The 115343-nt window shown below is 30.8% G+C and carries 123 protein-coding genes, 2 tRNA genes, 1 other RNA gene, 1 pseudogene and 1 other annotated feature (2 of these 128 cut by a window edge); of the genes and pseudogenes, 121 read left to right on the top strand and 6 right to left on the bottom strand.

The window, feature by feature from the left end; genetic code table 11:
* From polA to BUA21_RS03830, 48 genes are all read left to right on the top strand, one after another.
* Window positions 1-39: the end of a DNA polymerase I gene (polA, locus tag BUA21_RS04065; RefSeq protein WP_200796502.1), read on the top strand. Its footprint begins 2649 nt before the window's first position; 39 of the gene's 2688 nt are visible here — the last part of the coding sequence; its start codon lies off the left edge, out of view; it ends in the stop codon at window positions 37-39.
* On the top strand, window positions 26-643 hold the full coding sequence (gene coaE / locus BUA21_RS04060; RefSeq protein WP_072743409.1) for a dephospho-CoA kinase: 618 nt from the start codon (window positions 26-28) through the stop codon (window positions 641-643). The genes polA and coaE overlap by 14 nt, the downstream gene beginning before the upstream one ends.
* An 18-nt stretch (window positions 644-661) precedes the next feature.
* Complete coding sequence (locus BUA21_RS04055; protein WP_072743407.1) at window positions 662-1315, top strand: lytic transglycosylase domain-containing protein; 654 nt, start codon at window positions 662-664, stop codon at window positions 1313-1315.
* A 24-nt stretch (window positions 1316-1339) separates the two neighbouring features.
* On the top strand, window positions 1340-3088 hold the full coding sequence (locus tag BUA21_RS04050; RefSeq protein ID WP_072743405.1) for a peptide ABC transporter substrate-binding protein: 1749 nt from the start codon (window positions 1340-1342) through the stop codon (window positions 3086-3088).
* Between the two features lie 53 nt (window positions 3089-3141).
* Window positions 3142-3226, top strand: a tRNA-Leu gene (locus BUA21_RS04045).
* Between the two features lie 275 nt (window positions 3227-3501).
* On the top strand, window positions 3502-4086 hold the full coding sequence (locus BUA21_RS04040) for a YdcF family protein (RefSeq protein WP_072743458.1): 585 nt from the start codon (window positions 3502-3504) through the stop codon (window positions 4084-4086).
* 69 nt (window positions 4087-4155) lie between these two features.
* A complete protein-coding gene (dinB, locus tag BUA21_RS04035) occupies window positions 4156-5205 on the top strand; it encodes a DNA polymerase IV (protein WP_072743403.1) in 1050 nt (349 codons plus the stop codon).
* Between the two features lie 24 nt (window positions 5206-5229).
* Window positions 5230-5598, top strand: a complete 369-nt coding sequence (locus tag BUA21_RS04030; RefSeq protein ID WP_072743401.1) for a DRTGG domain-containing protein — start codon at window positions 5230-5232, stop codon at window positions 5596-5598.
* The gene (locus tag BUA21_RS04025) at window positions 5595-6023 is read left to right on the top strand and encodes an ATP-binding protein (protein ID WP_072743400.1); all 429 of its coding nucleotides are present in this window, start codon (window positions 5595-5597) and stop codon (window positions 6021-6023) included. Before BUA21_RS04030 ends, BUA21_RS04025 begins: the two co-directional genes overlap by 4 nt.
* Window positions 6024-6044: 21 nt before the next feature.
* A complete protein-coding gene (locus tag BUA21_RS04020; RefSeq protein ID WP_072743399.1) occupies window positions 6045-7298 on the top strand; it encodes a [Fe-Fe] hydrogenase large subunit C-terminal domain-containing protein in 1254 nt (417 codons plus the stop codon).
* 12 nt (window positions 7299-7310) lie between these two features.
* Window positions 7311-7643, top strand: coding sequence for a DRTGG domain-containing protein (locus tag BUA21_RS04015; RefSeq protein ID WP_072743398.1), 333 nt, complete (start codon window positions 7311-7313; stop codon window positions 7641-7643).
* Window positions 7627-8361 carry a PHP domain-containing protein gene (locus tag BUA21_RS04010; RefSeq protein ID WP_200796501.1) on the top strand — a complete coding sequence of 245 codons (735 nt, stop codon included), beginning with the start codon at window positions 7627-7629 and terminating at the stop codon, window positions 8359-8361. The genes BUA21_RS04015 and BUA21_RS04010 overlap by 17 nt, the downstream gene beginning before the upstream one ends.
* Before the next feature lie 6 nt (window positions 8362-8367).
* Window positions 8368-8910, top strand: a complete 543-nt coding sequence (locus BUA21_RS04005) for an ATP-binding protein (RefSeq protein ID WP_072743396.1) — start codon at window positions 8368-8370, stop codon at window positions 8908-8910.
* Between the two features lie 179 nt (window positions 8911-9089).
* The gene (rsxC, locus tag BUA21_RS04000; RefSeq protein WP_072743395.1) at window positions 9090-10418 is read left to right on the top strand and encodes an electron transport complex subunit RsxC; all 1329 of its coding nucleotides are present in this window, start codon (window positions 9090-9092) and stop codon (window positions 10416-10418) included.
* A gap of 21 nt (window positions 10419-10439) precedes the next feature.
* The gene (locus tag BUA21_RS03995; RefSeq protein WP_072743394.1) at window positions 10440-11408 is read left to right on the top strand and encodes an RnfABCDGE type electron transport complex subunit D; all 969 of its coding nucleotides are present in this window, start codon (window positions 10440-10442) and stop codon (window positions 11406-11408) included.
* Entirely contained in the window at window positions 11409-11990 is a 582-nt protein-coding gene (locus BUA21_RS03990; protein WP_072743393.1) for an RnfABCDGE type electron transport complex subunit G, read from the top strand. It abuts the gene before it with no gap.
* A gap of 26 nt (window positions 11991-12016) precedes the next feature.
* Window positions 12017-12655 carry an electron transport complex subunit RsxE gene (gene rsxE, locus BUA21_RS03985; protein WP_072743392.1) on the top strand — a complete coding sequence of 213 codons (639 nt, stop codon included), beginning with the start codon at window positions 12017-12019 and terminating at the stop codon, window positions 12653-12655.
* 18 nt (window positions 12656-12673) lie between these two features.
* Window positions 12674-13246: an electron transport complex subunit RsxA gene (gene rsxA / locus BUA21_RS03980; protein ID WP_072743391.1), complete on the top strand. Its 573-nt coding sequence runs from the start codon at window positions 12674-12676 to the stop codon at window positions 13244-13246.
* Window positions 13247-13257: 11 nt separating this feature from the next.
* On the top strand, window positions 13258-14082 hold the full coding sequence (locus BUA21_RS03975) for an RnfABCDGE type electron transport complex subunit B (protein WP_072743390.1): 825 nt from the start codon (window positions 13258-13260) through the stop codon (window positions 14080-14082).
* A 127-nt stretch (window positions 14083-14209) separates the two neighbouring features.
* Complete coding sequence (locus BUA21_RS03970; protein ID WP_072743388.1) at window positions 14210-14590, top strand: NusG domain II-containing protein; 381 nt, start codon at window positions 14210-14212, stop codon at window positions 14588-14590.
* A 16-nt stretch (window positions 14591-14606) separates the two neighbouring features.
* Window positions 14607-15134: a Gx transporter family protein gene (locus BUA21_RS03965; protein ID WP_072743386.1), complete on the top strand. Its 528-nt coding sequence runs from the start codon at window positions 14607-14609 to the stop codon at window positions 15132-15134.
* Window positions 15135-15142: 8 nt separating this feature from the next.
* Window positions 15143-15724: a Maf family protein gene (locus BUA21_RS03960; protein WP_072743384.1), complete on the top strand. Its 582-nt coding sequence runs from the start codon at window positions 15143-15145 to the stop codon at window positions 15722-15724.
* Between the two features lie 21 nt (window positions 15725-15745).
* On the top strand, window positions 15746-16435 hold the full coding sequence (gene radC / locus BUA21_RS03955) for a RadC family protein (RefSeq protein ID WP_072743382.1): 690 nt from the start codon (window positions 15746-15748) through the stop codon (window positions 16433-16435).
* Window positions 16436-16461: 26 nt separating this feature from the next.
* A complete protein-coding gene (locus BUA21_RS03950) occupies window positions 16462-17493 on the top strand; it encodes a rod shape-determining protein (protein ID WP_072743380.1) in 1032 nt (343 codons plus the stop codon).
* Between the two features lie 13 nt (window positions 17494-17506).
* Window positions 17507-18346 carry a rod shape-determining protein MreC gene (gene mreC, locus BUA21_RS03945; RefSeq protein ID WP_072743378.1) on the top strand — a complete coding sequence of 280 codons (840 nt, stop codon included), beginning with the start codon at window positions 17507-17509 and terminating at the stop codon, window positions 18344-18346.
* Between the two features lie 16 nt (window positions 18347-18362).
* Window positions 18363-18863, top strand: a complete 501-nt coding sequence (mreD, locus tag BUA21_RS03940; protein WP_072743376.1) for a rod shape-determining protein MreD — start codon at window positions 18363-18365, stop codon at window positions 18861-18863.
* Window positions 18864-18875: 12 nt separating this feature from the next.
* Complete coding sequence (locus tag BUA21_RS03935) at window positions 18876-22211, top strand: penicillin-binding transpeptidase domain-containing protein (RefSeq protein WP_084604126.1); 3336 nt, start codon at window positions 18876-18878, stop codon at window positions 22209-22211.
* 92 nt (window positions 22212-22303) lie between these two features.
* Window positions 22304-22930 (top strand): septum site-determining protein MinC, encoded by a 627-nt coding sequence (gene minC / locus BUA21_RS03930; RefSeq protein ID WP_072743375.1) that lies wholly within the window; start codon window positions 22304-22306, stop codon window positions 22928-22930.
* Between the two features lie 23 nt (window positions 22931-22953).
* Window positions 22954-23748 (top strand): septum site-determining protein MinD, encoded by a 795-nt coding sequence (gene minD / locus BUA21_RS03925; RefSeq protein WP_072743374.1) that lies wholly within the window; start codon window positions 22954-22956, stop codon window positions 23746-23748.
* Window positions 23749-23762: 14 nt separating this feature from the next.
* Complete coding sequence (gene minE / locus BUA21_RS03920; protein ID WP_199229036.1) at window positions 23763-24047, top strand: cell division topological specificity factor MinE; 285 nt, start codon at window positions 23763-23765, stop codon at window positions 24045-24047.
* 139 nt (window positions 24048-24186) lie between these two features.
* On the top strand, window positions 24187-25050 hold the full coding sequence (locus BUA21_RS03915; protein ID WP_072743372.1) for an FMN-binding protein: 864 nt from the start codon (window positions 24187-24189) through the stop codon (window positions 25048-25050).
* 67 nt (window positions 25051-25117) lie between these two features.
* Window positions 25118-26182, top strand: coding sequence for an FAD:protein FMN transferase (locus tag BUA21_RS03910; protein WP_084604125.1), 1065 nt, complete (start codon window positions 25118-25120; stop codon window positions 26180-26182).
* Between the two features lie 59 nt (window positions 26183-26241).
* The gene (locus BUA21_RS03905) at window positions 26242-26913 is read left to right on the top strand and encodes a murein hydrolase activator EnvC family protein (RefSeq protein WP_072743371.1); all 672 of its coding nucleotides are present in this window, start codon (window positions 26242-26244) and stop codon (window positions 26911-26913) included.
* Between the two features lie 106 nt (window positions 26914-27019).
* Window positions 27020-28864: a TIGR03960 family B12-binding radical SAM protein gene (locus tag BUA21_RS03900; protein WP_200796500.1), complete on the top strand. Its 1845-nt coding sequence runs from the start codon at window positions 27020-27022 to the stop codon at window positions 28862-28864.
* Window positions 28861-29562 carry a TIGR03936 family radical SAM-associated protein gene (locus BUA21_RS03895; RefSeq protein WP_072743370.1) on the top strand — a complete coding sequence of 234 codons (702 nt, stop codon included), beginning with the start codon at window positions 28861-28863 and terminating at the stop codon, window positions 29560-29562. Before BUA21_RS03900 ends, BUA21_RS03895 begins: the two co-directional genes overlap by 4 nt.
* Before the next feature lie 10 nt (window positions 29563-29572).
* Window positions 29573-30802 (top strand): Rne/Rng family ribonuclease, encoded by a 1230-nt coding sequence (locus BUA21_RS03890; protein ID WP_072743369.1) that lies wholly within the window; start codon window positions 29573-29575, stop codon window positions 30800-30802.
* 111 nt (window positions 30803-30913) lie between these two features.
* Window positions 30914-31225, top strand: coding sequence for a 50S ribosomal protein L21 (rplU, locus tag BUA21_RS03885; RefSeq protein ID WP_072743368.1), 312 nt, complete (start codon window positions 30914-30916; stop codon window positions 31223-31225).
* A 5-nt stretch (window positions 31226-31230) separates the two neighbouring features.
* Window positions 31231-31578, top strand: a complete 348-nt coding sequence (locus tag BUA21_RS03880; RefSeq protein ID WP_072743366.1) for a ribosomal-processing cysteine protease Prp — start codon at window positions 31231-31233, stop codon at window positions 31576-31578.
* 4 nt (window positions 31579-31582) lie between these two features.
* A complete protein-coding gene (rpmA, locus tag BUA21_RS03875; RefSeq protein WP_072743364.1) occupies window positions 31583-31873 on the top strand; it encodes a 50S ribosomal protein L27 in 291 nt (96 codons plus the stop codon).
* A gap of 91 nt (window positions 31874-31964) precedes the next feature.
* Entirely contained in the window at window positions 31965-32513 is a 549-nt protein-coding gene (locus BUA21_RS03870) for a Spo0B domain-containing protein (protein WP_072743362.1), read from the top strand.
* Between the two features lie 69 nt (window positions 32514-32582).
* Window positions 32583-33860, top strand: a complete 1278-nt coding sequence (gene obgE / locus BUA21_RS03865) for a GTPase ObgE (RefSeq protein WP_072743360.1) — start codon at window positions 32583-32585, stop codon at window positions 33858-33860.
* A 23-nt stretch (window positions 33861-33883) separates the two neighbouring features.
* Window positions 33884-34066, top strand: a complete 183-nt coding sequence (locus BUA21_RS03860) for a hypothetical protein (protein WP_072743358.1) — start codon at window positions 33884-33886, stop codon at window positions 34064-34066.
* A gap of 14 nt (window positions 34067-34080) precedes the next feature.
* Window positions 34081-34371, top strand: a complete 291-nt coding sequence (gene yhbY, locus BUA21_RS03855) for a ribosome assembly RNA-binding protein YhbY (RefSeq protein ID WP_072743356.1) — start codon at window positions 34081-34083, stop codon at window positions 34369-34371.
* A gap of 42 nt (window positions 34372-34413) precedes the next feature.
* Window positions 34414-35022 carry a nicotinate-nucleotide adenylyltransferase gene (gene nadD, locus BUA21_RS03850; RefSeq protein WP_072743354.1) on the top strand — a complete coding sequence of 203 codons (609 nt, stop codon included), beginning with the start codon at window positions 34414-34416 and terminating at the stop codon, window positions 35020-35022.
* Window positions 35023-35039: 17 nt separating this feature from the next.
* Window positions 35040-35612, top strand: coding sequence for a bis(5'-nucleosyl)-tetraphosphatase (symmetrical) YqeK (gene yqeK, locus BUA21_RS03845; RefSeq protein ID WP_072743352.1), 573 nt, complete (start codon window positions 35040-35042; stop codon window positions 35610-35612).
* A 6-nt stretch (window positions 35613-35618) separates the two neighbouring features.
* Window positions 35619-36599, top strand: a complete 981-nt coding sequence (locus BUA21_RS03840; RefSeq protein WP_072743350.1) for an LCP family protein — start codon at window positions 35619-35621, stop codon at window positions 36597-36599.
* 16 nt (window positions 36600-36615) lie between these two features.
* Complete coding sequence (gene rsfS / locus BUA21_RS03835; RefSeq protein ID WP_143147123.1) at window positions 36616-36972, top strand: ribosome silencing factor; 357 nt, start codon at window positions 36616-36618, stop codon at window positions 36970-36972.
* Between the two features lie 38 nt (window positions 36973-37010).
* Complete coding sequence (locus BUA21_RS03830; RefSeq protein ID WP_072743349.1) at window positions 37011-37391, top strand: RidA family protein; 381 nt, start codon at window positions 37011-37013, stop codon at window positions 37389-37391.
* 12 nt (window positions 37392-37403) lie between these two features.
* Here the strand turns inward: BUA21_RS03830 and BUA21_RS03825 are convergent, their stop codons facing one another.
* Complete coding sequence (locus BUA21_RS03825) at window positions 37404-38696, bottom strand: D-alanyl-D-alanine carboxypeptidase family protein (protein ID WP_459550723.1); 1293 nt, start codon at window positions 38694-38696, stop codon at window positions 37404-37406.
* Between the two features lie 142 nt (window positions 38697-38838).
* Between BUA21_RS03825 and BUA21_RS03820 the strand changes: the two genes are divergently transcribed.
* The 16 genes and pseudogenes from BUA21_RS03820 (at window position 38839) to BUA21_RS03745 (ending at window position 54436) form a co-directional block, all read left to right on the top strand.
* Window positions 38839-39480: a helix-hairpin-helix domain-containing protein gene (locus BUA21_RS03820; protein ID WP_234973670.1), complete on the top strand. Its 642-nt coding sequence runs from the start codon at window positions 38839-38841 to the stop codon at window positions 39478-39480.
* Window positions 39481-39500: 20 nt separating this feature from the next.
* Window positions 39501-40532, top strand: a complete 1032-nt coding sequence (selD, locus tag BUA21_RS03815) for a selenide, water dikinase SelD (RefSeq protein WP_084604124.1) — start codon at window positions 39501-39503, stop codon at window positions 40530-40532.
* A gap of 18 nt (window positions 40533-40550) precedes the next feature.
* Window positions 40551-41963, top strand: a complete 1413-nt coding sequence (gene selA / locus BUA21_RS03810; protein WP_072743345.1) for an L-seryl-tRNA(Sec) selenium transferase — start codon at window positions 40551-40553, stop codon at window positions 41961-41963.
* Window positions 41964-41977: 14 nt separating this feature from the next.
* Window positions 41978-43885, top strand: a complete 1908-nt coding sequence (gene selB, locus BUA21_RS03805) for a selenocysteine-specific translation elongation factor (RefSeq protein WP_072743344.1) — start codon at window positions 41978-41980, stop codon at window positions 43883-43885.
* A 78-nt stretch (window positions 43886-43963) separates the two neighbouring features.
* The gene (locus BUA21_RS03800; RefSeq protein ID WP_072743343.1) at window positions 43964-44659 is read left to right on the top strand and encodes a response regulator transcription factor; all 696 of its coding nucleotides are present in this window, start codon (window positions 43964-43966) and stop codon (window positions 44657-44659) included.
* A gap of 196 nt (window positions 44660-44855) precedes the next feature.
* Window positions 44856-46067 (top strand): sensor histidine kinase, encoded by a 1212-nt coding sequence (locus BUA21_RS03795; RefSeq protein ID WP_084604134.1) that lies wholly within the window; start codon window positions 44856-44858, stop codon window positions 46065-46067.
* Window positions 46068-46085: 18 nt separating this feature from the next.
* Window positions 46086-46946 carry a GerMN domain-containing protein gene (locus BUA21_RS03790; protein ID WP_072743342.1) on the top strand — a complete coding sequence of 287 codons (861 nt, stop codon included), beginning with the start codon at window positions 46086-46088 and terminating at the stop codon, window positions 46944-46946.
* Between the two features lie 55 nt (window positions 46947-47001).
* A tRNA-Sec gene (locus BUA21_RS03785) sits at window positions 47002-47098 on the top strand.
* Between the two features lie 311 nt (window positions 47099-47409).
* A pseudogene (locus BUA21_RS15320) lies at window positions 47410-47547 on the top strand (amidase domain-containing protein); the annotation flags it as partial.
* A gap of 111 nt (window positions 47548-47658) precedes the next feature.
* Window positions 47659-48558, top strand: a complete 900-nt coding sequence (locus BUA21_RS03775) for a copper amine oxidase N-terminal domain-containing protein (RefSeq protein ID WP_072743340.1) — start codon at window positions 47659-47661, stop codon at window positions 48556-48558.
* 186 nt (window positions 48559-48744) lie between these two features.
* Window positions 48745-49461, top strand: coding sequence for an S-layer homology domain-containing protein (locus BUA21_RS03770; protein ID WP_072743338.1), 717 nt, complete (start codon window positions 48745-48747; stop codon window positions 49459-49461).
* 406 nt (window positions 49462-49867) lie between these two features.
* Window positions 49868-50527 carry a hypothetical protein gene (locus BUA21_RS03765; protein ID WP_072743336.1) on the top strand — a complete coding sequence of 220 codons (660 nt, stop codon included), beginning with the start codon at window positions 49868-49870 and terminating at the stop codon, window positions 50525-50527.
* Window positions 50499-51968, top strand: coding sequence for a hypothetical protein (locus BUA21_RS03760; RefSeq protein WP_072743334.1), 1470 nt, complete (start codon window positions 50499-50501; stop codon window positions 51966-51968). Before BUA21_RS03765 ends, BUA21_RS03760 begins: the two co-directional genes overlap by 29 nt.
* 4 nt (window positions 51969-51972) lie before the next feature.
* Window positions 51973-52605 carry a type II toxin-antitoxin system PemK/MazF family toxin gene (locus tag BUA21_RS03755; RefSeq protein WP_072743332.1) on the top strand — a complete coding sequence of 211 codons (633 nt, stop codon included), beginning with the start codon at window positions 51973-51975 and terminating at the stop codon, window positions 52603-52605.
* 342 nt (window positions 52606-52947) lie between these two features.
* Window positions 52948-53328, top strand: coding sequence for a universal stress protein (locus BUA21_RS03750; RefSeq protein ID WP_072743330.1), 381 nt, complete (start codon window positions 52948-52950; stop codon window positions 53326-53328).
* 55 nt (window positions 53329-53383) lie between these two features.
* The gene (locus BUA21_RS03745; protein ID WP_072743329.1) at window positions 53384-54436 is read left to right on the top strand and encodes a hypothetical protein; all 1053 of its coding nucleotides are present in this window, start codon (window positions 53384-53386) and stop codon (window positions 54434-54436) included.
* Window positions 54437-54472: 36 nt separating this feature from the next.
* Here the strand turns inward: BUA21_RS03745 and BUA21_RS03740 are convergent, their stop codons facing one another.
* Window positions 54473-55357, bottom strand: coding sequence for an alanyl-tRNA editing protein (locus tag BUA21_RS03740; protein ID WP_072743328.1), 885 nt, complete (start codon window positions 55355-55357; stop codon window positions 54473-54475).
* 411 nt (window positions 55358-55768) lie between these two features.
* Between BUA21_RS03740 and arcA the strand changes: the two genes are divergently transcribed.
* The 5 genes from arcA (at window position 55769) to holA (ending at window position 62556) form a co-directional block, all read left to right on the top strand.
* Window positions 55769-56998: an arginine deiminase gene (gene arcA, locus BUA21_RS03735; protein ID WP_072743327.1), complete on the top strand. Its 1230-nt coding sequence runs from the start codon at window positions 55769-55771 to the stop codon at window positions 56996-56998.
* 64 nt (window positions 56999-57062) lie between these two features.
* Window positions 57063-58055, top strand: a complete 993-nt coding sequence (argF, locus tag BUA21_RS03730) for an ornithine carbamoyltransferase (RefSeq protein WP_072743326.1) — start codon at window positions 57063-57065, stop codon at window positions 58053-58055.
* A 32-nt stretch (window positions 58056-58087) separates the two neighbouring features.
* Window positions 58088-59026 (top strand): carbamate kinase, encoded by a 939-nt coding sequence (gene arcC / locus BUA21_RS03725; RefSeq protein ID WP_072743325.1) that lies wholly within the window; start codon window positions 58088-58090, stop codon window positions 59024-59026.
* 19 nt (window positions 59027-59045) lie between these two features.
* Window positions 59046-61517: a DNA internalization-related competence protein ComEC/Rec2 gene (locus BUA21_RS03720; protein WP_072743324.1), complete on the top strand. Its 2472-nt coding sequence runs from the start codon at window positions 59046-59048 to the stop codon at window positions 61515-61517.
* A complete protein-coding gene (gene holA, locus BUA21_RS03715; RefSeq protein WP_072743322.1) occupies window positions 61507-62556 on the top strand; it encodes a DNA polymerase III subunit delta in 1050 nt (349 codons plus the stop codon). Before BUA21_RS03720 ends, holA begins: the two co-directional genes overlap by 11 nt.
* A 41-nt stretch (window positions 62557-62597) precedes the next feature.
* Here the strand turns inward: holA and rpsT are convergent, their stop codons facing one another.
* Window positions 62598-62873 carry a 30S ribosomal protein S20 gene (gene rpsT / locus BUA21_RS03710; RefSeq protein WP_072743321.1) on the bottom strand — a complete coding sequence of 92 codons (276 nt, stop codon included), beginning with the start codon at window positions 62871-62873 and terminating at the stop codon, window positions 62598-62600.
* 162 nt (window positions 62874-63035) lie between these two features.
* On the opposite strand from rpsT, the gene gpr reads away from it, so the two are divergent.
* The 41 genes from gpr (at window position 63036) to rnpB (ending at window position 101903) form a co-directional block, all read left to right on the top strand.
* Window positions 63036-64010, top strand: coding sequence for a GPR endopeptidase (gene gpr / locus BUA21_RS03705; protein WP_072743320.1), 975 nt, complete (start codon window positions 63036-63038; stop codon window positions 64008-64010).
* Between the two features lie 127 nt (window positions 64011-64137).
* Complete coding sequence (gene spoIIP / locus BUA21_RS03700) at window positions 64138-65340, top strand: stage II sporulation protein P (protein WP_072743319.1); 1203 nt, start codon at window positions 64138-64140, stop codon at window positions 65338-65340.
* 70 nt (window positions 65341-65410) lie between these two features.
* The gene (gene lepB / locus BUA21_RS03695) at window positions 65411-65959 is read left to right on the top strand and encodes a signal peptidase I (RefSeq protein WP_072743318.1); all 549 of its coding nucleotides are present in this window, start codon (window positions 65411-65413) and stop codon (window positions 65957-65959) included.
* 31 nt (window positions 65960-65990) lie between these two features.
* On the top strand, window positions 65991-66269 hold the full coding sequence (locus BUA21_RS03690) for a hypothetical protein (protein ID WP_143147122.1): 279 nt from the start codon (window positions 65991-65993) through the stop codon (window positions 66267-66269).
* Window positions 66270-66356: 87 nt separating this feature from the next.
* Entirely contained in the window at window positions 66357-68171 is a 1815-nt protein-coding gene (lepA, locus tag BUA21_RS03685) for a translation elongation factor 4 (RefSeq protein ID WP_072743316.1), read from the top strand.
* A 39-nt stretch (window positions 68172-68210) separates the two neighbouring features.
* On the top strand, window positions 68211-69347 hold the full coding sequence (hemW, locus tag BUA21_RS03680) for a radical SAM family heme chaperone HemW (RefSeq protein WP_072743315.1): 1137 nt from the start codon (window positions 68211-68213) through the stop codon (window positions 69345-69347).
* A 143-nt stretch (window positions 69348-69490) separates the two neighbouring features.
* Window positions 69491-70528, top strand: coding sequence for a heat-inducible transcriptional repressor HrcA (gene hrcA, locus BUA21_RS03675; RefSeq protein ID WP_072743314.1), 1038 nt, complete (start codon window positions 69491-69493; stop codon window positions 70526-70528).
* A gap of 92 nt (window positions 70529-70620) precedes the next feature.
* A complete protein-coding gene (grpE, locus tag BUA21_RS03670) occupies window positions 70621-71190 on the top strand; it encodes a nucleotide exchange factor GrpE (RefSeq protein WP_072743313.1) in 570 nt (189 codons plus the stop codon).
* Between the two features lie 29 nt (window positions 71191-71219).
* Complete coding sequence (gene dnaK, locus BUA21_RS03665; protein WP_072743312.1) at window positions 71220-73055, top strand: molecular chaperone DnaK; 1836 nt, start codon at window positions 71220-71222, stop codon at window positions 73053-73055.
* 68 nt (window positions 73056-73123) lie between these two features.
* Entirely contained in the window at window positions 73124-74251 is a 1128-nt protein-coding gene (gene dnaJ, locus BUA21_RS03660; protein WP_269844713.1) for a molecular chaperone DnaJ, read from the top strand.
* A 110-nt stretch (window positions 74252-74361) separates the two neighbouring features.
* Window positions 74362-75309, top strand: a complete 948-nt coding sequence (gene prmA / locus BUA21_RS03655; protein ID WP_072743311.1) for a 50S ribosomal protein L11 methyltransferase — start codon at window positions 74362-74364, stop codon at window positions 75307-75309.
* Between the two features lies 1 nt (window position 75310).
* Window positions 75311-76045 (top strand): 16S rRNA (uracil(1498)-N(3))-methyltransferase, encoded by a 735-nt coding sequence (locus tag BUA21_RS03650; protein WP_072743310.1) that lies wholly within the window; start codon window positions 75311-75313, stop codon window positions 76043-76045.
* Window positions 76046-76055: 10 nt separating this feature from the next.
* Window positions 76056-77360, top strand: coding sequence for a tRNA (N(6)-L-threonylcarbamoyladenosine(37)-C(2))-methylthiotransferase MtaB (gene mtaB, locus BUA21_RS03645; protein WP_072743309.1), 1305 nt, complete (start codon window positions 76056-76058; stop codon window positions 77358-77360).
* A 48-nt stretch (window positions 77361-77408) separates the two neighbouring features.
* Window positions 77409-77753: a histidine triad nucleotide-binding protein gene (locus BUA21_RS03640; protein ID WP_072743308.1), complete on the top strand. Its 345-nt coding sequence runs from the start codon at window positions 77409-77411 to the stop codon at window positions 77751-77753.
* A 112-nt stretch (window positions 77754-77865) separates the two neighbouring features.
* Window positions 77866-78048 (top strand): 30S ribosomal protein S21, encoded by a 183-nt coding sequence (gene rpsU, locus BUA21_RS03635; RefSeq protein WP_072743307.1) that lies wholly within the window; start codon window positions 77866-77868, stop codon window positions 78046-78048.
* A gap of 12 nt (window positions 78049-78060) precedes the next feature.
* The gene (locus tag BUA21_RS03630; RefSeq protein ID WP_072743306.1) at window positions 78061-78504 is read left to right on the top strand and encodes a GatB/YqeY domain-containing protein; all 444 of its coding nucleotides are present in this window, start codon (window positions 78061-78063) and stop codon (window positions 78502-78504) included.
* 80 nt (window positions 78505-78584) lie between these two features.
* Window positions 78585-79343, top strand: a complete 759-nt coding sequence (locus BUA21_RS03625; protein WP_072743305.1) for an NfeD family protein — start codon at window positions 78585-78587, stop codon at window positions 79341-79343.
* Entirely contained in the window at window positions 79333-80319 is a 987-nt protein-coding gene (gene floA / locus BUA21_RS03620) for a flotillin-like protein FloA (RefSeq protein ID WP_072743304.1), read from the top strand. The genes BUA21_RS03625 and floA overlap by 11 nt, the downstream gene beginning before the upstream one ends.
* Before the next feature lie 19 nt (window positions 80320-80338).
* Window positions 80339-80767, top strand: coding sequence for a hypothetical protein (locus BUA21_RS03615; protein ID WP_072743303.1), 429 nt, complete (start codon window positions 80339-80341; stop codon window positions 80765-80767).
* A gap of 103 nt (window positions 80768-80870) precedes the next feature.
* Entirely contained in the window at window positions 80871-81149 is a 279-nt protein-coding gene (yqfC, locus tag BUA21_RS03610) for a sporulation protein YqfC (RefSeq protein ID WP_072743302.1), read from the top strand.
* 11 nt (window positions 81150-81160) lie between these two features.
* On the top strand, window positions 81161-82345 hold the full coding sequence (gene yqfD / locus BUA21_RS03605; protein WP_072743301.1) for a sporulation protein YqfD: 1185 nt from the start codon (window positions 81161-81163) through the stop codon (window positions 82343-82345).
* Between the two features lie 53 nt (window positions 82346-82398).
* A complete protein-coding gene (locus tag BUA21_RS03600; protein ID WP_072743446.1) occupies window positions 82399-83319 on the top strand; it encodes a PhoH family protein in 921 nt (306 codons plus the stop codon).
* A 24-nt stretch (window positions 83320-83343) separates the two neighbouring features.
* Window positions 83344-85458, top strand: a complete 2115-nt coding sequence (locus BUA21_RS03595; RefSeq protein WP_132996115.1) for an HD family phosphohydrolase — start codon at window positions 83344-83346, stop codon at window positions 85456-85458.
* Window positions 85459-85923: an rRNA maturation RNase YbeY gene (gene ybeY, locus BUA21_RS03590; RefSeq protein WP_072743300.1), complete on the top strand. Its 465-nt coding sequence runs from the start codon at window positions 85459-85461 to the stop codon at window positions 85921-85923.
* A 14-nt stretch (window positions 85924-85937) separates the two neighbouring features.
* A complete protein-coding gene (locus BUA21_RS03585; protein ID WP_072743299.1) occupies window positions 85938-86636 on the top strand; it encodes a diacylglycerol kinase in 699 nt (232 codons plus the stop codon).
* Window positions 86637-86648: 12 nt separating this feature from the next.
* Window positions 86649-87695: a DUF3048 domain-containing protein gene (locus tag BUA21_RS03580; RefSeq protein ID WP_072743298.1), complete on the top strand. Its 1047-nt coding sequence runs from the start codon at window positions 86649-86651 to the stop codon at window positions 87693-87695.
* An 11-nt stretch (window positions 87696-87706) separates the two neighbouring features.
* A complete protein-coding gene (locus tag BUA21_RS03575; RefSeq protein ID WP_072743442.1) occupies window positions 87707-88108 on the top strand; it encodes a cytidine deaminase in 402 nt (133 codons plus the stop codon).
* 10 nt (window positions 88109-88118) lie between these two features.
* Complete coding sequence (gene era / locus BUA21_RS03570) at window positions 88119-89003, top strand: GTPase Era (RefSeq protein WP_072743297.1); 885 nt, start codon at window positions 88119-88121, stop codon at window positions 89001-89003.
* 15 nt (window positions 89004-89018) lie between these two features.
* On the top strand, window positions 89019-89780 hold the full coding sequence (recO, locus tag BUA21_RS03565) for a DNA repair protein RecO (protein ID WP_072743296.1): 762 nt from the start codon (window positions 89019-89021) through the stop codon (window positions 89778-89780).
* 1 nt (window position 89781) lies between these two features.
* The gene (locus BUA21_RS03560) at window positions 89782-90234 is read left to right on the top strand and encodes a DUF4342 domain-containing protein (RefSeq protein ID WP_072743295.1); all 453 of its coding nucleotides are present in this window, start codon (window positions 89782-89784) and stop codon (window positions 90232-90234) included.
* A gap of 54 nt (window positions 90235-90288) precedes the next feature.
* Window positions 90289-90461 (top strand) — a binding site (T-box leader).
* 62 nt (window positions 90462-90523) lie between these two features.
* Entirely contained in the window at window positions 90524-91411 is an 888-nt protein-coding gene (glyQ, locus tag BUA21_RS03555; RefSeq protein WP_072743294.1) for a glycine--tRNA ligase subunit alpha, read from the top strand.
* Entirely contained in the window at window positions 91404-93485 is a 2082-nt protein-coding gene (gene glyS, locus BUA21_RS03550; protein ID WP_072743293.1) for a glycine--tRNA ligase subunit beta, read from the top strand. Before glyQ ends, glyS begins: the two co-directional genes overlap by 8 nt.
* A 50-nt stretch (window positions 93486-93535) precedes the next feature.
* A complete protein-coding gene (locus BUA21_RS03545) occupies window positions 93536-94183 on the top strand; it encodes a helix-turn-helix transcriptional regulator (protein ID WP_327198031.1) in 648 nt (215 codons plus the stop codon).
* Window positions 94184-94195: 12 nt separating this feature from the next.
* A complete protein-coding gene (locus tag BUA21_RS03540) occupies window positions 94196-95023 on the top strand; it encodes a pyruvate, water dikinase regulatory protein (protein WP_072743291.1) in 828 nt (275 codons plus the stop codon).
* Window positions 95024-95165: 142 nt separating this feature from the next.
* Window positions 95166-96182, top strand: coding sequence for a deoxyguanosinetriphosphate triphosphohydrolase (locus tag BUA21_RS03535; protein WP_072743290.1), 1017 nt, complete (start codon window positions 95166-95168; stop codon window positions 96180-96182).
* 86 nt (window positions 96183-96268) lie between these two features.
* Window positions 96269-98083, top strand: a complete 1815-nt coding sequence (gene dnaG / locus BUA21_RS03530; RefSeq protein ID WP_072743289.1) for a DNA primase — start codon at window positions 96269-96271, stop codon at window positions 98081-98083.
* 33 nt (window positions 98084-98116) lie between these two features.
* Entirely contained in the window at window positions 98117-99226 is a 1110-nt protein-coding gene (gene rpoD, locus BUA21_RS03525; RefSeq protein WP_072743440.1) for an RNA polymerase sigma factor RpoD, read from the top strand.
* Between the two features lie 62 nt (window positions 99227-99288).
* A complete protein-coding gene (locus tag BUA21_RS03520) occupies window positions 99289-99987 on the top strand; it encodes a tRNA (adenine(22)-N(1))-methyltransferase (RefSeq protein WP_072743288.1) in 699 nt (232 codons plus the stop codon).
* The gene (locus BUA21_RS03515; protein WP_072743287.1) at window positions 99974-100768 is read left to right on the top strand and encodes a Nif3-like dinuclear metal center hexameric protein; all 795 of its coding nucleotides are present in this window, start codon (window positions 99974-99976) and stop codon (window positions 100766-100768) included. The genes BUA21_RS03520 and BUA21_RS03515 overlap by 14 nt, the downstream gene beginning before the upstream one ends.
* 17 nt (window positions 100769-100785) lie before the next feature.
* A complete protein-coding gene (locus tag BUA21_RS03510) occupies window positions 100786-101520 on the top strand; it encodes a zinc ribbon domain-containing protein (protein WP_072743286.1) in 735 nt (244 codons plus the stop codon).
* 44 nt (window positions 101521-101564) lie between these two features.
* An RNA gene (gene rnpB / locus BUA21_RS03505) (RNase P RNA component class A) lies at window positions 101565-101903 on the top strand.
* 73 nt (window positions 101904-101976) lie between these two features.
* Here rnpB and BUA21_RS03500 read toward each other — a convergent pair.
* Both BUA21_RS03500 and BUA21_RS14660 read right to left on the bottom strand, forming a co-directional pair.
* Window positions 101977-102186 (bottom strand): hypothetical protein, encoded by a 210-nt coding sequence (locus tag BUA21_RS03500; RefSeq protein ID WP_072743285.1) that lies wholly within the window; start codon window positions 102184-102186, stop codon window positions 101977-101979.
* 54 nt (window positions 102187-102240) lie between these two features.
* Window positions 102241-102405 (bottom strand): hypothetical protein, encoded by a 165-nt coding sequence (locus BUA21_RS14660; RefSeq protein ID WP_158281661.1) that lies wholly within the window; start codon window positions 102403-102405, stop codon window positions 102241-102243.
* A 155-nt stretch (window positions 102406-102560) separates the two neighbouring features.
* On the opposite strand from BUA21_RS14660, the gene BUA21_RS03495 reads away from it, so the two are divergent.
* The 6 genes from BUA21_RS03495 (at window position 102561) to BUA21_RS03470 (ending at window position 109860) form a co-directional block, all read left to right on the top strand.
* Window positions 102561-103745, top strand: a complete 1185-nt coding sequence (locus BUA21_RS03495) for a ComEC/Rec2 family competence protein (RefSeq protein ID WP_072743284.1) — start codon at window positions 102561-102563, stop codon at window positions 103743-103745.
* A gap of 273 nt (window positions 103746-104018) precedes the next feature.
* Window positions 104019-104747, top strand: coding sequence for an MIP/aquaporin family protein (locus BUA21_RS03490; protein WP_072743283.1), 729 nt, complete (start codon window positions 104019-104021; stop codon window positions 104745-104747).
* Window positions 104748-106283: a glycerol kinase GlpK gene (glpK, locus tag BUA21_RS03485; protein ID WP_072743282.1), complete on the top strand. Its 1536-nt coding sequence runs from the start codon at window positions 104748-104750 to the stop codon at window positions 106281-106283.
* A 97-nt stretch (window positions 106284-106380) separates the two neighbouring features.
* Complete coding sequence (locus tag BUA21_RS03480) at window positions 106381-108021, top strand: 3'-5' exonuclease (protein WP_072743281.1); 1641 nt, start codon at window positions 106381-106383, stop codon at window positions 108019-108021.
* A gap of 191 nt (window positions 108022-108212) precedes the next feature.
* Window positions 108213-109439, top strand: a complete 1227-nt coding sequence (locus BUA21_RS03475; protein ID WP_200796498.1) for a cytochrome c biogenesis protein/redoxin — start codon at window positions 108213-108215, stop codon at window positions 109437-109439.
* Between the two features lies 1 nt (window position 109440).
* Window positions 109441-109860, top strand: coding sequence for a winged helix-turn-helix transcriptional regulator (locus BUA21_RS03470; protein WP_234973669.1), 420 nt, complete (start codon window positions 109441-109443; stop codon window positions 109858-109860).
* A gap of 12 nt (window positions 109861-109872) precedes the next feature.
* Here the strand turns inward: BUA21_RS03470 and BUA21_RS03465 are convergent, their stop codons facing one another.
* A complete protein-coding gene (locus BUA21_RS03465; protein ID WP_072743279.1) occupies window positions 109873-110052 on the bottom strand; it encodes a hypothetical protein in 180 nt (59 codons plus the stop codon).
* Window positions 110053-110270: 218 nt separating this feature from the next.
* On the opposite strand from BUA21_RS03465, the gene BUA21_RS03460 reads away from it, so the two are divergent.
* The 5 genes from BUA21_RS03460 to BUA21_RS03440 all read left to right on the top strand — a co-directional run.
* Window positions 110271-111146 (top strand): cation diffusion facilitator family transporter, encoded by an 876-nt coding sequence (locus tag BUA21_RS03460; protein ID WP_072743278.1) that lies wholly within the window; start codon window positions 110271-110273, stop codon window positions 111144-111146.
* 152 nt (window positions 111147-111298) lie between these two features.
* Entirely contained in the window at window positions 111299-112351 is a 1053-nt protein-coding gene (locus BUA21_RS03455; RefSeq protein WP_072743277.1) for a C40 family peptidase, read from the top strand.
* Window positions 112352-112369: 18 nt separating this feature from the next.
* The gene (locus BUA21_RS03450) at window positions 112370-112942 is read left to right on the top strand and encodes a hypothetical protein (RefSeq protein WP_072743276.1); all 573 of its coding nucleotides are present in this window, start codon (window positions 112370-112372) and stop codon (window positions 112940-112942) included.
* A gap of 101 nt (window positions 112943-113043) precedes the next feature.
* Window positions 113044-114705: a Na+/H+ antiporter NhaC family protein gene (locus BUA21_RS03445; protein WP_072743275.1), complete on the top strand. Its 1662-nt coding sequence runs from the start codon at window positions 113044-113046 to the stop codon at window positions 114703-114705.
* A 106-nt stretch (window positions 114706-114811) separates the two neighbouring features.
* Window positions 114812-115343, top strand: partial view of a bifunctional 5,10-methylenetetrahydrofolate dehydrogenase/5,10-methenyltetrahydrofolate cyclohydrolase gene (locus BUA21_RS03440; RefSeq protein ID WP_072743274.1) — the 5' portion only. It continues 317 nt past the right edge of the window; the window shows 532 of its 849 coding nt (coding positions 1-532); its start codon is at window positions 114812-114814; its stop codon lies beyond the right edge, outside the window.

Raw genomic sequence — 115343 nt, 5'->3', positions numbered from 1 at the left:
GATATAATGATGGGAGATAGCTGGTATGAAACAAAGTAGTTGCAAGATAATTGGTTTAACTGGAGGAATTGCTTCAGGTAAGAGTACAGTTACAAACCTTTTAATGGGAAAAGGATTTAAGGTCATAGATGCAGATAAAATAGCAAGAAAAGTAGTATGTGTAGGAGAACCTGCATATATGGATATTGTAGATGAGTTTGGAGAAAGAATATTAAATGAAGATTTGTCTATTGATAGAATAGAGTTAGGAAAATTGACATTTCAAGATGGAAATATGAGAAAAAGATTAAATAGTATAGTTCATCCTAGGATTTTTCAAGCTATAAAGGATGAAGTAGACAAATATTCTAAAATAGAAAAGTTTATTTTTTTAGATATTCCTCTTTTGGTTGAAGAACTTGAAAAAATTAAAGCAAAAGGAATCAATATAGATGAAATATGGCTAGTTTATGTAGATGAAAAAACGCAATTGGAAAGGCTTAAAAAAAGAGATGGTTTTTCCGATGAAGAAGCTTTGGCTAGAATGAGAGCACAAATGTCTATGGAATATAAGAAAAAATATGCAGATAAAATCATAAACAACAGTGGAAGTTTGGAAGAACTTAAAGAAAAAGTAGAAATTCTCACAAAAAGTCTCAAATAGATAGTGGAGGTATATAACTTGGCAAGGCTATTTAATCATAAAATCAAGAAATTTTTCATTTGCATATTGATTGCTGTATTATTGTTTATAAGTATAAAGCTAGTTGTAAAAATCATATATCCAATTAATTATGAAAATTATATAAAAAAGTATTCACAGCACTATAATATAGATTCTCACCTAGTTGCTGCCATAATCAATGTAGAGAGCAAATATGATACATTTGCCGTATCTAAAAAAGATGCACGAGGGCTCATGCAAATTTCACCAACTACAGGAAATTGGGCTTCTGAAAAAATAGATATACAGGATTTTACATTAGAATCCTTATATGATCCAGAGATAAATATAAGGATTGGCTGTTGGTATTTAAGTGTTCTTACAGATGAGTTCAATGGGAATTTACAGCTTATATTGGCAGCATACAATGGAGGAAGTGGCAATGTAAATAAATGGCTTAAAGATGATAGATATAGCGAAGATGGGAAAAGTTTAGATTATATACCTTTCAAAGAAACTAGTGATTATGTAGAAAAGGTACTTAAAAATTATGAAATGTATAAAAAAATTTACAAAAATACTTTTGACATGGAAAGTTCATCTAGATATAATTTCAAGAAAAATATAAAAAGTACATTCATTAAAATGTTTGAAAATTATATTGATGTTTAGTTTGAACATGAGGGGGAAAAAGCGTTGAAAAAAAAGCTATTATTATTTCTAGTACTGACAATAATTTTTTTGTCATTTATGACAGGATGTGAAAATAAGGCAAAGATAGAAAAGAATATCGAAGCATTAGAAGATAAAAGTGAAACAGTTGCCAATGAAAGTGATGAACCAGAATATGGGGGAGAAGTGGTAGTACCTATTACGACAATTAAATCATTAAATCCTCTTTTAAGTGAGAATGCAAGTTTTTATAATTTTAGCAAATTAATTTTTGAGAGCTTGTTTCAATTAGATAGAAATTTAAATATAGAAAATTGTCTTGCTGAAGATTACTCAATAAGAGATGAAGGAAAAACTGTAGATATTAGACTTAAAGATGATGTGTATTGGCATGATGGGGAGAAGTTTACAGCAGATGATGTGGTTTTTACTATAAATACTATTAAATATGGAAGTGGTGAATCGGCTTATAAAGATTTGATACTTAATGGAATAAAACCTTTCAGTACTTCTGATATAAGACATATTTTAAATGTGAAAATAATAGATGATTACAATTTAGAGATATATTTTGACAGAGCTTATAGCAATGCACTAGAAATTTTGACTTTTCCAATCATACCTAAACATCAATTTACAGGGAAAAATGAGAAAGCTTCATATATAAATGCTTTAAGTGCTGAAGAATACAATCCAATTGGGACTGGACCATATAAATTTAATCAATATGAAAAGCTTAAAACTATAAAATTAGTTGCTAATGAAGAATGGTGGAAGGGAAGACCCTATATTGATACAATTGTTGGCAGAGTGCTAGATGATGAAGAATTGTCTCTTACAGCTTTTGAAACAGGGCAAGTTGATTTGGCCAATACTGTTGATGTTGATTGGGAAAAGTATACACAAAAGGACAGAGTAAAAATATATGAATATGTTTCACAAAATTATGAGTTTTTAGCTTTCAGTTTCAAAAATAAAATATTTGCTGATGAAAGTGGATTAGCTATAAGAAAGGCTATTGCCTATGGAATAGATAGACAAGCTATAATTCAAAAAGTATATTTAGGTCACGCTACACAAACTGATTTGCCTATACATCCAGATTCTTGGCTACTTAATCAAGAAGCTAGCATATATGGCTACAACAAATCGAAGGCCAAAGAAGTATTAGATAAAGCTGGATGGATAGATAGAGATGGGGACGGAATATGTGAAGATGAAAATGGAAACAAACTTTCCATAAGGCTATCTACAAATTCCTACAACCCATTGAGATTTAAAACTGCAGAGATGATAGCAGAAAATTTAAGACAAATAGGAATTGAAGTGATAAAAGATTATGCTGAAGAAATTCCTGACAAGCTCACTGAAGAAATGATAGAAAATGATTGGGAAACATTTAGAGGAAAGTTAGATAGAGGAAATTTTGATGTAGCCTTGTTGGGATGGCAATTGTCCAGCGTCCCAGATTTGTCTTTTGCTTTTCATTCATCCCAAATTCAATATGGAACCAATTTCATCAGATATCAAGATGAAGAGATGGACGAATTGTTGGTAGAAGCCTTTAGTGCTCCTGATAGAGAAATGAAAAAGAATGCCTATGACAAATTGGAAACTAAAATAGTTGAAGAATTGCCCTATGTGAGTCTTTTTTTTAGAAATAAAGCTTTGCTTTTAGACAAAAAAGTAAAAGGAAATATAGAACCACAATTTTACAATATATACGACAATATTGAAGAATGGTATATTCCAAAGAAATATCAACAAAAATAACTGTTGATAAATTGCCAAAAATCATTATAATATATAGTGGATATGTTAAAATTGCAGGAGTGGTGGAATTGGCAGACACGTACGTTTGAGGGGCGTATGGCAATAGCCTTGAGGGTTCAAATCCCTTCTCCTGCACCACTAAGAAATAAAAAGACGTTTAATTGCTAAAATTAATTAGCAGTTAGACGTCTTTTTTATAATAAATAGAAAAGTTCTAGTTTTCCTTAGAAATTTTGCTTCTTCTGCAAGATATAAGCTTGTGTACTAGGATATTAAAAGATATAATGAAATTTATAAATTATATGCTAATATAGTATTAAGCGTATATATAATAAGAATAGGGAGATATTTATAGGATTTGGTTTTTGATCATCTTAATTACTGGAACAATCAAAAAAGAAAGGAAAAAGCAAATGAAGAAAATAACACTTAAAACAATAACTACTTTGGCATTAATAGTATTGGTATCTTTTTTTATTGTTGAAGTCTTGATGATTGTTGAAGGAAGTAGGAAAACAGTAGATAAGGTTGATTATGTTATAGTTTTGGGAGCTAGACTTTATGGAGAAAAACCTTCACCGGCACTATTGGAAAGACTTAAATTTGCAAAAGAGTATTTAAGTGAAAATAAAGACGTAAAAGTAATAGTATCAGGTGGACAAGGTATGGATGAGGATATATCAGAGGCACAGGCAATGAAAAAATACTTAGTAGACAATGGAATTGACAAAGATAGTGTAATCATTGAAGATAAATCTACTTCTACTTTTGAGAACCTACAATTTAGCTTGGAAAAAATTAAGCAATTAGATGATAAAGAAAATGTAAAAGTTTTACTTGCTACCAACAAATATCATATATTTAGAGCAAAGTTCTTGGCTAAAAGATTGGGTATGATTCCCTATGGATTGCCTGCAAAGACCCCCATATCAATTGTTGTTCCACAATATATAAGAGAGTATTTTGCAGTGATAAAGTCAATCTTTTTTGATAAGTGAGTTTAGTAAAATCAATTTTTTAGTGTCTTGGAATAGGAATTTAGCCAATAAATACTAAGGTGTGATTTTATGAATAGTAGTACTATCATTCATGTGGATATGGATGCGTTTTTTGCTTCGGTAGAACAAAGAGATGACAAGAAACTTAAAAATAAGCCTGTGATTGTGGGAGGTAGTTTGGAAAATAGAGGGGTAGTCTCTACTGCTTCTTATGAGGCGAGAAAATATGGGGTTCATTCTGCTATGTCTATAGCTATGGCGAAAAAACTCTGCCCAGAAGCGATATTTCTTCCGGTAAATATGAAAAAATATAAAGAAGTTTCAAGAAGCATAAATGATATATTTAGAAGATATAGTCATACAATAGAACCTGTTTCTATAGATGAAGCTTTTATTGATATAACGGGGAAAGAACCTTTAAGTACAGCAATGAATATAAAAAGAAATATAAAGGATGAATTGGATTTGACAGCTTCTGTAGGGATATCCGTAAATAAACTTTTGGCGAAAATTGCATCTGATACAAAAAAGCCAAATGGTTTGACTATCATTAAGGAAGAAGAAGCAGTAGCTTTTTTAAAGCCACTTTCTTTGAGAAAATTGTGGGGAATAGGGCCCAAAACAGAAAGGGAACTGAACAAATTGGGGATATACACCATAGGAGATCTTCAAAATTATGATGTAAACGTATTGATTGATAAATTTGGCAAGAGAGGAGAGGAACTTTTTGAGTTTTCTATGGGAATTGATAATAGACCCGTAGAAATGAATATTGCTAGTCAATCAATTGGTGAGGAAGAAACTTTTGTTAAAGATACTTTAGATATGGAGTTTATGTACGCAAAGTTGCAAGAATATTCGCTAAACATTTCCTACAAATTGGAGCACAAAGGTTTCTTGGCAAGAACCATAACTGTAAAGCTTAAGTATGAGGATTTTTCAACTGAAACTAGGAGCATTACATTGAATATTCCTACAGATGAATATGAAACTATATATGAAATAAGTCTTTTTATATTTAGAAATAAGTTTTCACTAAATAAAAGGATTAGACTGCTGGGAATTACAGTTTCAAATTTTATTTATCCAAATGATCCGCTTCAATTAAGTTTACTATAAAATAAGTTTTGAGGAGGTGTCTACTTGAAATTAAGAGAAATTCAAGAGATATTGGAGGCAAAGGTTATAGTTGGAGAAGAATATCTAGACAAAGAGGTTTTATATGCTTTTAGTTCAGACTTAATGAGTGATGTGTTGGCTTATGTGAACGAGGATACTGTACTGCTTACGGGTCTTAATAATCCGCAAGTTATAAGAACTGCTGAAATGATGGATTTACCTGCCATAGTTTTTGTAAGAGGCAAGTTTCCTAGTAGTGATTTAATTGAGTTAGCTAAAAACAATAAATTAACTGTATTGTTTACTACGGATACCATGTATACAGCATCTGGGAAACTTTATAAAAGTGGCTTAGAAGGTATAAAAATAAAGGAAGGATCGATAGAAAAATGAGTCATAGTATTATTAAATTAGAATATGAAATATTGGAAAACGATTTTTCTAGGGCAGGTGAAGCATCTAGCAATATGAAAAAAATGCTTACTCATTTAGGCATAAATTCTAAAATAATTAGAAAAGCTGCTATAGTTACTTATGAAGCGGAGATGAATATTGTTATTCATTCAAAGGGAGGTAAGATTTTTGTGACAGTATCTCCAGAATGTATTGAGGTTTTAGCTAAAGATAAGGGCCCTGGAATCAAGGATTTAGATTTAGCGATGCAAGAAGGATATTCTACAGCACCTAATGATATAAGAGAACTAGGATTTGGGGCAGGTATGGGTTTACCCAATATGAAAAAATTTTGCGATGATTTTCAGATATTATCTAGTGAGGGGAATGAAACATGTGTCAATATGAAGATTTGTTTAAAATAAAAAAGATTGGGTGGTATAGAGATGAAAAAATATATTCATTCGGTATTGTTGAATGAAGATAAGTGTATAGGTTGCACTCATTGCATGAGACGTTGTCCTACAGAAGCTATAAGGGTTAGAAACAAAAAAGCTCACATCATCAAAGAAAGATGTGTTGACTGTGGAGAATGTATAAGAGTATGTCCCAGTCATGCTCAAGATTCAATAACAGACAGTTTGGATAAATTAAAAGAGTTCAAGTACAATATTGCTATTCCTGGGATTACACTATATGGACAATTTAGTTCGAAAACAGATATGAACAAAGTATATGAAGGCATAAAAATGCTAGGATTTGATGATGTCTTTGATGAAGGAATAGCGGCTGATATACTTTCCGTAACAATAAAGAATATGATAAAAAACGACAATTTGCCTAAACCCATTATTTCTTCTTTTTGTCCAGCGGTTTTAAGGCTTATACAGGTAAGATTTTCTTCTCTTATTGACAATATAATAACTGTAGAATCAGCTATGGAAGTCGCTGGAAGGATAGCAAAAGATATGGCTATGAAGAAATATGGATATGAAAAAGAAGAAGTTGGTGTTTTTTATTTGACACCTTGTCCAGCAAAAGTGACTAGTATAAAAAATCCCATAGGAATAAAGGATTCTTCTTTGGATGGTGCTATAGCTATAAATAAAATTTATGGGGAAATAGTTAAAAAAATGAAGGGTGTGAAAAATACTCATGAGTATGAAAGAGCTACTCCAGGTGGTATAGGCTGGGCTCGAGTTGGCGGCCAAAGTTATTCCATTGATGTGGACAATTATATTGCAGTAGATGGTATAGAAAATGTCATGAATATTTTAGAGGAAATAGAGTTGGGAAAATTGGATGGAGTAGTGTTTTTTGAAGGGCTTGCCTGTGTAGGGGGATGTGTAGGAGGTCCTCTAAATGTGGAAAATCCTTTTATAGCTAAAAGTATTATAAGAGAGTTGTCAACCAAAGCTACGGAAAAAGAATATAAATCATCAATATATACAGAAGATGAGCATATAGACTATTATTTAAAAAATGAATTTATAAATTGGACGGAAAATATTGAGCCTAAAGGAATATTAACTCTTGATGATGATATACAAAAAGCCATTGAAAAACTTGAAATGATAGAAGAAATATTAGATTTTCTTCCAGGTCTGGACTGTGGGTCTTGCGGTGCTCCTACATGTAGAGCTTTGGCAGAAGATGTAGTGAGAGGATTTGCCAATATAGAAGATTGTATTTTTAAATAGGGGGTAATATTTATGAAATTAAAAAAAATAAAAGAAAGTTTAAATTTAGAGGTAATTGCTGGATACAGTGAAGAAGACAAGGAAGTTGAAGGCGCATATATAGGGGATTTGCTGAGTGTAGTCATGTCTAGTGCAAATGAAAACAATATTTGGATAACTATACAAACTCATTTAAATATCATAGCAGTGGCTACTCTTGTTGGTACTTCATGTATCATTGTAGCAGAAGGTATGGAAATAGACGAGGAAACCATAAAAAAAGCCAATGAAATAAATATGCCACTATTTAGAAGCAATTTAAGTAGTTATGAAATAGCTTGTAAATTAAATGAACTGGGTATCTAATATGGATTATAGCATAGATCTTCACATACATTCAGCCTTGTCTCCTTGTGCATCTCGTGATATGACTCCCAACAATATTGTAAATATGGCCTATATAAAAAAACTTGATATTATATCTATTACAGATCACAATACAATGGAAAACATAGAAAGTATCATGAAATTAGGTGAAGATAAAAACATACTTGTTATTCCAGGAATTGAAGTGACCACAAAGGAAGAAGTGCACGTTCTTTGTTTTTTTGAAGACGTGAAAGATGGATTAAAATTTTCTCGAAGGATTTATGATAGCTTACCTTATATAAAAAACAAAGAAAAGTTTTTTGAAGAGCAACTGATACTTGATGTTAAAGATGAAATTGTAGGCAAATTGGACAAATTACTTATAAGTAGATGTTCATATACTATTGATGAAGTAAACAAATTTGCAAGTTTGAATAATGGAGTTATGGTACCTGCTCATGTAAATAGAATGTCTTATAGTATCATATCTACTCTTGGTTTTATACCAGAAGAACTTCAAATTGCAACTATTGAAATATCTTCTCAAGGAGATTTGCGAAAAATGCAAAAATTCATAGATTTGTCCAGGTATAAAAAGATTGTAAATTCAGATGCTCATGATTTATATAATATCAGTGAGGCTGAAAATTTTATTGAGATAGATAAATTGACAAGAGAAGAAGTGATAAAATATTTAAAAGAAAAAAAGAGGTAGATAAAAGTGAAGGAACTTTCTCTCCATGTATTGGATATAGCAAGAAATTCCATAGAAGCAGGTGCAAATATAGTATCTATAAGAATAGATGAAAATTTAGAATTGGATTTATTGACAATTGAGATTGAGGACAATGGAAAGGGAATAGACAGGGAATTGATAGAAAAAGTAACAGATCCATTTTTTACTACGAGGAAGACTAGAAGCGTAGGATTAGGATTGGCTTTGGCAAAAGAATCTGCTATTCACTGTGATGGAGATTTTAAGATTGAATCTGAAAAGGGAAAAGGAACTAAAGTTATATTTTCTTATAGATACAGCCACATAGACAGAGCACCTTTGGGAAATATGGGTCAAACTATTATGACTTTAATAAGTTTTGATGATGATATAGAAATTTTATACAAGCATATGTATAATAATGCTAAATTTAATTTCGATACACGAAATGTAAAAAAAGTGTTAAATGGTATAAATATCAACGAATCTAGAGTCCTCATATGGATAAAAGACTATATAAATGAAAGCATTTTCATGTTGTATTCTTAAACATTATTTGTTATTTTTAGTGCAAAAAAGCATATATTATGTACAACAAAGGCTATAAATGTTATAATAGAGATAATTCAATATAAAAGACCCATTTAAAGACAATTGGGTCTTTTATATTAGAGAGATATTATACCTAAATTGTATAATTATTAACAATAAATAAAGAGGTGGGAAGGATGAAACTAGATAATTTGACTTTTAAAGGAGGAGTTCATGTTCCGCACAATAAGGAATTGACATCGGGAATTCCCCTAAAAAGCGCAAAAGAGCCAGAAATGGTAGTTATACCTTTGCAACAACATATAGGAGCACCTTGTGAAGCTTTAGTCAAGGTTGGGGATGATGTAAAGGTAGGACAAAAAATTGGACAAGCAAAAGCTTTTGTTTCTGCTCCAATACATTCAAGCGTTTCAGGTACTGTTAAAAAAATAGCTCCTATGGTTTCACCAGTAGGTATGACTGTCAATTGCATAGTGATAGAATCCGATGGTGCCAATGAATTGGATGAAGGTATAAAACCAAAGGGCTCTTTAGACTCATTGTCTCCAAAAGAGATACTTGAAATAATTAAGGAAGCTGGTATTACAGGTATGGGTGGAGCTGGATTTCCGACTCATGTGAAACTTTCTCCACCACCAGAAAAGAAAATTGATACTATTATTATAAATGGAGCTGAATGTGAGCCATATCTTACTTCAGACCACAGACTTATGCTTGAAAGACCTGAAAAGGTTATCTTTGGTCTTAAAGCTATAATGAAGGCTGTAGGTGTTGAAAATGGGTTTATTGCTATTGAAAACAATAAACCAGATGCACTGAAAACTATACGTAAAGCCTGTGAAGGAGAAACAAATATAAAGGTAGTGTCTTTGAAGGCGAAGTACCCACAAGGAGATGAAAAACGTATTATAAATGCTGTAACTGGAAGATGTGTACCATCCGGTGGGTTGCCTATGGATGTAGGTGTTGTTGTAGACAATGTAGGAACAACTAATGCAATTGCTGAGGCAATACTTGAAGGAAAGCCTGTATATGAGAGAATAGTGACTGTAACAGGACAAGGAGTTAAAGAACCTCAAAACTTAATTGTTAAAATTGGGACATCCTTTAAAGAAGTGATAGAACAATGTGGTGGATACAATGGTATTCCTGGGAAAATCATCATGGGAGGACCTATGATGGGAATTTGTCAGTATACTGATGAAGTTCCAGTTATAAAAGGGACTTCTGGAATTTTAATATTGTCAGAAGAACAAGCAAACCCACAGCCTATATCACCTTGTATAAGATGTGGGAAATGTGTTGAAGTTTGTCCTGTAAATCTACAACCACTATATTTAAGCAAATATTCATTAAACAGAGATTATGAAAAGGCAGAAGAATTCAATGCATTGGACTGTGTTGAATGTGGGTCTTGTTCTTTTATATGTCCAGCTAAAAGGCCATTAGTAGAATCTATAAGAGTTGCAAAAAGAGAAATTATTGCAAAGAGAAAGAGAGCTTAAACTAGATAGGAGGAATCAAACATGGATAATACATTAATTGCTTCTTCATCACCTCATATAAGGTCAGAAGAGACTGTTAAAAGGATAATGTTAGATGTAGTCATTGCACTTTTACCTGCAGTGATTGGAAGTATATATTTTTTTGGATTTAATGCATTTAAGCTTATTTTAATTTCTGTTATTTCGTCAGTTGTGTTTGAGGCACTTATTCAAAAAGCATTTAAGAAACCAGTTACAGTAGATGATTTTAGTGCTGTTGTTACAGGGATACTTTTGGCTTTCAACTTGCCAGCTAGTGCACCTTGGTGGTTACCAGTTGTTGGTTCAGCTTTTGCAATTATTGTAGTAAAACAATTTTTTGGAGGTTTGGGTCAAAACTTCATGAATCCAGCGCTAGCAGCTAGAGCAATGCTTTTATCATCTTGGCCATCTCTTATGTCAACCTATGTAGCACCAGGACCAGATGCAGCTACTTCAGCTACACCATTAGCAATCATGAAATATGGTTTTTCAGATGCTGGAGCTTCAGCTTCTGTTGCAGAGGCAGGAAATGCACTACCAGCTCTTAAAGATATGTTTTTAGGAAATATAGCAGGTGCTATTGGAGAAACTTCAGCACTATTATTATTGATTGGTGCAGTATATTTGCTTATTAGAGGAGTTATCAGTTGGAGAATTCCTTTTGCCTATATAGGTACTACAGTTCTTATGCTTTTCTTATTTGGAGTTGAGGCTGAATATATACCTTATCATATATTTGCAGGTGGATTGATTTTAGGTGCGTTTTATATGGCTACTGACTATTCGTCTTCTCCAGTGACACCTTGGGGTCAGATAATATTTGGAATAGGAGCAGGATTCTTGACGGCTCTTATCAGAGTCAAGGGAGGATATCCAGAAGGTGTTTCTTATTCAATACTTCTTATGAATGTAGCTACACCACTTATTGAAAGGTTTACTAAACCTAAAGTATTTGGGGAGGTGAAGTAAATGAACGAGACATTAAAACTCGGACTCATTTTATTGCTAATCACATCTATATCAGCAGTAGTTTTGGGATTTTCAAACAATGTAACTTCAGTCAAGATTGCTGAAGCAGATAAAATTGCAAATGATAATGCTAGAAAAGAAGTGCTTCCTATTGCTAATGAATTTGAAGCTTTAGATGAAAACACTTTTAATGATATAGTATCATCAAATCAAGATGTTTTAGAGATATATATAGGAAAAGATGAAGGTGGAAATGTAGTAGGATATACTATAAAGACTATTTCAGGTGGGTTTGGTGGAGATATAGAAATAATGACTGGAATATCCAATGAAGATAAAATTACTGGAATGAAAGTATTAAACCATAGTGAAACTCCAGGACTTGGTGCAAAATCCACAACTCCAGAATTTCAAGATAGATTTAAAGATAAATCTATAGAAAATGAATTGGTAGTAGTTAAAGGTGTTTCATCACAGGATGCAGAAGTGGAAGCTATAACTGGTGCAACTATTACTTCAAATGCTGTGACAAGTGGAGTCAATATGGCGATAAAAGTATATAATGACAAATTGTCTAAATAAGAATGTACTCTTTGGAGGTGTAAAAATTGAAGTTATCTCAAGTATTTCATAATGGATTAATAAAAGAAAATCCAATATTTGTTCAACTTATAGGAATGTGTTCTACACTAGCTGTTACTACTTCTGCTGTAAATGGTATAGCTATGGGATTGGCAGTAACAGTAGTTCTAGTGGGTTCAAATCTTGTTATATCACTTATTAGAAATGTTATACCAGACAAGATAAGAATTCCATCATTTATTGTTGTTATTGCAACATTTGTAACAATAATTGATATGTTTTTGAAAGCTTATTCTCCAACAATTTATAATGCTTTAGGGCTATTTATTCCTTTGATTGTTGTTAACTGTATAATATTTGCTAGAGCAGAATCTTTTGCTTCAAAAAATGGTGTCGTACCATCTATAGTAGATGGATTAGGAATGGGGCTTGGCTATACTCTTGCATTGTTGATATTGGGTAGTATAAGGGAACTTTTAGGTGCTGGAACACTGTTTGGTCATCAAATAATGAGTGCTTCTTATCAACCAGCTTTAATTGCAATCATGCCACCAGGAGCGTTTATTATTCTTGGAATTTTAATTGGTATATTCAATAAGGTTAGAATGAAAAATGAGAAAAGAGAAAATGAAGCTGAAAACAATAAAGCTAGTATGGAAGCTTAAGGGGAGGGGGAAAACTAAATGTCTTTATTCACTATATTGATTAGTACTGTATTTGTAAATAACTATGTTTTTGCAAGATTCTTAGGTATATGTCCTTTTCTTGGTGTATCAAAGAAAACTGATACTGCCTTTGGAATGGGAGTTGCAGTAACTTTTGTTATTACATTGTCTTCTATTTTGACTTATATTATTCAAAAGACTATATTAGATAAATTAGGACTAGAATATTTACAAACCATTGTTTTTATATTGGTTATAGCTACATTGGTTCAATTTGTTGAAATGGTAATTAAAAAGACAAGTCCTACACTTTACAATGCATTGGGAGTATATCTACCACTTATAACTACAAACTGTGTTGTACTTGGTGTAGCAATACTAAATATTCAAGAAGGATACAATTTAATTGAAACTATTGTCAATTCAGTAGGAGCATCTGTAGGTTTTGCATTGGCATTGGTATTGATGGCTGGCGTCAGAGAACAATTAGAATTGGCAGATATTCCAGAAGCATTGAAAGGTTTTCCAATAGCTCTTATATCTGCGGGGCTTATGAGCATTGCATTTCTAGGGTTTAATGGACTTGTATAGGAGGTAAGAAAATGAGTACAATATTATATCCGTTATTAGTTTTAGGGGGACTAGGATTGTTGTTCGGTGTGATTCTTTCCCTTGCATCAAAGGCTTTTGCAGTTGAAACAGATCCAAAAGTTGAAGAGATAAGAAGTGTACTTCCTGGTGCCAATTGTGGTGCATGTGGATTTCCAGGTTGCGACGGTTTAGCTAATGCAATTGCTGAAGGAAAGGCTCCAGTTAATGGCTGTGCTGTTGGAGGTAAAGCAGTAGCTGATAAGGTTGCAGAAATCATGGGGGTATCAGGGCAAGATGCAGAAAAGATGGTAGCTAAAGTACTGTGTCAGGGTACCGATTGCAAGGCTATTAAAAAATATGAGTATACGGGGCTACAAGATTGTAAAGCTGCAAATATTGTAGCAGGTGGAAATAAAGGTTGTCAATATGGATGTTTAGGTTTTGGAACATGTAAGGATGTATGTCAATTTGAAGCTATAGAAATAATTGATGGTATAGCTAATATTGATCCTGAAAAATGTACTTCTTGTGGTCAATGTATAAAAGCTTGTCCTAAGGGAATAATTGAGCTTGTTCCATATAAGCAAAAAGTTATAGTTAAATGTAAGAGTAGTGAATTCGGAAAATCAGTTAAAGAAAAGTGTACTATTGGATGTATTGGATGCCAAATGTGTGTTAAGGCATGTCCTACAGATCCAAAGGCTATGCAATTTGAAAACAACTTGGCTCATATAGATTATGAAAAATGTATAAACTGCGGATTGTGTGCACAAAAATGTCCAACAGGCGCTATATGGAGCATGTTGAAAAAAAGAGAAGAAGTAAAAGAAGCTTAAAAAGACCTATAAAATAGGTCTTTTTTTCACATAAATTCATAAAAATTGTAACTTGTAAACCAAGAATATAAGTGGTAAACTTAATATGTGTATCTGTACACAAAAGAAAAAATAAAGGGTGTTTTTGTTGACAAAAGGGGATAAATATTTAATAATTTTTATTATAATAATAAGTGTAGTATCATTATTTTTTGTAAAAAGAGATATATCAAGTTATGATAAAAAATATTTTGTAATATCCGTTGATGGAAAAGAATATAAGAAAATATATTTTGGCCCAGAAGTAGTGGGAAAGCAAATTCCGGTTAAAACTGAATTTGGATATAATCTAATTGAAATAGGTGATGGAAAAGTAAGAGTCATTGAAGCAGATTGCCCAGACAAATTAGATGTAAAACAAGGTTATATTGAAAGGCCAGGAGAAGTTATAGTTTGTTTGCCAAACAGATTGGTTATTGAAATAAAAGGAGAAAATAAAGATAATGATATAGATTATATTAGTCATTAAGGTGAGTGTGGTATAGATGAAAAATTTAAGAAAACTTGTATTTTTGTCATTGTTAGTTTCTTTGGGGTTGGCACTTAGCATATTAGAGTCTTTTATGCCAATACCTTTTATTGCTCCTGGGGCAAAGTTGGGATTGTCAAATATGGTAGTACTCATCACACTTGTAGTGTTTGGTTTTAAAGAGGCTTTAGTTGTTGGAATACTTAAAAGCATACTTTTTAGTTTGGCCACAGGGAGCATTTCTAGTTTGTTTTATAGTTTATCGGGTGCAATTTTAAGTTGTATAACAATGTATATTGTATATTCCTATTTTCCCAATATATATAGTTTAATAGGAGTCAGTATTTTTGGAGCTGTAGCACACAATATAGCCCAAGTTTCTGTAGCTAGTCTTATGATGAAAAATTTAAAGATTTTTTCTTATTTGCCTGTTTTGTTGTTGGCTAGCCTTTTTACGGGCTATTTTGTAGGGCTATCTTCTATTTTTATAAGTAAAAATTTAAAAAAAAATTTTCCAAATAATTGTGATACAAGTAGAATATAGGTGATGTTATGAAAAAAATAGTATTGGCATCGGCTTCTCCTAGAAGGCGAGAGCTGATAGAAAAATACAATTTAAAAACTGAAATAGTTAAAAGTAGTATTGAAGAAAAAATAGTAGAAGGAGAATTGCCAGAACAAGTAGCTATGTCACTAGCTTATGAAAAAGCCTATGACGTATCTAAAGCGTTTCAAGATGAAGAAATAATTATAGGAGCAGATACTATAGTAGTTTTTCAAAATGAAATATTAGGTAAACCTAAAGATTATAAAGATGCTTTTTATATGCTAAAGAATTTAAGTAGCAGGACTCACTATGTAATCACTGGAATAGCAATTGTGAAGGCTAATACAAATGTAAAAGTAGTAGATTATGAAAAAACATCCGTTACGTTCAAAAGTTTGACAGATGATAAAATATATAGATACCTAAGCACAGATGAATATAAAGATAAAGCTGGAGCTTATGGTATTCAAGGGTATGGGGAGATACTTGTGGAGAAAATAGAAGGTTGTTATTCCAATGTAGTAGGTTTGCCAATTTCTAAATTGGAGATGCTTTTAGAAAACTATTTTGGTATTAGCTTATTATAAAATTATGAATGGGTGAGGATTATGGGGGAAAATTATACTATTAAGGATTTGCCATTAAGTGAAAGACCTAGAGAAAAATTGTATAAGTATGGAGTAAGTTCTCTGTCTAATGCAGAACTTATTGCCGTTATCATAAGGACTGGGAATAGAGAAGATACAGCTATTGAATTGGGACAAAGACTGCTCAGTATAGATAATACAGGAATTGGATTTTTGGCTGATGCATCTTTTGAAGAATTAACAAAGGTCAAAGGCATAGGAGAGTGTAAAGCTTCACAAATAATAGCTGCTGTAGAGTTAGGAAAGAGAATTTCAGCTCAAATAGGTGAAGAAAAGGTTAAAATCACTTCTCCTGCAGATATAGTTAATATACTTATGGAAGATATGAGATATTTAAAAAAGGAACATTTCAAGGCAGCTATACTTGACACCAAAAATCAAATAATAACTATAGAGAATATTTCAGTAGGAAATCTTAATTCTTCTATAGTTCATCCAAGAGAGGTATTTAATGCTGCTATAAGAAGGAGTGGAAATTCAATTATACTTATTCACAATCATCCCAGTGGGGACCCTACGCCAAGCAAAGAAGACATAAATATAACTAATAGGCTAATTGAGTCAGGAAATATTCTAGGAATAAAAGTATTAGACCATATTGTCATAGGAGATAATAAGTATATAAGTTTTAAAGAAAGAAATATAATATAAGATATGGAAGGAAGGAGCAAAAAATTATGGGATTATTCAGTGCTTTTACTAAAGATATGGGAATTGATTTGGGTACAGCAAATACTCTAGTATATATAAAAGGAAAGGGAATTGTTACGAGGGAGCCTTCTGTTGTGGCTATTCAAACCAATACAAAAGAAGTATTAGCTGTAGGTGAAGAAGCTAAGAAGATGATAGGAAGAACGCCTGGACATATTGTAGCTATAAGACCATTAAAAGATGGTGTTATTGCAGATTTTGATATAACACAAAATATGTTGAAATATTTTATTAGGAAAGCTAATCAAAAGAAATCTATTTTTCAACCTAGAGTAGTTGTATGTGTGCCTTCTGGTGTAACTGAAGTGGAAAAGAGAGCTGTTGAAGAAGCTACAATTCATGCTGGAGCAAGGGATGCGTATCTTATAGAAGAGCCAATGGCTGCAGCTATTGGAGCTGGTCTGCCAGTTCATGAGGCTACTGGTAGCATGATAGTAGATATAGGTGGAGGAACCGCAGAAGTAGCCATTATTTCTTTAGGTGGAATAGTGACTAGCAAATCTATTAGGATTGGCGGGGATGAATTAGACGAATCAATAGTTTATTATATAAAGAAAGAATATAGCTTGATGATAGGTGAAAGAACTGCAGAAGAAGTAAAAATAACTATTGGTTCTGCAGATGGCGGAAATAAGGAAACTAAAATGCAGATAAGAGGACGAGATCTCATAAGTGGACTTCCTAAAACTATTGAGGTTACTTCATCGGAAATTCATGAGGCTATGAAAGAACCCATATCAAATATTATAGATGCTATCAAATTTACTTTAGAAAAGACTCCTCCAGAATTGGCTTCAGATATTATGGAACAAGGTATTATGCTTACTGGTGGTGGTGCATTGTTAAATGGAATTGATAGACTCATAAAAAGTGAAACAGGAATGCCTGTTCATATAGCTGAAGATCCTCTTGATTGTGTAGCTATAGGTACGGGAAAGGCTTTAGAAAGTATAGAAATATTAAAGAAGACTACATCAAACAATAAAAGACTGGGTTAAGTGGTGATATATTATGTCAATGTTTAAAAAATATAAAGATAGAATGATAGTGACTATAGTTGCTATCATTCTCATCATTGTAATTGGGATGACGAGTAGTGGGAGACTTAAAATTACAGGTGTTGAAAAAGCTATAGGAAATATCATATCTCCAGTAGAAAAGGTTTTTTTTAATATAGGGAGATCTATTTCTAATGCTTTTAGTACCATAGCTAATATAGGAAAGATGAAAAATGAAAATGAAGAATTGAAAAAAGAAATTGTAAAATTAGAAGAAGAAAACATGAGATATGAAGATATCATTGCTAAATCTGATTTTTTAAAAAATGAATTAGAATTAAGAAAAAATACTAAATTTAATTTAATAGAAGCTCAAGTTATTGGGAAAGAGCCTGGAAATTGGTTTGATAGATTCATGATAGACAAAGGTCTTAAAGATGGAATAAAAAAAGGTGATACTGTCATTCAAGGTGTAGAAGTTGAGCAAAATATTGTCAAAGAAGGTATAGTAGGTAGAGTAGCTGAGGTAGGAGATAATTGGGCAAATGTGGTATCTATTGTTGATGAAACTAGTAACATATCTTTTAAAACTATAAGAACTCAAGATGGGGGAATAATATCTGGTAGTGTTGACAATGACTTAAAAGGATATCTTTTTGACAGTAAGGCAGATGTAGTGAAGGGAGACAAGCTATTTACATCAGGTCTTGGAGGAGTGTTTGTTAAGGATTTATATATTGGTGAAATAAATGATGTTGTCAAAAAAGATGAGGATTTGATGAAACAAATATCTATTACTCCTGCTGTCGATTTTAAAAAAATTTATAAAGTTTATATTATATCCAATAAATAGAAAAGAGGTATATGATTTGCAAGGATTTATAATGTTTATGATTGTTTTAGCAAATTTCATATTGCAAAGTACGGTTTTTCAATATTTGGGAATATTTGGCGTCATACCAAATACTACTTTGATAATAGTAGTTTGTATAGCTATTTTGAAAGGCAAAAAGGTTGGAGGAGTAGTAGGAGTTCTGGCTGGCCTACTTCAAGATATTATTTTTAGTACAACTATAGGTCCAAATGCTTTTGTATATTTTTTTATTGGATATTTTGTCGGTATGATAGAGCAAAAATTTTATAAAGAGAGCTCATTTATTCCTTTTATTTTTACTGCTATTTCCACGATTGTTTATCATGGCTTGTATTTTGTAGTCATTTATTTTCTTGGTATAAAAATTCATTTTCCACTTTTTTTAAAGAATGTTGTACTGATTGAAATATTGTATAATAGTATTTTAGCAATTCCTATTTATAAATGGTTTTCTAATATTTTTGTAGTTCCTTCTATACGTTTTGGCAGGAGATAGGAGTGAGGTGTTTTGAAATTCTTAGAAAAATTAAAAAATAGATACAATATAATTATGATAGTTATATCAGCTATGTTGGTAGTTCTTTTATTTAGATTGGCAACTTTGACTATAGTTGAAGGTGACAAATACAGAGAGATGTCTGACAATAAGAGGGTTAAGGAAATTGCTACAACTGCTCCACGTGGCGAGATTAGAGATAGATATGGGAGATTGCTTGCTGGAAACAAGCCTAGCTTTACTGTTCAAATTCTTAAGGATGAGTTAAATATAAAGGATAAGAAAAAGAAAAATGAAGTGATTTTGAATTTGATTAGACTTCTTGAAGAAGATGGTGTAGATTATATTGATGAATTTCCTATTGAATTAAATAAATTTAAATATATAGATGAAAATGACTATTCAGAGGATTTGTCTGATCCTGAAGATATGATTATAGATATTATAGTTGAAAAAAATTTGTTGAAAGAAATACTAAATACCTATTATATTGGAGATAATGAGGGACATTTTCAATATTTGACTGTAAATAAAGCAATTCATGCTCTTCAAAATAAAGGCTTAGAAGTGCCTATATTGACCGATTTCAATGGGGAAAATGTCTTGCTATCTTTTGATGAAACTAAAGATATAGATAAATGGAAGTTAGAAAACAATTTACCTCCCAATATAGAACCTAAAGATGCACTTTTAAGGCTTATAGATAATGACAAAAGCATTATAAGAAAAATAATAGATCATCCTATTTCTAGAGAATTGACTTACAATGTTTTAAGTAGCAAGGGTCTTATAAATAATATAAAAATGATCCCATATTCTCTTATTTATGAAGATGAATATATTGAACAAAAAAGAAGCCTTATGAGAAACTATAGTGGAATCACTATGGAATCCAGTGGTGAAGATGATTTTGTGAATATTGTACTGGATACAAATATAAAAGAATTGTTGGAAGTAGTAGTTGAAGAAATAGATGAAAAGGGGAACATTATTAAAAGAGTTGTACCTGGGGAAGTGCTCATTAGAAAAATTGAAGAAAGTGGAGAAAAGTGCCCAGTAACTTTTGAAATTGATGAAGAAACTAAAAGAGTGGTTTATAAATATGTAGATAAGTCATCATCTAAGGAGATTACTCCTATAAATTGTCTTATAGAACAAGGTAAAAAGACAAAGGCCATAAATGCCATGATTACCGATCAATCTATAAAGGCCACTGCTCAGGAAATACTTTTAGAAAATGGCATAAACCCCAAGATATCTGTATCAAATTTAGAATATGTATCAATTAACGATAAAAAAGATTGGTATAAAAGATTTAAAATACCCGAAGATTATGATGTTGATAAAGCATTTAACTATTTAAGGGATAATTTCAAGATAAGTGATAAATTGAGTAAGTATGAGATAAGGTCTATGTTACTTATATATGATCAATTGAGTAAGCAAGGATATATGGCTTATAAGCCAATAAATATTGCCTATGGTATAAAAAATACAACAGTAGCTAAAATTGAAGAAGGCGGCATGGATCTTCCGGGTATAAGTGTTTCAATTGAGCCGGTACGATATTATCCTATGGGAAGTACTGCAGCGCATATATTAGGATATATAGGGAAGATATCTCAACCAAATGAAATTAAAAAATATATTGATGGGAAAAAGTATTCACCAAGTGATTTAATTGGGAAAACAGGAGTTGAAGAAAAGTTTGAGGATAAACTTAAAGGTAAAGACGGTACTAAAAAGGTTGAAGTAGATGTTCTCGGAAATACTATTAATGTTTTAGATGAAAAAAAAGCTATACCAGGAAACAATTTATATTTGACTATAGATTCTGAACTTCAAAAAGTAGCTGATGAGTCTCTAAAATATGGGCTTGAACAAATTCGAGCTGGTGGTTTATATGAGAGTAAATGGGGAAATTATAAATTTGGGACAAATAAAAAGGAAAGAAGACCTTATGTAAATGCAACATCTGGAGCATTAGTTGCAATTGATGTAAAAACGGGAGAAGTATTGGCCATGTCAAGCTACCCTTCTTATGATCCAAATTTATTTGCAACAGGTATTTCTAGTGCTGATTGGGCTAGCCTTTTCCCAGAAAACGATGAAGACCCATTGGCGCCAAGGCCACTTTACAATATTGCTACTCAAACGGCCATTCAACCTGGTTCTACATTTAAAATGATAACGGGTTTAGCAGCATTAGAAAATGGGTTTAGCCCTACAAAGACCATAAGAGATATGGGCTATGTAGATATTGGAACTAAGAGATTCGGCTGTTGGCTATGGAACAGTCATAGAGGAACTCATGGGGCAGAAAATCTTTATGATGCATTGAAAGATTCTTGTAACTATTATTTTTATTCACTGACCCTCGGTAAAAATCCTCGAACAGGAGAGGGTTTGGGCATGAAGGTTGATATTGAAGATATTGTACGATTATCTAAAGAATTTGGTATGAATGATAAAACGGGAATAGAGATAGATATACCTAGTGAGGCTCATGGTGGAGTTCCAGATCCAGAAAGAAAAGTTGCAAATACAAAGGCTACTTTGAAAAGATATTTAAATCAAAATTTTACAAAATACTTGAAATCTGATATGTTCTTGTCAGAGGCTGAAATCAAAAAAGATATAGAAGAAATAGTTAGTTGGCTTGAATGTGAAGAGCCTCTTACAAGGGGAGAAGTGTTTAGACGATTGGACAAGATGGGAATAGATCCTGAAAAAAAATTAGATGGTGAAAGAGAAGGACTTGTTGATAAGATAAAATATTCTTATTTAGATCAAGCTGGATGGAGTGTAGCAGATACTTTGAATATTTCAATAGGTCAAGGGCAAAATGCTTATACACCAATACAGATGGCAAATTATATAGCTATATTAGCTAATGGAGGATATAGGCACAATGTAAGTGTAGTGGATAGTATTAAGAACTATGACAACACGAAAACTATATATGAAGGAGAAAGAGATAAAGAAAAAGTACAATTAAATAACTATGAAAATTTGGAACATGTAAAATTGGGAATGAGAAAAGTTGTCACAGAAGGTACCGCCAAAAGCACTTTTTCAGGTTTTCCAATATCAGTAGCTGCAAAAACTGGTACAGCACAAAAGAGTGGAAGAAATCCTGCTACGGGTGCTCTTTACGACGATTTTGCTTGGTTTGTTGCTTTTGCACCTTATGAAGATCCTGAAATTGCAGTTGCTGTAGTGTTGTTCCAAGGTGGAAGTGGAGGATACGCAGGACCTATTGCTAGAGATATAATAGCTGAATACCTTGGGTTGAATAAAGAAGAAGTAAAAGAAAAATTGCCCTTTACAACTGAATTGGCTAGGTAGAATACCTTCCAATTCAGTTTTTTTCAATAAAAAGAAGGAATTAAAGATAATATGAAGAATATAAACAATGAAAGTTTTCTGGAGGTAATAAAATGAATCAAGATCTAGTAGTGTTCAAAGGAACTCAAGATGGTGTATATATCTACATAAAGGACGGAAGTTTCAATTCAATAAAAAAGGAATTAGATAAAAAACTAAAAAAATCAATATCATTTTTTGAGGGGGGACAAATAATTGATTTTAAAGGTAGAAGGCTTTCAGAAGATGAAAAAAGTGAATTGAGAAGAATAATAAAAGACAAATATAAAATAAAAATTGCAGAAGAAGTAAAAGAAGAAGATAATTTTGAAAAAGAAGAAATTTTTAAGGGAATAGGGGAAGGAATGACAAAGTTTATAAAAACTACATTGAGATCTGGTCAGTTCATTCACTATAAAGGTAATGTGGTTATATTTGGAGATTTAAATCCTGGTTCAGTAGTTGAAGCTTGGGGAAATATCATAGTATTAGGAACATTGAGAGGTATAGCTCATGCTGGAAGCAATGGAAATAAGGAAGCTATTGTTGCTGCATTCCATCTTCAACCTACTCAACTTAGAATTGCAAACTTTATTGCTAGATGCCCAGATGAAGAAAATGTAGATGAATCTAAATGGCCAGAAATAGCTAAAATAGAAGGTGAAGAAGTAGTCATTGACACATATTTACCGAAAAAATAAATTGAAGAGGAGGCAGGAAAAATATGGGAAAAACAATAGTCATAACTTCAGGCAAAGGGGGAGTTGGTAAAACTACTACTACAGCCAATATTGGGACTGGACTTGCAATGCTTGGAAACAAAGTTGTAGTTTTAGATGCAGATATTGGATTAAGAAATTTAGATGTAGTCATGGGATTAGAAAATAGAATAGTTTATGACTTAGTAGATGTAGTTGAAAAAAATTGCCGATTAAAACAAGGACTTATTAAGGACAAGCGTTATGATAGTTTATATTTATTGCCTGCAGCACAGACAAAAGATAAAAATGCCGTAAAACCTGAACAGATGTTAGAGCTTACTAATGAATTGAGGGAAGAATTTGATTTTGTTTTAATTGATTCTCCTGCTGGTATAGAACAGGGTTTTCAAAATGCAATTGTTGGAGCTGATGAAGCTGTAATTGTTACAACACCTGAAATTTCAGCAGTGAGGGATGCAGATAGAGTTATAGGTCTTTTAGAAGCAAAAGGTTTACATAATCCGAAGCTTATCATAAATAGAATTAGACCAGATATGGTTAAAAAAGGTGATATGATGAATATAGACGATATGATAGATATATTGGCTATAGATCTATTAGGTGTTGTTCCTGATGATGAAGCCATAGTTATTTCTACAAATAAAGGTGAACCTGTAGTTACTGATGAAAAAGCTATGTCTGGAAAAGCATACCAAAATATTTGTAGAAGGATATTAGGAGAGGAAGTGGAACTTCTAAATTTTGACTCTGAAGAAGGAAAATTTTCTAGGATAATGAAAATTTTGTTTGGTAAATAAAAGGGGGAATTTCCTTGGATTTGTTAAAAATTTTTTCTAAGAACAATACAAACAGCAAAACAGTAGCAAAAGAAAGATTAAAACTAGTACTTATAAATGATAGGGCAGATATTTCTCCTAAGTTTATTGAAATGCTTAAGAGTGATATAACTAGGGTTGTATCTGAATATATGGTAATAGACGAAGAGGGATTTGATATAAAGCTTACTAGAACTAAAAGAGAAAGCGATGATGCTCCTATACCTGCTTTGGTTGCTAATATACCGATAGTGAAAGTAAAGGACAAGAATATAAAATAAGGTTTCCAAGTTTATTTAAAAACTAAAACAAAAACAATGTTGACTTTATTGGTCTAACTTTGTATAATATATATCATAGTATACTATTTCAGTCTAACTTTAATAGTTAAATATTATATAAAGATCTAGGAGGGGACAAATGAAAAATAAATATTTAGCATTGATTTTGGTTTTAGTTTTGGTTTTAGCTGTATTTTCAGGTTGTTCTGACAAAGAAGCTAAAGCTCCAGTAGAAGAAGATAGTGAAGAAACTGCATCAAGTAATTTGAAAGACGGAAAGTACTTAATTAAAATGCCAGTTAGTGATCATGGAAATTATCCAATGGCAACTTTAGAAGTTAAAGATGGAGAAATTATTTCATTTGATTACAATGAATACTTAGCAGATACTGGTGAAGAAAAGAATGAATCAAACTATAGCTACAAAGAAGGATTAGAAGTTCTTAAAAATTTAAATGAACAGTTTATGGAAAAGAAAGATGTTGACAGTATCGACTATGATGCAGTATCAGGAGCCACTCACACAAAAGCAAGTTTTAAAGAAGTTGTAAATGCTTTGTTAGAAAAAGCTGAAAAAGGTGAAACATATGAACCTGTATTTAAAGATGGGGAATATGAAGCTAAAGCTGATGAAGCTTCTCATGGTTGGTTAGCTCAAATTAAGATAGTTGTTAAAGAAGGAACTATCGTAGGAGTAAATTATGAGGAAGTAGCAGTTGAAGATATGGAGGGGCAAAAGGTCGTAGTTGATGAAGAAAACAAACCTGTCATGGGTGACGATGGAAATCCAAAGACAGAACCAACACAAGTAAAAACTGGAGATATTAAATCAATGGAAAACTATGCTTATTTGCCATCGCTTGATACAGCTGCAGAATTTGAAAAACAAATTATTGACAACAATGGAGTAGAAAATTTAAATCTAGATGCAATATCAGGGGCAACTCATACTAGAGATAATGTCGTAAGTTTAGCAACAAAAGCGTTAGAAAGTGCGAAATAGTATAAATTGGATTATAGTAGAAAACCCTAACATATGTTAGGGTTTTTGAATTTTCAGGAAGAAAGGGATGAATATGAAGTATAAATTTAAAACAGTACTTGCTCTTATTGTACTCATTTGTCTATGCATAGTGAGTACAGGATGCGAAAGACAGATTGTGAGTGAGCCAATATCAAAAACGGAATTCATGATGGATACAGTCATCACTATAAAGTTATATGACAGCAAAAATGAGAAAACACTTGAAGAAGCATTTGATAGATTGAGACAAATTGAAAACAGAATGAGTAAGACTATAACAGATAGTGATGTAAGTAAAATAAATCAAAATGCAGGCAAGAATCCAGTTAAAGTTCATGGAGATGTATATTATGTTCTAAAAAAATCCATAGAATTTGCCGAATTGACTGATGGAGCCTATGATCCTACCATAGGTCCACTGGTAGAACTTTGGAATATTAAAGAAGAAGGAGAAAATGAAGTTCACTTAATTCCAGAAAAAGAAAAAATATATGAGGCTATGAACAAGGTAGATTATAAAAAACTGGAATTGTTAGATGACAACAATGTTTTCTTAAAAGAAGAAGGAATGATACTAGATTTAGGGGGAATAGTTAAAGGGTATGCTGCCGATGAAGTTAAAAAGATTTTGAAGGATAAAGGTATAAATAGTGCAATAATTGATTTGGGAGGCAATATTTATGCTTATGGAGAAAAACCCAAAGACAAATATTGGAAAATAGGAATTCAGAATCCCTTTGAATTTAGAGGAAGTTATGTTGGTATCATGAGTGTAGTTGATAGTTCTATAGTTACGTCAGGAGACTATGAAAGATATTTTGAAGTAGATGGTAAAAGGTATCATCATATCATTGATCCCAAAACAGGTTATCCAGCAGAAAGTGGATTGTCTGCAGTAAGCGTTGTGACTAAGAATTCAATAGATGGAGATGCTCTTTCTACATCTCTTTTCATACTGGGAAGAGAGAAAGGTACTGAACTAATTAAAAAACTTGGAAACGTTGATGCAATTTTTATAGACAAAGATGGTAAAACTTACATTTCTCCTGATTTGAAAGATAAATTTGAGTTAAAAAATGAAAAATTTAATATAATTAATAATGAATATTAATGAGAATAAAACCCACCTATTATAAATATCATATTAGTAGATATTAGGTGGGTGATATTATGAGAAAAAAAGCTAATACAAAAAAACGTATAAACTATAAGAAATTTTATAAAGATAAAAGTTTTTATAAAAAGCAATTAAATAGGCTAATTGCTGTTATTATTATTTTAATTATTTTGATGCTTATGAAAAAGATAAATACTAAATTTACGAACGATGTCATAAGGATTGTAAATGAAAATATAAATTATGAATTTAGCTTTAAAGAAGATGGTAAAAAGATGTTAGAAAAATCAAAAGTAGCTTTGAAATTACCAGAAAAGATAATTTCAGTATTTAAATTTAATGATGATAAAGGTGGAGTTGTGCCACCTGTTGAGGGAAAAGTTTACAAGCCTTTTGGAGAATTGAAAAACTCTAAAGGTAAATACAACCAGGGAATAGATATCATACCGGAAAATGGCAACAATATTTCATCTATTGGTGATGGCGTTGTTAAGAGTATAGAGGAGAAGAATAGTCAAGGATATTATGTGATGATTAAATACGATGATTACGAAGCAATTTATGGACATTTAAATGAAGTAGATATATCTGTTGGAGATACTGTTTCTAAAGGTGAAAAAATTGGTTCTTTGGGAGATTTTAGCGGGGGAAATAGATATCTGCATTTTGAGATATGGAAGGATGGAAGTCCTATAAATCCAATTGATGTTGTAAGATTAAATTGAAAAGCAGCTTTGCTGCTTTTTTTTAGGCAATTATATTAAAAGACTATTAAAAAAACATAAAAAGTGGTAATATAATACTTACAGAAAAATTACGAAAGGTGATTACATGATTGATTTAGAAAAACTAGAAAGAGTACTAAATAGAGTTGAAAAACCAGCAAGATATATAGGTATGGAACAAAATATGATAAAAAAAGATTTAAGCAACATGAATGTAAAGTTCGTCTTTGCATTTCCAGATGTATATGATGTAGGAATGTCTCATTTAGGTCTTCACATTCTATATAATCTTTTGAATGAAAGGGAAGATTATTGCTGTGAAAGAGTTTTTGCTCCATGGATTGACATGGAAGAAGAAATGAAAAAAGAAGGTATACCGCTATTTTCATTAGAAAATAAAGAACCAATAAAAAACTTTGATTTTGTTGGTTTTACTTTGCAATATGAAATGAGTTATACAAATATTATAAATATGCTTCATCTTGGAGATATTCCTATATTTTCAAAGGACAGAAATGCTCTAGATCCTTTTGTTATAGCAGGTGGACCTTGTGTGTATAATCCAGAACCATTAGCAGATATAATAGATATATTTGTTATAGGAGAAGGGGAAGAAGTTACTTTTGAGATACTTGATGAGTATAAAAGATGGAAAGAATCAGGACTGGATAGGGATGAGTTTTTAAAGAGCATTGGTGGTATCCAAGGTGTATATGTTCCCAAATTTTTTAGTGTGGAATATAATGATGATTTTACTATAAAATCTATAGAGCCCAATATTCCAGGTGTACCACAAAAAATAAAAAAAAGAATTATCAAAGATTTAGATAGTTCTTATTATCCTGAAAAAATGCTAGTCCCTTATATAGAAACTGTACACAGTAGAATAGCTCTAGAAATATTTAGAGGATGTACTAGAGGATGTAGGTTTTGTCAGGCTGGCATGATTTATAGGCCTGTAAGGGAGAGAAACATAGATACATTGGTAGAACATTCACAAAAATTGGTGGAATCTACAGGATATGAAGAAATATCTCTTATTTCATTGAGCTCTTGTGATTATTCTGAATTAGAAGTTCTCATTAGACAGCTTATGAGTAAATATGATGATAAAAAAATAGGCATATCTCTTCCTTCATTGAGATTAGATAGTTTTACACAAGAAGTTATTCAAGAGATAGAAAAGGTGAGAAAAACGGGACTTACTTTTGCACCAGAAGCAGGTAGCCAAAGACTTAGAGATGTTATCAACAAAGGAGTTACAGAAGAAGACTTGGAAAGGGCTGTTACCTATGCTTTCAATGAAGGCTGGTCAAGAGTGAAATTGTATTTTATGATTGGATTACCTACAGAGACTGGTGAAGATATTTTTGGGATAAAGGAATTGGGATATAAAGTTAAGGATATATTTTTTAGTACACCAAAGGATAAGAGAAGAGGAAACTTTAGTGTAACTGTCAGTACATCTTGCTTTGTTCCAAAACCTTTTACGCCTTTTCAATGGGTTGGACAGAATACTATAGATGAGTTCAATAGAAAAATAAATATATTGAAAGATTCTATTAGAGATAAAAAAGTTGTATACAATTATCATGATCCAGACTTAAGCTTTTTAGAAGCAGTTCTGGCAAGGGGAGATAGAAGACTTTCGAAGGTATTAGTTAGTGCTTGGGAAAAAGGTTGCAAATTTGATGGCTGGTCAGAATTGTTTGATTTTGAAAAATGGATGAAAGCTTTTGAAGAAACGGGTATTGATCCAGATTTTTATGCCATAAGGGAGAGAAACTTTGAAGAAATACTTCCATGGGATTTTATTGATCCAGGAGTATCAAAAGCTTATCTGATAAATGAATATAAAAAGGCACTAAATGGGGAATTGACAAGAGATTGTAGACTTGGTTGTACAGGATGCGGTATAAATAAAAGTTTTACAGGTGGTGTGTGCAATTGATTTTAAGAGCTAAATTTACAAAAGAAAATTATTTAAAATATATTTCCCATCTAGATACAATGAGACTTTTTCAAAGAGCATTTAGAATAGCTGATATTCCTATAAAATATTCAGAAGGATTTAACCCACATCCTAAATTTTCTATAGGTTCAGCTCTTTCTTTGGGTATATCAAGTGAAGGGGAATATATGGACATAGAATTAGAAGAAAAAATGTCAGTAGAAAAATTTATTGAAAGAATGAATAAGGCATTGCCAGATAATATGAGGATTGTAAAAGGAAAATATGTAGATGGAAGTTCATCCATTTCTTCTATTATTTCTTGGGCATTTTACAATATATCTTTTGAGTTAGAAAATGGACTTACTCATGAAAAAGTGCAAAGCGAAATAGAGAAAATTTTGTCTTTAGATGAAATAATTGTAAAAAAGGAAAAGCGAAAAAAAGGTAGAATATATGAAAAAGAGGAGAACATTAGAGAACAGATAGGAAATTTAAATTTCAAAGATTTGAAAGCTAGGAAAATTGAAATTGAAGCTTTATTGAAAACTGGAGATAGTGGGAATTTAAAGCCTATAGATTTTTTGAAAGCTTTAGAAAAATATACAGATATAAGGATAATATATGATACTGTTAAAATTCATAGGATAGAACTATATAGTGAAAAAGATAACAAGATAGAAAGTCCATTAGTTTAGGAGAGATAATATGAGCCTAATACTTGTAGATGTAAAGGAAAATGTAAATCGTATAGCTATAAAGCAAGATGATAAACTGGTTGAGTATTATATAGAAAAAAGTGAAGAAAAGACACTAGGAAATATTTATAGAGGAAGAGTAGTAAATGTATTGCCAGGAATGGAGGCTGCTTTTGTGGACATAGGACTTGAAAAAAATGCTTATTTATATTTGAAAGACGCACTTCCTAAAGGCATGAGAAATCAAAGGGATATGTCTATTAATGAAGTTGTAAAAAATGGACAAGAGATAATTGTCCAAGTAATCAAGGAATCTATTGGTACAAAGGGGCCTAAAGTGACTACACATATTACTATACCAGGTAGGTATACAGTTCTCACTCCTTATTCAAATAAGATAAAAATTTCTAGAAAAATAAATGATATAGATGACATAGAAAGACTTTTGAGTATAGGAAAGGAAATTCAAAAAGATAATATGGGAATTATTTTGAGAACTATATCTAAAGACGTTGAAAAAGAGCAAATAGAAGAGGATATGAATATTTCAATAGAGTTGTTTAAAAAGATAGAGAGGGAAAAGAATTTTTCACCATGTCCAAAGCTTATTTATAAAGAAATGGACATGGTGCACAGAATTGTTAGAGATGTATTTATAAATTCTTTTGATAAATTGATTATAAATGATAAAGAAAAATATGATAGTATCGTGTCTTCTATTAAACATATATCTCCTGAGTTGAAAAACAATATGGAACTGAGACTTGGAGAGGATATTTTTAAATCTTTTAATATTGAAGGAGAATTAAAAAATGCTTTTAAAAGAGAAGTTCCGTTGAAAAGCGGAGGATATATAGTTATAGATGAAGCAGAAGCTTTGACAGCTATTGATGTAAATACTGGTCATTATATAGGCAATTTAAGTTTAGAAAATACTGTAGTTAAGACTAATTTAGAAGCAGCAGAAGAAATAGCTAGGCAATTGAGACTTAGAGATATAGGTGGTATAATTATAATTGATTTTATAGATATGGAAAAGGAAGCTAATGCAAAAATAGTTTTAAAGAGATTAGAAGAAGAGTTGATGAAGGATAGAACTAAAGCTATTATTGTGGATATAACTAAATTAGGACTTGTAGAGATGACTAGAAAAAAAGTAAGAAATAGATTATCTTGGGATTTTATAAAAACTTGTACTCATTGTCAAGGAAGAGGTAAAATACTTGATTATGGATGTTGACAAAAATGAAAATTTTTGATAAAATACTACTTTGTAAGTAGCCGCTCAATGTGGGTTTTAAAGCACAGTCACCTGACATTGGCGAGACTGGATAGGGGAGGTGCAATAGGAATGTATGCTGTAATTGAAACAGGTGGAAAACAGTATAGGGTACAAGAAGGAGATACTATATTTGTTGAAAAGTTAAATGTAAATGAAGGGGAAAAGATCAATTTTGATAAAGTACTTTTCATTTCAAAAGAAGATAATGCTGAAGTTGGCAAGCCTTATGTTGAAGGAGCAAAAGTAGAAGCAACAGTTTTAGAACAAGGCAAAGCAAGAAAAGTTGTAGTATTTAAATATAAGTCAAAGAAAGATTATAGAAAGAAACAAGGCCATCGTCAACCATACACAAAAGTTAAAATTGAAAATATTTTAGGATAATTAAAATGATCAATGTAAAGATTTATAGAGATTCAAACGGAAATATTTTCAAGTATACTGTAGAAGGCCATGCTGGTTATTCAACTAATGGAAGTGATATAGTTTGTGCAGCTGTATCCATGCTTACACAAACTACTTTAATTGCTTTAAATGAAGTTTGTAAAATTGATGAAGAAGATATAGACTATTTTATAGATGATGAAAAGGGAAAGATGAGTGTAGCTATTCCTAAAACTCTGCAAAGTGAAAAGTTATATTCTGCCAATATAGTATTGAAAACTATGGAAGTTGGAATAAAAGCTTTGATTGATAGCTATCCTCGATATATTACTCTCAAATATGGGGAGGTGTAATGAAATGATAAAATTGAATTTACAATTATTTGCTCACAAAAAAGGAGTAGGTAGTTCAAGAAACGGCCGTGACAGTCAAGCAAAGAGATTAGGCGTTAAAAGAGGAGATGGCCAATATGTTTTAGCTGGAAATATTATAGTTCGTCAAAGAGGAACTAAGATTCATCCAGGTACAAACGTAGGTAAAGGTAGCGACGACACACTATATGCAAAAGTAGATGGTGTAGTTAAGTTTGAAAGAAAAGGTAAAGATAAGAAACAAGTTAGTATTTATCCAGTTGAAGAACTAGCATAGACATAAAAGCGGCTTACCGAAAGGTAAGCTTTTCTGTTTTTTGAAACCCGTATTTTTCTATGTAGCCTAAAATTAGAGGAGGAATGGAAAGATGGAAGAGACAAAATATGTCAAATATATGAGTGATAATTTTAGGGCTCAACGTCATGATTTTATGAATTATTTTCAAATTCTTTATGGATATATACAGCTTGGGAAAATAAATGAGGCAAATGAATATATAAAGGGAATTATGGAATTAAATAAAAATATGAGTAAGGCCTATAGTATATCTTTATTGAAAGTAAGTATACTTTTAGATAAGATGGTTAGGGAGTTTAGTGATATTGATTGTATTGTAGAATTAGATATAAAAAAATATACAGATTATACTTTGAGAATGGTAGACAATGAGGATGATATAGTGAATTTATTGGGGAAAATATTTGCTTACTATATGGAAAGAGAAGAAGCTTACAAAGATAAAATACATATAAAAATTGAAGAATTTGAGGATAGAATAAGTTTTTTATTTGTGGGAGAAGATAATATTGCTGAAGTTTTGGAAGAAACAAGAGGGTTTAATTTTGAAATAGTAGAAGAAGGCACTGGTTTTACTTTCACATATGTAAATCCTATAGACATTTTAGAGGAAGAATAGTATTGACAGGTAAAATAGAATTGGTATAATTAAATTACTATTACAGAAAGGTACAATAGGGATGATATTATGTTTATAGATATAGCTAAAATACGTGTTAAGGCAGGCAAAGGCGGAGATGGAGCAGTTGCCTTTAGAAGAGAAAAATATGAACCTTCCGGTGGCCCATATGGCGGAGATGGTGGAAATGGCGGAAGTATCATACTACAAGTGGATAATAGTATAAGGACTCTTATGGATTTTAAATATAAGAGAAACTATAAAGCGGAAGATGGAGAAAATGGCAAGACAAAAAAACAATATGGGAAAAAAGGTTCTCATTTAGTATTAAAAGTTCCTTTAGGAACTCTTGTAAAGGATGGAGATTCTGAAAAGGTCATTGCAGATCTAAAAGAAGAGGGTCAAACCTTTGTCATTGCGAAGGGTGGAAAAGGGGGAAAAGGAAATGCTAAATTTGCAACTCCTACTAGACAGGCCCCTAGATTTGCTGAAGCAGGTGAAAAAGGAGAAGAGCGGTTTATAATTCTTGAATTAAAATTATTAGCTGATGTAGGATTGATTGGTTTTCCAAATGTCGGGAAATCAACTCTTTTGTCTGTGTTATCTTCTGCAAAACCTAAAATAGCTAATTATCATTTTACTACACTTACACCAAATTTGGGTGTTGTAAAAGTTGATGATGGTAAGAGCTTTGTTATTGCAGATATTCCAGGGCTTATAGAAGGTGCCCATGAAGGAGCAGGACTTGGACATGAATTTCTTCGTCATGTAGAGAGAACTAGATTGTTAGTTCATTTGGTTGATGTTTCAGGTATTGAAGGAAGAGATCCTCTAGAGGATTTTTATAAGATAAATGAGGAATTAGAAAAATATAGTTCTAAATTATCTGAAAAACCTCAAATTGTGGTAGCAAATAAAATGGATTTAAATACATCAAGTGAATACTATGAAAATTTAAAAGAAGAATTAACCAAAGAGGGTTATGAAGTTTATCTTATATCTGCTGCTACTAGAAAAGGAGTAGAAGCACTTAAATATGCTATATGGGATAGACTTGTAGATATTGAGACAAACTATGAAACATTTGATGATATAATTGAAGAATATGAAGAAGTAAAAGACATAGAAGATGGTATAATAGTTAAGTATGAAGATGGTATGTATATTGTTGAAGGGAGTTTTATTGAGAAGCTACTATACTCAACAAATTTTGAGGATATAGATTCTAGTAGATATTTTCAAAATACACTTAGAAAGAGGGGAGTAGTAGATGAGCTCAAAAAGCTAGGAGTGAGCGAAAATGATACAGTATTTATTTGTGGTTTCGAATTTGAATTTTTTGAATAAAAAATGGAGGTCAGAAAAGGAAAATGGACTGCTTGAACTGTGGAAATTGCAAGGAAAATCAACCAACTTATTATTGCCTAGCTAGGAATGAAGTTGTTATAAATGAAAATTATGTACCAGAAGATAAGGAAAGGACTGGTTGGAAAAAGGGAACTAAAAATTATGAAATTCACAGAAGAAAAACCAGAAAAGAAGTAGAAGTATAAAAGGAGTGTATTAATTGTTAACTGGAAAACAGAGGAGTTACTTAAAAGGCATTGCAAATGGTATTGATCCCATTTTTCAAATAGGTAAAAATGGAGTCAATGACAATTTAATAAAACAAGTAGATGATGCTCTTGAAGCTAGAGAGATTATTAAAATAAATGTTTTGAACAATAGTTTACTAAACACAAAAGAAGTAGCTAATCAAGTAGCTGAATTGACAAATGCAGAGTTTGTTCAAAGTATAGGAAATAAATTCGTATTATATAGGGAATCAAAGGACAAAAAAAGAATAGAACTACCATAAGATTGGCACAGCCAATCTTTTCTGTTTTGGAGGGAGGAAACAATGAAGACTAAAATAGGAATTATGGGGGGAACTTTTGACCCAATTCATTTAGGTCATTTGATATTGGCAGAAGAGACAAGAGTACATTTTAATTTAGATAAAGTGGTATTTATTCCTTCAGGTAGACCGCCACATAAAAATTGGGATGATATAACTGAGCCTTATGACAGATATGAGATGACACTACTAGCTACAAATGACAATCCATATTTTTTTGTATCTACTATGGAGATTGAAAGAGAAGGTCTTACATATACTGTAGATACAATAAAAAGATTAAAAAAAGAAAATAAAGATGCTGAGTATTATTTTATTACAGGGGCAGATTCTTTGGTTGATATATATAAATGGAAAAATCATGAGGAGCTACTTAAATTATGCAAATTCGTCACTGTCAAAAGGATAGGAATTCCAAATAGCGAATTAGAAAATTTGATAGACAAAATAAATAAAGAACATAGAGATACTGCATATTTACTTACTATACCATATATTGATATATCTTCTACAGGGATAAGAAATAGAGTCAAAAGAGGAAAATCTATCAAATATTATGTACCTGAAGAAGTTGAAAGATACATAAAAAAGAAGAAATTATATATAGAATAATATTGGAGGAATTTTAAATGGTTGAGGATTGGGCTTATGAGAAACTAAAAGAAGATATAGGGGAAAAGAGGTATATACACTCTCTTGGTGTTATGAATACAAGCATGGAACTTGCTAAGATTTATAAAGTAGATGAGGAAAAAGCTAAAATTGCAGGGTTGTTTCATGATTGTGCTAAATTTAGAGAAAAAAGAAATTTATTGAAAATGGCTGCCGAGTTTGATATAATTTTAGATAATGTTATGGAAAACAATGTAGAACTTATACATGGGCCTTTGGGTGCAGAAGTTGCAAAACATATATATAATATTTATGATGAAGAAATACTTAGTGCAATTAGATATCATACCACTGGAAAAGAAAATATGAGCATTTTAGATAAGATTGTGTTTATAGCTGATTATATTGAGCCAAATAGGAAATTTGAAGGGGTAGAGGAAGTTAGATGGTTGGCTTATAGGGATTTAGATAAGAGTTTGATAAAAGCTATGGATAATACTATTGTATTTGTAGTAAAAAGTGGAGGTCTTATCCACTTAGATACTATTAAAGCAAGAAATTATTTAAAAATAAGAGAGGATTTGGAGTGAGGTCCTGTGAAAAAGAAATTTTTTAAGACGTTTTTTATATCTTTTTTGATTTTTACTATAGCTTATGGGGGAGTAGTTTATTATTTTGTAAATGCTGAAGATGAAATAGCTGAGGGAAATGACAATTTTTCCAAAAGTACAATTGATGATGACGATGATGAGCTTACATTTCTTTTACTTGGAATAGACACAAAGGATATTTTAAAAGATAATAAACGAAGATCAGATACTATGATGCTTTGCAAAATGGATAAATCCACTGGTAGTGTATCTGTATTGTCTATACCTAGAGATACCAAAGTTTATATAAGAGGTAGGAAAAATCAAGAAAGAATAAATCATGCTCATGTCTATGGAGGCCCTGATTTGTCTATAAAGGCCGTCAAGGATTTATTGGGAGTAGATTTGGATTATTATGTAAGAGTGGACTACAAATTTGTTGAAAAATATATAGATTTAATAGGCGGAGTAGAAGTAGATGTGCCTATGGATATGGACTATGAAGATTTAGTAGCAGATCCACCTCTTAGAATACATTTAAAAGAAGGTAGACAAGTATTATATGGAGATAAATCACTACAGTTTTTGAGATATAGAAAAGGCTATAAAGGAAAAGGCTATAAAGATGCGGATTTGGGAAGAATAAGAGCACAGCAACAATTTGTCAAAGCAACTATAGAACAAACTTTAAAGCCTAGAAATATAGTTAAAATTCCTCAAATGATAAACAATTATTACAAATATGTAGATACAAATATACCATTAGATGTAATCATGAAATTTGCTATGAAGGCAAAAGATATAGATACAGAAAATATTCAGATGGCAACATTGCCAGGAGAGCCAAAAACCATAAATGGGGTAGCATATTATATACCATATGTGGATGAATCTCAGGAATTGGCAAGAAATATGTTTACAGAGCACAAGGCTGTAGAAAATAAATCTATAGATAGTATAGATGACAGTCAAAAAATAAACAATTAAATTGGGAGGTTTTGTTGTGACTGAAATTGATGAAAGACTTTCTACTATTGTGAAAGCTTGTGATGACAAAAAGGCATTTGATATAAAAGTATTAAATATACAAAAAATTAGTAGTATAGGAGATTATTTTGTTATAGCTAGTGGAAATTCTACTAGTCAAGTAACAGCTATTGCAGATGAAATTGATGAGAAAATGTCTAAAATAGGATTTGGTTTGGTACAAAAAGAAGGATACAGTTCTGCAAGATGGATACTTTTAGATTATGGCGATATTATAGTTCATGTTTTTCATAGAGAAGATAGAAGTTTTTACAATTTAGAGAGATTGTGGTCAGATAGTGAGGAAGTTGATATAAGCCTTCTCATTTCATAAGAAATGGGAAGATTTTTATATATAAAGGAGGTTTTATTATGGATAAAATAGTTGTAAATACTGATAAGGCTCCAGCAGCAATAGGACCTTATTCACAAGGTATGAAAGCAGGAAATATGATTTTTACATCTGGTCAATTGCCAATAGTTCCTGAAACAGGAGAACTTATAATAAATGACATAAAAAAAGAGACCAGACAGAGTTTAGAAAATGTTAAGGCAATACTTAAAGAAGCTGGTGCTACTCTTGAAGATGTAGTGAAAGTAACAATATTCATAAGCGATATGGACAAATTTGGAGAAATAAATGAAGTATATGGAGAATATTTTACGGATCATAAGCCAGCTAGATCTTGTGTAGAAGTAGCTAAATTGCCTAAGAATGGTGATATTGAAATTGAAGCTATAGCAATTATATAAAAGTAAATGACCCTATTTAATAGGGTCATTTACTTTTATATATGCATTTTTTCTTCTTTTTCTTCTTTTAGCTCTTTTAACTGTAGAAAGTATTCTCCAAAATGTAAATAAGATCAATAAAACTAACCACCATTCTTTAAAAATGAAACTTTCTTTTATTTTTTCTTCCACAGTTTTTTCTGGTATATTCATTGTAGAAACAATGTTTATAGTTCCTAAAGAATTTCCATTAAGAAAATATTCTATTTTTCCAAGAGCTTGTCCCTCTATTATAGGAGCTTGTAGGTTTTCGTCTAAAGAAACTATTTTTTCAATATTACTTCTACTTCCTTTGGGGATTGTAACGTATAAGTCTTCACTAGCTACACTTGAAACATAAGAACTAGAGCCATTTTCAATGCTTACGTTTTTTATAAATTCATTTTTAAATGATAAATGTGCTTTTTCAAAATTATCAAAACCATAATTGAGTAGTTTATGTGTATCTACATAGACATCTGTACCACAGGATTTCAATACGACACAAATAAGTTTCATATTGCCTTTGGCGGCAGAGGATACTAAACATTGTTGAGCAGCTGTTGTATAGCCACTTTTAACTCCAGTGGCCCATTCATATTTAATGGGTATAACTTTTCCATCCACATTGATTTTTTTGTTGCTATATAATAATCTGTTGTTTGATTTCAAATATCTAGATTCTTCTTTTTTATTAGTTGGAGGAATCACATATGTATAATTTTTTACTATTTCTCGAAAAGTTTCATTTTGCATTGCGTATTTTGCTATCATGGCTAAATCATGGGCTGTAGTCAAATGGTTTTCATCTGGGAGTCCATTAGGGTTTTTAAAGTAAGTGTTTGTAGCACCTATTTCTTTTGCTTTTTCATTCATAAGATCAGCAAAGTCTTCAACACTTCCAGAAATATGTATAGCTATTGCTACTGCGGCATCATTTGCAGATTCTATTAAAAGGGCATGTAATAAATTATTTAATGACATTTGTTCTCCCACATCTAATGCAATATGTGTTCCATCAGTTCTTTTTACAACATCTTCATCAATTGTTATAATGTCATTTAAATTTCCATATTCAATTGCAAGTATTCCAGTCATTATCTTTGTAGTACTAGCAGGGAAAAGTTGCATATTAGCATTTTTTTCATAAAGTATTTGTCCAGTTTCTGCATCTATTAAAATAGCTGCTTCTCCAGTTATATCTAAGTCATCGGCATAGGAAAAACTACAATTAAATATAAGAACAAAAACTAAAAATATAAGTCCGATTTTTTTCAAAATATACACCTTCCTTACACATTACTGATATTAGTATATCAGAAATTCATGAAAATTTTAATACCATAATTAATATTTTTATAAAAAGAGGAAAAACCTAAAATTAATAGAATAAAATAGTATGATTATTCGTCAAAATGAGGTGATAAAGGTGAAATTCTTTACAAAAAGAGAGCAAATCGTTATACTATTATTAGTTATAATAGTCGTTTTTATTATCTTTTTTAATTTATATAACAAAAATGTAACATTGAATAAAAAAACAAATTTGGAAGAAATCACTTTAGATGATTTGGAAGAAATAGATGAAGGAAAACCAAAAGATGAAAATGAAGCAGAAGAAATCATAATGGTTCATATTAGCGGACAAGTATATAAACCAGGTCTTGTTCAATTAAAAAATGGCTCAAGAGTCATTGATGCTGTAAACAGTGCTGGTGGTCTTAAGAGTGAGGCGGATTTAGATAGAATAAATTTGGCCAAAAAATTGGCAGATGAAGAAAAGATATATATTCCTAAAATTGGTGAAGATAATGACATAATAGATGAAGTTGAAATTTCTGATGGAGGAAGTTCAAGTAATAGTTCAGGAAATAAGAGCAATAAGATAAATATAAATACTTGTACAAAAGAAGAATTGATGAATCTACCAGGAATTGGGGAAGTATTAGCTACAAGAATTGTAGAATATAGGGAATCGAGGAAGTTCAATAGTATTGAAGACATTATGAATGTATCAGGGATAGGAAATAAAAAATTTGAAAATATAAAAGATTTTATTACTGTTAAATAAAATAGAAGGAAGGGATTAAGATGAACAAAAGACTTACAGAGCTTACGAAGAGTTCAGGGTGAGCAGCTAAAATAGGTCCTGATACCTTGGCACAAGTTTTGTGTCAATTACCAAAAACTTATGATGAAAATTTAATCATTGGATTAGATACTTCAGATGATGCTGCTGTATATAAAGTAAATGATGATTTGGCCATTATACAAACATTGGATTTTTTCACACCTGTAGTTGATGATCCATATACATTTGGTCAAATTGCAGCTACCAATTCTTTAAGTGATGTATATGCCATGGGTGGAAAACCTATTATGGCTATGAATATAGTTTGCTTTCCAAATTGCTTATCTCCAGATGTATTGGTTCAAATATTAAAAGGAGGTCATGACAAAGTACAAGAAGCTGGTGCAATACTAGTAGGAGGTCATACCGTTGAAGATGATGAACCTAAATATGGCCTTTCTGTAACTGGATTTGTTCATCCTGATGAAGTACTTGCCAATGGCGGTGCAAGATCAGGTGATTTGTTGGTTCTTACAAAACCTATAGGGACTGGTATCATAAATACAGCTATTAAAGGTGGTTTGGCAGACGAAAAATCTTATGATGAAGCAGTGAAAGTCATGACTACACTAAATAAATATGCTAAAGATGCTATTGATAAAGTTGGAGTGAATGGTTGTACTGATATAACTGGATTTGGACTTTTGGGTCATAGTTTAGAGATGGCTATGGCTAGTTCAGTGAGTTTAAAAATAGATCATGACAAAATATCTTTAATTGAAGGTGCACTTTATTTTGCACAAATGGGACTGGTTCCAGCAGGAGCTTATAAAAATGAAGCTTATATTGGAGATAGGGTTAAATTTTTAAGAGAAATTCCAGTAGAAAAAAAAGATATTTTGTTTGATCCTCAAACTTCTGGTGGATTGCTTATATCTGTATCAGAAGATAAAGTAGATAAATTGCTGGAAGAACTTAAAAATACACCTACTTCTTTTAGTGTTGTTGGAGAAGTGCTAGAAAAGCGAGATCATTATATTTACGTAGAATAATGAAGAGGATGGATGAAAATGGGAGAAAGTAAAAAATTATTTAGCTTTATACCTAAAGTTGATGAACTTTTAGAAAACCCTATTATAAGTGAGAAGTTGGATAAATTGCCAAGGGTTACTATATTAGATTCAATAAGAGAAGAGCTGGATATTTTAAGAGATGATATAAAAGATGGAGTTATAAAAGATGAGAATATAGAAGAAAGAATAAAAAAATTGCCACATTTTGTAGTTGAAAATGCAGAAGAAAAGAACAATTTCAAATTAAAGAGAGTTGTAAATGCTACAGGAGTTATAATTCATACAAACTTGGGAAGGTCTCTTATGAGTGAAAAAGTTATTCGAAATATAATAGAAGTATCTTCCAATTATTCTAATTTAGAGTATGATTTGGAGCTAGGCCAGAGAGGATCTAGATATAGTCATTTGGAAGAAATAATTACAAAGATTACTGGTGCAGAAAGTGCAATGGTTGTTAACAACAATGCTGCTGCAGTGTTGTTGGTTTTAAGCACATTGGCAAAAGATAAGGAAGTCATTGTATCTAGAGGAGAATTGATAGAAATTGGTGGTTCGTTTAGGGTTCCTGAAGTTATGGAACAAAGTGGAGCATATCTTGTAGATGTAGGTACGACTAATAAGACTCATATATGGGATTATGAAAATGCTATAAATGAAAATACTGCTGCTTTTTTAAAGGTTCATACAAGCAATTATAGAATACTTGGGTTTACTTCTTCGGTTTCCTTAGAAGAGTTGAAAAGTTTGAAGAAAAAATATGAAATACCTATTGTAGAAGATTTAGGCAGCGGTGTGTTGATAGATTTATCTAAATATGGATTGGAATATGAACCAACTGTACAAAACTCTATAAAAAATGGCGTAGATATTGTTACATTTAGTGGAGATAAACTTTTAGGAGGGCCTCAAGCTGGAATTATAGTTGGGAAAAAAGAGTATATTGAGAAAATGAAAAGAAATCCTTTGACTAGGGCATTTAGAGTGGATAAATTCACTATATCCGCATTGGAGGGAACTCTTAAATTATATTTAGATGAGGATTCTGCTGTGAAGAATATTCCTACACTCAATATGATGACTATCTCTCTTGATGAACTTGAAAGAAAAGCAGATAGATTAAAAAATATGTTGAACGAAGAAATAAGTGAAGAGTTAATCCAAATGCAAATAGAAGATGATTATTCTGAAGTAGGTGGAGGCTCTTTGCCCTTAGAAAAATTACCTACTAAATGTTTGACCTTGTCATCAAAAAAAATAAGTTCAGCACAGTTTGAAAAGAGATTGAGATGTTTTAGGATTCCAATCATTACTCGTGTTTCTAAAGACAAAATATATTTGGACTTGAGAACAGTTAAAAATGATGAGTTTGATATAATAGTAGAAGGCGTTAAGAATGCTTTAGAAAAGTAAGGAGAGTGCTTTAAATGAAGCATATAATCATAGGGACTGCAGGTCATATCGATCATGGAAAAACAACTTTAATTAGGGCTCTCACTGGTAGAAATACTGATAGATTGAGAGAGGAACAAGAAAGAGGTATTTCAATAGAATTAGGTTTTACATATTTTGATTTACCTAGTGGGAAAAGAGCAGGAATAATTGATGTTCCTGGTCATGAGAAGTTTATTAAAAATATGTTGGCAGGAGTTATTGGTATAGATATAGTTATATTGGTTGTTGCAGCAGACGAGGGAGTAATGCCACAAACCAAAGAGCATTTAGCTATATTGGATCTTCTTGGGATAAAAAGTGGATTTATAGTTTTAACTAAAGCAGATTTAGTAGAAGAAGAGTGGCTGGAACTTGTCAAAGAAGAAGTAAGTATGAGCGTAGAAGGAACTTTTCTTGAAGGGACTCCAATTATCCCTGTTTCATCAACCAAAGGGATTGGTATAGATGAAACTATTAAACTCATAGATGAATTGTCAGATGAAGTAGAGGAAAGGGATAGTGAGGGTATGCCTAGATTGCCCGTAGATAGAGTATTTACTATATCTGGATTTGGTACTATTGTTACAGGAACTTTGATTTCTGGAACGCTTAAAGTAGGAGAAGAAGTACAAGTTTTCCCAGGAAATAAAACAACCAGAATACGTTCACTGCAAGTGCATGACAAAGATACATCTATTGTCTATGCTGGTCAAAGAGTTGCAATAAATTTAGCAGGGCTAAAAAAATCTGAATTGGAAAGGGGGGATGTAGTAGCTTCTATTGGTTCTATGAAAGATACTATGATGCTAGATGTGAAACTTAAGATACTTAGAGATATTCCAAAGATTATTGAAAATAGATCAAGACTTAGACTTTATATAGGGACTAAAGAGGTATTATGTAGAGTAGTATTGTTAGATAATGAATTCTTGTCTCCAGGAGAAAGCGGATATGCTCAATTGAGATTAGAAGAGCCTATAGTTGCAAAGAGAGGAGATAAATTTATTTTAAGATTTTATTCTCCAATGTTTACTATTGGAGGAGGAGAAGTATTGGAATCAAATCCAGACAAGAAGAAAAGATTTGATGAAAGAGCATTAGAAGAATTGAAAATAAAAGAAACAGGGGATTTTACTGAAATAGTGGAGAAAATAATATTGGATAAAAGTAGTAGCTATCCAACAGTTAAGAATATTGTCATGTATACTGTTATGCCTGAAGATAAAGTTATAAATGAAATAAAAAAATTAGAGCAGAATGGCAAGATAAAGATTATATCCTTATTGAAAGATGTCTATATCGTTCACATAGATTATTTTAACCAATTGAAAGATGCGATTGAAAATGAGCTCAAAGAATACCACAAAAAGAAACCATTAAAAGCTGGAATGTCAAAAGAAGAAATTAGAAGCAAATATTTAAAAAGTGCTAAGCCCAAAATGGCAGATAGTTTGCTTAATTTAATAATGGATGATGGTTCTATATGCCAAAATGGTCAAGTACTATTTTTGAAAGATTTTAAAATAATTTATTCTGAGGAACAACTAAAGATTGTAGATAGTATAAAGAAAGAATTTTTAAATAGAGGTTTTATACCGCCTAAACTAGAGGAATTGTATGATATAATTAAATATGATAAAAATAATGTGGAACAAGTATTTGAATCATTGGTGGATTGTGGTGAAATAATTCAAATAAAAGAAGATACTTACTTTTTAAAAGAGTTATATACAAAAGCTTTAAGCATCTTAAAGGATTATTTAGCTGATAATGAATCTATTACGGCATCTCAATATAGAGATTTGCTGAATACAAATAGAAAAATAGCTATAGGATTGCTTGAATATTTTGATCAGTGCAAAATTACTAAGCGTATAGAAGATAAAAGGACATTATTTTAGGGAAAATAGAGGGAAAAGAAATAAAGTGTCGAAATATAATTAATATGACATTTTTGATAAAATATATGAGGTGATAAAATGGACACCAAAATATTAATTGTAGATGATGAAAAGCTTTTTGTAAAAGGTTTAAAGTACAGCTTAGAGCAGGATGGATATATTATAGATACTGCATTTGATGGATATGAAGCCTTGGAAAAAGCCAAAAATAAAAGATACGACTTGATTCTTTTGGATTTGATGTTGCCAGGCATAGACGGATTAGAAGTGTGTCAGAAATTGAGACAGGATTCACAAGTGCCAATCATCATGCTTACTGCAAAAGGTGAAGATATAAATAAAATATTAGGTTTAGAATATGGTGCGGATGATTATTTGACTAAGCCATTCAATATACTGGAATTGAAAGCAAGGATAAAAGCTATACTTAGGCGAGTAAACATGAAAAGTACCAATATTACTGATCAAGTAATTCAAATTGATGATTTTACTATAAATACTTTGGGCAGAAAATTAACTGTACGTGAAAAAGAAGTCAATCTTACTGCAAAGGAATTTGATTTATTACTACTTTTAGCTTCAAACCCTGGGAAAGTATTTACTAGAGAAGAATTATTGGAAACTATATGGGGCTATGAATATTTTGGAGATTTAAGAACCGTTGATGTTCATATCAGGAGACTTAGAGAAAAAATCGAAAGAGATTCAAGCCAAGCAGAATATATACTTACAAAATGGGGAGTTGGTTACTATTTTAGAAGTAGGCCACAATGATAAAAAAAAATTTATTAGTGTAAGGTGGAAATTAGTTTCCACCTATTTATTATTGATATTTGTCACACTGATAATAATAAATATTTTTATATCCAAGACCATTTTAAATATATACATACAACAAAAGCAAAATGATACCTTTACAAAGGCCAATATCATTTCCAATAGAACAAGATACCAGCTAGCTTCAGATAGAATGAATGAAGAATGGGTAAAAAAGGCTATAAATGAGTACAGCAAGGAGATAAATGGAAGAATTATCATTGTAGATAAAAATAATATTGTTAAGGGGGATTCAAACAATTTATTTATTGGGGATACTTTTAAGCATGATGAGATACAGAAAGCTTTGAATGGGGAAAATAGTAGAAGAGTATATAATTTTAGAGATACTGGTAGGGTTATGTATGTTTCTGTACCAGTAATACTAAATGATGAAATAGTAGGTGCTACTCTTATATCTGTATCTATTGATAATATATACTTAGAAGTTAAACATATTTCAAGAAAGGTAGCACTTATATCTGGAATAAGCATGCTTGTTACAGCTATTATAGCTTTTTTCTTTTCTGATGCTATATTTAAACCCCTAGGACAATTAAAAAATGCAATAAATAAAGTAGCTCAAGGTCATTTAGAAGAAAAGGTAAATATAGATAGTAACGATGAATTTAAAGAAGTAGCTGAAGCTTTTAATATTATGATTTTAAAATTGGATCAAGTCGATACTCAAAGAAAGGATTTTGTAGCCAATGTATCTCATGAGTTAAGAACTCCATTGACATCAATAAAAATCTTGTCAGAATCTCTTATTTCTGGAGAAGATTTTAATGTAGATGTGTATAAAGAGTTTTTGACTGATATAGATTCAGAAGTAGATAGACTAAACAATATCATAACGGATTTATTGACATTGGTGGATTTAGATAAGGAAAAGCTCACATTGGATTTAAAGATAACTTATATGAATTTTTTGCTTGAAAGGATTTATTTAAGACTAAAGCCTCTAGCTGAAAAGAAATCTATAGATTTAGAATTAGTTTTAAATGAAAAGATACAATTAAAAGTAGATAATGAGAAAATACAACAGGCTATTATAAATATTATAGACAATGCAATCAAGTATACGCAAACTGGGGGAAAAGTGAAGTTAAAATTGTATAATGAAGGGAAATATGCCATTATAGAAATAAAAGATAATGGCATAGGTATTCCAGAAGAGAACATTCAAAATATTTTTGAAAGATTTTATAGAGTAGATAAAGCTAGATCTAGGGATACGGGAGGAACAGGGTTGGGGTTGTCTATTGCATGGCAGATAGTATCACTGCATCAAGGGACTATAGAAGTAGAAAGTAAAGTTGGAGTGGGTAGTACATTTTATATTAAACTGCCTATTACGACTTGATGTTTTGGGGTGATATATATGAGTAAAAAATATTTAATCATATTATTCGTATTTATAATTTCTATAACCACTACATCATGTCAAAAATATGATGTAGTAAATGAAGAAAGCAACAATTTTCCTCCCATAAATCCCTTGCCAGAAGATAAGCTTGAAATTGTTCTTTACTATCCCAGTGAATCAATGGACTATTTAGCTCCAGAATTTAGAGTTGTACCAAGAAAAAATGCCCAAATAGAAGAGATGGTTATAGATGAATTGTTAAAGGGAACTTCTAAAAAAAACTTGAAAAGTATTGTACCAGCTAGTACTAAAGTATTATCTATTGATATAAATGATGGTGTAGCTTATGTAAGTTTTTCAAGCGATTTAGTAGGAAAAGATTATACTGAAAAAGAGGAAGCCTTTGTAATATATTCTATCGTCAATTCTTTGACTTCTATTTCTTCCATAAACAAAGTTCAGATACTTATAGATGGGAAAGCAAGAGATGTGTTGTATAAATACTATTGTATTAGAGAACCTTTTGAGTTTAGTGGCATGATAGTTTCTAAAAAATATGTAAGCCCTGTTTCAATAATAAATAATTATTATGATTCTATACTAAACCATAAGTATGATGAAAGCATATCTATGTTAAATTTAAAGGATGTGGATAAATTTAAATATAATACACTAAAGACTTATTTGATAGAGGAATTTAAGGGCATAATTAATTATGATATTAAAGATTATACAATATATGAATATTCAGATGAACTAAAAATGAGTGTTAAATATACTATAAGCTATGAAAAAGGTAGTGTAAAAAATTCTCAAAAAAATTTAAAGTTGATTTATAATGGAGAGGACTTTTTAATAGAAGGAATTATATATTAAAAAAAGCTTGAAAAATAGCATATTATGTCTTATAATAAAATATGGTTTTTAATCTGGGGGTAGATGAGTCCTGGTGGGCTCTCTGGTCTTCAAAACCAGCGCGAGGGGTTAGGAGCCTCTTGGGTGAGTTCGATTCTCACATGCTCCCGCCATTGAAAATTAGCGACTTCGGTCGCTTTTTTTGTTTTTTTGCAAATATTTGATTTATTTTGAGCTAAAAATCATGTTATCTGTCTTAAATTGTATCTTGGAAATATTAGCCTAATTTTATATAGTGTATTATAATAAATATAACTATAAAAATATACTAAAACAAATTTACTCAGATGAAGATTCCGTATTACAAAGTAGGAATATTGTTAATAATGGGAAAGGTGCATTGAGTGAGTTTATTAGCAAAGAACTTTAGAATAATTCTGCATCGGTTAAAAGTTCAAGGGCTAGTGTAACATATAATAGATTAGATGCAAGGGATTATGCTCGTGACCACAGAGAAGATAGTCTTGAATTTTATAAAAATGGGAACAGTGATTGTGCAAATTTCGTTTCAAAATGCGTAAATTATGGTGGAATTCCAGAAGATAAAATAAAAAAGTGGTAGAGAAACCTTATTAACTAGTGGCAATTATCTTAACAGGTCTAAATTCTTTATGCCATACAGTAGTATTTTGGGTGATGAATAGATAATTTTTAAAAGAGAGAAGGGTAGGATATGAAATTAAAATTACCATTGTTTATTGCTATTTTAGTAATTGTTGTAATTTTATTAAATAGATTTTACACTAATAGTAAGGTAGAATCTACGAATATAAGTTATCTTAATATCAGATTTGATGAAGAGCAGCCTATAATTGAGTACTATGATGGTTCAGAAGAAATGCTTAACCTCAAAGAAAATGTTTTTTTGTTTTTTAATGGTTCTGTAGTTGAAGGAGCTATTGTAAAAATTGTTGATGGGGAGCCTATTGTTCCTACTGAGGTTATTTCTACTCTATTTAATGCAAAGATCAAAGAAAACGATAATGAAGATATAATTTCTGTAACTCTTAAGGGCAAAAAAATTGATTTATTCATTAATGAAAAGTATGCCAGAGTAAATAATGAAAATTACACATTGGATATTGAAACACAAAAAATAGAAGATAAAATATATGTACCTTTAAAATTTATTTCTGAACAATTTGGGGCAAAATTCAATTATTATGATGGAGAAAATATTGTTGAAGGACAATTTCCTATTTTACCTAACTATAAACAGATCATGATCAATAAGTATCCAACGTTTGTAGAACCTCTTTCGAATGAAGAGGCGTTAGCCATTCTCAGAAAAGAACTTGAAAAGGCATATGAAACAGTTTATGGGAAAAAATACGAATCTTACAAAGGTAATTTATCAGATAAAAACTTGAGTGAAGAAGATGGATGGAGAAATTTTATTTCCAATAAGTTGTATATAAAGGGTGAGAATGATAGATATTATATAATACCAGTTGTATTTGATTTTTTTGTAGACAAATATACAGGTGATGTATATGTATTTTATCAAGGAGCAAATTATGTCATCTATAAATTTGATCCCTATTCGAAAGATGCCTTTTCATTTGCTGGATAATGCGACAGCGAGAGAACTGTCGCAAAAAGGTTTCCTTGATTGCTAAAAGCTTTCATTGGAAGCCTTTTTTATTTTTTGATTTTTTAATTCATTCCAAAATTTATCTGGTTTATTATATACATATTCCACTTTTGCCCATATCTGTTATAATAAATATAACAAATATGAATACAGGGGGTTTTGATAATGAAAAGAGAAAGAAAAGGTAAAAAGAATATAAAGAGACTACTAATGGGAATATTAGTTTTAGCATTTTTATCAAATAATACTTATGCAGATAATATAGACTTCAAAGATGTAACAGAACAATGGGCAAAGGAACCTGTAAGATGGGGAGTAAAAGAAGGGATAGTAGAAGGGTATCCTGATGGGACTTTTAAACCTAAAAAGCAGGTGAACGAGGCAGAATTTGCAAAGTTAATGACTGGTTATGCAAAAGTATTAGATGTAAGTAATTTAAAAGTTAAAGAAGGAGAGCATTGGGCAAAAGAGGTATATGATGCCTTAGAGGAATATGCAATACCTTTAGGAGGATATAAAAGTGATAAAGTAAAGAATACAGGATTATCAAGAGGGCAATTAGCAAGGATAGTAGCAGCTAAGAATGGATTTAATTTAAATGAAAGACAAGCCATATATTATTTATATGAAAATGATTTAAGTGATGGGAAAATAAGTGGAAGATTAGATTTTGAAAGTTATGACAAAGATTCTGCAGTAAAAAGAGCAGAGGCAGTAGCCTTTTTAAGGAGATTAGAAACAAAAGGTGTAACAACATTTAAAGGTAAGCCATCAACTGTAGGAGCAAGAGAGATGGGTGGAATAAAAGGAGTACCAAAAGATGAAACAGTAGTCACAGATGAAGATTTCAAGAAACTAGCAGAAGAAAAAGGAATAAAGTAAGTAGAAAAGAATAATAGCAGTTATGCCTTTGCAAACAAAGTAGCGGATAAGTATGGACTAAAGGTTGATGATGGTGGAGATCCTGGTACAGGGTTTGAATTAAAAGAAAAGAGTACAAATAGAACTATAATAAGTTATACTGATGATTCCACTGGGTTTAATATATTTTTTGAGGACTACAAAGAAAACAAGCCATTAATAATAGATTTATTAAAATCAACAGGAAGATTTACAGATAGTGATATAAAAGAGGTAATAAACATAATAGAAGTAAAGCATATGAAAGATAAAGTTCCACAATATTATGATTTTGGTAAATATGGTTGTGTAGAACCTGCTGGAGGATATGGAGAAATGACCTTAAGATTTGGTTTTTCAAATTGGGAATAAAAGAGGGGGAAAGGGAATGAAGAAAAAGAGATATATAAGTATAATAATGTTAATAATAATGGCACTCTCATTTACTGGGGGTGCCTTTGCAAGTGATGAAAAAGGGGATAACACAATAGATTTATCAAAGATAAAGAGTTTTGCAGAGATTAAAAAGGCTTTAAAGGCATATCCAACAAGTTTTAAAACCAAAGAAGATGCAAGAGAGTTTTGGACATATTATTGGACACATGCATTTCCACCTAAAGATAGCATATTTAATTATGACTTAAACTTTGATTCAGTATTATTAAAAAATGTAATGTATTATGGGTATGGATCATTAATACCTAAGCAAGAACAAAAGCATGATAGATATGGAAAAGCCTTATATTTAGGATACACAAAAGATGGAAGATATGTAACAAACATAGAATATAATGAAGATCCTATGTCAAATCCTCAAATAATAAAAGATACAACTAAATATAAAGATCATAAAATAAAATGGTCAGGTAAAGTAAGACCATATCAAACAGGTTATAATGATATTAAAAAAGTAGGAGAATTATATTTAGGGAAAAATGCACCTAAAGATGATAAACTGAAATGTGGTAGATATGTATTAGAACGATGGGCAAAAAATGTAGTAAATAGAACACCTGAATTTGCAGGAGGAAAAGATTTTTACACATAATTTTGGAGGAGATTTAGATAAATTTTTAAAAGCAGTAACAATAACAGTACCTCCAACATCAAGAAATAATGGACAGGCAGTAGTATGGTTTAATACAGCTAATGGTTCTACACATAGGACTTACTATATAAAACCAACAGAGCCTGTAGATATAATGGTAAAACAAGAAGGATTTAAAGGAACAACTGTAAAGCCAGATGGATCAATAAGGTTTACATTTGATTATAAAGTAAAAGGATTAGAAAGAGTAAAAGGGAAAACTTCTATATTTTATGTAGTATCAGCTCCTTCTGAATATATGAATTTAAATGATGATCTTATTTCAAATTTAAGAAAAGAATTACCAAAAGGAACACAATTAGATTATTGGTTTGCTCGAGATCGTAAGATAGGTATATTAACAATGTTGATACCTGTAGAAATAGATTGGAATTTATTAAATGATTATCAAACAATATATTTAGATTTAAAAACTTCAGTATTTAATTCTAAATATGCATCACAGAATTCTCCTTTAAGTATGTTCGTTGATGAATATGATAATCCTATAGCTGGAATGAATACAGTAGTAGGTTTAAATTTAGGGCATTTAGAGAAAAATAAAAGACAAGATATTAATGCATTATTAGGAATGTTTGATGATATTAAAGGGTTAAAAGAATATAAAGCTGGGGGATATGAAAATAATATTATATATGGAGGTTTAAGTATCCAAAGTTTAGAATTAGGAATATTGGGAAGAGAGCCTAATGATGAATATACTGAAGAAGAGAAACCTTTAGAATATAAAGTAGAAGAAAATCAAAAAGAATTAGATATTTTAATGACTGTTTTTAAAGTTTTTGATATAACAGAAGATAATAAGAAAACAAATGTAATTTTATATGATGAAAAAGGAAAGGAAATAAACAAGAAAGAAATCGAGTTAAAGGGGACTACTAATGGTGAGGAAGAGATAATTGAAGACATAGATATGAAGTTAAATTTAGAAGGTTTAAGTAAAGGTGAACATAAATTTTATGCCGTAGTAAATAGTGATTTTAATTTAACCAAACCTTATCCTATAGAATATGAACGTGCTGATCAATTAGAAAATAATATATTAGAAATTAAAGTAGTAATTCCTGGTGAAGAAGATTTTGAGATAATAGCAAATAAACATAAAATAGAAGTAGATAAAAAAGATAAAGGGGAAATAGAATTAAGTTATAATGTAAATTTAAAAGGGACAGAAAAAGAGATACCAACTGTAGTAGATCTATATAGAGGAGACAAGGTGATAGAGAGTATAAATATAAAATCCAAAGGTGGTACATCTCAAGAAGTAAAATTTAAAGTTCCTATAGTTATATTAGAAGAAGGGATAAATAATTTTTATGGTGTAGTAAATGCTGATTATAATTTAAAAGAGGCAAGACCATTTGGGATAATTAAAAAGTAGATAGATGAAAAGGAAAGGAAAAGAAAAGATAAAGTATGAGGTTACAATTTTGAATGACAAGGTTATAAAAATTCAATTAAATATAAAAGGGGATGCTAGCAATATGAAAATTGAACTTGGGAAGACACAAAAGATTATAAATTGGACTACTAGGAAAATTTGTTATGAGGATGGGAAAAAACATCAAAGGAAGTGGACGGTTAAGAGAGGAGAAGTTTATTTTGTTGATTTGGGAGAAAACATAGGGAGTGAAGAAAATAAAATTAGGCCTTGTGTAGTTCTTCAATCCAATGCTTATAACTTTAAGTCTCCAGTATTTACCTGTGCAATCATATCAAATAGTAAATTAACTATACGGGATATTCAAATTCCTATAAAAGGTAGATATGAGTACCTTAATGAAAAAAAACAATCTTCATTTTTAACAGGAATTATTGATCTAGGGCAAATAAAAACTGTTGGTAAAGAGAGAATTCTATTAAAAGTATGTACTCTAAAAGAAGAAGTTGATGAGATAGATATGAAATTGTTTAATGCTTTAGGAATGTCAGACATTTTAACGAAACAACAGAATACCATTCATTCGCTAAAAGGGAAAGTAGATTACTTAACAGATAAAATAGAAAATATGAAATAAAAATTGACAATATGCATATAATATAGTATACTGTAGATACAGTTATAGTAGGTTTGGCGACCTACTGGTACGAAATTATTCAGATATGACAAAGTTGGCACTTTGTCGGCAATAGAGCGTCCTTATTGAGGATGCTCTATTCGTTTTTTGATTTTTTGCTACAGCGGGGACGGTTCTCACTGTCGCAAAGTAGTAAAGCCCTCACTTTATGGCATGAAATCGTTACTTGTCATGAGGTGAGGGCTATTTATATGTTAAATAGTTAACAAAAATTAAGAAAACCTATGAGCTTATTCATGATATAATAATAATGGCCGTACTTTTTTAAAAGGAGGATTTTTGATGAAGAATAAAAATATCATGGTATGTGTTACTCAACAGAAAACTTGTGAAAGATTGATACTAAGTGGCTATGAGATGTTAAAGACTGATAATGATAAATTATTTGTAATACATGTAGTGAATGAAAAAGACAATTTTTTAAATAATAATAGTGATGGGGAAGCTTTAGAATATTTATTTAATGTATCAAAAAAGGTTGGGGCTAATTTAACTGTATTAAGATCGAAAGATGTGGTTAAAACTATAGAAGATTTTGCAGTGAAAAATAAGATTACCCATATACTCATGGGAGCATCGCCAGATGCAGATGGCGGAGGAAGTCAAAACTTAACTTTTAAATTAAATAAAATGTTACCAGAAGTAGAATTTGTCATATTATAAAAGTATAGATGTATGTTGTATTAGCCTTTAAAATTAATATTGAAGGAGGAATTTCGTGATAGGTATAAAGAGGATGTTTCCTGGAGGAAATACTTCAGAAGGTTTTTTTTCATATCACAAGTATATTACCAACAATATACATAAGAAAAAATTTATTTTGAAGGGTGGGCCAGGCTCAGGAAAATCTACAATCATGACTGAAATTGGAGATGAAATGCTAGAAAAAGGATATGGTATTGAATATCATCATTGCCCTTCAGATAGATATTCAGTAGATGGAATAGTTGTACAGGAACTAGATATTGCCATATTAGATGGAACAGCACCCCACATAATAGATCCAGAACTTCCTGGGATAATGGATGAGATAATTGATCTTGGAAGATATATAGATAGTGAAAAGCTTATGGAAAATAAAGATATCATAATAAATGCGAAAAGTGGCAACAAAAACTGTTATAGAAGAACCTATTCATATTTTAGAGCTGCTAGACAAATACTAAATCAAATAATAGAAGAAAATAGTGAATGTGTTGATTTTAAAAGTATGAATAGAATGATATTAGATTTAATAGCAGAAATATATTCTACAGAAGGGAATAAAAACCTATTGGGTGGTGAAAGACATCTATTTGGTAGTGCATTTACTCCCAGTGGCTTTGTAGATTATACAGATACTCTTTTAGAAGGCTTAGAAAGGGTGTATTTTGTAACTGGAGACTATGGTACTGGTAAAACTATGTTATTAGATAGAGTTTATGAAAATAGCAAAATTAGAGGCTACTATGTAGAAGTTTATCATGATCCTTTTATTCCACAAAAAATAAATACAGTCCTGATTCCAGAGCTAAGTATAGGATTTACAACTAGTGCTACAATAGGAGACAATTATTTAAAAAAAATAGATTTAAATAAATATTTTGATACTTCAAGAAAAAATGAAAATGATTATAAAGTTTATAAAGAACTAATGGATTTAGGAATATCTAATTTATTTAATGCCAAAGCAAATCATGATATTTTAGAAAAATATTATCATCTTGCTATTGACTTTGATGGAGTGAATAAGGAAAAAGAATATATCATTAGTGAAATTGAAAATTTATAAAAGATTTTCTATTGAAGAGGAGTTTAGGCATAAAATCTAAAACTCCTCTTTATTTATGAGTTTTTCACATCTGTATTTCAAGAGTTCTTTTTTAAGAGCAATGTTTTCTTTTTCTAATTCTTCTTTTTGAGTGTAAAGTTTTTCTATTTTTTCATATACATCTGTATCTTTTGTAGAAAGAAGATCAGAAATATCATTTATTTGTGAATTTATTTGTGAGTAGTTCTTTAAAGCTCTGTTTCCACAGACAAATTCAACTCTAGTATTTCCTTTGTATTTTTCCCACTTTCTTATTTTTATCATACCTATTTCTCCTGTATTTCTATGATGAGTGCCACAACAAGGAGAATAATCTATTTCATCTATTTCTACAATTCTAATATTTGAATCTACAATAGGTTTTTCTCGTAATGGTATTTTAGTCAAATCATTTTTTTGAACAATATAAGTATTTATTGAAAAGTTTGAATAGATAATTTTGTTCGCAACAATTTCTACTCGTTTTATATCTTCACGTTCTAATTTGGGTAGAGTAATGTCAATGTACACACAATCTTCTCCAATATGAAAACCTACAGTTTCTGCACTGTATAGTTTATAAAATACTGAAGAAAGGAGATGCTGACCTGTATGCTGCTGCATATGATCTAATCTGGTATCCCAATCTATAGACAACTGAACTTTGCTGTTGTCTATATTTTCGTTGATTATATGAATGATATCATTATTTTCCTCATATGTGTCTATTACTTCTATACCATTTATAGTTCCTTTATCTCTAGGTTGTCCACCGGCAAGGTTTGGATAAAATATAGTTCTATCAAGTTTTAAATGAAATTTGTTGTTATTATATTTTTTTTCTATTATTCTTGCATTTATTTCAGTTATATATGGATTTTTGAGATATATTTTTTCTGTCATATTTTCACCTCATATACCTATTAATATCTTTACTATTATATATTTTATCATTTTTTTAAGGAAAAAGTAATTTTCAAAGGAAAATAAACTTGTGATATAATAAATACACAAGGGGGCTGGGAAAATGAAACCTGATGGTTATTTGCTCGTTATGGCTGGGATGTTGCTTGTAATATGGTCTTTAAATAGAATGAATAGAAATAGAAAAGTATAAATATGCTTGTATTTATACTTAAAGAAAACATTTGCACTAAAATGCATCACAAAAATGTATAAACATACACTGCATGAATAAATATTTATTTTTGCTTGACATGAATGACAATTTAAAGTTATAATTTAACTATAAAATATCCTTTCGTTTGAAAAGTGTTTCAAATGTATATTAGTGCATAAAAAGGGGGAGTACCTTTGAAAAATCCATTGAATGTAAAATCTGAAATTGGAAAATTAAATACTGTGTTGTTACATCGTCCAGGAAAAGAACTGGAAAATTTGGTACCAGATTGTTTAGATAGGCTATTGTTTGATGACATACCTTATCTTGAAAATGCGATTAAGGAGCATGACGAATTTGCTAGAATATTTAATGAGAACGGAGTAGAAGTAATATATTTAGAGGATTTGGCAAGCGAAGCAATTGCAAATGGGAAAGTGAGAGAAAAGTTTATTGACGATTTTCTTGATGAATCAAGTGTTGTTGGTGAAGGAAGTAGGGAAACAATAAAAGAATATTTTGACAGTTTATCAAATAGTGAACTTGTTGACAAAATGATGGCAGGAATTAGAAAAACTGAAATCAAGAATCATAAAATTCATTCTTTATCTGATATGCTTGATTGCGATTATCCATTTATATTAGATCCTATGCCAAATTTGTATTTTACAAGGGATCCTTTTGCTATAGTTGGAAATGGTGTTTGCATAAATCATATGAGGACAGAGACTAGAAATCGAGAAACTCTTTTTGCAAAATATATTTTTGAATATCATCCAAAATTTAAAGACGTAGATATTCCTATTTGGTATAATAGGGATGAAAGGTATTCTATTGAAGGCGGAGACATCTTGATATTAAACAATGAAGTCATGGCAGTTGGTATCTCACAGAGAACTGATTCAGCAGCTATTGAAAAATTTGCTAGAAACATATTGTGGTCAGATAGTGGCTTTAAAACTGTTCTAGCTTTTGACATTCCTAAAAAGAGAGCTTTTATGCATCTTGATACAGTATTTACTATGATTGATTATAACAAATTTACTATACATCCAGAAATAGAAGGACCATTAACTGTATTTTCTATTACTAAAAGTGTACATGGCAAAGAAAAATTATCTATAGAAAAAGAAGAAAGCGAATTAGAAGATATACTCATGAAATATTTGAAATTGGACAAAGTATCTTTAATAAGATGTGGTGGTGGAAATATTGTAGATGCAGCCAGAGAACAATGGAATGATGGATCGAATACTTTGGCTATTGCTCCAGGAGAAGTGATTGTTTATGGAAGAAATTATATTACAAATAGGATTTTAGAGGACAATGGCATTATAGTTCATAGATTGGACAGTTCTGAATTAGTGAGGGGACGTGGAGGTCCAAGATGTATGAGTATGCCTTTTTCGAGAGAAGATATTTAATTTTTGAAAATATAGAGATTATTAAAATCTCTATTTAAATAAATAACATGATAGGAGGTTTAATATGGCTTACAATTTAAAAGGAAGAAATTTTTTGACATTAAAGGATTACACACCAGATGAGATTGATTATTTATTGAAGTTAGCAGCTGAATTGAAAAGACAAAAATATGCTGGGATTAGACCTAGAAATTTAGAAGGAAAAAGCGTAGCTTTAATTTTTGAAAAACCTTCAACTAGAACTAGATGTGCTTTTACTGTAGCAGCAATAGATGAAGGAGCTCATCCAGAGTATTTAGGAAAAGGCGATATACAATTAGGGAAAAAAGAAAGTGTAGAGGATACTGCAAAAGTATTAGGTAGAATGTTTGATGGTATAGAGTTTAGAGGATTCAAGCATGAAACTGTAGAAGCTCTTGCAGAATATTCTGGTGTTCCGGTTTGGAATGGTCTTACAGACAAATATCATCCAACCCAAATATTGGCGGATTTCTTAACTATTAGAGAACATAAAGGATATTTAAAGGGAATCAAACTTGCTTATATTGGAGATGGAAGAAACAATATGGCAAATTCTTTGATGATTGGTGCTGCAAAAATGGGTATGGACTTTAGAATAGTATCACCAAAAGAATTATTTCCAGAAGAAGAATTGGTAGCAGAAGCAAGAAAAATAGCAGAAGAAAACAAAGCAAAAATAACTATAACAAAATCAGTAGAAGAAGGAGTAAAAGACGCAGATGTCCTATATACAGATGTTTGGGTATCTATGGGAGAAGAAGCTCATTTTGAAGAGAGAATCAAATTACTTAAACCTTATCAAATAAATATGGATATGTTGAAAATGGCAGATGAAGAAGTTTTATTCTTACATTGTCTACCAGCTTTCCACGACTTGGAAACAGAAGTAGGTAAGGAAATATATGAAAAATATGGTTTAAAAGAAATGGAAGTAACAGATGAAGTATTTAGAAGTAAACATTCAGTTGTATTTGATGAAGCCGAAAATAGAATGCATACTATAAAAGCTGTAATGGTGGCTACTTTAGGAAAATAGTTATATAGATATTTTAGAAGGGGGAAATCTGTTTGGAAAAAATAGTAGTAGCATTGGGAGGAAACGCCCTACAAGCATCAGGAAAGCCAGCAACAGCTGAAGCTCAACTTGAAGTAGTTAAAGATACTACTAGATATATTGCCGATTTAATAGGCGAAGGATACAAAGTAGTTATTGCTCATGGAAATGGACCCCAAGTGGGTAGAATAGTCCTCCAAAATGAAGCGGCAAATGATATCACTCCAGCAATGCCTTTTGATGTGTGTGGCGCAATGAGTCAGGGAATGATAGGATATCATATACAACAAGCATTAAAAAATGAGTTGCAAAAAAGAGGCAATAAAAAAGCAGTTTCAACAATTGTGACTCAAGTTGTAGTAGATAAAGAAGACAGTGCTTTTAAGAATCCTACGAAACCTATTGGACCATTTTATACAGAAGAGGAAGCAAATTTACTCAAGAAAGAAAAAGGCTATGATATAGTAGAAGATGCTGGAAGAGGATTTAGAAGAGTAGTAGCTTCACCAATTCCTAAACGAATAGTTGAAATAGACACAGTTGAAACTCTTGTAGATTCTGGTGCTGTTGTCATAACTGTTGGAGGCGGTGGAATACCTGTTATAGAAGAAAATGGTGAATTAAAGGGAGTAGCTGCAGTTATAGATAAAGATTTGGCAAGTGAAAAATTAGCCGAAGATCTTGATGCAGATACGCTTTTAATACTTACGGCAGTTGATAAAATTTCTTTAAATTTTAGGAAGCCAAATCAAGTAGATTTAGATGATATAACAGTTGCTGAAGCTAAAAAATATATTGAAGAAGGTCATTTTGCAAGTGGAAGCATGCTTCCAAAAGTAGAAGCAGCTATAAAATTTGCTGAATCTAAAAAAGGCAGAGTAGCTATTATAGCTTCATTAGACAATTGCCTAGAAGCTGTAAAGGGAAAACAAGGTACAAGAATTTCTATGTAAATAATTAATAGGTGATTTTATGTATAAAAAAACTTACTTTAATCAACCTTTTGTTCAATTTACTATTCCTATAATTATAGGAATAGTTTTTTATTATTATGTAAAAATCGATTTTAAATTTATTCTTATGGGGCTAATAGTTTCTTTAGCTTTGTTTTTGGTTTGCATTTTTTTAAATAAAAAAGATTTATTAGTTATATATTTGCTATTTTTCATCATTGGAATGCTAGCTATGTATGGGAAAATTGAAAATAGTATCCTTAAGTCTTTTGTAGGCGAAAACGTAGAAATAGAAGGAAGAGTTGTGGAAGCGAGATATAAAGATGATTCTGCTAATTATGTTTTAGAGACTAAAAATATATATCATAATGGTCACATATATACTGGAAAAGAAAAGGTATTGTTAAAATGTTATGGAGAAGAAAAATATGAAATAGGTGATGCGATAAAGGTTTCTGGTATTTTAAATGAACCAAAAGCAAATACAAATCCAAAGCTTTTTAACTATAAATTGTATTTAGAGACCAATGACATATTTACTACAATTAGTACTAGAAGTCATTTTGTAAAAACTATTTCAAAAAACAATTTGAATTCAGGAGAAGTCTTCAGGAAAAAATTCAAAACAAAAGTTGAGGGTACTTTTGATGAGTATTTAAATCCAACAAATAGCCAATTGATGAAGTCAATTATGTTAGGTGAAATGTCTTATTTAGATCAAGACTATCAAATTAAATACAGAGAAATGGGATTAGCCCATTTGATGGCTGTATCAGGTTTGCATATTGGAATCATTTCATCTTTTTTAATATCAGCATTTGCGATATTGGGAATAAATAGAAAGATAAATATTGGAACAACCATAGCTATTTTGTGGATTTATGGATATCTTATTGGTTTTCCACCTTCCGTGCTTAGATCTCTTATAATGTTTACTGTACTTATGTATTCTCAAATTCAATTTAGAGCTTATGATGAAATAAATACTATAGCTTTTGCTGCATTTATACTTCTTATTTATAATCCGCTATGGCTTTTCAATGTAGGATTTCAATTATCTTTCATGGCTACACTATCATTATTGCTGTTGCTTAAAGAGATGAGAAACAAATTTTATCCTTACAAAGGAAAGGCTATGACTTCTCTTTATAGTATATTGGCAGTTCAAATAGGGGTAGCTCCTATAACCATGTATTACTTTAACAGTATTTCTCCTATGAGCATATTGGCAAATTTTTTATTGATACCTTTACTTTCAATAGGAGTCATAATAGCTTTTTTCATTTTGTTATTTTCCTTTGCAGGTGGTTTTATTTGCCGCTTTTTAGGGATTGTATTGAATGAAATTTTAAATGTGGAAAATATTGTATTAAATATGATATATGCACTACCTTTAGGAAGCATCAAAATGTTTTCGTCAAGTATTTTTGGAATTTTTCTTTATTATTTTGCTATTTTTTGTATATTCAAGATTGTTAGAGTTGATGTTTTCCCATTTGAGATAAACAGGGCAATTTTTTATTATCTTATAGTATGTATATTGTTTATATCTATTTTACCTATGGTGGAAAAGGAGTTAACTATAGAATTTATAGATGTGGGACAAGGAGATTGTATGCTCATTGAAACTAATGGTAGATATTTTTTGGTTGATACAGGTGGAAATGTATTTGGAAATTTTGACGTAGGAGAAAATATAGTTTTACCTTATCTAGTAAAAAAAGGAGTATTTTCACTAGATGGAGTTTTTATCACCCATTTTCATGAAGATCACTGCAAGTCTTTGCCACTGCTTATGGAAAATATAAAAGTAAAGAGGGTTTTTATAGCTTATGAAAATGAAAATAGTACTATTTACAATGATATAATTTCTAGTGCTAAAGAGAACAATGTAAATGTCTATAAAATTGGATACAATCAAAAACTAGATATTGGGAAAAATGTTTCTATTAGAGTTCTATGGCCTAAAGAAGAAACTAATTTAAAGCATATAGATAATGAAAATAATTTGTCACTAGTGCTTTTGTTGGATAGTTTTGATAAGAAAACACTGCTTACAGGAGACATAGAATCTGAAACAGAATCTATTTTAGTACAAGATGAAAGAGAAAATATAGATTTTTTGAAAGTTCCACACCATGGAAGTAGCACATCATCTAGTGAAGATTTCATAGATTTTTTCAATCCTAAATATGGATTTATACAAGTTGGGAAAAATAATTTTGGTCATCCCGATGAGGAAGTTCTTGAGAGATATAAGGATAGGGGGATAGATATATATAGAACTGATGAATCTGGACTTATAACATTAAATATTAGGCCAAATAAATGTGAAATTTATACTTTTATTAGAGAAAAGCCTAGTATAAATGATATAATATTAAATTATGGATTAGAAATAAGTTTTATACTCATATATATGCTATTATCATATTATATTTCTAAAAAAAATTGTTGTATATTTAGGGAGTGGGAAAATTATGAAATGTGAAGAATTGATTGTAGATATAAAGAATAACAATTTAAAAACAGTTTATATTTTTTGTGGAGAAGAACATTATTTTATAGATTATTCTCTTAATTTGATAAAAGAAAAATATATTCCTCAGGGCCTTGAATCCCTTAATTATATAAGCTTTGAAGGGAAAGATACAGAATTTAATGAAATATACAATGCCTGTGAAACCCTACCTTTTATGTCTGAAAAAAAGATTGTAGTTGTAAAAGACTTGGGAATATTTAGTAGAAGAAAAAAAGATGATGAAGAATATGAAATAGAATCTAAAAAAGATGAAGGATTAAAAGAATATCTTAAAACTTTAGAAGATTATGTAGTGATTATATTTATTGAAAAAGAAAGAAAAGTTGACAAAAATAAATCTATAGTTAAAACAATTAATAAAATTGGTGGAGTCGTGGATTTTGAAAGAATAAAGGGAAAAGATCTATATAATTGGATAGAAAAGGAGTTTAGAAAATATAACAAAAATATATCTTATCCAAGTATAAATTATCTGGTACAATATTCATCGTATTTATCTAGAGATGGGAATAAGACATTGTATGATTTGGAAAATCAAATAGCTCAAATTTCAAATTTTGCAAGGGACAAAAAAGAAATTTCCAAAGATGATATAGATAAAATTGTAGCTAAATCTTTAGATACAAATATATTTAAATTGTTAGATAGCATTGCAGCTAAAGATGTAAATGGATCCTTAAAAACATTTAATGAAATATGTATTTTAAATGAGCCATTACCTAAGATATTATTTATGATAATCAGACAATTTCGGCTTTTAAGACAATGTAAGACTTTAAAAGAAAGTGGATTTGGTCAAAAAGAATCTATGGAGAGGATGGGTATTGGATCTTATGAGTTTGGAAAGATATCTAGACAGTGTAAAAGTTTTTCTTATGAAAAATTAGATAACGCATTGGAACTTTGCTTAGAAGCAGATGAGAAACTTAAAAGCACCTCAATGAATTCTAAATTGGTATTGGAGATGCTTATAGTTACATTATGCTAATAAAAAGCAAAAAAACTTCGGGTTATAACCGAAGTTTTATATTATACAGCTTCATTTACTTTACTATTTAATCTTTTAGTCAAACGACTAACTTTTCTTGAAGCAGCATTTTTAGAAACAACATTTTTTGTAGCAGCTCTTTTTAGCTTTTTATCTATAATTTTAAGTAATTCCCTAGCTTCATCAAAACTACCATTTTCTACTGCTTCATCAAACTTTCTAATATATGTTCTAATTTCTGACTTTCTACTTTTATTTATCTCAGTTTTTTTATCAATAACACGAATTCTCTTTTCTGCTGATTTGATGTTTGCCAATAAATTCACCTCCCCATTATCTAACAAGAAATATTTTACCATGAAGGTCTATAAAATGCAAGGCAAAATAGATTTTATTTAGAATACATAAAAAAATTTATAATACTAAAAATAGTTATGACTAAGATATAGAATTTGAAAAAAGTAAGAGGAGTGATTTTAATGTTTCAAGTAAGAACAGATTTAGCTGTTGAAGCTAGAGAATTGTATAGTGAAGGGGAAAACAGAGAAGTTCCCGGAGTGGAGGTCAAAATAGAGGAAGAAAAGTACTATACTATAACAAGAGTTAAAATATTAGATAAAATTGGCGAAAAAAACATGGGAAAACCTACAGGAACATATATCACTATAGAAGTTCCCAATTTAAAAAATCCCAATGAAGATTTAAAAGATGAAATAAGTATCCAATTGGCAAAAGAAATAAAGGCAATAGCAAAGAATACTAAAAAAACTAAAACGCTTATAGTAGGGCTGGGGAATTGGAATGTGACTCCAGATGCATTGGGACCTAAAGTAGTAAAAAGAGTTCTTGTTACAAGACATTTTTTTGTTTCCTATAAAAAAGAAGATGATGAAGAGATGGCTAATGTTTCGGCATTATCTCCAGGGGTTATGGGGCTTACTGGGATTGAAACAGGAGAGATTATAAAAGGAGTTGTAGAAAAAACTAATCCAGATTTGGTTATAGCTATTGATGCGCTGGCATCAAGAAATATGAATAGAATTAGTACTACTATACAAATTTCTGATACAGGAATAAACCCAGGTAGCGGAGTGGGAAATAAAAGGCAAGGACTTAATAGTGAATATCTAGGAGTCCCTGTTATTTCAATAGGAATTCCTACTGTAGTAGATGCTGCTACTATGGTGAATGATACTATAGATTTAATCATTGACTCCATGATGAAAGAAGCAAAATTTGGTTCTGAATTTTATGAAATGTTAGTTGAATTATCCAAAGAAGAAAAATATTCTCTAATAAGAGAAGTACTAGAGCCATTTATGCCTAATACTATTGTTACTCCAAAGGAAATTGATGAGCTCATAGATAATCTCTCTATTGTAATAGCAAATGGATTAAATATAGCTCTTCATCCAGGAATTGATTTAAAAGATGTAAATAGATATATAAAATAAATAGTTTTTTCATATAAATCTTCCTTTTAGAATATATTTTTATAATGAATAGGCAAGTTCTACTTTAAATATTTTAGTATACATAGAACTTGCCACTAGTGAGTTTCATGAAAAGGAGTGCATTTATATGAATACAAAGGTTTATAGGACAAGATTTTATTATGTGTTATTTGCTCTTTTTTGTATGTTTATATTTTTTTTGGGTTCTACAATTGTGATGAAATATTTTAAAGATGATGTGAAACCTATAGCTGATTATGGAGAAAGCGTTGAGGTGTTTAGCTTTGAGAAACATGACAGAATAGATAAATCGGAAATATTGTTAAAAATCATATCTACTTCAAATTCATCTATGAGTGCTTTTTTAAAAGGAGAAAAAGGAATTGATATTAATCTATATGAGTTAATTAGAAAGAATTTGAGAGATACTTTGAATATAGACAATTATATAAAGGCTCAATTTCCAGCTATATTTACATTAACAGATGGAAAGATTTCAACACCAATATCTAAAGACAAAGATATAAAAGTATCTAAAGATGATAATTTAGATATACAACAATTAGAAGATTTGATATTTGTTGAAGATTTGATGGAAAGTGAAGAAGGAGAGTTTTTTCAGGAAAACGAAATCAAATCAGAAAATCTAAATTTAGAAGGAATACCTGTTGCTCAAAATATCAAAAAATTGGAAATAAACAAAGAGAAACCCTATGTTTTAATATACCATACTCATGGGACAGAAGCTTATTTGCCAGTTGTACAAAATACATGTCATACTATAGAAAAAAAATACAATGTATTGACTATTGGAGATATTGTTTCTGAAAGTTTAGAAAATAATGGCCATGGTGTTGTTCATATAACTACTTATCATGACTCTCCTTCTTACAATGGTTCATATACAAGATCGTTAAACACTATTAAAAATGCCATAGGGAATGATGAAAATTTAAAAGTGGTATTTGATATTCATAGGGATGGAATACCGGAAAATGCAAGTTATAAAAGCAAAGCAGTAAAGCAATCTAAAACTGTGATAGATGGAAAAGATGTAGCTACTTTTTCTATAGTTATTGGTCCAGATTCTCCAAATGTAGACGAGGTTTTGAAGTTTGCAAAATACATAAAATCAGTTTCAGATACTCTTTATCCCGGACTATGTAAAGGAATAATAATAAAGCCTAGTGGCAAGTTCAATCAATTTGTTTCTAATTATTATGCTTTAATAGAAATAGGTAGTAATTTAAATACTATAGAAGAGGCTCAAGAATCAGCAAAATTGGTGGGAAAGATATTGAGTGTGGTTATAGACAAAGTTCAGGAATGATTTTGCTTTTTTTTAATATAAAAAAGTGTTATAATAATATAAGCTCAGTATCACATTTGGAGGGATTCTCATGGAAGAAGATAAAAAAATAAAAGCAAAGAGTGAGACTATGGAATGGGTAAAAAGCATTTTTTTTGCTGTCATTGTAGCTATTTTGATAAAAACATTTATATTTAATACTACTTATGTGTTGGGAAGTTCAATGTATCCTACCTTACATGAAAAAGACAGATTGTTTACAAATAAAATATCTTTGTATTTTTCCAATCCTGGTAGGGGCGATATTGTAATACTTAAGGCTCCAGACAATCCTAGTAAAGATTATATAAAACGTGTTATAGCTTTGGCTGGAGACACGGTAGAAATAAAGGATGGAAAAGTATATTTAAATGGTGAAATTTTAGAAGAAGATTATATAGCAGAAAATGCCTATACTCATACTTATGATGAAGATACTTGGTTGGTTCCAAAAGGATATGTATTTGTTCTAGGTGACAACAGAGAAGAAGGGGCAAGTAAGGATAGCAGATATTTTGGATGTATTTCTGTGGAATCCATTAAGGGAAAAGCAAATTTTAGATACTTCCCTTTTGGAGATAGATTTGGAAAATTAGAGTAGTATATAATAGAAAAAAATGTCCATAATAATCTTGGTGATTGTTATGGAAACTAGAGTGGAACGTGTTAGAAAACAAAAAAAAGAAAAATCAAAATATCGTTTTGAGTTTTTGATAATTATAGTCGTTGTGTTTATTTTCTATTTAGGACTAAAAGCAACAGAAAAATCTATTCAAGAACTTACTTATGTGCAAGATCAACATATTTTTTTATTGAATTTGAAAGTCAAACCTTCAATTCAATTGTTTGGTAAAACTTACGACTTAAATGTTATAAATTTCATAAAAGAATTTATAAAAAGTATTAAATGACCAGTAAATCTGGTCATTTAATTTACATAAACTATTTTTTTTGCTATAATTATTTAAGATTATTCTCATACTCTAAGGAGGAAAAACATGCAAAAAGATAAACAAAAAAGGATTAGGAACTTTTCTATAATAGCTCATATAGATCATGGCAAGTCTACGTTAGCAGATAGACTCATAGAGAAAACTGGACTCTTAACTTCAAGGGAAATGCATGCTCAAATGTTGGATAGCATGGATTTGGAAAGAGAAAGAGGAATAACTATTAAGTTAAAAGCAATAAGACTTATATATAAGGCAAATGATGGGGAAGAATATATTTTAAATCTAATAGATACTCCAGGGCATGTAGACTTTAACTATGAAGTGTCAAGAAGTCTTGCAGCTTGTGAGGGAGCACTTTTAGTAGTAGATGCTACTCAAGGAATAGAAGCTCAAACGCTGGCAAATGTTTATTTAGCTCTAGATCAAAATCTTGAGATAATCCCTATTATAAATAAAATTGATTTGCCAAGTGCAAGACCTGATGAAGTAAAAAAAGAAGTTGAAGATGTGATTGGAATAGATTGCTCTGATGCACCTCTTGTTTCAGCAAAAGAAGGTACCAATATTCAAGCCGTATTAGAAAAAATAGTATCATCTGTTCCAGCACCGGTGGGCGGTATAAATGCACCTTTGAAAGCTCTTATTTTTGACTCATACTATGATAGCTATAAAGGAGTTGTTTCATATATAAGAGTATTTGAAGGCTCTATAGCACCAGGAATGGAAATACAGATGATGTCAACAGGCAAAGTATATGAAGTAGTAGAAGTGGGAGTAAATGCGTCTAAACAATTACCACTAGATAGACTTGAAGCGGGAGATGTAGGATATGTAACTGCTAGTATCAAGAATGTAAAAGATGCAAGAGTCGGGGACACTATCACTAGCTATGAGAATCCAACAGAAAAACCCCTTCCAGGATATAAAAAAGTAACTCCAATGGTCTATTGTGGTATTTATCCAGCAGAAGGAGAAGATTTCAACTCGGTTCGAGATGCTTTAGAAAAACTTCAGGTAAATGATGCAAGTTTAGTATTTGAACCTGAAACTTCTATAGCTTTAGGATTTGGTTTTAGATGTGGTTTTTTAGGACTTCTTCATATGGAAATTGTACAAGAAAGACTGGAAAGAGAATTTGATTTAAATATTATAACCACTGCACCAAGTGTTATATATAAAGTGAAAAAATCAGATGGAGAAATGCTTTATATACAAAATCCAACCAATCTTCCACCATCTACTGAAATAGAATATATGGAAGAACCTATTGTAGATGTGTCTATAATGACTCCAACAGACTATGTAGGAGCTATAATGGAGCTTTGTCAAAATCGAAGAGGTACATTTATAAATATGGAATATCTTGAAGAGACAAGGGTGGTTATGCATTATGAACTTCCACTTAATGAAGTTATATATGACTTTTTCGATGCACTTAAATCTAAAACTAGAGGTTATGCATCTCTTGATTATGATCTAAAAGGATACAAACAATCAGAATTAGTTAAATTAGATATTTTGATAAATGGAGAATTGGTAGATGCTTTCTCTATCATAGTACATGAGGAAAAGTCTTATGAGAGAGCTAGAGTTATTGTTGAAAGGCTCAAAGATGTAATACCAAGGCATCAGTTTGCTGTACCTGTACAGGCTTCCATAGGTTCAAAGATAATAGCGAGAGAGACAGTTAAAGCTTTGAGGAAGGATGTTCTTGCAAAATGCTATGGTGGAGATATATCGAGAAAGAAGAAATTGCTTGAGAAACAAAAAGAAGGAAAGAAGAGAATGAGACAAATAGGTAATGTAGAAGTTCCTCAGGAAGCATTTTTATCAGTTTTAAAATATGATGAAAAAAATTAATGCACACAATTTGTGTGCATTAATTTTAGGAGGCAAGGTATGAAAGAATTGGCTTTGTATATACACATTCCATTTTGTATAAGTAAATGTTATTATTGTGATTTCAATTCTTTTTCAAATAAAAAACTATTGATACCAGACTACATAGATCATTTAAACAATGAAATAAAGTTATATAAAGATAAATTAGAAGATTATACAATTAAAACTATTTTTTTTGGAGGAGGGACTCCTTCTTCTATAGAGGCAATATATATAGGTAAAATACTTGAAACTATTTATGAAAATTTAAATGTAGATAATTTAGAAGAGATTTCTATAGAAGTAAATCCTAAAACTATGGATAGAGAAAAAGTTAAAATATATAGGGAAATGGGAATAAATAGAGTGAGTATAGGGTGTCAATCTTTAAGAGACAATATATTAAAAAAGATTGGAAGAGTTCACAATTCAGAAGATTTCTATGAAACATACAATCTTTTAAGAAAGTATAATTTTTCAAATATAAATGTAGATTTAATGTTTGGACTGCCAGGTCAAACTTTTGATGATTTGTTTTTCACTTTGGGAGAAGTTGTTAAATTGGGTGTAGAGCATATATCTTTTTATAGTTTAATAATAGAAGAAGGAACTAAATACTATGATTGGTACCAAAATGGGAAAATAATATTGCCTGATGAGGGAGAAGAAAGAAAAATGTATCATGATGGGGTGAAATATTTGCAATCTAAGGGATATGAACATTATGAAATATCAAATTTAGCTAAAAAAGGATATGCTTGCAAACACAATTTGTTCTATTGGAAACTTAAACCCTATATAGGTGTAGGTCTTGGTTCCCATTCAAATATTTGGGGAAAGAGGTATTGGAACTATGAAAATTTTCAGGAGTATTTTGAATTTTTAAGTAAAAATAAATTTCCTATAAGTGGAGAAGAAACGATTGATAGGGAAATGGAAATAGCAGAGTATTTAATACTAGGGTTGAGACTAGTACAGGGAATAGATAAAAAAGATTTTTTTAATAGATTTGGAGTTTCAATTGATAATATATATAGGGAGATTTTTAATAAACATAAGAAAAATGGTTTAATTTATATTGATGATAAAAATATAAGATTAACTGAAAAAGGTTTAGATTTATGTAATTTAGTTTTTGTAGATTTGTTGCCATAAATAATGAATTAATTTCTTAAAAAGTATTGACAAATTTTAATAGTAGTGATAACTTTAAATCGTAAGGATTAGCACTCAATAATATAGAGTGCTAATAAAACCCTTTTATTGTAAATCAATCTACATTTATATGGGGTGATAAAATGTTAGATGAAAGAAAGCTACGGGTACTTCATGCCATCATAAACAGCTATATTTCAAGTGCAGAACCTATTGGTTCTAGAACCATTTCTAAAAAATATGATTTAGGGGTAAGCTCTGCAACTATAAGAAATGAAATGTCTGATTTGGAGGATTTAGGGTATTTAAATAAGCCCTATACTTCAGCAGGAAGAGTACCTTCAGATAAAGCCTATAGACTCTATGTGGATATGCTTTTAAAGGATCCAAGGGCTTTTATTGATATGAGAAAAAAACAAGAAATCAAAAAAAACTTATTAAAAGAAGCTGTAGAAATGGATAACCTCATTGAGAATTCAACAAAGATACTTTCAAAGATTACAAACTATACAGCTTTGGCTATAGCTCCTCAATTTAAAAGGAGTACAATTAAACATATTCAACTTATACCCATAGATGAATATGAAATATTGGTAGTCATTGTTAGTGATTCAGGAATAGTTAAAAACACTATTTTTAGGATAGATAATCAAATACCAAATGATCAATTAAATATTATTTCAAATTTCTTAAATGAAAAGCTTAAGGGTCTGACTATTGAAGAAATAGGTAATGAAATAGATACAGTAGTATTTAAAGAAATGTATGAGTATAAAAATATTATAGAAAGCATTATACCTGTTATCAATCAATCATTGGAAGAAGTAGAAAATGTAGAAGTCTTTGCTGATGGTGTTACGAATATATTCAATTTTCCTGAATATAGTGATGTCACAAAAGCCAGGTCATTTTTAAGTTTTATTGAGGATAAAGATCTAGTAGTGGATATACTGTTAAAAAACACACTAGATGATTTTGAAATAACCATAGGGGGCGAAAATTCCATAGATGAAATAAAGAATTGTAGTCTCATAACAGCTACTTATAAACTAGATGGGGATACTATTGGTAAAATAGGTGTTATAGGGCCTACTAGAATGGATTATTTCAAAGTTATAAATGCTGTAAATTTGTTGGCAATAAATTTAAATGAAATAATAGGCAAGTTTTTCATGAAATAATGGGGTGTAAGTTTTCTTACACTCTATTAAAGTGTGAATTGATGCTATGGTACCACTATGTAGCACCAAAAACAGATATAAGAGGTGATTTAATGGAGAACAAGGAAGGTAAGATTGCTGAGGAGTTTCATGGTGAAAAAATAGAGAATGAAGATTTGAAAAATGTGGAAAGTACAGAAGAGCTGGAAGAAAAAGATGTAAATGAAGTAGAAAAACTTAAAAATGAGCTGGAAAATAAGATTAGAGAAATGGAAGATCTAAATAATAGATTCTTAAGATTACAGGCAGATTTTGTTAATTTCAAAGGTAGAGCTGAAAAAGAAAAAGAAAGTATATATAGTTATGCGTCAGAAGATATCTTGAACTCTATGTTGCCAGTGTTGGATAATTTTGAAAGAGCCCTTAGTAGTTCAACAGATACTGAAGATGGATTTTATGAAGGAATGGAAATGATATACAATCAATTAATAAAAGTACTTAACGAAAATGGTTTAGAAGAAATAGAAGCATTGCATGAAAAATTTGATCCAAATTATCATCACGCTGTATTTCAAGAAGAATCAGATGAATATGAGGAAGGAACTGTTATAGAAGTTTTCCAAAAAGGGTATAAATTAAAAGATAAAGTTATCAGACCTAGTATGGTAAAGGTTGCAAAATAAAGTAAATATGTATACAAGGAGGAATTTATATGGGAAAAATAATAGGAATTGACTTAGGAACTACGAATTCTTGTGTTGCTGTAATGGAAGGTGGAGAACCTGTAGTTATACCTAATGCTGAAGGAAATAGAACTACACCTTCTATAGTAGCTTTCACTAAAGATGGAGAAAGACTAGTTGGTGAAACTGCTAAAAGGCAAGCCATCACAAACCCAGAAAGGACTATAGCATCTATTAAAAGAGAAATGGGTAGTGATTACAGTATAAATATTGATGGAAAGAAATATGCACCTCAAGATATTTCAGCTATGATTTTGCAAAAAATGAAAATGGATGCAGAAAATTATTTGGGAGAAAAAGTAACAGATGCTGTCATCACGGTGCCAGCGTATTTTACAGACAGTCAAAGACAGGCAACAAAGGATGCAGGAAAGATTGCAGGATTAAATGTTAGAAGAATCATAAATGAACCTACAGCAGCATCCCTTGCATATGGTATGGACAAAGAAGAAGAACACCATAAAATAATGGTATTTGACTTAGGTGGAGGAACTTTTGACGTATCTATTCTTGAACTCGGGGATGGAGTGTTTGAAGTAATATCTACTAGAGGAAACAATCATTTAGGTGGAGATGATTTTGATCAAGAACTTATTGACTATATGGCAGAAGAATTTAAAAAGGAAAATGGTATAGATTTAAGGCAGGATAATATGGCGCTACAAAGATTGAAAGAAGCAGCAGAAAAGGCTAAAAAAGAGTTATCAAGTACTATGACTACAAATGTAAACTTGCCATTTATTACAGCTACTCAATCAGGCCCAGTACATTTGAATATGGATATTTCAAGGGCTAAATTTGAAGAATTGACAGCTCATTTAGTAGAAAAATCTCTTGAACCAGCTAGAATGGCTTTAAAGGATGCGGGATTGTCTCCATCAGATATAGATAGAGTTATATTGGTTGGTGGTTCAACGAGAATTCCAGCTGTTCAAGAAGCAGTTAAAAGACTTATAGGAAAAGATCCACACAAGGGAGTAAATCCTGATGAATGTGTTGCTATAGGAGCAGCTATTCAAGGTGGAGTATTGAGTGGAGAAGTAAAAGATTTGTTGCTATTAGATGTAACACCACTATCTTTAGGAATTGAGACATTAGGTGGAGTTATGACAAGGTTAATTGATAGAAATACTACTATTCCAACAAAGAAGAGTCAAGTATTTTCTACAGCTGCAGATGGCCAAACTGCTGTTGACATTCATGTGTTACAAGGAGAAAGGCCAATGGCTAAGGACAATACAACTTTAGGTAGATTCCAATTAACTGGAATACCACCAGCTCCAAGAGGAATTCCACAAATTGAAGTTACTTTTGATATTGATGCCAATGGAATAGTTAATGTATCAGCAAAGGATTTGGGAACTGGAAAAGAACAAAAAATAACAATTACAGCATCTACAAATTTAAGTGATGAAGAAATTGAAAAGAAAGTAAAAGAAGCTGAAAAATTTGCAGAGGAAGACAAAAGAAAACAAGAAGAAATAGAAGTTAGGAACAATGGAGATTCATTGGTATATCAAACAGAAAAGACATTAAATGAATTGGGAGATTCAGTTTCAGATAGTGAAAAAGCTAAAGTAGAAGAAAAATTGAAAGAGTTGAAGAAGTCACTTGAAGGTGATGATATAGATGATATTAAAAAGAAAACTGAAGAATTGACAAATGAGTTTTATGCTATATCACAAAAACTATATGAACAGGCTGCACAACAACAGCAACAACAAGGCACAAGTGGAAGTACAGGAAATGATGGTGATGATGTAGTTGATGCAGATTATGAAGTAGTAGATGATGATGATAAATAATTTAAGAAAATCAAAGCTAAATGGTTTCATTTAGCTTTGATTTTTGGTAAAATGTCTTTAGTATAGCATTGAAAGTTGGTGAAATAGTGGAAAAAAGGGATTATTATGAGGTTTTGAATGTGTCCAAAGATGCAACAGAAGAAGAATTAAAGAAAGCATATAGAACTCTGGCAAAAAAATATCATCCAGATTTGAACCCAGGCGATGAAGAAGCGGAACAAAAGTTTAAAGAATTAAATGAAGCTTATGAAGTGTTGAGTGATCCTGAAAAAAGGGCTAAATATGACAGATTTGGTCATGCGGGTGTAGAAGGACAAACTGGCGGATTTACAGGTTTTTCTGATATATTTGACGATATATTTGACATTTTTGGTGGAGGATTTTCATCTCAAACTAGGAGAGCGGGACCAAGAAAAGGAGCAGATATAAGACATAATCTAAACTTAAGCTTTGAAGAAGCAGTATTTGGGGTAGAAAAAGAAATACAGATAAGAAAAGTTGATGAATGTAGTGTTTGTTCTGGTTCTGGAGTTAAGCCTGGCAGTAGCAAAACTACCTGTCCTAAATGTGGTGGAACAGGGGAAATAAAGTATGCACAAAATACAGCTTTTGGACAATTTGTAAGAGTTGCTACTTGTGATGAATGTGGCGGCACTGGTGAAATAATTAAAGACAAATGCACAACTTGTGGTGGAACAGGTAAAGTAAAAAACTCCAAAAAAATCAAAGTAAAGGTTCCGGCAGGAGTAAATACGGGCTCTATAATATCTATTAAAGGCGAAGGAGATGCAGGGGAAAGAGGGGGACCTTCAGGAGATTTATATATTTATATAAATGTCAGAGAACATGATATATTTAGAAGAGAAGGAAATGACATACATTGTGATATTCCTATTTCTTTTGTTCAAGCAGCCTTAGGATCCGAAATAGAGGTTCCTACATTGGAAGGGCCTATTAAATATGACATTCCAGAAGGTACTCAAACTGGAACAGTATTTAAACTTAAAAACAAAGGTGTACAGAATGTTAGAGGATATGGAAAAGGAGATTTTTATTTTAAAGTAGAAGTAGAAGTACCGAAGAAACTTACAGAAAAACAAAAAGAAATTTTAATCGAATTTGCTAAGGAAAGTGGAGATAGTTATAAAGGAGGAAAGAAAGGTTTCTTTGACAAAATGAAAGATGCCTTCAATTAAAGAACGATCACCTATGAAAAGGTGATTGTTTTTTAAAACCCTTTTTTTTAAGCCCAAAATGGGGTATAATAATGTGGAATTTACTTAATCTTAAAAGGATGTGAAAACATATGAAATGGATAGAAGTACAGATTAAGACAACTACTGAAGCGGAAGAAGCTGTAGCCAACATTTTGTATGAATTAGGAGTTGGAGGTCTTGCCATTGAAGATCCAAATGATGTATTAGCTTTTGCTAAAAATGAGGACGATTGGGATTATATTGATCCAAATCTTCTAAAACAAGATTTTGAAGGAGTAATAATAAAAGGATATTTTCCAGAAAGTGAAGATCTAATAGATAAAATAGAACTTATAAAGCAAAATGTTGAAAAAATCCCTCAATATAATTTAGACAAAGGATTGGGAGAAGTAACTACGACAGAGGTTTACGAAAAAGACTGGGCGGAATCTTGGAAAAAATATTATAAACCTAAAAAAATAGGAGAAAAAATAGTGGTTAAACCTACCTGGGAAAAATATAAAGAAAGCTCAGGGGAAATAATAGTGGAATTAGACCCAGGAATGGCTTTTGGAACGGGAACCCATGAAACTACTACTATGTGCATTAGAGCCTTGGAAAAACATGTAAGGCCAGAGTCCACTATATTTGATATTGGTTGTGGCAGTGGTATATTGAGTATTGCAGCAGCAAAATTGGGCGGGAAAAAGGTTATTGGAGTAGATTTAGATGAACTTCCCGTAAAAGTTTCAAAAGAAAATGTTCAACTAAACAAAGTTTCTGATGTAGTTGAAATAAGAAGAGGAAATTTGTTAGATGTGGTAGATGAAAAAGCTGATATAATAGTATCAAATATTATTGCAGAAATAATTGTGGATTTAACATCTGATATAACTCCATATTTAAAAGGAGATAGTATATTTATATCCTCAGGAATTATAATAGAAAAAATAGATATGGTAGTGGATGCTCTTTCAAAAGAGGGATTCAAAGTTTTAGAAATATCTAAAATGAACGGTTGGGCTTGCATAGTATCAAAGCTTGAAAAGGATGAGTAATATGAATAGATTTTTTGTACAAGAAAATCAAGTCAATAAAAATCTTATAACAATTGTAGGGGAAGATGTAAAACATATAAAAGATGTTCTTAGATTAAAAGTAGGAGATAGTATAGAGGTAGTATCTAAAGGCATATTGTATTTATGTCAAATACATAGTATAGAAAAGAACATTATACTTGCGAATATAGAAGAAAAGTTTAAAAGTAAAAATGAACCTCCAATTCATATAGTTCTCTATCAAGGACTTCCTAAAAGTAGCAAAATGGATTTTATAGTTCAAAAAGCTACTGAATTGGGAGCTGCGGAGATATATCCTTTGATTACTGATAGAACTGTCGTAAAAATAAATGATATAAAAAAGGAAAATAAAAAGGTAGAACGTTGGAATAAAATAGCTTTAGAAGCAGCTAAACAGAGCAAGAGAGATTGCATACCAATAGTTAAAAACATTATTTCATTTAATGACATGCTATCTTCCCTAAAAGATGAAAAAAACATTCTGGTGCCCTATGAGGATGAAGAAACAGTTCATTTAAAGGATGTTATGAAAAATATTGAGGGAGAAAAAATTCATATCATTATTGGTCCAGAAGGTGGATTTGAAGAAAGAGAAATTGAAGAACTTAGAAGTATTGGTAGCAATATAGTTTCTTTAGGGCCCAGAATACTCAGAACAGAAACTGCAGGATTGGTGGCTATGTCAATATTATTATATGAATTAGGAGATATTTAGGAGTGGTTAAATGAAAAAAGTTGCATTTCACACACTAGGTTGTAAAGTAAACCAATATGAAACAGAAGCTATGGAAGAGCTATTTGAAAAACGTGGATACCAGATAGTCGGTGAGAATGAGTATGCAGATGTATATGTTATAAATACATGTACTGTAACCAATTTAGGAGATAGAAAATCTAGGCAATTTATTAGAAGAGCAAAGAAGCTCAATCATGATTCTATCATAGCTGTGGTAGGATGTTATGCTCAAGTAGCTCCAAAAGAAATAGAAAAAATGAATGATGTAGACGTTATAATTGGTACAAGTGATAAAAGAAAAATTGTAGAGTCGTGTGAAGAAGCAAAAGAAGAAAAGAAAAAGATAAATATGGTCAAGGATTTTAGAATGCTTAACAATTTCGAGGAATTAGAGATTGAAGAAATTAAATCAAGGACTAGAGCGTATATGAAAATACAAGATGGCTGCAATCAGTATTGTTCATATTGTATCATACCTTATGCTAGGGGGCCTATTAGAAGTAGAACACTTGAGAATATAATAAGTGAAGCGGAAAGGCTTTCACAAGCTGGGTTTAAAGAGGTAGTCCTTACAGGTATTCATGTAGCCAGTTATGGAAAAGATCTAGGAGACATCAGTTTACTAGATGTTATAAAAGAAGTAAATAAAATTGAAGGTATTGAAAGAATAAGACTTAGTTCTATTGAACCAACACTCATAGATAGAGAGTTTATGGAAAGTGTAATTAAGATGCCAAAAGTTTGTGATCATTTCCATTTATCCCTACAAAGTGGTTCAGATACCATTCTAAAGAGGATGAATAGAAAATATACAACGGAAGAGTATAGAAATATTGTAAAACTCATAAGAGAGTATATGCCTTATGCTGGAATTACTACGGATGTCATAGTGGGATTTCCTGGAGAAGGGCAAAAAGAATTTGAAGAGACCTGTGATTTTGTCAAGGAAATAAATTTTTCTAGAATTCATGTGTTTAAATATTCTCCGAGAAAGGGGACCCCTGCTAGTAAATATATAAATCAAGTAGATGGCAATATAAAACACGAGAGAAGTGAAAAATTAATTAATTTGGGAGAAGAACTTTCTATTAAATTTAACAAGAATTTATTAGGAAAGACTATGGAAGTATTGTTTGAAGAAGAATCAAAAGATCCAAGTTTTATAGAAGGCTATACTACAAACTATGTAAGGGTTAAAGCTCCTTTTAAAGAGGAATATAAGGGAAGGATATTAACTGTGAAAATAACTGAGCTAGATGATGAAAATTTAATTGGAGAAATAGAGGAATTTTAATTTTCACGTAGAATATAATAATTAGAATGGTATTAGGAGGTGAATGGGATGAATGATTGCATATTTTGTAAAATTGCACATGGAGAAATACCAACAGATAAGATTTATGAAGATGACAAAGTCATAGTTTTTAATGACATAAACCCACAATCTCCTGTCCACTTTTTGGTTATTCCTAAAGAGCATATTTCTTCTATAAAAGAAATTGATGAAAACAATGTATCTATTATTAGTCATATTGTATTGATTATAAAGAAAATAGCTAAGGAAAAAGGACTAGATGAAAAAGGATACAGGATTATAAATAATTGTGGTGAATATGGAGGACAAACAGTAGAACATCTTCATTTCCACGTATTAGGTGGAAGACAATTGTTATGGCCACCAGGTTAAAATCTAGTTGCATAAATTCCACATATAATGTATAATAATCTAGTGCCGAATTCCGCTTACTGCATATAGTGTAGTAGGTACTCTTGCAGTGGATGAGGGGAGGGAGAAATAGATGGCAGAAATTAGAGTCGGAGAAAACGAATCACTAGACAATGCACTTAAAAGATTTAAAAGACAATGTGCTCGTTCAGGTGTTATGGCTGAAGTTAGAAAAAGAGAACACTATGAAAAGCCTAGCGTGAAACGTAAGAAAAAATCTGAAGCAGCTAGAAGAAAAAACAAAGGTAGATACTAAGAAGGTGGAAGTATGTCTCTAAAAGAGAAACTTATGGAAGATATGAAATCTTCAATGAAAAATAAAGACACCTTGAGGAAAAATACTATCACAATGGTGCGAGCAAGTATCAAGCAAAGAGAAGTCGATGAAAGAATTGAACTAACTGATGAAGATATTATAGATATTATAGCTAAGCAAGTAAAAGAAAAAAGAGATGTTATACAGGATTTTGAAAAAGGTGGACGAGAAGATTTAGTTGAACAGACAAAAAAAGAAATGGAAATTTTACTTGAATATTTGCCTAAACAATTGACAGAAGAAGAAGTTGAAGAAATAGTCAAGGAAACAATAAAAGAAGTAGATGCTAAATCCATAAAAGATATTGGACTTATTATGAAATCAGTTATGCCTAAGATCAAAGGTAAAGCTGATGGTAGCATGGTGAATAGTATTGCAAGAAAATACTTGAAATGAACCTAGGTTTAATTACCTAGGTTTTTTATTGTATTTTTAGTTATTAGATAATATAATAATAGTAACGAGGAGGTGATAATATGAAAAAGAGAAAAGTGTGGAAAATTTTATTGACAGTATTTATTATCTTGATTTTTGTTAGTTCACTATCTTATTGTGAAGGAAATACAAATTCTACAGAAACAGAAATGAAAATAGTCAAAATAATCACCAATCCTTATGTCAGTACAATTTTATTAACTCTTGGTTTCATTGGAATGATGATAGAAATATTTACTCCTGGATTTGGAATTGGTGGCATCATAAGTATTATTTCATTTGGATTATTTTTTGGTGGCAATATGATGGCAGGGAATACAGAATGGACTTCTATAATTTTATTTGTTGCAGGTATGATACTTTTAATAGTTGAAGGAATGGTTCCAGGGTTTGGATTACCTGGGATAAGCGGCATAATTCTTGTGGTCATAGGATTAGTATTGGCTATGAATTCCCTACAAAACGCTTTAATGGCTGTAAGTATTTCTATTATTATCACCGCTATTATCACAGTTATATTGGTAAAATATGGTCATAAGAAACCCTATTTTGACAAAATAGTACTTTCTACAGAGCAGAAAAATCAGGAAGGATATACAAGTGCAAATTCTAAAATTGAATATTTAGGAAAAGAAGGTATAGCTATAACAGAATTGAGACCAAGTGGAATAATAGAGGTAGAAGGAAAAAGAATGGATGCACTATCAGAGGGAAACTATATAAGTAAAGGTTCAAAGATAAAAATAGGAAAAGTGGAAGGCTCAAAAATTATTGTGAGGAGGTTAGAAAATGACAGGTAGTTTAGGATTTACTATAGGAATTACAATTCTTATTGTTTTACTGGTAATATTGTTTTTTACTTTTGTTCCTGTAGGATTGTGGATAACGGCTTTCTTTTCAGGTGTAAAAGTAGGCATTTCGAATTTGATAGGTATGAGACTTAGAAGAGTTGTACCTTCAAGAATTGTTAATCCAATGATTAAAGCAACAAAAGCTGGATTAGATATAAGCGTAAATGAGTTGGAAGCACATTATTTAGCTGGTGGGAATGTAAATGTTTTAGTAGATGCATTGATAGCAGCTCAAAGAGCAGAAATTCCATTGGAATTTGAGAGGGCAGCTGCTATAGATTTAGCTGGAAGAAATGTATTAGAAGCAGTGCAAGTAAGTGTAAACCCTAAGGTCATTGAAACACCAGTGATATCTGCGGTAGCAAAAGATGGTATTGAAGTTATGGTTAAAGCTAGAGTTACTGTGAGAGCTAATATTGAAAGGTTAGTAGGAGGCGCTGGTGAAGAAACTATTATTGCCAGAGTTGGAGAGGGTATTGTTACAACAGTAGGTAGTTCAAGCAGCCATAAAGAAGTGCTTGAAAACCCTGACAGTATATCCAAAACTGTATTAGATAAAGGACTAGATTCAGGCACAGCATTTGAGATACTTTCCATTGATATAGCTGATGTAGATGTAGGAAGAAATATTGGAGCTAAATTGCAGACGGATCAGGCAGAAGCTGATAAAAGAATTGCTCAAGCTAAGGCAGAAGAAAGAAGAGCTATGGCTGTAGCAAGAGAACAAGAAATGAAAGCAGAAGTTCAAGCTATGAAAGCAAAAGTAGTAGAATCAGAGGCAGAAGTACCACTTGCATTGGCAGTTTCACTTAAAGAAGGAAAAATTGGTTTTATGGATTATTACAATATGAAAAATTTATTAGCTGATACAGATATGAGAAGTTCTATTTCTAAAATGACTAAAGAAGATGAGTATAAAGAATAAATTTTGAGGATGTGTTAATATGGACATTTCCGATATTTTAGCTATATTTTTTATTTTTCTACTACCTATAATAATCAAAAGTATTCAAGAAAAAAGCAAAATAGAAATGGCTAAGGGTACTAAATCAAATACTTTATCTAAGTCTGACATGAAAAAATACAATACAAAGAAAAAAGAAAAAAAAGTACCTTTAACTGCAGAAAAAGAAAAACAAAGAAAATCTTTATTTGAAGAAAGAAGAGAAACTAATGAAAATTACAGATATCTAGACTCGGAATATGAGCTTGATGAAGTTAAAGTACAAAATATTGATGTAGAAAAAGAAAGCAAAGAAGCCAAAGAAAAATCACAAGTATTAGGTGAATTTACTAAAAATGATATTGTTAAAGGGATAGTAATGAAAGAAATATTATCAGAACCAAAATGTAGACAAAATAAAGTTTATTAAAAATAAAGAGTATGTTAGTCAAGTACAAAGACTACATACTCTTTATTTTGTAATACCTCTTTTATTTTAAGCATAAATTTAAATAAGAAGGAGGGCTTTTTAAGTGAAAAATAAAGTTGATAATATAAAATCAAATATTTCAGATATATTTGAGCTACCGAAAGAAATAGTCATGGATTTGCCCAAGATAACCATGATAGGGAATATGCAAATACTTGTTACTAATCACAAAGGTATTATTGAATATACAAAAGAAACTATAAGAATCAATACAAATTCTGGAGTAATTAAAATGACTGGTTCTGACATGTGTCTAAAAACTATTCTTTCAGAAGAGATAATTATTTCGGGGCTTATAGAAAAGCTTGAATTTTTATACTAAGGGGTGTATATATGCTAGCTATAAAAATATGGAATTATTTTAGAGGATATGTTATTATTAGAGTGGAAGGACTTACTCTTGAGAAATTTTTAAACTTAGCTTTAAACAAGGATATATACCTTTGGGATATAGAAAGAATTGAATATACTGTTATTGAAGGAAAGGTAAGTTTAGAGGGATTTAAAGCCTTAAAAGAGGTTGTAAAGGCTGTAGGCTGTAGGGTTTATATAGTTGATAAAAGGGGTTTTCCTTTTCTGTTAGGGAAAATTAAAAAGAGAAAAATGTTTGGAATTGGGTTTATAATATTTATAGCACTCATAATATTTTTATCCTCATTTATATGGAGTATTGAAATATCAGGAAATGAAAAGATTAAGGATGAGGAGATCATAAATTTTTTAAATAGCATAGATATTTCTTCAGGCAAAATGAAGTATAATATAGACTTTGAAAATATAAGGAACCAAATTTTTGATGAGTTTGGTGAGTTTTCTTTTGTTTCAGTTGAAATGAAGGGAACTAAACTTTTTATAGATGTAAAAGAGCAAGACTTACCACCTGAAAAAATAGACACCAAAACTCCTTGCAATATTGTAGCTAAGAAAAAAGGAGTTATAAAAAAGGTTATTGCAAGAAATGGGAAAAATATTGTAGAAGAAGGACAGGTAGTAGAAAAAGGTCAAGTATTAATAACTGGAATTATAAAAGATGAGTCTATGGAAGAAAATATACTTGTTCATTCAGATGGAGAAGTATTAGCTCTCACTAGATATGCATATACGATGGAAGAAACTATCGAAAAAGAAATAAAAGAGGAGACTGGTGAGGTTTATACAAGAAAAGAGTTGAAATTTGGAGAAAAAGGAATACAAATTATAGAAGGAGAAATTCCTTTTAGAGAGTATATAGTATTTGAGAATACAAAGAGTATAATAGATTTTTTACCTATACAAATTGTAAGCTATGAATATAGAGAGGTTGAAATAAAGAAGATAAAACAAAATATAGATTCACTGAAACGTTCAACTCAAGTATTGGGAGTACAAGAAATAAATAAGGTATTACCTAAAGACAGTCAAGTAATATCTAAAGATGTAAAATACGATATAGATGGTAATAAATTGATAACACAAGTGATTATAGAAGTTATTGAAGACATCGGAGAAAAGCAAATAATTTATAATAGGGAGGATTAGTTTTGAGCAAAGACATCACGGAGAAAATCATTGCTATAGAGGATGAAAATGTTATGTTTGAGCTATTTGGCAAATTTGATGAAAATATAAAGATAATTGAAAGTGAATTTGGTGTAGAAATTCTCTTGAGAAGTGGAGAAATAAAAATAATAGGTGAAGAAATTCCAGTTATGCTGGTAGATAGACTTATATATAAATTAATTGAAATAATAAAAGCACAAGGTAAACTTGCAAAACAAGAGCTAATGTATACTATTCAACTTATTTATGAAGGAAAAGAAGAAAAGGTAAAGGAATTGATGGATGAAACTATATGTATCACTGCATCTGGAAAGAGTATAAAACCTAAAACTCTAGGTCAGAAAAGATATATTGATTCTATGAAAAATAATGATATAGTATTTGGAATTGGTCCAGCAGGTACTGGAAAGACTTATCTTGCTATGGCTATGGCAGTAAATGCTTTTAAGAATAAGGAAGTTAATAGAATAATTTTGACGAGGCCTGCAGTAGAAGCTGGAGAAAATCTAGGATTTTTGCCAGGTGATTTACAAGAAAAAGTAGATCCATATTTACGACCTGTATATGATGCACTATTTGATATAATGGGTTTTGAAACTTATGGAAAGTTTGTTGAAAAAGGGCTTATAGAAGTAGCACCACTAGCGTATATGAGAGGAAGAACATTGGATTCTGCTTACGTGATACTTGATGAAGCACAAAACACTACAAATGAGCAGATGAAAATGTTTTTAACAAGATTAGGATTTGGTTCAAAAGCTATAATTACTGGGGACATAACTCAAATTGACTTACCTCGTGGAAAATCCTCAGGTCTTAAGACTGTAACCAAAATACTTTCTGGAATAAATGGTATAGATTTTGTGTATTTAACAAAATTAGATATTGTAAGACATCCATTGGTACAAAAAATAATAGAAGCTTATGATAAATATGAAAAAAATGTTGAGTAGATATTTTGTTGGGGGGGTTATCCCATGATGAAACAGAAAATTAAAGACAAGGGAAGAAAAAAACCTAAAATTAAAAGAATGTTTTCATATTTTTCTGAACACAAGAAGGTCGGTATTGTAGTATTGCAGATTGTTTTTACATTGATTTTGTTCTTTACAATTATTGACAATATAGAACCAAAGAAAGTAAAGGTGAGAGTAGGAGATGTATCTCCTTATGAAATTAGAGCCACTAAAGATATAGAAGATAAAAGTGCTACGCAAAGGTTAAAAAACGAGGCAATGGAAAGGATTGACCCTAGATTTAGAGTCAATCCATCTGTTCAGATGAAAATGAAAAATGATATTAGAGTTTTTTTTGGTCTTGTAAAAGATGTAAAAGCTTATGACAATATGAGCAACACAAAGAAAGCTAATTTGCTTGAAGAACAATCAAATATAAAATTGCAGCCAAAATATTTTAATATAGCTGTGAGAATAGACAATAAAGAATTAAATTCTTTAGAAAATGCTATATATGATATTATAAATCAAATAATGAGTGCAGGTATAAAAGAAGAAGAATTAGAATATGAAATGGAAAATGTAAAAAGTATTTTTAAAACATTAGATATGTCCAAAGAAGAAAAGGAACTAGGTATGGTTCTTATAGAATCTACTATAGAACCAAATAAGTTTTTAGACATGGAGGCTACTCAAAGAGAAAAATTAGAGGTAGCTGAAAGTGTAGAGCCGGTTATAGTGAAAGAAGATCAAATAATTGTAAGAAAAGGCGATAGAATCGATGCAAATGCATATGAACTTATAAAGGATTCTGGTCTTTTAAAAGAAAAAGAAGGATATGATTTAAGTACTATAATAGGTACATTGATCATCATTCTATTGGTAGAATTTGTAATTGGTCTATATTTGTATCATTTTAACAGGGAAGTTTTCACAAGTTCAAAGTTAATCATACTAGATATTATAATTATAAGTATAGTTCTTATATCTGAAGGAGTATATAGTATTTCACCATATATAATGCCTGTTTCTACAGCTGCTATGCTCATTACTCTTATTATAAATCCAAAATTGGCTTTAATAATAAATGCTATATTAGCTTTTTTAATTGGAATTATTTTAAAGGTTGATGAAAGCGTAGTAGCTATGTTATTAATTGGAGGAAGCATAGGGGCCTTTAGTGTTATAAATGCTTCCCAAAGATATAATATTTTTTTCAATGGATTAGTAGTTGGAATTGTAAATGTTTTGACTATAGTATCTTTTGGTCTTGTAAAAAAAGCAGATATTTTAGATACTCTCATAAAGAGTGGATATGGCATATTAAATGGGATTTTTTGTGCAGTTTTAACTATAGGTACATTGCCTTTATGGGAAAATGTATTTCAAATATTAACTCCCCTTAAATTGTTAGAGCTTTCTAATCCAAACCAGCCCCTTCTAAAAAAATTGCTTATGGAGGCTCCTGGGACATATCATCACAGTGTGCTGGTAGGAAATTTAAGTGAGGCAGCTGCAGAAGAAGTTGGAGCAAATCCACTTATAGCAAGAGTTGGAGCATATTATCATGATATAGGAAAACTAAAAAGGCCTTATTTATTTAAAGAAAATCAGTTTGGATTTGAAAATCCTCACGATAAATTAAATCCAAGCCTTAGTACACTTATTATAACAAATCATACTAAAGATGGACTAGCAATGGCAGAAGAGTACGATTTGCCTAAAGAAATAAAGGATATAATAATCCAGCATCATGGGGATACAATAGTAGCTTATTTTTATTATAAAGCACTAAAAGGTGAGAATAATGAAAATGTAAAAATTGAGGATTTCAGATATAAAGGTCCTAAGCCTCAGACCAAAGAAGCAGCTATAATAATGTTAGCGGATTCAGTGGAGGCTGCAGTTAGATCTATAAAGGAACCTAACAAAGGGAAAATAGAAGAAATGGTCAGAAATATTATAAAAGGGAAATTAGAAGATGGACAACTTGAAGAATGCGATTTGACTTTGAAAGATTTAAATACAATCGCCAATATTTTTTGTACTGTACTCTTGGGAATATTTCATGATAGAATAGAATATCCCAAGCTTGATATAAATGAAGTAAAAGGGGAAATTAAAGGAGAGATATAGATGGATATATATATAGACAATAGACAGGATAAAATAGAAATAGACGAAAAAATTGAAGCTATTGAAGGTATTATAAATCAGGTCATAGAAGAATGTTTAAAAGAAGAGGGATATTCTATAGATGTGGAAGTGAGTGTTTCTTTTGTGGACAATGAAGAAATCAGAGAATTAAATAGAGAGTATAGAAATGTAGATTCTCCTACGGATGTGCTTTCTTTTCCTATGGAAGAAGATTCTTTGGGACTTTTTACACCTCTTTTAGGTGATATTGTTATATCTCTTGAACGTGCTCTAGAGCAATCAAAAGAATATGGACATTCTTTTGAAAGAGAAATAGCATATTTAACCGCTCATAGTATGTTTCATCTTCTTGGATATGATCATATGACAAATGAAGATAAAAAAGTTATGAGAGAAAAAGAAAAGAGTGTCATGAAAACTTTAAAAATATTTAAAAACGAATAAAACAAGGTGGTTAAATGAAATCTAGAAGTCTTATAGATAGTTTTAATTATGCGGTAGACGGAATAATTTACACATTGAAAACTCAAAGAAATATGAGGATACATTTTAGCTTAGCTATTATAGTTCTTGTTTTAAGTCTATTTTTAAATTTTAGTAGACTTGAATTCTTAATATTATTTTTAACGGTAAGTTTTGTCATAGCCTCAGAAATGATAAATACATCTATAGAAAAATCCATAGATCTTTTTACGAAAGATTATCATCCTTTAGCAAAAATTGCAAAAGATGTAGCAGCAGGGGCAGTTCTCGTATCAGCTATAAATGCTATAGTAGTGGGTTATTTATTGTTTTTTGATAGATTAAATCCTTATTCCCATGTACTATTATTTAAAATCAAAAATTCACCAATTCATTTGACTTTTATATCTATATTTTTAGTTATAATTATAATTGTAGTTATAAAAACAATAGCTCAAACAGGTACTCCTTTTAAGGGAGGAATAGTTAGTGGACATTCAGCTATTGGATTTTTAATAGCAACAATCATAAGTTTCTTAGCAGGAAACGTGTTGATTACAACATTGGCTTATTTTATGGCTATACTATTAGGGGAAAGTAGAGTGGAAGGAAAAATTCATAGCACTTTTGAAGTCATTACAGGTGCTATATTGGGAACTTTAATAGGAATTTTAGTTTTTCAAATCATAGGTTAACAGGAGGAATTTATGAAAAAAATACTATTTATATTATTAGTATTTTCTATAAGTTTAGTTTCTGTAGGTTGTAAAAAAGATGATGTGGAGATAGAAGATAATGAAGAAATAGTGATCATTGGCGATGAAGAAGATGAAAAGAAAGGCGAAGATTTGAAGGAAGGGATTTCTTCACCTTTAAGTGGGATTTATGCATCTGAGGAGAAAATAAATAGAAGACCAGTAGCAGTTATGTTTGATAATCATCCAAGAGCTAGATGGCAAGCGGGCCTTTCAGAAGCGGAAGTAGTTTATGAATTTATGGTAGAAGCACCTTATACAAGATATATGGGAATATTTCTTCTAAATGATCCACAGGAACTGGGGCCAATTAGAAGTTCAAGACCTTATTTTGTTACTACTCTATTGGAGTATGATCCCATATATGTAAGGGTTGGTGGAAGCGAGGAAGCTAAAAAAGATATAAAAATTTTAGGTATTGCAGATATTGATGGATTATCAAGTTCACCAAGTGTTTTTTATAGAAATACAAAGAATGGTAAAAAAAAGCCTCATAATCTTTATACCAGTATGAATATTATACGAAAAACTCAAGCTGAAAGAGGATATAAATTAGAAGGAAATTTTGAAGGATTTAAATTTTTCACTGAAGATACTGAAATAAATGGTTTTTCTGCAAAAGACGTAAGTATTATTTATAACAATGAAAATAATACTCAATATGTGTATGATGAGATTGAAAAAAATTATAAAAGATATAAAGATGGTAAGTTACATATTGATGAGTGCTACAATGTGCCAATTGTAGTTAAAAATATTATAATACAAGAGGCTAATACAAAAGTTATTGATAAAGAAGGTAGACTTAAAATTGATTTGATAGGTAGTGGAAATGGTATATATATAACCAATGGACAGGGGCAAAATATTACTTGGACTAAAAGTTCTAGAAACGCTAAAACTAAATATTATGATGAAAGTGGAAAGGAAATAAAATTAAATTCTGGAGTCACTTGGATTCAAGTGACAAATATAAAACCAAATTTAATTATCAAATAGGAGTGATTACTGTGAATGAAAGAGAACTTATAGAAAAAGCGTTTGAAGCTAAAAAAATGGCTTATGTACCTTATTCGAATTTTCATGTAGGAGCAGCAGTACTTATGGAAGATGGGAGTATATATGGAGGGTGCAATATTGAGTCGGCCTCATATAGCCCTACAAACTGTGCTGAAAGAACTGCTATTTTCAAAGCAATTTCAGAAGGGAAGAGAAATATAAAAGCTATAGCTATAGTAGGAGATGCAGGATTTACTTATCCATGTGGAGTTTGTAGACAAGTCATAAGAGAATTTGGGGAAAATGCCAAAATAATTATTGCTAAATCAATAGATGAATACAAAGAATATACTTTAGAAGAATTGTTGCCATATAGTTTTGGACCAGAAGACTTAGAAAATTCAGAAAAATAGGAGTGATGCTATGTATAAATCAGGTTTTGTGACTATAATAGGTAGACCCAATGTAGGAAAATCAACACTTTTAAATTTTATAATTGGAGAAAAGGTTTCAATTATTTCAGATAAACCTCAGACTACAAGAAATAAAATTCAATGTGTATATACTCAAAATGATTTTCAAATAGTTTTTATTGATACCCCAGGTATTCATAAACCTAAAAACAAATTAGATGAATATATGATGAATGTGTCTAAGAGTACGTTAAATGAAGTTGATGTTGTTACTTTTATAGTAGACAATAGCAAAAAAATAGGACCATTAGATGAAAATATTATTGTGCAATTGAAGGGTGTTAGAACACCTAAAATATTAGTTATAAATAAAATAGATAAGCTTTCAAAAGAGGATATAGCTGAAATAATGGATACATATAGACGATTAAATATGTTTGATGATATAATACCTGTTTCTGCAATGAATGGAACCAACGTGTCACTTTATATAGATGTATTAAAAAAGATGATGCCAGAAGGGCCACAATATTTTCCAGAAGATATGATAACAGATCAACCTGAGAGGTTTATCATAGCTGAAATTATAAGGGAAAAAGCTCTTAATTATCTGGAAGAAGAAGTTCCTCATGGGGTATTTATAGCAATTGATATGATTAATACAAGAGATGACAAAGATATAATAGATGTTCATGCTACAATTTATTGCGAAAAGGAATCTCACAAGGGAATTATCATTGGCAAGAATGGAAGAAAACTAAAAGGTATAGGCAAAAGCGCTAGAATTGATATAGAAAATCTTTTGGGAAGTCAAGTTAATTTACAGCTATGGGTGAAAGTAGAAAAAAATTGGAGAGATAAGGAAAACAAGGTAAAGTATTTTGGATATGAATAGTATTGGAGTGACTAAATGCTTGTAAAATCTGAAGGAATAGTTTTAAGAGAAACAAAGTTTGAAGAAACAGATAAGATATTGAATATATTTTCTTTAAAATATGGGAAAATTCATGCTATTGCTAGAGGAGCATTGAGACCAAGAAGCCCCTTTATTGCTAGTAGTCAAGTTTTTTCTTATAGTGAATATACTTTTTATAAAGGCAAAAATTTTTACCACATAAGCCAAGGTGATATTTTAGATTCTTTCTATGACATAAGAGAAGATATGAACAGACTTCTATACGGTACATATCTTTTAGAACTTATTGATTCTTCTATTGTCGAAGAAGAACCAAATGAAAAACTTTTTAAGCTTCTGATAAAAGCTTTGAGTATACTGTCTAATATGGATGATGATTTTTTGAAATTTGTAATTAGTTTTGAAATAAAATATATATCATTTTTAGGCTTTAGACCATTTTTAGATAATTGTGTTATGTGTGGAAAGGATGTAATAAATGATAAGCTAAGATTTAGTATAAAGCAAGGCGGGATTATATGTGAAAATTGTTCTAATTTAGAAAAGACTAGCCGATATATGGATGGAGCTATGCTTAAATATTTAAAACTTCTTTTATATACTTCCCTTGACAATTTAGATGAAATCAAGATGCCTAAAGATGTCATGATTAAATTGCAGGATATTTTGGTACAATATATATTGACATGCATAGAAAAAGATCATTTTAATTCATTAAATTTTATTAAATCAATTGAAAAGAATGGAGGTGCCTAATATGGATATATCTTTAGATGATATTGATAAAGTAGTTGCAAGAACTAATGCTAGTTATAAAGAAGCAAAGGAAGCATTGGAAGCTTGTGATGGAGATGTAGTTGAGGCTATTGTCTATATTGAAAGCAAGGATAAAACCTTTGCACAAAATTTAGGAAATACAGGTGAGCAAATATTTGAAAAATTGAAGGAATCTTTAAAAAAAGGTAATGTGACAAAGATAATTATAAGAAAAGATGGAGAAATAATCATGAATATACCAGTTACTGCTGGGGCAATAGGTACAGTATTATCTCCTCAAATTGCACTATTAGGTTTTAGCACAGCTTTATTTTCAAAATGCACCTTTGAAATAGTAAAAGAAAATGGAGAAGTTGTAAATATTAATGAAGCTGTAGAAAAGAAAATGTCAGGCAGTAAGCAATCTTCAGATTCAGAAGATAATAATGCATAGTATTGACAATCTTAAATTTTTTTGCTAGATTATTAATTATAGATAAACTAAAGAAACTATGCAATGAAGAAGACAATAGTCAATATATATTATATAAGCGAGCTAGGGATGGTGAGAGCCTGGTATAATGAATTGATGAAGGGCACTTCTGAGCATATATTATGAGAGAATACCTTTTAAAGGTATTAAGTAGGGTGGAACCGCGGAAGTTACCTTTCGTCCCTATAGGGATGTAAAGGTTTTTTTATGTCAAAATATTTTTAATCCACAAATTAAGGAGGTAACAAAGATGTATTTTCAGGAATTAATGCTGAAATTACTTGAATACTGGGGAAGTAAGGGGTGCATTATTCTAGAGCCTTATGATGTAGAAAAAGGTGCTGGGACAATGAATCCACATACTTTTTTAAGGGCATTAGGTCCAGAACCCTGGAAGGTAGTATATGTAGAACCATCAAGGAGACCTGCAGATGCAAGGTATGGAGAAAATCCAAACAGGGTTTATCAACATCATCAACTACAAGTTATTTTAAAACCTTCTCCAGAAGATGTGCAAGATCTTTACTTGGAAAGTTTGAAAGCGATAGGTATAGAACCTTTAAAACATGATATAAGATTTGTTGAAGATAATTGGGAGGCTCCTACTTTAGGTGCTTGGGGTCTAGGCTGGGAAGTATGGTTAGATGGAATGGAAATCACTCAATTTACATATTTTCAACAAATAGGTAGTGTAAACTGCGATTTGGAATCAGCGGAACTTACTTATGGTCTAGAGAGGATAGCAATGTATCTTCAAGATGTAGACAATATATTTGATATTCAGTGGAATGATAGAATTAAATATGGGGAAATATTCAAGCAAGCGGAATATGAACAGTCTGTATACAGTTTTGAAAAAGCTAATATAGAAAGTTTAATTACATTATTCAATATGTATGAAGAAGAAGCAAGAAGAGCTATTGAAGAAGGTCTAGTGCTTCCTAGTTATGATTATGTACTTAAGTGTTCTCATGCGTTCAATGTATTAGATGCTAGAGGTGCTATTTCTGTCACGGAGAGAACTCATTATATAAGTAGAGTTAGAAATCTAGCTAAACTTGTAGCGCAAAGATATTTAGAGGAAAGAGAAGAACTTGGGTATCCCCTCTTAAATAAGGGAGGTGTGTCTAATGAGTAATAAATACTTATTAGAAATTGGAGTAGAAGAAATGCCTGCAAGGTTTGTAAAAAACACTTTAGAGCAGATGAAAAATTATACTACAAAATTACTTAAAAATGAGAGAATTGAATTTCAAGAAATAAAGTTGAATTCAACACCAAGAAGATTGGTACTTCTAATAGACGGTTTGGCAGAAAATCAAGAGGATCTAAAAGAAGTAGTTAAGGGACCATCAAAAAAAATAGCTTTTGATAAAGACGGAAACCCAACAAAAGCCTTAGAAGGTTTTGTGAGGGGCCAAGGAGCTAGTTTGGATGATGTATTTTTACAAGAACATAATGGAGAAGAATATGTATATGTAAATAAGGTTAAAGAAGGAAAACTCGTAGAAGATATATTAAAAGAAAATATGGCTAATATGATAAAATCTATATCTTTTCCTAAATCTATGAAATGGGGAGGCAAAAATTTACGTTTTGCAAGGCCTATTAGATGGATATTATCAATGTTGAATGATAAAGTTGTAGAATTTGATTTGGAAGGAATAGTTGCTTCAAATATAACTAGGGGTCACAGATTTTTAGGTAGTAGTCATATAGAAATAGGAAATGTAGATGAGTATATTTCAAAACTAAAAGAAAATTATGTAATAGTTGATGCAAATACAAGAAAAGAAAAAATAAAATATGGTTGTGAGAAACTAGCTAGAGAAAAAGGCGGGAATATATTGCAAGATGAAGGGCTACTAGATGAAATAACTAATATAGTAGAATATCCAACACCAATTATAGGTAGAATAAAAGAGGAATATTTGGAACTACCTAAAGAAGTAGTCATTACTCCTATGAAAGAACATCAGAGATATTTTCCGGTGATAGATGACAAAAAAAGATTGCTGCCATATTTTATAACTGTAAGAAATGGAAATGAAGATCATATAGATATGGTTATAAAGGGAAATGAAAAAGTAATAGGTGCAAGGTTAGAAGATGCAAAGTTTTTCTTTAATGAAGATAAGAAAGAGCCTCTAGAAAATTGTGTAGAAAGTTTAAAAGATATTGTATTTCAAGAAAAATTGGGAACTCTCTATGACAAAACTATTAGAATTCAAAAGTTAGCAGTTAAAATTGGCAATTATCTTGAGGTAGGAGAAGAAACAGCAAAAAATATTGAAAGAGCAGGATATTTATCAAAAGCCGATTTAGTGACTAAAATGGTAGATGAATTTACTGAACTTCAAGGAGTCATGGGTAGGGAATATGCAAAGATATCAGGAGAAAATGAGATAACAAGCTTAGCCATATATGAGCAATATCTTCCTAGATATGCTGGAGATGAACTTCCAACAACTACAGCAGGAGCTGTTTTAAGCATTGCTGATAAGTTAGATACCATTGCCGGATGTTTTGCCATAGGAATTCAGCCGACGGGTTCTCAAGACCCTTATGGACTAAGAAGGCAGGCTTTAGGTATAATAAATATAATATTAGATAAAAAATTGAATCTTTCATTAGGAGAACTAATAGATTTTGCACTATATATTTATGTAGAAGAAAATGGATTAGCTTTTGATTACAATCAAGTAAAAGGGGACATATTGGAGTTTTTCAATGGAAGGATAAAAAATATGTTTATAGATATGGGCTTTAGATATGATATAGTAGATGCTATATTAGCTACAGGAATAGATGATGTATTCGATATGAAACTTAGAGCAGATAAGTTAAATACATGGTTAAATAAAGAAGAATTAAATGATATACTTCAGGCTTTCAATAGAGTAAAGACATTAGCTGATAAATCAGAAACTAATGAAGTTAAAAGAGATTTATTAGTGGAGAAAGAAGAAATAAGACTTTATGAGACATTTAATATTGTTGAAGAGAAAGTAATAGCCTCTCTTAACAAAAAAGAATATGATAGAGCACTAGATTATATGATTTCTCTCAAAGAACCTATTGATAGTTTCTTTGACAATGTAATGGTAATGGTTGAGGATGAAAAAATAAAGCACAATAGATTAGGACTTGTAAGAAAAATATCTGATACCATGCTTATGATTTGTGATTTATCAAAAATAGTAAACAAGTAAATATAAGCCCACATTTGTGGGCTTATTTGAAATGAACCATCATGTGAGGGGTGGTGATTTTTATCCAATTAAGTGAGAGACAAGAAAAAATAATAGATATTGTTAAAGAAAATGAACCTATTACTGGAGAAGCTATTGCCCAAAGACTGAAGCTTACAAGATCTACATTGAGGCCAGATTTAGCCATACTTACTATGTCTGGAATTTTAGATGCTAGGCCTAAAGTAGGATATTTTTATACTGGAAAGACAGCTTTTAGCTTTGTTTCTGAAAGTATAAGAAAAATAAAAGTATCTGAAGTAAAATCTGTTCCAATAGTGGTTGACGAAGAATCAAGTATTTACGATTCTATAGTTACACTTTTTTTAGAAGATGTGAGTTCAATATTTGTTACATCTAATGGTTTTTTAACAGGAGTAGTTTCAAGAAAGGATTTTTTAAAAAATGCTATAGGGGGACTAGATTTAAACAAAACGCCTATAGGAGTCATTATGACAAGAATGCCAAATATTGTTGTTACAAAACCAGAAGAAACTATATTAGATGCAGCTATGAAAATTATAGATCATGAAGTAGATAGTATTCCAGTAGTAGAAGAAGTTGAAATAAAAGATGGGAAAAGTGAATACAGAATCATAGGAAAAATTTCCAAAACTACTATTACCCGATTGTTTGTAGAGCTTGGGAAGAATGATTAAGGGGGTAAATTTATGGATGGAAATGTAGTAGTTTATATTTTGTCAGATTCCATTGGAGAAACAGGTGAACAGGTTGCAAAAGCTGCTGTGAGTCAATTCAATACAGAAAAATATGAAGTCAGAAGATTTCCATATGTGACTGAAGAAGAACAAATAATAGAAATACTTGAAGAAGCTAAAGAAGAAAGAAGCATTATAGTTTTTACTATTGTTATAGAGAGGCTAAAAAAATTCATTGTGGAAAAATCAAAAGAATATAACATACCAGCTGTAGATTTGATGAGCCCCATATTAGATGCTATAGAAACTGTAGTTGGATTTGAGCCAAAAAGAGAATCAGGTCTTATAAGAAAATTAGATGAACAATATTTTAAAAAAGTTGAGGCGGTTGAATTTGCAGTTAAATATGATGATGGAAAAGACACAAGAGGTATAAAAAAGGCAGATATAGTTTTAGTTGGTGTATCTAGGACTTCTAAAACGCCACTTAGTATGTATCTAGCGCATAAAAATTTTAAAGTAGCTAATGTGCCACTGGTACCTGAAGTGCCTGCACCAGCAGAACTTTTTGAAAAGGATACGAAAAGAGTTTTTGGGTTGATTGCAAATTCCCAAAAACTCAATGAAATAAGACAAGAAAGATTAAAAGCTCTTGGACTTAGCAATAATGCCAATTATGCAAGTATTTCGAGGATAGAAGAAGAACTTGAATATTCGAAAAAGATAATGGAGAAGTTGCAATGTAAAGTCATAGATGTTTCCAATAAGGCGGTAGAAGAAACAGCAGGGATAATATTGGAAATAATGAAACACAATTTTGGAGATGATTATGGAAAATAGAAGTGTTGTATATACAACACTTCTATTTTCCTTTTAAAGTAATCATAAAAATATTACAAAAATAAAGGATTATAAATAGTTTTGTTGTATATATAATAGCAAGAATACTTTTAAGCATTTATGTAAAAGGAGTATATATAATATGAATATACGATTTAAAACTGAAGAAATTGAAAGAACAATTCTTTCTCAATATGCTACTTTGAGTTCAGAAACAAAGGGGAGAATGACTTTAGAAGACAAATGTGAAATTAGAACAGATTTTCAACGAGATAGAGATAGAATTATACATTCAAAAGCCTTTAGAAGGTTAAAACACAAGACGCAAGTATTTATATCTCCTGGAGGCGATCATTACAGAACAAGGCTTACTCATACATTGGAAGTAGCTCAAATTTCCAGAACAATATCTAGAGCCCTTAGATTAAACGAAGATTTAACTGAAGCTATAGCACTAGGACATGATTTAGGGCATACACCATTTGGCCACACAGGAGAAAAAGTACTAAATGAGCTTCATCCCGGAGGATTTAGGCACAATGAGCAAAGTTTGAGGGTAGTGGATTATTTAGAACATGATGACCATAGGGTTGGATTAAATCTAACATATGAGGTAAGGGATGGTATACTTAATCATACGGGAAAAAATTTTCCTCATACTTTAGAAGGCATAGTAGTTAGAAGAGCAGATAGAATAGCTTATATAAATCATGATATAGATGATGCTATTAGGGCAAATATTATAAGAAATGAAGATTTACCTAAGGACTGCATAAAGATATTAGGGAAAAGTCATGGGGAAAGAATCAATACTATGATATTGGATATAATAGAATGTAGCATAGATAGCCCACAAATTTCTACTAGTGATGAGGTAGAGTATTATACAAAAAAACTTAGGGAATTTATGTTTGAAAAAGTTTATTTAAATAAAAATGCAAAATCTGAAGAAGAAAAGGCCAAGTATGTCATAACAGAATTGTATGACTATTATTTGAGTTATCCAGACAAATTATCTGTTATTGATAAAAAATTTTATGAAGAAAAAAAATTATCTAAAGAAGATATGATTTGTGATTATATTGCAGGAATGACGGATAGATATGCAATAAATTTGTTTTACAATATTTTCATACCTAAACCGTGGGAAAAATATTAAAAAAAAGAAGGAAAACAAAAAGATATGTCGAATATATTTTAAGTGTTTAGTAAATGCATACTGTATTTACTATTAAGGTGGTTGTTATGAGTTATTTAATAAATGATGAAATAATAGAAAGGGTTCGTTCAAGTAGTGATATTGTTGAGATAATATCTCAATATATAAATTTAAAAAGGACAGGCTCGAATTATGTGGGATTGTGTCCATTTCACGATGAAAAGACACCATCATTTTCAGTATCACCTACAAAACAATTTTATCATTGCTTTGGTTGTGGAGAAAGTGGAGATGTTATTTCTTTTATTATGAAAGAAGAAAATTTATCTTTTCCTGAAGCAGTGAAATTTTTAGCAGATAAATCAGGAATAATTATAGAGGAAAATGAAAACAAAACAAATGTTGAATTTATGAAGAAAAAGAAGCTTTTATATAGTATAAATAGGGAAACTGCTAGGTTTTTTTATTATAGTTTAAAATCTAATGCGAAGGCTTTATCTTATTTAAAAAAGAGAGCTGTAAGTGAAAAATCTATAAAGACTTATGGACTGGGTTTTGCAGATGGCAGATGGGATAGCTTGCATAATTATTTAGTAAAAAAAGGATTTAAAGAAGAAAATTTAGAAATGGCTGGATTAATAATCAAGAAAAAAGGTAAAAATGGTTATTATGACAGGTTCAGAAATAGAATTATGTTCCCTATTATGGATACTAGAGGCAATGTTATAGCGTTTGGTGGAAGATCTATTGATTCTTCAAATCCTAAATACTTAAATTCTCCTGAAACAATTGTTTTTTCTAAAAGGAATAATTTATATGGATTAAATATTTTAAATAAGGAATCTGATAGAAAAAAAGTGGTTCTTGTAGAAGGCTATATGGATGTAGTTTCACTATATAATAGCGGAGTAGATTATGCAGTAGCCAGTCTTGGAACGGCTTTTACACCTGAGCAAGGGAAGATGCTTGCTAGATATAAAGATGAAATTTATATATGTTATGATTCTGATACAGCTGGAATCAATGCTGCAAATAGAGCCTTAGATTTGTTAAAAGAAGAAGGAATAAATGCTAAAGTGTTGATATTACCTACGGGTTTTGATCCTGATGATTTCATAAAGGAGTATGGAAGAGAAAAGTTTGAAAACTTATTTCAAAATGGTTTAAATTATATTGATTTTAAAATATATTTCTATAAAAAAAAATATAATCTAGATGATTCTAATGAAAAGATTATGTTTACAAAAGATATGGGAAAGTTTTTGAAGGGAATTAAAAGCCCTGTAGAAAGAGATGTATATTTAGACAAGATTGCCAAGGAAACAGGAATATCAAGTGAAGTAATAAAAAGTGAATACAAAATGATTCCAAAGGACAAGTATATAAATGCTAATTATAGAAATAATAAAGATAAAATAATTCCCGTAAAAAATATTTTAGAGCCTGCTCATCTTAAAGCAGAAAAGAGTATTATATTTTTAATATTAAAAGACAAGAAGAAATTTTTAAAAATTAAAAACAGATTGAACTCAGAAGATTTTATGAATTTTGAATGCAGAGAGTTAGCCAAGTTTATTTTTGACTTTTATGAAAAAAATGAAGATATGAATATATATAGTATTTATGAACATTTTGATGGGAGAGATGACATAGATAGTGAAAAGATAAAAGAAATTTTAAACTTGGATATAAATATAGAAGAAGGGGAAATGGATAAAGTTATAGAAGATTTAATAGAAACTATTCTTTATTCTAAATTGAAAATAAAAAGAAAAGAAATATCGGAAGAAATAAATGAAATTGATAAAAAAACAGATAAAACTGAAAGGGATGTTGAAAAATTCAGACAATTATGTTTACAAATATTAGAAATAGACAGAGAGTTGAACTTGCACCAATAGCTTTACTGAAAGGAGGGAGTGCTGGTGGACCATATGGAAAAAGATAAAAATAAAAAAGAAAAAATAGATGCTGTAAAAGCTTTGATAAGCAAAGGGAAAAAACAAGGGATGCTTACCTATAAAGAAATAATGGATAGTTTAGAAGAAATAGATATGGATTCTGAACAAATAGATGAAGTATATCAAAGCTTGGAAGATATGGGGATAGATATAGTTGGTGAAAAAGATGATGAGATTTTATTGGAAAATGATGAGGAAAATGATGAAGATGTTCCAGATATAAAAGAAGAGGATTTGTCAGTTCCAAAAGGAGTTAGTGTAGACGATCCAGTTAGAATGTATTTAAAGGAAATAGGGAAAATACCACTTCTTACAGCTGAAGAAGAGATAGAATTGGCAAAGAGGATGGAAGCTGGAGATGAAGAAGCTAAAAAGCGACTTGCTGAAGCAAATTTAAGACTTGTAGTTAGCATTGCCAAGAGATATGTAGGAAGGGGTATGTTGTTCCTTGATTTAATACAAGAAGGCAATCTAGGACTTATGAAAGCTGTAGAGAAATTTGACTATAAAAAGGGATATAAATTTAGCACATATGCTACTTGGTGGATACGACAGGCTATCACTAGAGCTATTGCTGATCAGGCAAGGACTATAAGGATACCAGTTCATATGGTAGAAACAATAAATAAGCTTATGAGAGTATCCAGACAATTAGTGCAAGAATTGGGTAGGGATCCTACTCCAGAAGAAGTTGCTAAAGAAATGAACATGGATGTGGAAAAAGTAAGAGAAATTATGAAGATAGCACAAGAACCAGTTTCGTTGGAAACACCTATTGGCGAAGAAGAAGATAGCCATTTAGGAGATTTTATACCTGATGATGAAGCACAAGCACCAGCAGAAGCTGCTACTTATACTCTCTTAAAAGAACAATTGCTAGATGTATTAGATACTCTTACACCAAGGGAACAAAAAGTTTTGAGACTTAGATTTGGTTTAGATGATGGAAGAGCAAGAACTCTAGAAGAAGTAGGAAAAGAATTTGATGTAACAAGAGAGAGAATTAGACAAATAGAGGCTAAAGCATTGAGAAAACTTAGGCATCCAAGTAGAAGTAAAAAATTAAAAGATTTTTTAGAATAAATTAGGGATTCGCCAATGCGAATCTTTAATTTTTACATTACAAAAAAAGGAAGGAAAGACATATGAAGCTATCTCCAAGACTTTTAGGTATTGCGACTTTTGTTAAAAATCATTCTATAGTAGCCGATATAGGTACAGATCATGGGTATATACCAGCATATTTAATTGAGAAAAATATAAGTAAAAAGGTTATAGCTAATGATATAAGTAAAGGTTCTTTAAAAAAAGCAGAAGAAATTATTGAAGAATTGGGATATGAAGAAAATATAGAAGCTAGATTAGGTAATGGCTTAGAGGTTTTAAAACCTTTTGAAGCGGATACTGTCATAATTGCTGGAATGGGAGGACCACTCATCATAGATATAATCAAGTCTAATGCACAAATAGCTGAAACTATAAATGATTTTATTTTACAGCCTATGATTGCTGCTGATGAACTGAGAAGATATTTATATAACAACAATTTTAAGATAATAGATGAAAAAATAATTAAAGAGGGAGATAAACATTATGAGATAATATATGCAAAGCATGGAAAGGATTGTATAGAAGATGAGATATATTATGAATTAAGTAAGATATTAGTTGATAAAAGAGATTTACAAATGAAGGAATACATACAATATAAAATTAAAAAGACTGAAAACATTCTTGAAAAATTAGATAGTGAAGAATCAGAAAAAGCTGTGGAAAGAAAAAAAGAGCTTATTGAAAAATTGGGGAAATATAAAGAGGTGTTAAGATGCTATGAAAGCTTTTGATATAATGAATATTATGAATAAGTGGGCACCATCTTATTTAGTGGATAGTTGGGATCATACGGGATTTCAGATAGGAAATTGTGATAAAGAGGTAGAAAGAATACTTGTATCTTTGGATTTAGATGTAAATACATACGAAAAAGCTGTAAAAGAAAATGTAGACATGATCATTACTCATCATCCAATTTTATTTAACCCTATTTATGAAATAACTACAAATAATTATAAAGGAAAACTTATATGTGATCTTATAAAAAAAGATATAGTGGTATATAATGCTCATACAAATTTGGATGTAGCAATTGGAGGAATAAATGATGTATTAGCAGAACTATTGGGGCTAGAAGATGTGGAAGTACTGGAGACATCTTATGAAGGATTAGATGGCATTCTGTATGGCTATGGAAGAGTAGGAAATATAGAAGAAATAGATCTTTATGAGTTTTTAGATATTGTAAAAGAAAAGTTAGATGCTGAGAATTTATTGGTATATGGAGAAACAGATAAGAACATTGGAAGAATTGCTTTATGCAGTGGAAGTGGAGGAGATTTTATATCTGCTGCTTACAAGAGTGGAGCAGATTTATATTTGACTAGTGATATAAAATATCATGAAGCACAATTAGCCAATGAATTAGGTATTATACTTATAGATGGAAATCACTTCAATACTGAAAAAGTTATACTACCTATTATTAAGAAAAAAATTTTGAAAGAAAGCAACAAAAATGTAGAGGTGTTTATACACGAAAAAAGTACCGCTCCATTCAAAATATATTGAAAATGGGGGTAAAAATTATGGATCAATTAGAATTGTTGTGGGAACTTCAAAAACACGATGAAAAATTAAAAAAAATAAAAGCGAAGTTAGAGGAATTGGCTAAAAAAGGTCATATAGAAAATATGACTATTAAAATTCAAAATTTAGAATTACAGTTAGAGCGTAGAAAAAAAAGCATAGATGAAAGTGATAAAAAGTTAAATAAAAACAGTGAAATATTGAGGGATTTAAATTTTCAATTGGATGAAATTGAGAAAGAGCTATATAGTGGAACTATTACAGATTTAAAACAATTAGATTATATGGACAAAGAAAGCAAAAATATAAGAAAAGACATAAATGATGTAGAAATTGAGATAATATCTTTAATGGAAGAAATAGAAAATTTTAAAATTGACATAGGAAAGATAGAAGTTGAATACGAAAATATTAAAGAAGAATTTAAAAGATATGCTGAAGAATACAAGAAGGTTACCGATGAACTAAGGCAAAATGCAAAAGAAGAAATTGATTATATATATGAAATATCTTCAAAGCTAGAAAAGGGTATATATGAAAAATATAAAAATATTAAAAATAACAAGGAAAAGGTTATGGCAGAAATCATAGGAGATGAATGCAGTGGATGTCATATGATATTGCCAACTTACTTAATAAATAAAGTAAAAGAGAGTCATGAAATAGTTCAATGTGAAAATTGTGGTAGAATTTTATACTTTGTAGATAATTCACAAAAATTACCTTTGCAATAGTTTAATATATGTGTTATAGTATTTATGCTGAAAAACTGAAGAAATGAGTAGATCGGATGGTCACGTGCATTTTGCATGAGGAAAGTCCGAGCTCCATAGGGCAGGATGCTGGGTAATACCCAGTGGGGGTGACCCCAAGGATAGTGCAACAGAAATATACCGCCTAGCAATAGGTAAGGGTGGAAAGGTGAGGTAAGAGCTCACCAGCAACTAGGCGACTAGTTGGCTCTGTAAACCCCATCTGGAGCAAGACCAAGTAGGGACATAAAAAGACAGCTGCTCGTTGTCGTCCCGTAGGTAGGTCGCAAGAACCTATTGGCAACAATAGGTCTTAGATAGATGACCGTCTAAGACAGAACTCGGCTTACAGATCTACTCATTATATATAAGTCAATGGATGTGACCTTTGGCTGGTTTTATAAATAATTAAAGCCTACAATTTTTTGTAGGCTTTATCTAATTCATATGCATCCATGTGAAGTATTCATTAATCCATACTTGATTGTCTAAATTTTTACCATTTTTAGTATCTATCTTTTTTTCTATAATTTGAATTTTTTTGGTCATATTTTTTTGATAGTAGTTCATATTATTTTCCATATTATTTACTTCATCTGTCAGTTCAGCTAAGGCTGATACAATATCATTTAATAGTGCTTCAGCCATGTCGGCCGCCTCCTTATTGAGTTGTTTATATATATTATATCATATTTTTAACATTTAGACTTTATTGTTTTTGTCAATAAGATAAATACCTAAACCTATCAATGCAAATGGAGCTAACAATTTTGCAAACAGACTAAATGTTATAGTCACTCCTACAAATAAAAATATCATAAGTATAAAAGCAAATACAAATACTGTAATCAACAATCCAAGTACCATTTCTAACCTCCTGATATAATATTTTCACTTTCCAATATATTCTTAAATTGATTATATCATTTTGTATCAATAATACAAAAGCTACATTTTTCTAAAAATTAGTTGAATTTAATGATATAATGATATTTATAGGAAGAAAATAAGGGGTGATTCTGATGAATTTCTTTGATTTTGTTCCTGGTTTTAGAAGTAATACTCTTTGGAAAGAAATAATTGCTATTTTATATTATATATTATCTATATATTATTTTATACATACATGGGGTGCAATTGTATTTTTACTTTCTTTTCCATTTGCGTTTTTTTCATTCGTAGATATTTTGAAGGCAAATATCGCGGGCATAAGTGTAGGAAATATCAAATATATTTTTTTAATTTCAATTATTTTAATGCTTGTCAGTGGCTTTGGAGTGTTTCATTCGTTTTTTAATGTAGGGATTTTTAAAAAGAGATCAAAAATTAATTTAGCTAATACTAAAGCAGGCAAGGATATATTGAGAATACATTTTTTGAATGTTGGTCAAGGTGATTCTATTTTAATAGAACAATCTGGTAAAAATATGCTAATTGATGGGGGATATAGAATAAATTCAAGGAACATAATTAAATATTTGAAGAAAATTGGTATAAAAAAATTAGATTATATTATAGCTACACATCCTCACCCAGATCACATAGGAGGATTTCCCAAAATACTCAAAAATATGTCTGTAGAAAATGTTGTTCTTTTAAAAACCAATCCTTTTTCAAAAGAAAGGTATCAAAAGAAACACAATGATTTTTTAAATATGATACAAGAAAAAAACATAAATATTATACATCCAGATCCAGAAAAAATAATTAGATTGGGAGAGAGTTATTTAGAAATACTTGCTCCAAATGGAGGAGAATATAAAAGAGTAAACAATTATTCTATAGTTACTAAATTAGTTTATGAAGGTACTTCTTTTCTATTTACAGGAGATGCAGAAACTTATTCTGAATCTGAAATGATAAAGAATGGTTTTAACATAAAAGCCGATGTATTGAAGGTTGGTCATCATGGTAGTTGTACATCATCAAGTAGGCAATTTTTAAAAGCCGTTTCTCCTAAATATGCAGTTATAAGTGTAGGTTTTCATAGTTTTTATGGTCAGCCTGACAAATGCGTATTAGATAGATTGAAAGAAGTAGGGGCAAAACTATATCGTACAGATAAGCTAGGCACTATAGTGGTAGAGTCTGATGGGGAGGAACTTTCGTTTAATGTAGAAAGTTGTCAATATCCAAAATCAAGTATTTCTTATATATCTATGCGTGAAAAATATAGGGTACTACATAAAAGGAGCAATATAAATTAAATAAGTAAGAAAATATCGTCCATACCCATCAATTTGAGTATGGACGATATTTTCTTGCAACGAATATAAAAGTTCTATTTTGATAATATATGAAAATAATGATAAAAGATTTTCTAGAAAAAATAAAAAACACAAATAAAATCCATATTTATATCATAAAGATATACAAGGGACTAAAATTAGGAGGTGATTGTGTAAAACCCCCGATAAATAAATGAAAAACAGAAGAATAATAAGGTAAAGTTATCTAAAATTTAAAAGGGGGAATTATAAATGTCGAATATGGCTATGTATTTAGGCGAATTTTTTGGTACACTTATATTGATATTGTTGGGTAGTGGTGTTTGTTGTAATGTATCTTTGAAAAAATCAAAAGGACAGAATTCAGGTTGGATTGTTATAGCAGCTGGTTGGGGATTTGCAGTAGCAATAGCTGCATATACCACTGGATGGGTAAGTGGAGCTCATTTAAATCCAGCAGTTTCTATTGCTATGGCTATTTTAGGTAATCTTTCATGGAAATTGGTACCAGGATATATAATATCGCAAATATTAGGAGCTATAGTAGGTGCAATGCTTGCTTATGCTGCATTTAAAGATCATTTTGCTGAAACTGATGACAAAGATGCAAAATTAGGTGTATTTTGTACTGCGCCAGCCATAAGAAACTTTGGAAGGAATTTTATTACAGAAGTTATAGGAACTGCAATGTTAGTGGTTGGAATTTTAGGGACGGGAAATGCAAATAATGCAATAGGACCATTGGGACCAATGTTGGCAGGTATTGTGGTTTTCTCAATAGGGTTAAGCTTAGGAGGACCTACAGGATATGCGATAAATCCTGCTAGAGATCTTGGCCCAAGAATAGCTCATGCAATACTTCCAATACCAAATAAGAGAGATTCAGATTGGGAATATGCTTGGGTTCCAATCTTTGGCCCAGTAGTGGGCGGAATAGTTGGAGCTTTAATATACAATTTAATTTTTAATATTTGGATTTAGATGTTTCAAATACAATTAATTAAGGGGGAAAGTACAGTGGAAAAAAAGTATATAATGGCACTAGACCAAGGCACTACAAGTTCGAGGGCTATATTGTTTAATAAAAATGCAGAAATAGTTCAAGTAGCTCAAAAAGAGTTCAAACAAATATACCCAAAACCAGGTTGGGTAGAGCACGATCCAATGGAAATATGGGGTAGCCAAATGGGAGTAGCGAGAGAAGTATTAGAAACTGCCGGGGTTAGACCTCAAGAAGTAGCTGCTATAGGCATTACAAACCAAAGAGAAACTACTGTAGTATGGGATAAAAACACAGGAAGACCTATATACAATGCTATAGTATGGCAATGTAGAAGAACAGCTCCAATATGTGATGAATTGAAAAAAAGAGGATTAGAAGAATATATAAAAGATAATACAGGATTAGTAATAGATGCATATTTCTCAGGTACCAAAATCAAATGGATTCTTGACAATGTAGAAGGGGCTAGGGAAAAAGCAGAGAATGGAGAGCTCCTCTTTGGAAATATTGACACTTGGCTACTTTGGAATTTGACCAGAGGCAAAGTTCATGTAACTGATTATTCAAACGCATCAAGGACTATGTTATTTAATATAAAAGATCTATGTTGGGATGAAAAAATATTAAAAGAATTAGAAATTCCAATTTCGATGTTGCCAGAAGCAAGGCCATCCAGTGAAGTATATGGTGTAACAGACGAAAAAACTTTTGGAGGAGCTGAAATTCCTATAGCAGGAATAGCAGGAGATCAACAAGCAGCACTATTTGGTCAGGCTTGCTATGGAGAAGGAATGGCTAAAAGCACCTATGGCACAGGTTGCTTCATGCTCATGAATACAGGTGAAGTAGCAGTGCCATCAAAAAATGGATTACTTACAACAATTGCTTGGGGTCTTGATGGGAAAGTCAATTATGCGCTAGAAGGTAGTATATTTATAGCAGGAGCACTTATTCAGTGGTTAAGAGATGAATTGAGACTCATATCAGATTCAGCAGACAGTGAATATTTTGCTTCAAAGGTTGAGGATACAAACGGAGTATATATAGTGCCAGCATTTGTGGGTCTTGGAGCTCCATATTGGGATATGTATGCAAGGGGGACTATCGTAGGGCTTACTAGAGGGGCAAATAGGAATCATATCATAAGAGCTGCTCTTGAAGCTATAGCCTATCAAACCAAAGATGTATTACAGGCAATGGAAGAAGATTCAGGAATAGCTCTAAAAGAATTAAAAGTAGATGGCGGTGCTGTGGCGAACAATTTTCTAATGCAATTCCAGTCAGATATATTAGGAGTACCTGTTCACAGACCAAAAGTAATAGAAACTACAGCATTAGGAGCATCATATTTGGCAGGATTAGCAGTAGATTTCTGGAAAGACACAGAAGAAATATCTACAAAATGGAATGTAGACAGAGTATTTAATTCAGAAATGAATGAAGAGCATAGAGAAAAGATATATGCAGGATGGAAGAAAGCAATAAATAGATCATTAGCATGGGAAGAAGAATAAAAAGATGAGTAATTACTCATCTTTTTATCTTTATTTAGGGCTAAATTATTTGTAAGGGATACTTTATGATATACTTATAGTAAGAGGTGTTATTTTTATGAAAAACTCAAAAATGGATTTTGAAAAACTTTCAGAGGAACAAAAAAATATTATAGGAAAAGAAAAAGTTCATATGCTTATAAATGGTGTAGCGGGGAATGGTAAAAGTACTACTCTGCTATATAAAATGATAAAAATTATGATGAGTGAAAAGAAAAGACAGAAAATGCTATATATAACTTTTGACAATATCTTGGTATCAGATACTAAAAGAAGAGCTTTAATGTCTCCAGAATTTATTGAATATAAAGATTGTCATGATATAAATATTTGCACTTTTCACAGTATAGCCTATGAAATTTTGAGCAAAATAGGATTTAAGGGTTTGCAAAAGATGGATTCGAATATTGATACTATTGGTAAATTAAACGATAGTATATATGCTAAACTATATTCTGTGTGGGAAAAATATACAAATGAACAAAGCGATACTTACAAAGAGTTAAAAGAAGATGAAAGACTCTCTTCATTTCATGATGTAAATTTTTTAAGGGATGAAATTCTTTGGATGAAAGCAAATGGCTATATAAAAAAAGAAGATTATTTAAAATCTAAAAGAAATGGTAGGCCCAATGCACCCAAAGTTTTAGAATCTCAAATGAACACAATATACAATATATTTTTAGAGCATGAAGAAAAGAAAACAACTAAATATAATGAAAACATGGATTTGGAGGACTATGCACTAAAATTATTTGAAAATTTTTCTTATATTTCAAAGGAAAATTTTTTTGATTATGTTTTTGTAGATGAAGCCCAAGATATGCAAGTTATGCAGTTAAGAGTACTTGCAAAGTTGGCAAAAAAATCCATAATTATTGCTGGAGATTTAAAAGAAAGAATTTTTGAGAAAAATGTACATTCATATGAAAGATTAGGATTTCACATAGAAGATTGGCAAGTTGGAAGCCTTACAAAGATTTTTCGTTCCACAAAAGAGATAGCAAAGTTAGCTAATTCTTTGAAGTTTACTGACATTGAGAATAAAACCATTGCAGATATAGAAAACATGGTTAATGGAGATAGACCTGAAATTAGATATTATAGATATAGAAAAGATGAAATACTATTTTTAATAGATAAGATAAAAGACATACATATGAAAGAAAAAGGAGCAACCATAGCAGTTATTCATAGAGAAGAAAAAAAAGTATTGAAAGGTCAAAAGACTATTATTCAAGCTCAACTGGAAGCTGAATTTAATTTAATAGGAGTTAAGAATTATAGCAAAAACATTAAAAAACGAAAAAATCCTATATTTTATATAGATATTTATAGTGCAAAAGGTCTTGAATTTGATTATGTTTTTATTGTAGACTTTGACAAAGAACACTATCCTTTAAAAGAAAAAATTGATGCTTTATGTGAGCACTATAAAAAACAAAATGTAGCTTCTAATGATTATTATGACAAAGATTTTGGAAATATTATAAATGAAGAAAAGAGACTTTTGTATTTAGCTATTACAAGAGCAAAGAAGAATGTGTTTTTCTTATATTCTGGGGGAAATGAAAAGAATTCTTCTCCGTTCATAAAAGAATTTGATATGAATGATTATGAAGCTTATGGATTCAATAAAGAAGATGATGCAGAAGAAAAGAGTAAGGCAGAAAAAAATTTATTGAACCTTTTTTCTTAATAATGTACTTAAGTAAGGTCCTATTAAACGCTAGTTTTTGAACATTTCATTTTTCTCTTTATTATATATAATACGGGAAGGCAAAAGCATATAAAGAATAAATGTGTTGACTTATTTTAGCAACACATTTATAATGAATAGTAACTTTTAAAAATAAAGCCACTTTAAAATTTAAATCAACAAATAATTATATGATTGAGAAGGGAGATGATGATATGGGACATATAAGTGGGTTTGTAGTGTTTTCGGAAGGATTGCTTTCGTTTTTTTCGCCTTGTGTACTTTCAATTTTGCCAATATATTTGGCTATTTTATCAGGTAGCAATGTGAAGAGTATAAAAGAAGGTGATGATAATTTGAAAGATAGCCCTCTGCTTAAAAATACTATTTTATTTGTATTAGGAGTATCTACAACTTTTTTTATACTGGGAACTTCAATAAATGCAATTAGTCAATTTTTCACAAAGAATAAAGAAACTATGAATTTAATAGGTGGAATTATCATAATGATTATGGGACTTTTATATTCAGGATATTTAAATTTGCCATTTCTCCAAAAAGGAAAAAGACTAAATGTAGATACTCGCCAAATGAAACCCTGGACAGCTTACTTGTTAGGATTTTCTTTTAGCTTTGGATGGAGTCCTTGTGTTGGACCTATGCTAGCTTCTGTATTAATAATAGCTTCAAATTCTAAAAGTGTATTGGCAGGGAACTTGTTGATATTAGTATATACTATTGGATTTACATTACCTTTTATTCTAATTGCTATTTTTTATGACAAACTATTTAAATATGTAGATAAAATAAAACTTCATATGAGTACAATACAAAAAATTGGAGGAATTATTCTTTTGCTAACAGGTTTAGTTATGACATTAGGTGGAACTGATAAAGTAATAGGATACTTTAAAAATTCAAATAAAAATGTAGTGGAGTACAATGAAGAGATTTCTGATGAGTATGATGAGGAAGATACAAAAATTCCAGCAATTGATTTTACACTAGTTGATCAATATGGAAATACTCATACTATAAGTGAGTATAAAGGGAAAGTGATATTTTTGAATTTCTGGGCTACATGGTGTCCGCCTTGTAGAATGGAAATGCCAGACATAGAAGCTATATATGAGGAATATGAAAAAAATTCTGGAGATGTTATAATACTAGGTGTAGCTGCTCCAAATTTAGGAAAAGAAGGCTCTGAAGAGCATATAAAAAAATTTTTAAAGGACAATGGATACACATATCCAGTGGTGTTCGATCAAACTGGAGATATATTAGGACAATACTCTATACAAGCTTTTCCTACAACTTTTGTAATAGACAAGGATGGAAATTTAGTTAGTTATGTGCCAGGAGCTGTGGATAAAGAATTTATGAAAATGCTTATAGATGGTGGATTAGAAAGGAAGTGATATGTTGAAGAATACTTATGATTTTGATTGTAATTTAGCTCAAACTTTAAATATTTTAGGAGATAGATGGACTATGTTGGTTCTTCACAGAATATCTAAAGGCAAAAATACTTTTAAAGAACTGGAAGAAGCATTAGAACCAATACCTACAAATATCCTTTCAGATAGGATAAAAATCCTTGAGGAAAATGAGATCATATATTTGGAACTATACAATGAACATCCTCCTAGATATAAATATATGATGACGGAGAAAGGAAAGGATTTTAATTATGTATTTAATGCTATGATATTATGGGCAAGTAGGTATCTAGATAATTGTAATAAAACAGTTTGCCATAAAGATTGTGGAACTGAAGTGGAGATTAGATATTATTGCAAAAATTGTGATAAATATGTTGATGAATTGGAAGTGAAATAGCCATTCCACTTCCTAATCCCATTTTGGTTCATTGAAATTTTCAGGAGTTTTTATTCGTTTAGCCTCATCTTCAGATACTATATATCCATCTATTCCCTTTTTATCATATTCTTTAACCATTTTTATAGCATTTTCTCTAGACATAGGCTGGGAAAAATTATTATTAGTTATGACTACAAATCTTTGTTCCATACCAATCTTCCTTTCATTTTAAAGTAATATTAGTATTTGCTAAAGGGTAGAAAATATACTGCTACTCCTTTTATTGGTAATAGAACTCATTATCAATTGATAATGAGTTCTATTTGTGTAAAATGCTAGATTTTTGAGATTAATGGGTATATAATATTATCAATTGAAATAAATTATGCATATAATAATATAATATTATATATTTTGGAGGTAATATTATGGATGATTTCAAATTGGGAGTTAAAACTTCAGTCATCACAATAATAGTAAATGTAATTTTGTCTATTTTTAAAATAATTTCTGGAGTTGTAGGGAAAAGTAGTGCTATGCTTGCTGACGGTGTTCATACTTTGTCAGATGTCTTAACTACTGTTGTGGTAATTTTGGGGTTAAAGGTATCGTCAAAAGATGCAGACAAAGAGCACCCTTATGGTCACGAGAAGTATGAAGCTGTATTTGCAAAAATTTTAAGTGTCATGCTTATATTAACAGGTTTCTTTATTGGATATGAAGGAGTAAAGACATTAATATATGGAAATATTAAAACACCTGGTCTAATAGCCTTGATAGCTGCTTTAGTTTCTATTATAGCTAAGGAAGGCATGTATTGGTATACAGTTAAAGTAGCAAAAAAGATAAAAAGTTTATCCCTTGAAGCTGATGCATGGCATCATAGATCTGACGCATTTTCTTCTATTGGAACTTTTGCTGGAATACTTGGTGCTAGGATGGGCTTAAAGGTATTAGATCCTATAGCCGGTATAACGGTTAGTTTGTTTGTAATTAAGGTAGGAGTTGACTTATATATAAGAGCTACTAAGGAATTAGTAGATGAGTCTGCAGATGATGAAACTGTAGACAAGATAAAAAAATTGGCTCAATCTATAGATGGGGTTGAAAATATAAATTTATTAAAGACTAGAATGTTTGGAAACAAACTGTATGTAGATATTGAGATTTCTGTTGAGGGAGCTCTTACTGTGGAAAGAGGTCATGAAATAGCAGAAGAAGTTCATGATTCTATTGAGGGTGGAGTTTCGAATGTAAAACATTGCATGGTTCATGTAGAACCAATTGGGACCCAAGATGACTAATTTTCTTGGGTTTTTTTATGATGCTTAAAAAATTCATAAAATTCTTGCAATAAAAATCAATTATAATATTGATACATTATATAATATAATATATAATATCAAATATAATAAGTTTTTTTAGAGAGGACTAATAAAAAAAGGATGTGTTGGTGGTGGGGAAAAAGAGGAGATCTTTTATAGCTACTATTTTAATATTAGTCATGTTTTCATCTATAGGATTTGCTGATACAGGAATATTTATAAAAAATTTTAGTTTATCCGATAAAAATGGAATCAAAGAGAATTTTAGTCAAGAAGAAGTAGTTGATATAGAAGAAGAATCTAAGGGTTTATATACAATAAAAAAAGATTCAAATTTTTACGAAGTACCCAAAGAATACATTTTAAAAACTAAAAAAATCAATAAAAATTATAAGGCTATAGATAAAACAAATTTGTTGGACAAACCGAATTCAGATGGAAGAGTTATAGGAGAATTAAAGTCTGGAGAAATTGTTACTTTAATTAGCTCTTCTGGAGAGTATGGATTATTTGCAGGGAAAAATTTCAATAAAGGTTATGCAAAAATGAAATTTTTTAAAGATGAGTCGTTTAAAGAAGATTACATAAGCTGTGGAATTTCTACAGTCAATAAAACTATAAATAATGGCGGTAAATGCTTTTATATATTAGTTAAAGGTGATATAGTACCCATTAAGGAATTTAGAAACAATAAATTTATTGTCATAGATGAATTTGAGAATGAATTCCAAGTACCAAAGGATTATATAAAACTTGATAGAGGAAGAGAATTTGCTTCAAGAAATATGTTTTCAAGAAGAACTTCTAGCTTAAATAAGCTTATATCGAGTGCTCATGCTGTGGTTGGCAGTCCCTATGTATCTGGAGATATAGGGGAAAAAGGATATGATTGCTCAGGGCTCACATTTTCAATCTATAAAAATAGTTTAGGAATTAAACTTCCAAGATCATCGAGAGATCAAGTAGGAGTAGGTGTTCCTGTTAAAAAATCAGAACTTTTACCTGGAGATTTGGTCTTTTTCAATACTTCTGGAAAGGGAATTTCTCATGTAGGCCTTTATATAGGAGATCAGCAGATGATTCATGCATCTTCTGGTTCTAAAAAAGTAGAAAGGGCAAATATAAATTCAAAATATTATGCCTCTAGATATGTGACGGCGAGAAGAATTGTGACTAATAAATAGTTTTTAGGGGGTAATTATTTGAAAGAAAAAATAGCCAAATTCATTAGTATTTTGACGGTAGTTCCAATTGTAGCACTATTTTCAATTACATTGCTATACTTTAATTTTAGGGAAGATTTTAAAAGCTGTGGGTGGTATTTTTATTCAATTTTTTTTCTAACCATAATGCCATTGTTGGCATATCCACTTAAAAGAATTTTACCAGGGTTTAAGGACAAGGGAAGAGATGGAGAGAGAAAGCTTGCTTTTGTTTTAGCAGTTTCAAGTTATATATTGGGAACAGCTCTTGTTTTTATATTGAAAGCACCAGTTATTGTAGAAAAGATTTTTAGTGCATATATTGCATCGGGGGGTATGTTAGCTTTTATCAATAAGATTGTCAAAGTAAAAGCTAGTGGACATGCTTGTGGGGTATCTGGTCCGATAACACTTTTGTATCATTTTTTAGGAGTACCAGCACTTTGGTTGTTTTTATTATTACCTATAGTGTTTTGGGCAAGGATAAATTTAAAGAGGCATTCTTTTAAGGACTTAGTGACTGGAACTCTAGTAGGAATATTGTCAACAGTTATTGCTCTTGGCTTCTTTTAATATTTTTTAAATAAATTATTTAAAGGAAGAGGTTCTAATATTTTAGGAAAGGGGGTTAGTATAGCAGGCATTGTTAAAAAACAAACAAAGGAGGATTATTAATGAACAGGAAAGTGTTTATAGCTGTACTATTAATCTTGACTTTGATATTAACAATTCCAGTATTTGCAGAAAATGATGAAGAAATTGACTTTGGCTGGTTATCAATTTTACCACCACTTGTTGCAATTGTATTAGCTTTCGTTACTAAACAGGTGTTATTATCTTTATTTTTAGGAGTGTTTCTTGGAGCTACAATGCTAAATGGATGGAATCCAGGATTTGGTTTTTTGAGATCATTAGATCAGTATATTCTTGGTTCACTTGCTGATCCGGATTCTGCTAGTGTAATTATATTTTTGTTGGCTATTGGAGGAATGATTGGTGTAGTAAACAAAATGGGAGGGACTTTAGCTGTTGCAGAGGGATTAGGGAAAAAAGTCAAGAGCCCTAAGACTGCTCAACTTTTTACTTGGGTTTTAGGTATATTAGTATTTTTTGATGATTATGCTAATACATTGATAGTTGGACCTACAATGCGACCTTTAACCGATAAAAACAATGTATCAAAAGAAAAATTATCATATATTATAGATTCAACTGCAGCACCAATTACAGGCCTTGCCCTTGTATCAACTTGGGTTGGATATATGATTGGAGTTATAAGTGATTCATATAAGGGAATGGGAATGGAAGTTAATGGTTATAGTGTTTTTTTAAAGACTATCCCATATATGTATTATTGCATTTTCACTTTGTTTATGGTTTTGATGATCATATTGACTCAAAGGGATTTTGGACCGATGTATGAAGCGGAAAAAAGAGCTCGACTTACGGGAAAACTTGTTGCAGATGGTTCCAATCCAATGAGTAGTGACGAAATAGGGAAAATGGAAATAAGAAGTGATATTAAGCTTAAAGCTTCAAATGCCGTTGTACCTATATTGACTTTGATAATAGTTGTATTTGTAGGTATTTGGTATACTGGTTCAGAAGGTGCTACAAGCTTTAGGGAAGCTTTTGGAAATGGAGATTCATTTAAAGCTTTACTATGGGGATCTCTTATTTCTAGTATGGTTGCTATGATCATGGGAGTATCACAAAGAATTTTCACAGTTGGGGAGGCATTTGATACTTGGGTAGAGGGAGCTAAATCCATGGTTATGGCTTGTATTATATTGGTACTTGCCTGGTCAATTGGCAGTGTGACAAAAGATGTAGGAGCTGCTAAATTTTTGGTAGGAGCTGTGTCTGGTTCTTTGCCAATTGCATTGTTGCCAGTGATAGTATTTATAATATCTTCTCTTATTTCTATTGCTACTGGTACTGCTTGGGGAACAATGGCTATAGTTGTACCATTAGCTTTGCCATTGGCAGAAAGTTATGTAGAAATGGGAGCGGATCCTAATATGTTGATTGTCACTATAAGCACAGTTTTAAGTGGGGCAATATTGGGAGATCATATTTCACCTATTTCAGATACAACTATTATGTCATCTATGGCTGCTGGTGCCGATCATTTAGATCATGTAAGTACTCAAATGCCCTATGCCATGATAGTTGCAGCTGTTTCAATAATATGTTATTTAATAAAAGGAATTACTGGTGCACCTGCGGCATTGGTTTTGATTCTTGGCTTAGCTTTAATTTATATCATAGTTAGATTTAGAGGAAAATCTGTGCTTGAAGAGGATTTAAAACGAGAAACTGTTAAAATTAAATAGGATGATGTATACTTTATAAAATGTAGCGAGAATTATTCTCTGCTACATTTTTTTTGGTTCTTTATGTTATAATAAAATTATTACATATATATTGGGAGGTTTTTATATGGCTGACATTTTAAGTGGAAAAGAAGTAGCTAAAAATATAAAAGAAAATATAAAAAAGGAGGTAGTTGAATTAAACAATGTAGGGATAAGTCCTACATTAGGGATTTTAAGAGTAGGTCAAAATTCTGATGATATTGCTTATGAAAAGAGTATCTTGAAAAATTGTGATAGTGTAGGAATTGTAGCAAAAGTATATGAATTGGAAGAATCTATTTCTACTGAAGGTTTGTTAGAGATTATAGAAAAATTAAATCAGGATATGGATATTCATGGGATACTTATCTTTAGGCCTCTTCCCAAACATATAGATGAAGAACAAATAAATAATACTATTAGTTCACTAAAAGACGTTGATTGTATGAATCCACTAAATTTAGAAAAGGTATTTGAAGGAGATATGGATGGATTTGCTCCATGTACTCCAAAAGCAGCAATGAAGATTATGGAGTTTTATGATATACCTCTAGAAGGCGCAAAAGTTTCAGTTGTAAATAGGAGCATGGTCGTTGGGAAACCTTTGAGTATGATGC

The sequence above is a fragment of the Sporanaerobacter acetigenes DSM 13106 genome (genome assembly GCF_900130025.1).
Classification (GTDB): Bacteria; Bacillota; Clostridia; order Tissierellales; family Sporanaerobacteraceae; genus Sporanaerobacter; species Sporanaerobacter acetigenes.
This window is presented reverse-complemented; position numbering and strand designations above follow the sequence as displayed.

Bases quoted from the DNA above. Each gene is read 5' to 3' on its own strand.
- BUA21_RS03950 (WP_072743380.1), top strand. From the start codon at position 16,462: ATGGGATTATTCAGTGCTTTTACTAAAGATATGGGAATTGATTTGGGT.
- BUA21_RS03640 (WP_072743308.1), top strand. From the start codon at position 77,409: ATGAATGATTGCATATTTTGTAAAATTGCACATGGAGAAATACCAACA.
- glyQ (WP_072743294.1), top strand. From the start codon at position 90,524: ATGTATTTTCAGGAATTAATGCTGAAATTACTTGAATACTGGGGAAGT.
- BUA21_RS03770 (WP_072743338.1), top strand. From the start codon at position 48,745: ATGAAAAGAGAAAGAAAAGGTAAAAAGAATATAAAGAGACTACTAATG.
- dnaK (WP_072743312.1), top strand. From the start codon at position 71,220: ATGGGAAAAATAATAGGAATTGACTTAGGAACTACGAATTCTTGTGTT.
- BUA21_RS14660 (WP_158281661.1), bottom strand. From the start codon at position 102,405: ATGGTACTTGGATTGTTGATTACAGTATTTGTATTTGCTTTTATACTT.
- BUA21_RS03515 (WP_072743287.1), top strand. From the start codon at position 99,974: ATGAAAGCTTTTGATATAATGAATATTATGAATAAGTGGGCACCATCT.
- recO (WP_072743296.1), top strand. From the start codon at position 89,019: ATGCTTGTAAAATCTGAAGGAATAGTTTTAAGAGAAACAAAGTTTGAA.
- BUA21_RS03965 (WP_072743386.1), top strand. From the start codon at position 14,607: ATGAAAAATTTAAGAAAACTTGTATTTTTGTCATTGTTAGTTTCTTTG.
- glyS (WP_072743293.1), top strand. From the start codon at position 91,404: ATGAGTAATAAATACTTATTAGAAATTGGAGTAGAAGAAATGCCTGCA.
- BUA21_RS03740 (WP_072743328.1), bottom strand. From the start codon at position 55,357: ATGACAGAAAAAATATATCTCAAAAATCCATATATAACTGAAATAAAT.
- coaE (WP_072743409.1), top strand. From the start codon at position 26: ATGAAACAAAGTAGTTGCAAGATAATTGGTTTAACTGGAGGAATTGCT.
- BUA21_RS04040 (WP_072743458.1), top strand. From the start codon at position 3,502: ATGAAGAAAATAACACTTAAAACAATAACTACTTTGGCATTAATAGTA.
- BUA21_RS03800 (WP_072743343.1), top strand. From the start codon at position 43,964: ATGGACACCAAAATATTAATTGTAGATGATGAAAAGCTTTTTGTAAAA.
- BUA21_RS03775 (WP_072743340.1), top strand. From the start codon at position 47,659: ATGAAATTAAAATTACCATTGTTTATTGCTATTTTAGTAATTGTTGTA.
- BUA21_RS03755 (WP_072743332.1), top strand. From the start codon at position 51,973: ATGAAAAGGAAAGGAAAAGAAAAGATAAAGTATGAGGTTACAATTTTG.
- BUA21_RS03860 (WP_072743358.1), top strand. From the start codon at position 33,884: ATGGACTGCTTGAACTGTGGAAATTGCAAGGAAAATCAACCAACTTAT.
- BUA21_RS03495 (WP_072743284.1), top strand. From the start codon at position 102,561: ATGAATTTCTTTGATTTTGTTCCTGGTTTTAGAAGTAATACTCTTTGG.
- BUA21_RS03500 (WP_072743285.1), bottom strand. From the start codon at position 102,186: ATGGCTGAAGCACTATTAAATGATATTGTATCAGCCTTAGCTGAACTG.
- BUA21_RS03535 (WP_072743290.1), top strand. From the start codon at position 95,166: ATGAATATACGATTTAAAACTGAAGAAATTGAAAGAACAATTCTTTCT.
- grpE (WP_072743313.1), top strand. From the start codon at position 70,621: ATGGAGAACAAGGAAGGTAAGATTGCTGAGGAGTTTCATGGTGAAAAA.
- BUA21_RS04020 (WP_072743399.1), top strand. From the start codon at position 6,045: ATGAAAAAATATATTCATTCGGTATTGTTGAATGAAGATAAGTGTATA.
- BUA21_RS03585 (WP_072743299.1), top strand. From the start codon at position 85,938: ATGAAATCTAGAAGTCTTATAGATAGTTTTAATTATGCGGTAGACGGA.
- hemW (WP_072743315.1), top strand. From the start codon at position 68,211: ATGAAAGAATTGGCTTTGTATATACACATTCCATTTTGTATAAGTAAA.
- yqfD (WP_072743301.1), top strand. From the start codon at position 81,161: ATGCTAGCTATAAAAATATGGAATTATTTTAGAGGATATGTTATTATT.
- BUA21_RS03975 (WP_072743390.1), top strand. From the start codon at position 13,258: ATGAGTACAATATTATATCCGTTATTAGTTTTAGGGGGACTAGGATTG.
- BUA21_RS03830 (WP_072743349.1), top strand. From the start codon at position 37,011: ATGGATAAAATAGTTGTAAATACTGATAAGGCTCCAGCAGCAATAGGA.
- BUA21_RS03650 (WP_072743310.1), top strand. From the start codon at position 75,311: ATGAATAGATTTTTTGTACAAGAAAATCAAGTCAATAAAAATCTTATA.
- BUA21_RS03460 (WP_072743278.1), top strand. From the start codon at position 110,271: ATGGATGATTTCAAATTGGGAGTTAAAACTTCAGTCATCACAATAATA.
- lepA (WP_072743316.1), top strand. From the start codon at position 66,357: ATGCAAAAAGATAAACAAAAAAGGATTAGGAACTTTTCTATAATAGCT.
- minC (WP_072743375.1), top strand. From the start codon at position 22,304: ATGAATCAAGATCTAGTAGTGTTCAAAGGAACTCAAGATGGTGTATAT.
- glpK (WP_072743282.1), top strand. From the start codon at position 104,748: ATGTTTCAAATACAATTAATTAAGGGGGAAAGTACAGTGGAAAAAAAG.
- era (WP_072743297.1), top strand. From the start codon at position 88,119: ATGTATAAATCAGGTTTTGTGACTATAATAGGTAGACCCAATGTAGGA.
- rpmA (WP_072743364.1), top strand. From the start codon at position 31,583: ATGATAAAATTGAATTTACAATTATTTGCTCACAAAAAAGGAGTAGGT.
- BUA21_RS03580 (WP_072743298.1), top strand. From the start codon at position 86,649: ATGAAAAAAATACTATTTATATTATTAGTATTTTCTATAAGTTTAGTT.
- selA (WP_072743345.1), top strand. From the start codon at position 40,551: ATGGGAGAAAGTAAAAAATTATTTAGCTTTATACCTAAAGTTGATGAA.
- BUA21_RS03510 (WP_072743286.1), top strand. From the start codon at position 100,786: ATGGATCAATTAGAATTGTTGTGGGAACTTCAAAAACACGATGAAAAA.
- minD (WP_072743374.1), top strand. From the start codon at position 22,954: ATGGGAAAAACAATAGTCATAACTTCAGGCAAAGGGGGAGTTGGTAAA.
- BUA21_RS03995 (WP_072743394.1), top strand. From the start codon at position 10,440: ATGGATAATACATTAATTGCTTCTTCATCACCTCATATAAGGTCAGAA.
- BUA21_RS03880 (WP_072743366.1), top strand. From the start codon at position 31,231: ATGATCAATGTAAAGATTTATAGAGATTCAAACGGAAATATTTTCAAG.
- BUA21_RS04015 (WP_072743398.1), top strand. From the start codon at position 7,311: ATGAAATTAAAAAAAATAAAAGAAAGTTTAAATTTAGAGGTAATTGCT.
- hrcA (WP_072743314.1), top strand. From the start codon at position 69,491: ATGTTAGATGAAAGAAAGCTACGGGTACTTCATGCCATCATAAACAGC.
- BUA21_RS03445 (WP_072743275.1), top strand. From the start codon at position 113,044: ATGAACAGGAAAGTGTTTATAGCTGTACTATTAATCTTGACTTTGATA.
- rsxA (WP_072743391.1), top strand. From the start codon at position 12,674: ATGTCTTTATTCACTATATTGATTAGTACTGTATTTGTAAATAACTAT.
- radC (WP_072743382.1), top strand. From the start codon at position 15,746: ATGGGGGAAAATTATACTATTAAGGATTTGCCATTAAGTGAAAGACCT.
- ybeY (WP_072743300.1), top strand. From the start codon at position 85,459: ATGGATATATATATAGACAATAGACAGGATAAAATAGAAATAGACGAA.
- BUA21_RS03480 (WP_072743281.1), top strand. From the start codon at position 106,381: ATGAAAAACTCAAAAATGGATTTTGAAAAACTTTCAGAGGAACAAAAA.
- BUA21_RS03465 (WP_072743279.1), bottom strand. From the start codon at position 110,052: ATGGAACAAAGATTTGTAGTCATAACTAATAATAATTTTTCCCAGCCT.
- BUA21_RS03790 (WP_072743342.1), top strand. From the start codon at position 46,086: ATGAGTAAAAAATATTTAATCATATTATTCGTATTTATAATTTCTATA.
- holA (WP_072743322.1), top strand. From the start codon at position 61,507: ATGAAATGTGAAGAATTGATTGTAGATATAAAGAATAACAATTTAAAA.
- BUA21_RS03905 (WP_072743371.1), top strand. From the start codon at position 26,242: ATGAGAAAAAAAGCTAATACAAAAAAACGTATAAACTATAAGAAATTT.
- BUA21_RS03490 (WP_072743283.1), top strand. From the start codon at position 104,019: ATGTCGAATATGGCTATGTATTTAGGCGAATTTTTTGGTACACTTATA.
- BUA21_RS03750 (WP_072743330.1), top strand. From the start codon at position 52,948: ATGAAGAATAAAAATATCATGGTATGTGTTACTCAACAGAAAACTTGT.
- dinB (WP_072743403.1), top strand. From the start codon at position 4,156: ATGAATAGTAGTACTATCATTCATGTGGATATGGATGCGTTTTTTGCT.
- BUA21_RS03910 (WP_084604125.1), top strand. From the start codon at position 25,118: ATGAATATGAAGTATAAATTTAAAACAGTACTTGCTCTTATTGTACTC.
- yqeK (WP_072743352.1), top strand. From the start codon at position 35,040: ATGGTTGAGGATTGGGCTTATGAGAAACTAAAAGAAGATATAGGGGAA.
- prmA (WP_072743311.1), top strand. From the start codon at position 74,362: ATGAAATGGATAGAAGTACAGATTAAGACAACTACTGAAGCGGAAGAA.
- dnaG (WP_072743289.1), top strand. From the start codon at position 96,269: ATGAGTTATTTAATAAATGATGAAATAATAGAAAGGGTTCGTTCAAGT.
- BUA21_RS03615 (WP_072743303.1), top strand. From the start codon at position 80,339: ATGGACATTTCCGATATTTTAGCTATATTTTTTATTTTTCTACTACCT.
- argF (WP_072743326.1), top strand. From the start codon at position 57,063: ATGGCTTACAATTTAAAAGGAAGAAATTTTTTGACATTAAAGGATTAC.
- BUA21_RS03765 (WP_072743336.1), top strand. From the start codon at position 49,868: ATGAAGAAAAAGAGATATATAAGTATAATAATGTTAATAATAATGGCA.
- BUA21_RS03960 (WP_072743384.1), top strand. From the start codon at position 15,143: ATGAAAAAAATAGTATTGGCATCGGCTTCTCCTAGAAGGCGAGAGCTG.
- rpoD (WP_072743440.1), top strand. From the start codon at position 98,117: ATGGAAAAAGATAAAAATAAAAAAGAAAAAATAGATGCTGTAAAAGCT.
- BUA21_RS03560 (WP_072743295.1), top strand. From the start codon at position 89,782: ATGGATATATCTTTAGATGATATTGATAAAGTAGTTGCAAGAACTAAT.
- BUA21_RS03595 (WP_132996115.1), top strand. From the start codon at position 83,344: ATGATGAAACAGAAAATTAAAGACAAGGGAAGAAAAAAACCTAAAATT.
- BUA21_RS03890 (WP_072743369.1), top strand. From the start codon at position 29,573: ATGAGCCTAATACTTGTAGATGTAAAGGAAAATGTAAATCGTATAGCT.
- BUA21_RS03520 (WP_072743288.1), top strand. From the start codon at position 99,289: ATGAAGCTATCTCCAAGACTTTTAGGTATTGCGACTTTTGTTAAAAAT.
- BUA21_RS03795 (WP_084604134.1), top strand. From the start codon at position 44,856: ATGAATGAAGAATGGGTAAAAAAGGCTATAAATGAGTACAGCAAGGAG.
- nadD (WP_072743354.1), top strand. From the start codon at position 34,414: ATGAAGACTAAAATAGGAATTATGGGGGGAACTTTTGACCCAATTCAT.
- lepB (WP_072743318.1), top strand. From the start codon at position 65,411: ATGGAAGAAGATAAAAAAATAAAAGCAAAGAGTGAGACTATGGAATGG.
- mreC (WP_072743378.1), top strand. From the start codon at position 17,507: ATGTCAATGTTTAAAAAATATAAAGATAGAATGATAGTGACTATAGTT.
- BUA21_RS03915 (WP_072743372.1), top strand. From the start codon at position 24,187: ATGAAAAATAAATATTTAGCATTGATTTTGGTTTTAGTTTTGGTTTTA.
- mtaB (WP_072743309.1), top strand. From the start codon at position 76,056: ATGAAAAAAGTTGCATTTCACACACTAGGTTGTAAAGTAAACCAATAT.
- BUA21_RS03475 (WP_200796498.1), top strand. From the start codon at position 108,213: ATGATTGAGAAGGGAGATGATGATATGGGACATATAAGTGGGTTTGTA.
- BUA21_RS03630 (WP_072743306.1), top strand. From the start codon at position 78,061: ATGTCTCTAAAAGAGAAACTTATGGAAGATATGAAATCTTCAATGAAA.
- BUA21_RS03600 (WP_072743446.1), top strand. From the start codon at position 82,399: ATGTTTGAGCTATTTGGCAAATTTGATGAAAATATAAAGATAATTGAA.
- BUA21_RS04010 (WP_200796501.1), top strand. From the start codon at position 7,627: ATGAACTGGGTATCTAATATGGATTATAGCATAGATCTTCACATACAT.
- rsxC (WP_072743395.1), top strand. From the start codon at position 9,090: ATGAAACTAGATAATTTGACTTTTAAAGGAGGAGTTCATGTTCCGCAC.
- spoIIP (WP_072743319.1), top strand. From the start codon at position 64,138: ATGAATACAAAGGTTTATAGGACAAGATTTTATTATGTGTTATTTGCT.
- selB (WP_072743344.1), top strand. From the start codon at position 41,978: ATGAAGCATATAATCATAGGGACTGCAGGTCATATCGATCATGGAAAA.
- BUA21_RS04025 (WP_072743400.1), top strand. From the start codon at position 5,595: ATGAGTCATAGTATTATTAAATTAGAATATGAAATATTGGAAAACGAT.
- rpsU (WP_072743307.1), top strand. From the start codon at position 77,866: ATGGCAGAAATTAGAGTCGGAGAAAACGAATCACTAGACAATGCACTT.
- BUA21_RS03720 (WP_072743324.1), top strand. From the start codon at position 59,046: ATGTATAAAAAAACTTACTTTAATCAACCTTTTGTTCAATTTACTATT.
- BUA21_RS03990 (WP_072743393.1), top strand. From the start codon at position 11,409: ATGAACGAGACATTAAAACTCGGACTCATTTTATTGCTAATCACATCT.
- floA (WP_072743304.1), top strand. From the start codon at position 79,333: ATGACAGGTAGTTTAGGATTTACTATAGGAATTACAATTCTTATTGTT.
- BUA21_RS03540 (WP_072743291.1), top strand. From the start codon at position 94,196: ATGGATGGAAATGTAGTAGTTTATATTTTGTCAGATTCCATTGGAGAA.
- rplU (WP_072743368.1), top strand. From the start codon at position 30,914: ATGTATGCTGTAATTGAAACAGGTGGAAAACAGTATAGGGTACAAGAA.
- BUA21_RS03900 (WP_200796500.1), top strand. From the start codon at position 27,020: ATGATTGATTTAGAAAAACTAGAAAGAGTACTAAATAGAGTTGAAAAA.
- BUA21_RS03625 (WP_072743305.1), top strand. From the start codon at position 78,585: ATGAAAAAGAGAAAAGTGTGGAAAATTTTATTGACAGTATTTATTATC.
- gpr (WP_072743320.1), top strand. From the start codon at position 63,036: ATGTTTCAAGTAAGAACAGATTTAGCTGTTGAAGCTAGAGAATTGTAT.
- BUA21_RS03870 (WP_072743362.1), top strand. From the start codon at position 31,965: ATGGAAGAGACAAAATATGTCAAATATATGAGTGATAATTTTAGGGCT.
- BUA21_RS03470 (WP_234973669.1), top strand. From the start codon at position 109,441: ATGTTGAAGAATACTTATGATTTTGATTGTAATTTAGCTCAAACTTTA.
- obgE (WP_072743360.1), top strand. From the start codon at position 32,583: ATGTTTATAGATATAGCTAAAATACGTGTTAAGGCAGGCAAAGGCGGA.